The organism is Moorena producens 3L, assembly GCF_000211815.1.
Lineage (GTDB): Bacteria > Cyanobacteriota > Cyanobacteriia > Cyanobacteriales > Coleofasciculaceae > Moorena > Moorena producens.
In genome coordinates, this window is record NZ_GL890930.1 from 1 (window position 1) to 115,343 (window position 115,343).

Annotated in this window: 99 protein-coding genes, 1 tRNA gene and 1 pseudogene; 53 read left to right on the forward strand and 48 right to left on the reverse strand. The window is 43.9% G+C overall.

Annotated features, from left to right (window positions below; genetic code table 11):
* Positions 1-388: 388 nt before the first annotated feature.
* The gene (locus LYNGBM3L_RS16710) at positions 389-1,309 is read right to left on the reverse strand and encodes a pentapeptide repeat-containing protein (RefSeq protein WP_008185593.1); all 921 of its coding nucleotides are present in this window, start codon (positions 1,307-1,309) and stop codon (positions 389-391) included.
* Between the two features lie 168 nt (positions 1,310-1,477).
* Here LYNGBM3L_RS16710 and LYNGBM3L_RS45840 point away from each other — a divergent pair, with 168 nt between their 5' ends.
* Positions 1,478-1,621 (forward strand): hypothetical protein, encoded by a 144-nt coding sequence (locus LYNGBM3L_RS45840; RefSeq protein ID WP_154659827.1) that lies wholly within the window; start codon positions 1,478-1,480, stop codon positions 1,619-1,621.
* Here LYNGBM3L_RS45840 and LYNGBM3L_RS16715 read toward each other — a convergent pair.
* The 5 genes from LYNGBM3L_RS16715 to LYNGBM3L_RS48750 all read right to left on the reverse strand — a co-directional run bounded on the left by LYNGBM3L_RS16715 (position 1,604) and on the right by LYNGBM3L_RS48750 (position 7,959).
* A complete protein-coding gene (locus tag LYNGBM3L_RS16715; protein ID WP_008185594.1) occupies positions 1,604-2,584 on the reverse strand; it encodes a poly-gamma-glutamate biosynthesis protein PgsC/CapC in 981 nt (326 codons plus the stop codon). The two genes, LYNGBM3L_RS45840 and LYNGBM3L_RS16715, sit on opposite strands and share 18 nt — an antisense overlap.
* Positions 2,545-3,912, reverse strand: a complete 1,368-nt coding sequence (gene pgsB / locus LYNGBM3L_RS16720) for a poly-gamma-glutamate synthase PgsB (protein WP_008185596.1) — start codon at positions 3,910-3,912, stop codon at positions 2,545-2,547. Before pgsB ends, LYNGBM3L_RS16715 begins: the two co-directional genes overlap by 40 nt.
* Before the next feature lie 37 nt (positions 3,913-3,949).
* The gene (locus tag LYNGBM3L_RS16725) at positions 3,950-6,325 is read right to left on the reverse strand and encodes a CapA family protein (RefSeq protein WP_008185598.1); all 2,376 of its coding nucleotides are present in this window, start codon (positions 6,323-6,325) and stop codon (positions 3,950-3,952) included.
* A gap of 383 nt (positions 6,326-6,708) precedes the next feature.
* Entirely contained in the window at positions 6,709-7,458 is a 750-nt protein-coding gene (locus tag LYNGBM3L_RS16730; protein ID WP_008185600.1) for a hypothetical protein, read from the reverse strand.
* 369 nt (positions 7,459-7,827) lie between these two features.
* Positions 7,828-7,959, reverse strand: a complete 132-nt coding sequence (locus LYNGBM3L_RS48750; protein WP_267872049.1) for a hypothetical protein — start codon at positions 7,957-7,959, stop codon at positions 7,828-7,830.
* A 206-nt stretch (positions 7,960-8,165) separates the two neighbouring features.
* Between LYNGBM3L_RS48750 and LYNGBM3L_RS43740 the strand changes: the two genes are divergently transcribed.
* From LYNGBM3L_RS43740 to LYNGBM3L_RS16740, 4 genes are all read left to right on the forward strand, one after another.
* Entirely contained in the window at positions 8,166-8,411 is a 246-nt protein-coding gene (locus LYNGBM3L_RS43740; RefSeq protein ID WP_154659828.1) for a hypothetical protein, read from the forward strand.
* Positions 8,408-8,899, forward strand: a complete 492-nt coding sequence (locus LYNGBM3L_RS16735) for a GUN4 domain-containing protein (protein ID WP_008185602.1) — start codon at positions 8,408-8,410, stop codon at positions 8,897-8,899. The genes LYNGBM3L_RS43740 and LYNGBM3L_RS16735 overlap by 4 nt, the downstream gene beginning before the upstream one ends.
* 175 nt (positions 8,900-9,074) lie before the next feature.
* Positions 9,075-9,260 (forward strand): hypothetical protein, encoded by a 186-nt coding sequence (locus tag LYNGBM3L_RS45845; RefSeq protein ID WP_071986894.1) that lies wholly within the window; start codon positions 9,075-9,077, stop codon positions 9,258-9,260.
* 18 nt (positions 9,261-9,278) lie between these two features.
* Entirely contained in the window at positions 9,279-10,262 is a 984-nt protein-coding gene (locus LYNGBM3L_RS16740) for an ABC transporter ATP-binding protein (protein WP_008185604.1), read from the forward strand.
* Positions 10,263-10,311: 49 nt separating this feature from the next.
* Here the strand turns inward: LYNGBM3L_RS16740 and LYNGBM3L_RS16745 are convergent, their stop codons facing one another.
* The 3 genes from LYNGBM3L_RS16745 to LYNGBM3L_RS16755 all read right to left on the reverse strand — a co-directional run bounded on the left by LYNGBM3L_RS16745 (position 10,312) and on the right by LYNGBM3L_RS16755 (position 11,676).
* The gene (locus tag LYNGBM3L_RS16745; protein WP_008185606.1) at positions 10,312-10,524 is read right to left on the reverse strand and encodes a RelB antitoxin-like protein; all 213 of its coding nucleotides are present in this window, start codon (positions 10,522-10,524) and stop codon (positions 10,312-10,314) included.
* Positions 10,525-10,602: 78 nt separating this feature from the next.
* Positions 10,603-10,905, reverse strand: coding sequence for a DUF433 domain-containing protein (locus LYNGBM3L_RS16750; protein ID WP_008185608.1), 303 nt, complete (start codon positions 10,903-10,905; stop codon positions 10,603-10,605).
* 159 nt (positions 10,906-11,064) lie between these two features.
* Positions 11,065-11,676 (reverse strand): Uma2 family endonuclease, encoded by a 612-nt coding sequence (locus LYNGBM3L_RS16755; RefSeq protein ID WP_008185610.1) that lies wholly within the window; start codon positions 11,674-11,676, stop codon positions 11,065-11,067.
* A 525-nt stretch (positions 11,677-12,201) separates the two neighbouring features.
* Here LYNGBM3L_RS16755 and LYNGBM3L_RS16765 point away from each other — a divergent pair.
* The gene (locus LYNGBM3L_RS16765) at positions 12,202-12,438 is read left to right on the forward strand and encodes a hypothetical protein (protein WP_008185612.1); all 237 of its coding nucleotides are present in this window, start codon (positions 12,202-12,204) and stop codon (positions 12,436-12,438) included.
* Between the two features lie 205 nt (positions 12,439-12,643).
* Here LYNGBM3L_RS16765 and LYNGBM3L_RS16770 read toward each other — a convergent pair whose 3' ends face one another.
* Positions 12,644-14,434, reverse strand: coding sequence for a M61 family metallopeptidase (locus LYNGBM3L_RS16770; protein WP_008185614.1), 1,791 nt, complete (start codon positions 14,432-14,434; stop codon positions 12,644-12,646).
* Positions 14,435-14,463: 29 nt separating this feature from the next.
* Positions 14,464-14,619: a hypothetical protein gene (locus tag LYNGBM3L_RS43750; RefSeq protein WP_154659829.1), complete on the reverse strand. Its 156-nt coding sequence runs from the start codon at positions 14,617-14,619 to the stop codon at positions 14,464-14,466.
* A 197-nt stretch (positions 14,620-14,816) separates the two neighbouring features.
* On the opposite strand from LYNGBM3L_RS43750, the gene LYNGBM3L_RS43755 reads away from it, so the two are divergent.
* The 5 genes from LYNGBM3L_RS43755 to pgmB all read left to right on the forward strand — a co-directional run bounded on the left by LYNGBM3L_RS43755 (position 14,817) and on the right by pgmB (position 24,081).
* Positions 14,817-14,957, forward strand: a complete 141-nt coding sequence (locus LYNGBM3L_RS43755) for a hypothetical protein (protein ID WP_154659830.1) — start codon at positions 14,817-14,819, stop codon at positions 14,955-14,957.
* Between the two features lie 142 nt (positions 14,958-15,099).
* Positions 15,100-17,346 (forward strand): amylo-alpha-1,6-glucosidase, encoded by a 2,247-nt coding sequence (locus LYNGBM3L_RS16775; protein ID WP_008185616.1) that lies wholly within the window; start codon positions 15,100-15,102, stop codon positions 17,344-17,346.
* A gap of 298 nt (positions 17,347-17,644) precedes the next feature.
* Positions 17,645-17,800 (forward strand): hypothetical protein, encoded by a 156-nt coding sequence (locus LYNGBM3L_RS43760; RefSeq protein ID WP_154659831.1) that lies wholly within the window; start codon positions 17,645-17,647, stop codon positions 17,798-17,800.
* A gap of 38 nt (positions 17,801-17,838) precedes the next feature.
* Positions 17,839-20,259: a sucrose synthase gene (locus tag LYNGBM3L_RS16780; RefSeq protein ID WP_008185619.1), complete on the forward strand. Its 2,421-nt coding sequence runs from the start codon at positions 17,839-17,841 to the stop codon at positions 20,257-20,259.
* 840 nt (positions 20,260-21,099) lie between these two features.
* Complete coding sequence (pgmB, locus tag LYNGBM3L_RS16785) at positions 21,100-24,081, forward strand: beta-phosphoglucomutase (RefSeq protein ID WP_008185621.1); 2,982 nt, start codon at positions 21,100-21,102, stop codon at positions 24,079-24,081.
* 461 nt (positions 24,082-24,542) lie between these two features.
* Here pgmB and LYNGBM3L_RS16790 read toward each other — a convergent pair whose 3' ends face one another.
* Positions 24,543-25,619, reverse strand: a complete 1,077-nt coding sequence (locus LYNGBM3L_RS16790) for a glycosyltransferase family 4 protein (protein WP_008185623.1) — start codon at positions 25,617-25,619, stop codon at positions 24,543-24,545.
* 597 nt (positions 25,620-26,216) lie between these two features.
* Complete coding sequence (locus tag LYNGBM3L_RS16795; RefSeq protein WP_008185625.1) at positions 26,217-26,906, reverse strand: Crp/Fnr family transcriptional regulator; 690 nt, start codon at positions 26,904-26,906, stop codon at positions 26,217-26,219.
* Between the two features lie 695 nt (positions 26,907-27,601).
* On the opposite strand from LYNGBM3L_RS16795, the gene LYNGBM3L_RS40960 reads away from it, so the two are divergent.
* Positions 27,602-27,847, forward strand: a complete 246-nt coding sequence (locus LYNGBM3L_RS40960; RefSeq protein WP_008185628.1) for a hypothetical protein — start codon at positions 27,602-27,604, stop codon at positions 27,845-27,847.
* A gap of 379 nt (positions 27,848-28,226) precedes the next feature.
* On the opposite strand, the gene LYNGBM3L_RS16800 is transcribed toward LYNGBM3L_RS40960, so the two are convergent.
* Positions 28,227-28,538 carry a hypothetical protein gene (locus LYNGBM3L_RS16800; RefSeq protein WP_044493570.1) on the reverse strand — a complete coding sequence of 104 codons (312 nt, stop codon included), beginning with the start codon at positions 28,536-28,538 and terminating at the stop codon, positions 28,227-28,229.
* A 277-nt stretch (positions 28,539-28,815) separates the two neighbouring features.
* Here LYNGBM3L_RS16800 and surE point away from each other — a divergent pair, with 277 nt between their 5' ends.
* The 3 genes from surE (at position 28,816) to LYNGBM3L_RS16810 (ending at position 30,824) form a co-directional block, all read left to right on the forward strand.
* The gene (gene surE / locus LYNGBM3L_RS16805) at positions 28,816-29,499 is read left to right on the forward strand and encodes a 5'/3'-nucleotidase SurE (protein WP_008185633.1); all 684 of its coding nucleotides are present in this window, start codon (positions 28,816-28,818) and stop codon (positions 29,497-29,499) included.
* Positions 29,500-29,601: 102 nt separating this feature from the next.
* A complete protein-coding gene (locus LYNGBM3L_RS45850) occupies positions 29,602-29,763 on the forward strand; it encodes a hypothetical protein (RefSeq protein ID WP_165691854.1) in 162 nt (53 codons plus the stop codon).
* A 122-nt stretch (positions 29,764-29,885) separates the two neighbouring features.
* Positions 29,886-30,824, forward strand: a complete 939-nt coding sequence (locus LYNGBM3L_RS16810) for an NAD-dependent epimerase/dehydratase family protein (protein WP_008185637.1) — start codon at positions 29,886-29,888, stop codon at positions 30,822-30,824.
* Here the strand turns inward: LYNGBM3L_RS16810 and pgsA are convergent.
* On the reverse strand, positions 30,770-31,321 hold the full coding sequence (gene pgsA, locus LYNGBM3L_RS16815; protein ID WP_044493634.1) for a CDP-diacylglycerol--glycerol-3-phosphate 3-phosphatidyltransferase: 552 nt from the start codon (positions 31,319-31,321) through the stop codon (positions 30,770-30,772). The genes LYNGBM3L_RS16810 and pgsA overlap by 55 nt on opposite strands.
* Positions 31,322-31,537: 216 nt before the next feature.
* A complete protein-coding gene (locus LYNGBM3L_RS16820) occupies positions 31,538-32,515 on the reverse strand; it encodes a glycoside hydrolase family protein (protein ID WP_008185641.1) in 978 nt (325 codons plus the stop codon).
* 1,454 nt (positions 32,516-33,969) lie between these two features.
* Between LYNGBM3L_RS16820 and LYNGBM3L_RS16830 the strand changes: the two genes are divergently transcribed.
* Both LYNGBM3L_RS16830 and LYNGBM3L_RS40970 read left to right on the forward strand, forming a co-directional pair.
* Complete coding sequence (locus LYNGBM3L_RS16830) at positions 33,970-35,139, forward strand: glycoside hydrolase family protein (RefSeq protein ID WP_008185643.1); 1,170 nt, start codon at positions 33,970-33,972, stop codon at positions 35,137-35,139.
* Between the two features lie 54 nt (positions 35,140-35,193).
* Positions 35,194-35,373, forward strand: a complete 180-nt coding sequence (locus tag LYNGBM3L_RS40970) for a hypothetical protein (protein WP_131827144.1) — start codon at positions 35,194-35,196, stop codon at positions 35,371-35,373.
* 36 nt (positions 35,374-35,409) lie between these two features.
* On the opposite strand, the gene LYNGBM3L_RS16835 is transcribed toward LYNGBM3L_RS40970, so the two are convergent.
* Positions 35,410-36,750, reverse strand: coding sequence for a serpin family protein (locus LYNGBM3L_RS16835; RefSeq protein ID WP_008185646.1), 1,341 nt, complete (start codon positions 36,748-36,750; stop codon positions 35,410-35,412).
* Positions 36,751-37,618: 868 nt separating this feature from the next.
* On the reverse strand, positions 37,619-38,218 hold the full coding sequence (locus tag LYNGBM3L_RS16840) for a rhomboid family intramembrane serine protease (RefSeq protein WP_008185649.1): 600 nt from the start codon (positions 38,216-38,218) through the stop codon (positions 37,619-37,621).
* A gap of 251 nt (positions 38,219-38,469) precedes the next feature.
* On the opposite strand from LYNGBM3L_RS16840, the gene LYNGBM3L_RS16845 reads away from it, so the two are divergent.
* Positions 38,470-39,087, forward strand: a complete 618-nt coding sequence (locus tag LYNGBM3L_RS16845) for a class I SAM-dependent methyltransferase (protein ID WP_044493575.1) — start codon at positions 38,470-38,472, stop codon at positions 39,085-39,087.
* 214 nt (positions 39,088-39,301) lie between these two features.
* On the opposite strand, the gene LYNGBM3L_RS16850 is transcribed toward LYNGBM3L_RS16845, so the two are convergent.
* The 4 genes from LYNGBM3L_RS16850 to LYNGBM3L_RS16865 form a co-directional block, all read right to left on the reverse strand.
* A complete protein-coding gene (locus tag LYNGBM3L_RS16850; protein ID WP_008185658.1) occupies positions 39,302-40,165 on the reverse strand; it encodes an SWIM zinc finger family protein in 864 nt (287 codons plus the stop codon).
* 240 nt (positions 40,166-40,405) lie between these two features.
* Positions 40,406-40,849: a LysM peptidoglycan-binding domain-containing protein gene (locus tag LYNGBM3L_RS16855; protein ID WP_267872052.1), complete on the reverse strand. Its 444-nt coding sequence runs from the start codon at positions 40,847-40,849 to the stop codon at positions 40,406-40,408.
* 39 nt (positions 40,850-40,888) lie between these two features.
* Complete coding sequence (locus LYNGBM3L_RS47525) at positions 40,889-41,362, reverse strand: RNA-guided endonuclease InsQ/TnpB family protein (protein ID WP_229414553.1); 474 nt, start codon at positions 41,360-41,362, stop codon at positions 40,889-40,891.
* The gene (locus LYNGBM3L_RS16865) at positions 41,328-42,188 is read right to left on the reverse strand and encodes an RNA-guided endonuclease InsQ/TnpB family protein (protein WP_044493640.1); all 861 of its coding nucleotides are present in this window, start codon (positions 42,186-42,188) and stop codon (positions 41,328-41,330) included. The genes LYNGBM3L_RS47525 and LYNGBM3L_RS16865 overlap by 35 nt, the downstream gene beginning before the upstream one ends.
* Before the next feature lie 719 nt (positions 42,189-42,907).
* Here LYNGBM3L_RS16865 and LYNGBM3L_RS16870 point away from each other — a divergent pair.
* The gene (locus LYNGBM3L_RS16870; protein ID WP_008185667.1) at positions 42,908-45,094 is read left to right on the forward strand and encodes an NHLP family bacteriocin export ABC transporter peptidase/permease/ATPase subunit; all 2,187 of its coding nucleotides are present in this window, start codon (positions 42,908-42,910) and stop codon (positions 45,092-45,094) included.
* A gap of 228 nt (positions 45,095-45,322) precedes the next feature.
* Here LYNGBM3L_RS16870 and LYNGBM3L_RS43765 read toward each other — a convergent pair whose 3' ends face one another.
* Positions 45,323-45,490, reverse strand: coding sequence for a hypothetical protein (locus tag LYNGBM3L_RS43765; protein ID WP_008185669.1), 168 nt, complete (start codon positions 45,488-45,490; stop codon positions 45,323-45,325).
* A gap of 437 nt (positions 45,491-45,927) precedes the next feature.
* On the opposite strand from LYNGBM3L_RS43765, the gene LYNGBM3L_RS43770 reads away from it, so the two are divergent.
* The 6 genes from LYNGBM3L_RS43770 to LYNGBM3L_RS16900 all read left to right on the forward strand — a co-directional run bounded on the left by LYNGBM3L_RS43770 (position 45,928) and on the right by LYNGBM3L_RS16900 (position 51,981).
* Complete coding sequence (locus LYNGBM3L_RS43770) at positions 45,928-46,095, forward strand: hypothetical protein (protein ID WP_008185674.1); 168 nt, start codon at positions 45,928-45,930, stop codon at positions 46,093-46,095.
* A gap of 447 nt (positions 46,096-46,542) precedes the next feature.
* A complete protein-coding gene (locus tag LYNGBM3L_RS16875; protein WP_008185676.1) occupies positions 46,543-48,672 on the forward strand; it encodes an NHLP bacteriocin export ABC transporter permease/ATPase subunit in 2,130 nt (709 codons plus the stop codon).
* 161 nt (positions 48,673-48,833) lie between these two features.
* Positions 48,834-49,067 carry a type II toxin-antitoxin system Phd/YefM family antitoxin gene (locus tag LYNGBM3L_RS16880; protein WP_008185679.1) on the forward strand — a complete coding sequence of 78 codons (234 nt, stop codon included), beginning with the start codon at positions 48,834-48,836 and terminating at the stop codon, positions 49,065-49,067.
* On the forward strand, positions 49,064-49,456 hold the full coding sequence (locus tag LYNGBM3L_RS16885) for a type II toxin-antitoxin system VapC family toxin (protein WP_008185681.1): 393 nt from the start codon (positions 49,064-49,066) through the stop codon (positions 49,454-49,456). Before LYNGBM3L_RS16880 ends, LYNGBM3L_RS16885 begins: the two co-directional genes overlap by 4 nt.
* A gap of 232 nt (positions 49,457-49,688) precedes the next feature.
* Positions 49,689-49,883 carry a hypothetical protein gene (locus LYNGBM3L_RS16890; protein ID WP_131827145.1) on the forward strand — a complete coding sequence of 65 codons (195 nt, stop codon included), beginning with the start codon at positions 49,689-49,691 and terminating at the stop codon, positions 49,881-49,883.
* A 658-nt stretch (positions 49,884-50,541) separates the two neighbouring features.
* Positions 50,542-51,981, forward strand: a complete 1,440-nt coding sequence (locus tag LYNGBM3L_RS16900) for an NHLP bacteriocin system secretion protein (protein ID WP_008185687.1) — start codon at positions 50,542-50,544, stop codon at positions 51,979-51,981.
* A gap of 153 nt (positions 51,982-52,134) precedes the next feature.
* On the opposite strand, the gene LYNGBM3L_RS16905 is transcribed toward LYNGBM3L_RS16900, so the two are convergent.
* Positions 52,135-52,512 (reverse strand): DUF5615 family PIN-like protein, encoded by a 378-nt coding sequence (locus LYNGBM3L_RS16905; RefSeq protein ID WP_008185689.1) that lies wholly within the window; start codon positions 52,510-52,512, stop codon positions 52,135-52,137.
* Positions 52,487-52,840: a DUF433 domain-containing protein gene (locus LYNGBM3L_RS16910; RefSeq protein ID WP_008185691.1), complete on the reverse strand. Its 354-nt coding sequence runs from the start codon at positions 52,838-52,840 to the stop codon at positions 52,487-52,489. Before LYNGBM3L_RS16910 ends, LYNGBM3L_RS16905 begins: the two co-directional genes overlap by 26 nt.
* A 90-nt stretch (positions 52,841-52,930) precedes the next feature.
* On the opposite strand from LYNGBM3L_RS16910, the gene LYNGBM3L_RS40975 reads away from it, so the two are divergent.
* Complete coding sequence (locus LYNGBM3L_RS40975; protein ID WP_131827146.1) at positions 52,931-53,131, forward strand: hypothetical protein; 201 nt, start codon at positions 52,931-52,933, stop codon at positions 53,129-53,131.
* An 18-nt stretch (positions 53,132-53,149) separates the two neighbouring features.
* Positions 53,150-53,497 carry a hypothetical protein gene (locus LYNGBM3L_RS16915; protein WP_008185693.1) on the forward strand — a complete coding sequence of 116 codons (348 nt, stop codon included), beginning with the start codon at positions 53,150-53,152 and terminating at the stop codon, positions 53,495-53,497.
* 22 nt (positions 53,498-53,519) lie between these two features.
* Here the strand turns inward: LYNGBM3L_RS16915 and LYNGBM3L_RS16920 are convergent, their stop codons facing one another.
* Positions 53,520-53,717: a hypothetical protein gene (locus tag LYNGBM3L_RS16920; protein ID WP_008185695.1), complete on the reverse strand. Its 198-nt coding sequence runs from the start codon at positions 53,715-53,717 to the stop codon at positions 53,520-53,522.
* Between the two features lie 539 nt (positions 53,718-54,256).
* Between LYNGBM3L_RS16920 and LYNGBM3L_RS50430 the strand changes: the two are divergent.
* Positions 54,257-56,104 (forward strand): annotated as a pseudogene (locus LYNGBM3L_RS50430) (tetratricopeptide repeat protein); the annotation flags it as partial.
* An 804-nt stretch (positions 56,105-56,908) separates the two neighbouring features.
* Here LYNGBM3L_RS50430 and LYNGBM3L_RS16930 read toward each other — a convergent pair.
* Positions 56,909-57,370 carry a hypothetical protein gene (locus tag LYNGBM3L_RS16930; protein ID WP_008185705.1) on the reverse strand — a complete coding sequence of 154 codons (462 nt, stop codon included), beginning with the start codon at positions 57,368-57,370 and terminating at the stop codon, positions 56,909-56,911.
* 193 nt (positions 57,371-57,563) lie between these two features.
* Between LYNGBM3L_RS16930 and LYNGBM3L_RS45855 the strand changes: the two genes are divergently transcribed.
* Positions 57,564-57,860 (forward strand): hypothetical protein, encoded by a 297-nt coding sequence (locus tag LYNGBM3L_RS45855; protein WP_044493585.1) that lies wholly within the window; start codon positions 57,564-57,566, stop codon positions 57,858-57,860.
* A 1,266-nt stretch (positions 57,861-59,126) separates the two neighbouring features.
* Here LYNGBM3L_RS45855 and LYNGBM3L_RS16940 read toward each other — a convergent pair.
* Entirely contained in the window at positions 59,127-62,387 is a 3,261-nt protein-coding gene (locus LYNGBM3L_RS16940; RefSeq protein ID WP_008185713.1) for a sll1366 family intein-prone helicase, read from the reverse strand.
* 528 nt (positions 62,388-62,915) lie between these two features.
* On the opposite strand from LYNGBM3L_RS16940, the gene LYNGBM3L_RS43775 reads away from it, so the two are divergent.
* The 4 genes from LYNGBM3L_RS43775 to folP all read left to right on the forward strand — a co-directional run bounded on the left by LYNGBM3L_RS43775 (position 62,916) and on the right by folP (position 67,327).
* A complete protein-coding gene (locus LYNGBM3L_RS43775) occupies positions 62,916-63,236 on the forward strand; it encodes a hypothetical protein (protein ID WP_154659832.1) in 321 nt (106 codons plus the stop codon).
* The gene (locus LYNGBM3L_RS16945; protein WP_008185716.1) at positions 63,205-65,355 is read left to right on the forward strand and encodes a polyribonucleotide nucleotidyltransferase; all 2,151 of its coding nucleotides are present in this window, start codon (positions 63,205-63,207) and stop codon (positions 65,353-65,355) included. Before LYNGBM3L_RS43775 ends, LYNGBM3L_RS16945 begins: the two co-directional genes overlap by 32 nt.
* 258 nt (positions 65,356-65,613) lie before the next feature.
* Positions 65,614-66,339 (forward strand): triose-phosphate isomerase, encoded by a 726-nt coding sequence (gene tpiA / locus LYNGBM3L_RS16950; protein ID WP_071986895.1) that lies wholly within the window; start codon positions 65,614-65,616, stop codon positions 66,337-66,339.
* Positions 66,340-66,481: 142 nt separating this feature from the next.
* Positions 66,482-67,327, forward strand: coding sequence for a dihydropteroate synthase (folP, locus tag LYNGBM3L_RS16955; RefSeq protein WP_008185720.1), 846 nt, complete (start codon positions 66,482-66,484; stop codon positions 67,325-67,327).
* Positions 67,328-67,591: 264 nt separating this feature from the next.
* On the opposite strand, the gene LYNGBM3L_RS16960 is transcribed toward folP, so the two are convergent.
* The 3 genes from LYNGBM3L_RS16960 to LYNGBM3L_RS40990 form a co-directional block, all read right to left on the reverse strand.
* Entirely contained in the window at positions 67,592-68,389 is a 798-nt protein-coding gene (locus LYNGBM3L_RS16960; protein ID WP_008185722.1) for an SPFH domain-containing protein, read from the reverse strand.
* A 515-nt stretch (positions 68,390-68,904) separates the two neighbouring features.
* Complete coding sequence (locus tag LYNGBM3L_RS16965; protein WP_044493642.1) at positions 68,905-69,510, reverse strand: DUF4340 domain-containing protein; 606 nt, start codon at positions 69,508-69,510, stop codon at positions 68,905-68,907.
* Between the two features lie 19 nt (positions 69,511-69,529).
* A complete protein-coding gene (locus LYNGBM3L_RS40990; RefSeq protein WP_131827147.1) occupies positions 69,530-69,712 on the reverse strand; it encodes a hypothetical protein in 183 nt (60 codons plus the stop codon).
* 92 nt (positions 69,713-69,804) lie between these two features.
* Between LYNGBM3L_RS40990 and LYNGBM3L_RS16970 the strand changes: the two genes are divergently transcribed.
* Both LYNGBM3L_RS16970 and LYNGBM3L_RS16975 read left to right on the forward strand, forming a co-directional pair.
* Entirely contained in the window at positions 69,805-71,484 is a 1,680-nt protein-coding gene (locus tag LYNGBM3L_RS16970) for a S8 family serine peptidase (RefSeq protein ID WP_008185725.1), read from the forward strand.
* Positions 71,485-71,671: 187 nt separating this feature from the next.
* On the forward strand, positions 71,672-72,937 hold the full coding sequence (locus LYNGBM3L_RS16975) for a tetratricopeptide repeat protein (protein ID WP_008185727.1): 1,266 nt from the start codon (positions 71,672-71,674) through the stop codon (positions 72,935-72,937).
* An 85-nt stretch (positions 72,938-73,022) separates the two neighbouring features.
* Here LYNGBM3L_RS16975 and LYNGBM3L_RS16980 read toward each other — a convergent pair whose 3' ends face one another.
* Complete coding sequence (locus LYNGBM3L_RS16980) at positions 73,023-74,258, reverse strand: methionine gamma-lyase family protein (RefSeq protein WP_044493645.1); 1,236 nt, start codon at positions 74,256-74,258, stop codon at positions 73,023-73,025.
* Positions 74,259-74,347: 89 nt separating this feature from the next.
* Between LYNGBM3L_RS16980 and LYNGBM3L_RS16985 the strand changes: the two genes are divergently transcribed.
* Positions 74,348-75,169, forward strand: a complete 822-nt coding sequence (locus tag LYNGBM3L_RS16985; RefSeq protein ID WP_008185731.1) for an acyl-CoA desaturase — start codon at positions 74,348-74,350, stop codon at positions 75,167-75,169.
* A gap of 333 nt (positions 75,170-75,502) precedes the next feature.
* Positions 75,503-76,240 carry a two component system response regulator RpaA gene (gene rpaA / locus LYNGBM3L_RS16990; protein ID WP_008185733.1) on the forward strand — a complete coding sequence of 246 codons (738 nt, stop codon included), beginning with the start codon at positions 75,503-75,505 and terminating at the stop codon, positions 76,238-76,240.
* A 135-nt stretch (positions 76,241-76,375) separates the two neighbouring features.
* Here the strand turns inward: rpaA and chlP are convergent, their stop codons facing one another.
* On the reverse strand, positions 76,376-77,611 hold the full coding sequence (gene chlP, locus LYNGBM3L_RS16995) for a geranylgeranyl reductase (RefSeq protein WP_008185738.1): 1,236 nt from the start codon (positions 77,609-77,611) through the stop codon (positions 76,376-76,378).
* A 368-nt stretch (positions 77,612-77,979) separates the two neighbouring features.
* Positions 77,980-79,800: a serine/threonine-protein kinase gene (locus tag LYNGBM3L_RS17000; protein ID WP_008185740.1), complete on the reverse strand. Its 1,821-nt coding sequence runs from the start codon at positions 79,798-79,800 to the stop codon at positions 77,980-77,982.
* A 1,151-nt stretch (positions 79,801-80,951) separates the two neighbouring features.
* Between LYNGBM3L_RS17000 and LYNGBM3L_RS17005 the strand changes: the two genes are divergently transcribed.
* Positions 80,952-81,950, forward strand: a complete 999-nt coding sequence (locus tag LYNGBM3L_RS17005) for a glycosyltransferase family 2 protein (protein WP_008185744.1) — start codon at positions 80,952-80,954, stop codon at positions 81,948-81,950.
* Positions 81,951-82,029: 79 nt separating this feature from the next.
* On the opposite strand, the gene LYNGBM3L_RS17010 is transcribed toward LYNGBM3L_RS17005, so the two are convergent.
* Together LYNGBM3L_RS17010 and LYNGBM3L_RS36675 are read right to left on the reverse strand one after the other, a co-directional pair.
* The gene (locus LYNGBM3L_RS17010) at positions 82,030-83,268 is read right to left on the reverse strand and encodes a DUF445 domain-containing protein (RefSeq protein ID WP_008185745.1); all 1,239 of its coding nucleotides are present in this window, start codon (positions 83,266-83,268) and stop codon (positions 82,030-82,032) included.
* 48 nt (positions 83,269-83,316) lie between these two features.
* Positions 83,317-83,583 (reverse strand): hypothetical protein, encoded by a 267-nt coding sequence (locus tag LYNGBM3L_RS36675; protein ID WP_071986897.1) that lies wholly within the window; start codon positions 83,581-83,583, stop codon positions 83,317-83,319.
* A 265-nt stretch (positions 83,584-83,848) separates the two neighbouring features.
* Here LYNGBM3L_RS36675 and LYNGBM3L_RS17015 point away from each other — a divergent pair, with 265 nt between their 5' ends.
* The gene (locus tag LYNGBM3L_RS17015; protein ID WP_008185747.1) at positions 83,849-84,943 is read left to right on the forward strand and encodes a RuBisCO accumulation factor 1; all 1,095 of its coding nucleotides are present in this window, start codon (positions 83,849-83,851) and stop codon (positions 84,941-84,943) included.
* A gap of 103 nt (positions 84,944-85,046) precedes the next feature.
* On the opposite strand, the gene LYNGBM3L_RS17020 is transcribed toward LYNGBM3L_RS17015, so the two are convergent.
* From LYNGBM3L_RS17020 to tig, 9 genes are all read right to left on the reverse strand, one after another.
* Positions 85,047-85,694 (reverse strand): class I SAM-dependent methyltransferase, encoded by a 648-nt coding sequence (locus LYNGBM3L_RS17020; RefSeq protein WP_008185750.1) that lies wholly within the window; start codon positions 85,692-85,694, stop codon positions 85,047-85,049.
* Positions 85,695-86,276: 582 nt separating this feature from the next.
* Positions 86,277-86,360 (reverse strand) — tRNA-Leu (locus tag LYNGBM3L_RS17030).
* Entirely contained in the window at positions 86,339-87,208 is an 870-nt protein-coding gene (locus tag LYNGBM3L_RS35430; protein WP_071986898.1) for a M48 family metallopeptidase, read from the reverse strand. Before LYNGBM3L_RS35430 ends, LYNGBM3L_RS17030 begins: the two co-directional genes overlap by 22 nt.
* Before the next feature lie 212 nt (positions 87,209-87,420).
* Positions 87,421-87,777 carry a HesB/IscA family protein gene (locus LYNGBM3L_RS17035; RefSeq protein ID WP_044493591.1) on the reverse strand — a complete coding sequence of 119 codons (357 nt, stop codon included), beginning with the start codon at positions 87,775-87,777 and terminating at the stop codon, positions 87,421-87,423.
* Between the two features lie 253 nt (positions 87,778-88,030).
* Positions 88,031-89,143 carry a tetratricopeptide repeat protein gene (locus LYNGBM3L_RS17040; RefSeq protein WP_008185754.1) on the reverse strand — a complete coding sequence of 371 codons (1,113 nt, stop codon included), beginning with the start codon at positions 89,141-89,143 and terminating at the stop codon, positions 88,031-88,033.
* Between the two features lie 530 nt (positions 89,144-89,673).
* Complete coding sequence (locus LYNGBM3L_RS17045; protein ID WP_044493593.1) at positions 89,674-90,513, reverse strand: alpha/beta fold hydrolase; 840 nt, start codon at positions 90,511-90,513, stop codon at positions 89,674-89,676.
* 134 nt (positions 90,514-90,647) lie between these two features.
* Positions 90,648-91,994: an ATP-dependent protease ATP-binding subunit ClpX gene (gene clpX, locus LYNGBM3L_RS17050; RefSeq protein WP_008185758.1), complete on the reverse strand. Its 1,347-nt coding sequence runs from the start codon at positions 91,992-91,994 to the stop codon at positions 90,648-90,650.
* A 13-nt stretch (positions 91,995-92,007) separates the two neighbouring features.
* Positions 92,008-92,700, reverse strand: coding sequence for an ATP-dependent Clp endopeptidase proteolytic subunit ClpP (gene clpP, locus LYNGBM3L_RS17055; RefSeq protein WP_008185759.1), 693 nt, complete (start codon positions 92,698-92,700; stop codon positions 92,008-92,010).
* A 314-nt stretch (positions 92,701-93,014) separates the two neighbouring features.
* Positions 93,015-94,451 (reverse strand): trigger factor, encoded by a 1,437-nt coding sequence (gene tig, locus LYNGBM3L_RS17060; RefSeq protein WP_008185761.1) that lies wholly within the window; start codon positions 94,449-94,451, stop codon positions 93,015-93,017.
* 916 nt (positions 94,452-95,367) lie between these two features.
* Between tig and LYNGBM3L_RS17065 the strand changes: the two genes are divergently transcribed.
* From LYNGBM3L_RS17065 to LYNGBM3L_RS17100, 8 genes are all read left to right on the forward strand, one after another.
* Positions 95,368-96,405 carry an aspartate-semialdehyde dehydrogenase gene (locus LYNGBM3L_RS17065; protein ID WP_044493596.1) on the forward strand — a complete coding sequence of 346 codons (1,038 nt, stop codon included), beginning with the start codon at positions 95,368-95,370 and terminating at the stop codon, positions 96,403-96,405.
* Between the two features lie 143 nt (positions 96,406-96,548).
* Positions 96,549-97,433: a 4-hydroxy-tetrahydrodipicolinate synthase gene (gene dapA / locus LYNGBM3L_RS17070; RefSeq protein WP_044493598.1), complete on the forward strand. Its 885-nt coding sequence runs from the start codon at positions 96,549-96,551 to the stop codon at positions 97,431-97,433.
* A gap of 350 nt (positions 97,434-97,783) precedes the next feature.
* Positions 97,784-99,544, forward strand: coding sequence for a ribonuclease J (locus LYNGBM3L_RS17075; protein WP_008185769.1), 1,761 nt, complete (start codon positions 97,784-97,786; stop codon positions 99,542-99,544).
* 905 nt (positions 99,545-100,449) lie between these two features.
* Complete coding sequence (locus tag LYNGBM3L_RS17080) at positions 100,450-100,827, forward strand: Mo-dependent nitrogenase C-terminal domain-containing protein (protein ID WP_008185771.1); 378 nt, start codon at positions 100,450-100,452, stop codon at positions 100,825-100,827.
* Positions 100,828-100,887: 60 nt separating this feature from the next.
* A complete protein-coding gene (locus tag LYNGBM3L_RS17085) occupies positions 100,888-101,658 on the forward strand; it encodes a hypothetical protein (protein ID WP_008185773.1) in 771 nt (256 codons plus the stop codon).
* Positions 101,659-101,816: 158 nt separating this feature from the next.
* Positions 101,817-102,068 (forward strand): hypothetical protein, encoded by a 252-nt coding sequence (locus LYNGBM3L_RS17090; protein WP_008185775.1) that lies wholly within the window; start codon positions 101,817-101,819, stop codon positions 102,066-102,068.
* Positions 102,069-102,122: 54 nt separating this feature from the next.
* The gene (gene mltA / locus LYNGBM3L_RS17095; RefSeq protein WP_008185777.1) at positions 102,123-103,298 is read left to right on the forward strand and encodes a murein transglycosylase A; all 1,176 of its coding nucleotides are present in this window, start codon (positions 102,123-102,125) and stop codon (positions 103,296-103,298) included.
* A 164-nt stretch (positions 103,299-103,462) separates the two neighbouring features.
* Complete coding sequence (locus LYNGBM3L_RS17100) at positions 103,463-103,681, forward strand: hypothetical protein (protein WP_008185779.1); 219 nt, start codon at positions 103,463-103,465, stop codon at positions 103,679-103,681.
* Here LYNGBM3L_RS17100 and LYNGBM3L_RS17105 read toward each other — a convergent pair.
* Complete coding sequence (locus LYNGBM3L_RS17105) at positions 103,678-105,324, reverse strand: ABC transporter substrate-binding protein (protein ID WP_008185781.1); 1,647 nt, start codon at positions 105,322-105,324, stop codon at positions 103,678-103,680. The two genes, LYNGBM3L_RS17100 and LYNGBM3L_RS17105, sit on opposite strands and share 4 nt — an antisense overlap.
* Before the next feature lie 558 nt (positions 105,325-105,882).
* Here LYNGBM3L_RS17105 and LYNGBM3L_RS17110 point away from each other — a divergent pair.
* The 3 genes from LYNGBM3L_RS17110 (at position 105,883) to LYNGBM3L_RS17120 (ending at position 109,833) form a co-directional block, all read left to right on the forward strand.
* Positions 105,883-107,049 (forward strand): DUF6745 domain-containing protein, encoded by a 1,167-nt coding sequence (locus LYNGBM3L_RS17110; RefSeq protein WP_008185782.1) that lies wholly within the window; start codon positions 105,883-105,885, stop codon positions 107,047-107,049.
* Positions 107,050-107,333: 284 nt separating this feature from the next.
* Positions 107,334-108,128, forward strand: coding sequence for an RNA methyltransferase (locus LYNGBM3L_RS17115; RefSeq protein WP_044493650.1), 795 nt, complete (start codon positions 107,334-107,336; stop codon positions 108,126-108,128).
* Between the two features lie 232 nt (positions 108,129-108,360).
* The gene (locus tag LYNGBM3L_RS17120) at positions 108,361-109,833 is read left to right on the forward strand and encodes a hydrolase (protein WP_008185787.1); all 1,473 of its coding nucleotides are present in this window, start codon (positions 108,361-108,363) and stop codon (positions 109,831-109,833) included.
* A 32-nt stretch (positions 109,834-109,865) separates the two neighbouring features.
* On the opposite strand, the gene obgE is transcribed toward LYNGBM3L_RS17120, so the two are convergent.
* Entirely contained in the window at positions 109,866-110,915 is a 1,050-nt protein-coding gene (gene obgE, locus LYNGBM3L_RS17125) for a GTPase ObgE (protein ID WP_008185790.1), read from the reverse strand.
* A gap of 146 nt (positions 110,916-111,061) precedes the next feature.
* Positions 111,062-111,763 (reverse strand): Mo-dependent nitrogenase C-terminal domain-containing protein, encoded by a 702-nt coding sequence (locus LYNGBM3L_RS17130; RefSeq protein ID WP_008185791.1) that lies wholly within the window; start codon positions 111,761-111,763, stop codon positions 111,062-111,064.
* A gap of 135 nt (positions 111,764-111,898) precedes the next feature.
* Between LYNGBM3L_RS17130 and LYNGBM3L_RS17135 the strand changes: the two genes are divergently transcribed.
* From LYNGBM3L_RS17135 to LYNGBM3L_RS17145, 3 genes are all read left to right on the forward strand, one after another.
* On the forward strand, positions 111,899-112,279 hold the full coding sequence (locus tag LYNGBM3L_RS17135) for an EamA family transporter (RefSeq protein ID WP_131827148.1): 381 nt from the start codon (positions 111,899-111,901) through the stop codon (positions 112,277-112,279).
* Between the two features lie 339 nt (positions 112,280-112,618).
* Positions 112,619-113,509, forward strand: coding sequence for a WecB/TagA/CpsF family glycosyltransferase (locus tag LYNGBM3L_RS17140; protein WP_044493600.1), 891 nt, complete (start codon positions 112,619-112,621; stop codon positions 113,507-113,509).
* Positions 113,510-114,516: 1,007 nt separating this feature from the next.
* Positions 114,517-114,846 (forward strand): hypothetical protein, encoded by a 330-nt coding sequence (locus LYNGBM3L_RS17145; protein WP_008185796.1) that lies wholly within the window; start codon positions 114,517-114,519, stop codon positions 114,844-114,846.
* The last annotated feature ends 497 nt before the right edge of the window (positions 114,847-115,343 follow it).

Here is a 115,343-nt window from a genome sequence, read left to right on the forward strand (position 1 = left end):
TGGTTTAGTAATTTGGGATCACAACATCATCAAAGGATGATAAAATTATTAGTTATAGGGTTTATAGGATTTATGAGGTACGTTTATCAACCTCAAAGTCCCCCGAGCGAGGGATTGCTCGCTCGGGGGATTTAGGGGGATCCCTTTGTACCTGATGGCATAGAGAATTGCTATATAATGAGCTAATAAGCTAATACAGCGTTTTCCATAACTAAGAGGTACATAGGATTTTTTACCTATTACCTATTACCTATTACCTATTACCTATTGCCTATTACCTATTGCCTCTTGCCTCTTGCCTATTGCCTTTTACCTCTTACCTGCTCCCTACTCCCTACTCCCTACTCCCTACTCCCAATTCTAAATTCTAAATTCTAAATTCTTAATTCTAACAATCGCGATCGCTTACCACTCCATCAGGTAAAATTGTATTGCACAGTTCCATAGTTTCCCAGGGAATAGTTTCCCCATCAATTCCCTTAAAACTTGTTCCTTTTACGTTCGTTCCCTTGAAGTTAACCTCTTTGAAAGTAGCCGCTGTTGAAAACGATGTCATTGAATGGGTTTTGAGAGTACATTCCACAGGACCGAAACAAGCTCTTTCCAGCACAGCATTTTCAAGGTTGGTTTGGTCTAGCATTGCTCCCCCAAGATAAGTATCAGATAGGTTAGCGTTTGTGAAGTTAGTAAAATTTAGATTAGCCCCTTTTAAATTAGCCCCCTGTAAATTAGCTTTATTCAAATTAGCCCCTGCTAAACTTGCTCCCTGCAAATTAGCCCCCTTCAGTATTGCTCCTTCCAACCGACTGTTGCTTAAATCAGCATTAGCTAGATTAGCTCCTTCTAAATGAGCATAGGCCAAATTAGCACTCTGTAAATGTCCATTACTGATTTGGGCAGCTTGAAACTTACCACCTTGGAGATTAGCGTAATCTAGATCAGCCTCAATCAGGTTTGCTCCCTTGAAATTTGCTACCATTAAATCAGCATATTGTAGGCTAGCATTGCTCAGATTAGCATTCCTAAAATCAGCATACTGAAGCTTAGAATTTTGCCATTGACTTTTCTCACAATTTGCTCCCTCAAAGTTAGTGCCTTTGCCATGAATATGTTGCAAATTTGCTCCTTCTAGCTCAGCAAAATGAAAATTGAGCCCCTGTAGATGTACCCCCTCTAATACACAAGCTGAACACTCACCCCTCTCTAGCAGATACTGTAGATCCGGAGGTTGAGGGTAATTTAATTTAGCGATCGCACTCCCTAAACTCAGAAATCCTGCCAAAGCTAACAGTAACAGTAACTGCTTCATTTTAGTTATCCTTTTTATAGAAAATATTTTGAGTTGTGAACATAGGATTGATGGTAAAAGGGAGCAGGGAGCAGGGAGCAGGGAGCAGTGAGCAGTGAATAAGGAATCGGGAATAGTGTCAAGATATCCGATAATTTTTTAGTATTATGATAAAGCAATGCAGCACTTTTGAAATTAGCAAAAAATTATAATAAACTTCCCACACTTCCCACACTCCCCACACTCCCTACTCCCTACTCCCTACTCCCTACTCCCTACTCCCTACTCCCTACTCCCTACTCCCTACTCCCTTTCCTATATATTATTTGCTAATACATGAATAACAATTGCCACCAAACCAATAAGCGTCATATACTTTACCCCTCCTTGTTTCCAATACAGTAGGGCATCATTCACCAAGGATATCATAGCAATTACAACTAATAAATTTAAGCCCCGGAAGGGAACTAATGTCGGATTAACTAGCAGTACTAATAATTCCACACCCCAAACATAGACTACACTCATAAATAACACTAAACTATAACGATTAAGTCCTATGATCAGGCTATAGCGAGAAATAAACCAACTTAACGTACCAACTAACAGGCATCCCAGCAAAAAAGCCACCGCACTAAGGGGTTCCATTAACAAAGCAGCAGCAGCGGAAAGCACAATATAACCACCGGATCGTACTGATGACTTTTGGTAAATCCAGTAACCTAAGAGCAGTACTATCCCAAATTGAAACATCGGATAATTGAACTCAATATCCAGTTGATCGGCATAGGCAGGATGAACAATATTAAAATCGAGATCGAGCCAAGACCAACCCAGCCAATAAATTGTCGCCACTATTCCCCCTGTAAATAGGGTAGTGATACCAATACCTTGTAGAACCTTCAACCGCTTCTGTTTAAGCCAACTAAAGGCAATGATAGCGGGGAGCAAACTACCGGTCAGACTATCCTGGGATAATTCCATCCAGCCTAAGCTGTCGTATAGGATGGCAATCGGATAAACTGAAAATAGGGATATCATTGCCAAAATATACATTGGTGTTCGAGGTTTGGACGATTGTTTAAAGTAGCATTGATAAAAAGCATATAAAACAAACGCCAATCCAATTAAGCTAATCCCCCACATCGGCGACAAGATTAGGCTTACCACTAAAAGCCCTGGAACAATAATTCCCCCTGGGATTACCCCTTCAGTTTTTTTGTAATGAAGGGCTGAATAAGCCCCAATCAGCAAGGCTAAACGAGTGATTTCTGACGTATTGATGGTTTCGAACATACTTTTTGTTTGGTTCTTTTCTGTTTGAATCGTTTCTGTTTGAGTCGTTTCTGTTTGAGTCGTTTCTGTTGGTTCCTTTGCTGTTTGTTCTTTTTCTGTTTCGGTTTTGGTACTGCTTCCAATTTTGCAGCCTGGACTAAGGTTTGGAATAAACTTAAGAGTTCTTGGGCTTGAGGAGTATGGATATTGACAGCTCCCACCAACAGAATCTTTTGCTCCGTTATGATTTCAGTAATTTGGGTTAGTAAGGTCGTCCCAGGAGCATCTTTAAACGGAGTAGAGTCACCCAGTAACACTAAACGTTCTGGTTCACTGGCGAATAACTTTTGTACTTCTGCTTCGCAGCTTCCGATAGTAACCACTCGATCAAAGCTCAAGCTCTTAGCAAGATTGGCGAATAACGCTACTCGTGGTAGTCGATCGGAACGGTTGTTGAGTAAAACCACTTTGGCGTGGTCAGGATATTGGTTAAAAATGCGATCGCAAAGTAAATTAAAGCTTTCCCTGTCATTGACCGCAAACAAGTTAGCCCAAACGATGCCAGTATCTCGCCAATTAAAGGATTCCAGTTTCAGAGCACTCTCATCATTGAGAGTCTGCCACATAGCCTGAACCGCCCGTTTACGAGGAACTCCCAATAGCTTTCCTACTTCTAGTGCGATCGCAACATTATCTTCTATAGCCACAGCACTAAATCCTTTCAGGTCTTCAGCCATCACGTCACTAGCATTAGCTGCAATCAATTTAGCGCCCCTTTGTTTAGCTTCCCTGTTGAGAATATCCAGTAATACAGGATTTGATTCAGCCGTGATCACAATACCATTTTCAGGAATAGTCACTGCTAGGGAATGGGCAATTTCTTCCAGAGTTTCCCCTAAATATTCTGGATGGTCGTAGCGAACATTAGTAATGATGCTAACGTGAGAGCGCATCACTTTTTTTTCCAGCCATTCCGCATAGACTGGGTTAATCGCCATACATTCCATCACCACCGCTTCTACCTGCTGGCGAAAAAAATAGCGCATCACTGCCACTTGCTCGTTAACATTGGCATAGCCTTTTCGCGGCCAAATAGACTCTTTACCATTGGGATGGAGAATATGGGTAGTGCTACCAGTAATCTTGCCAAACGTTTTATACCCTGCTGCCCTAACAACTGCTGCCACATAGCGGGTCACCGTGGACTTACCTCGAATGCCATTAACATGAACCCGATACAGAATTTGATCCCGTTTTTGACGAAATTGCCAATAGGAAACAAGTAAATATAAAATGTAGACTACCAAGCTGGCTAGAGTCAGTAAAAAAGGCAAAGCCTCCTTGAACATCTCAAACTTAAGCCTCCCAATGATTCACTACCAATATTTAAGACTGAGGCTGAAAAGCTCGAAAGGTTAGGTGCAGTTTCACTAGACCAGAGGTCCCAGTCAACCGTAAAAAGTCAAGGGCATGAGGCACCGAAAGCTGAATCGGATTGTTCAGATAATGGGGCTTTTCCCAACTGACACAGGCAAAGTCATCGAACATTGCTAGCCCCTTTCCTTCTTGGGGAGGATAGTGACGCAACCAGAGCATCACAGCACGAGGATTATCTCTTTTAGGATTGGCCACCTGCTCCTTTGGCTTATCCTCAGGCATTGCTAAGTCTACCACAATCCGTTCCCAGTCAAAAGTATGACCAGGGTGAGTAAATACAGTCCTATCCCCAAACCCTTGCTCCCCTTCACTGGCACGATAGCGGACTTTCAGCTCTATCGGACCGGCATTTTCCCCCCGTACATATCCCACCATCGTCAGGTCTTTCTGAGGGCGATCAAGGGCATCTCCAAATACCCGTATCCGATGACGAAAAGGAACCACAGCCACCTCACGATTGCGATGCGATCGCTCTAGACAAATCCCGGTGATACCTCGATAGGCTCCTTGATAACAGGGAAAGGATGTCTTCCCTGTCGTAGATACCCCCCAGCGGTTGAGGTCTTGTTCATTGGAGTCCATGTCCCAATCTTCTGCCTCACCAAACCCCATTAAATCCCGCCCTAAACGGAGTTGAGAGACGTCACCAGCGCTGACTTGCACCTGATATAGAGAGGCTTCACTCGGAGCCAGCCCCCGCAAATCCACTACTCCCCAGCCATCTTGATTGATCATGACCGGAACATCTATACTGTAGTCTTGAATACTGTAGTCTTGAATGCTGACATCAGACCCATCAGCCCCTTCCAGAGAAACCCAGCCCCGATTTAGATAGGGATAAACCAGCACTCCATCCTCAGAAAACTCCCCAATCCTCCGGATAAACCGATTGGCTAGGTCTCCCCCTATCAGTTGAGGACGATAGTCTTCCAAATAAATCGGAATAACCTGGAGCCTCCTCACCTCTTCATCCTCGATATCCACCAAGGCTACCAATTCCAGTAAGGTCTCCAGGCGATCGGAATCAAACACCAAGTTACCAAGGCTATAAAATAAAGGCACACCCTGACGAAACCCTAAGCCTTGAGCCACATGGGGATGGTGTCCCACCACTAGCCCTGCTCCAGCACTCGCCACTTGGTCTATCAGACCCCTCCCATAAGAAGTGGGGGCATAGGTGTATTCAGTACCAGTGTGGACTTGGACAATCGGGAAACGCCCTTGCTCTCGTTCCTGGGCAATTAGGGATTTTACTGTTGCTATGTCCCGCAAGTCTGCTGCACCCCCCTGATGGTCGCTAGCCACAAACTGTAGGGGTTCTCGATAGCGATCGCCTGCAATGGAGGTAAAGGAAAATAGGCTGTAATTGGTATTGCCCAATTGTCGGTGATCGGGTTCCTGGGCTGCATGTGGGGTAAGTCCAGCGCCACTGTAGGCCAGGCCAATAGTTTGTAACTGCTCCAGAGTGGTAGTCAAACCAGAAGCTAAGTAGTCCCAGAGGTGATTATTCCCTAGAGCGACATAATCAACCCCTAGTTTGCGCAGCTGGCGGACTGATTCAGGAAGGGTAAAAAAACTATAGGGTTTCGCCCAGTGGGGGGTCGTCGGGTCATCCAGGACAGGGGTTTCCAGATTGACACTACGAAAATCACTGACCTTAGCTTGGAACAGAGGCTGTAAACCTTCTAACACCTTGGCACTGCCCCGTCTCGGATGGGATGCTTGAATCAGCGCATCAGGGTTATTTTTAGGAATCCGATTGCGGGGGGTATTCTGTTCTGGGTCGAGAAACCGCCTACCCATTGCTACGTCTCCCCCGAACAGAAGCCTGGCCTCCGAATCTGTCCGTTTTACCAGGGCAATCGGCTCTACTTCCACTTCCGAAACTGTCAGGGGTAAGGCCAGAACTAGAGGAATCACTTCCTGGTAATAGTCAGGAGCATCAATTTCCAACAGGGCATTATGACGGGGCATCAACATAAAGCGATACTGCCCTGATGGATTAGTAATTGTTTCTGCTTGCCCTAGGCGAACCGGAATATTACCCAGAGGCATACCCCCCGTTCCCAGGATTGTTCCCTGCACCTGGAGGGGGGTATGGTGATACTGACGGCCTAGATTAATTTCTTGAACGACTAAGGTATTTAACCATTCCCGGAGAGACCAGGCTTGGGCTGATCCAGGGTAAGGCCATAAAGTGAAGCACAGGACTATTACAAAACAACAAACTCCTCCACCTACTGCACGGATAGTGAATTTTCTAGGCCACTTCCTAGGCCATTGCATCAGATTCGCCAGCATCTCCCTTAGTGCTACAATCCACATTTACCACTTCAAAATGTAGTATTTATAATTACAGCAATCAAAAGAAGAATCATGACTAAAAAAACCTCAAATAGAATCTAAAACAATGCCTTTATCATAGTTTAAGCTTGTAGCTGGTAGGGTGGGCAAAAACAGTTTTATTTTTTTTATAATTGTAAATTATATTACTTTTCTCTACCTACTTTAATCGCTATTTTATTTACACGCAAGTCCCTAAAACAATTCCGTGATCACAGTTTAAGGGCGCGGTATTATATCATGATTCGTGACTTAATACAAAAATAAATATATAACGTTTCTGTTACTGATCAGGTAGATACAATGTCTTGATGCAGTGTTGATATACCTACTGCATCAAGACTCCCTATTCCCTACTAATTCCCTTAAAACAGACTAGAACCGATCCTTCTCTTAACCACTAATCCTAAGCCCAGAAAGCCCAGAGCCAGTAGACCCTGAGACGAAATCGGTTCAGGCACTGGCACTGCTAGAGGCAGTGGACCATTACCTGTCCCGGATTGGCTATCATTCTTAGCCGTGAACGTCCCAAATGGACCGATGGGGGGTTGTGTGGTTTGCCAAAAGAAAGAGATCGTTTCTGGAGTGTCAGCATTAGTACTCCAATCTGCTCCACCCACAACGCTCCAGACGAGAGTGCCATCTTGATCAAACTTGATTGAAAACTCCCCACTCGGTCCGAGTGCCTGCTTAGCTTCCCCAAAGCTATAGCCCGCAACGCCTGTAAAGCCTTCAGCTTTGAACTGCAACCCGAACTGATTGACATCATCAAACCCAAGTAAACCATCCGGTTGAGGGAAGGGGGGATCGTTAGGAAAGTCTACACCAGGGGTAACTTTGTGTATATAAGTGTAGATGGTTCCCGGTGGATTTAGGGGCGGCACACAACTCAGAAAACCAACAGGACAAGAAACGCTACTGGTCAAGTCCCCCAGGCTGTTGCCGTCACCATTGATCAGGGATGCATCTACTGTCGGACCCACTGGTCCTGTGATGGTTGCTCCCAGGGTCAGGTCGTCAAGGTTGATCGGGGTAATCGACGCAGCACTAACCCCTTTTGCCGAAAGATCGAACACACTCATTGCGATCAATGCGATCGCTAATTTACTAGTCATGATTATTTTTCCTCAGTAAAGTTTTCAAGTAAGCATATGCCCTACGCGCACGCTACGCGAACAGCAATCAGCATTCAGCATTCAGCTATTAGCCTATGGGCTACACGCACGCTGCGCGAACATTACCGTAGCCAACGGCTGACGGCTGACGGCTGAATGCTTACGATTAACCGAAGGCTTACCTCTTTTCTTATTAACAGTTTGCTACTCCTCAAGTAGCGTGCCAATAGCGCATAAGCACCTGAAGTAGCTTGGGCATTAGCTGATAGCTGAAGGCTTACAACTGTAAGTATCGATTTCAACGTGATGGCTGATTTTTATGGCCAAGGGTATTTTATCTGTAAATCCAGCAACATTTAGAACATTTAATTAAAATTCATTAAACTCTGAATTATGTAAATGTTGAGCAAAGGGAGCAGGGAGCAGGGAGTAGGGAATCGGGAATCGGGCATCGGGCATCGGGAATCGGGCATCGGGCATCGGGCATCGGGAATCGGGCATCGGGAATCGGGCATCGGGAATCGGGAATCGGTAAAAAATTCTGTGTAATTAATGGGTATTAAAATTGCTAGATATTAATATAATTAACTCTAACACAAAACGATATTTTAAGTTATACAGTCCTGATGGATTAGCTGATTTTTAATCGCACATTAAATAAAAAAAATACAATTAAAATCTTGAAAATTACAATCGTAATAATTACAATGATTACAGCGTTTTTAATAACTATAAAGTACATAGGTGCGCTCTTACCATTAAGAATTAAATTCTCCACGGGTCGCACCTCACGATTTTTTCCTGTTCCCTATTCCCTGTTCCCTATTCCCTGTTCCCTATTCCCGACTCCCGACTCCCGACTCCCGACTCCCGACTCCCGACTCCCGACTCCCGACTCCCGACTCCCGACTCCCGATTCCCGATTCCCTACTCCCTACTCCCTAAACTTATGACTAATCTAAAAATAGACTACACTCACCTTAAGACCTTATTGATGGAAGTGCAGTGGAAAGCTGCTGATGCGGAAACCAAAAAAATTGTATTATCCATAGCTAAAACCATTAGACAACAGCAGGACGTTACTAAAAAAGAGCAAGAATGGCTTCAAGGGTTAAATTATCTCAGAGAATCCGACCTAATAGACTTTCCCTGCGACGATTTGGTAACACTCAATCATCTTTGGGAGCAGTATAGTCAAGGTCATTTTGGATTTAGAGTACAATCTCAATTGTGGCAGCAAGTTAGTCAAGATTATAATAAATTCGCCGATCTAGTAGGATGGCGCAATGGTGATGCCGATTCTTGGCATTATTATTCTCACTTAACCTTTAGTTTAGACGCTCCTAAAGGTCATTTGCCCGCTGCTATATTTTATGCCGAAGAATCCGCTATTGGTTGGGCAGCAACTATTAAAAATAGATGTGATGAATGCTTGTTATAGAATTAGGGAGTAGGGAGTAGGGAGTAGGGAGTAGGGAGTAGAAAACTATGAAATCTACGATAGCGCTTTTCCTCTAGCATTTATATAGCGTTTATCATAGCGATGAGGTACAAAGGGATCCCCCTAAATCCCCCTTAAAAAGGGGGACTTTGAGGTACACATTATTTTTTCCCTCTTGCCTCTTGCCTCTTGCCTCTTGCCTCTTGCCTATTGCCTCTTGCCTCTTGCCTATTGCCTCTTGCCTATTGCCTCTTGCCTCTTGCCTCTTGCCTCTTGCCTATTAACTGCTCCCTGCTCCCTGCTCCCTACTCCCTATTCCCTATTCCCTATTCCCTGTTCCCTTTGCTATAAACTATACTAAAATACTCAATTTTTTCCCTTGTCACCAATCCTAGACCTTCGTAATCTAGAAACACGCTTTTTCACCCCAGCTGGTACTGTCCATGCTGTCAATGGTATTTCCTTCCAGGTCAATCAAGGGGAAACCCTCGGGATAGTTGGTGAGTCAGGTTCTGGTAAAAGTATCACCGCCCTGTCGATTATGGGACTAATCCCCTCTCCGCCTGGAAAGATTACCAATGGTGAGGTCATTTTTGAAGGGCGTGACCTCCAAAAGCTTAGTGAGGGGGAAATGCGGAAAATCCGGGGTAACCGTATCGCTATGATTTTTCAAGACCCCATGACTTCCCTTAACCCAGTACTAAAGGTAGAAAGGCAAATTACTGAAGCGCTACGGTTACACCAAGGAATGACCCGAGAGCAAGGACGATCTAGGGCAATTGAACTCTTAGAATTAGTGGGAATTCCTGGTGCAGCGGAACGGATTAGTAACTATCCCCACCAATTTTCTGGAGGGATGCGCCAGCGAGTCATGATTGCCATGGGATTAGCCTGTAATCCCCAGTTGCTGATTGCGGATGAACCTACCACTGCTTTGGATGTGACCATCCAAGCCCAAATTGTAGAATTAGTCAAGAAACTGCGCCAGGAAATTGGCATGGCCGTGATTTGGATTACCCATGATTTGGCGCTATTGGCGGGATTAGCGGATCGGATTTTAGTGATGTATGCCGGTCAAGTAGTAGAACAAGCATCGGTGATGGAAATCTATAAAAATCCTCGCCATCCCTATACGATTGGTTTACTCAACAGTATTCCCCGTCTGGATGAACAGCGCCAAGAGCGTTTGCAGACCATTGAAGGGTTACCACCAGATTTAACTAATTATCCCCAAGGTTGTCCCTTTGCTGCTCGTTGTCCTTTCGTGATTGATAAATGTTGGCAGAACGATCCCACCTTGGAATTAGTAAGTGTTGACCATGAAGTGGCTTGTTGGGTGAAGCCAGAGTTGAATGGGAGGTAAGCATATGCGCTACGCGCACGCTGCGCGAACAGCAGTCAGCAGTCAGCGGTCAGCTTAAAATAAACCTTCCGTATGATTCCTCCAAGTATTTTAGTGCGGCTTCACGGTCTAACAAAGGAGTTAGCTTAGCCTCATCCATCGCTTGGTTTAGACAATAATCTTCTAATCTTTCTGATAACTCATCTAAAGAAATGTTTTCTTCTGGAAATAACTGTCGCCACACTTCAATTGATTTTAAAATGCTATATATAGAGATATTCATAGTAATAATGTACAGATATTTTTGATCTTATCTGTTCCCTATTCCCTATTCCATAAAATAATAATTGTCTGGGGCATCTTACTGCTTTAACTTTTGCTGAACCAAGGACGGTGTTTTTTCTTGCATATCACGGGCAAATTCTTCATCCTCACGAATCTGTTGCCTGATTTCCTCAAAATGGTCATGATAATAGGCTAAAGCAGCATAGACATCCGCTAGGGTAATAGTAGGGTATTGTGAAACAATTTCATCCGGCGACAATCCTATTCTTTCGTGCCAAATGACAATATCCTCAACCCGAATACGATGACCGGCAATGCGAGGCTTGCCACCACAAACCCCCGGTGTAATTTCAATATGCTTTGATATGACACTACTCATGTTGTATCCTATTTATACACTGGTTTTACAATTATATATAATTTGTCGCAGTTATGAGGTACACTTTTCAACCTCAAACTCCCCCTTTTTAAGGGGGATTTAGGGGGATCCATTTGTCCATCATGACTACGATAATTGCTATATATCTAACAATAATATCTAAATTCGACTCGATGCCAAAATCTGGTTAGCAGTTAAACTAAGATTCGGAAATACTTTGGAAACAAGACCATCATCATTTCGGAACAATTGTTTTTGATACTCATCATCTAGTAAAGTGCAAATTGTAATGGTTGGTTGTTTAGGTTTACCAATATAATCTCTACCACCAATGCCCAGATAATCGACAATCCAGTATTCAGGCACACCTAGTATGGCATAATCTTCAACCTTACGAGCATAATCGTTCTGCCAGTTTGTGCTAACAACTTCAACAACAAGCTTGATTGAGGTTCCCAACGTAATCACAGGCTCTTTTTGCCATAATGGTTCATTTACGAGCCGAGTTCTATCTAATACAATCACATCAGGACGAAAAGCTGTTTGGGTAGCTAAAAGTTTGATCAGACATCGGTAGGGAATAACATAATCTGGGTATCCTCGGTCAATCTCCACATTTAACTTCCGTCCCACAAACCCTGCTACTTCCTCATGTGGTCCCGTAGGTTCCATGTCAATTAGTTCCCCATCGATTAGTTCATAGCGTTCGTTGTCACCATACTGGGTAATAAACTGATCAACAGTTATAAATGTTGGTAAAGCTTGAAGCATTACAATCGAACTCCTTATCTGTGTCAAATCATGCTGGTAGTGGTAAGCCGGTATTATCAATTCTTAAATCCTAATGGTAAATCGTGGTGGATCCAAAATATATAGCGTTGATTGGATTTATCAGGTACGCTTATCAACCTCAAAGTCCCCCTTTTTAAGGGGGATTTAGGGGGATCGCTGTGGATCCAAAATATATAGCGTTGATTGGATTTATCAGGTACGCTTATCAACCTCAAAGTCCCCCTTTTTAAGGGGGATTTAGGGGGATCGCTGTGGATCCAAAATATATAGCGTTGATTGGATTTATCAGGTACGCTTATCAACCTCAAAGTCCCCCTTTTTAAGGGGGATTTAGGGGGATCGCTGTGGATCCAAAATATATAGCGTTGATTGGATTTATCAGGTACGCTTATCAACCTCAAAGTCCCCCTTTTTAAGGGGGATTTAGGGGGATCGCTTTGTCCCTCATGGTAGAGATAATTGCTATAATTAAGAAAACTTATTTTCTGTAAAATCCAAAGCATCATGACAAAAACTACCTTTTCAGAAATATTAGAAGCAGCCGATGAACTGCCCTTAGACGATCAAGAAAATCTAATTAGTATTTTAATAAATCGTCTTCGCGATCGCCGAAGAGCCGAGAGAATTAGAGATGTTAAAGAAGCTCAACAAGAGTTTGCCGAAGGAAAATGTCAACCCGTTACTCCTGAACAGCTGATGCAGGAAATTCGTAAGCATATGCGCTACGCGCACGCTACTTGAGGTGCGGTCAGCGGTCAGCCGTCAGCTTAAAATAAACCTATGCAGGCCTATGGTCACGCTACGCGAACGGGAGAATTTAATAGTTCGAGATTAATGAGAATTGAAAGTCTGGGTAAAAGCCCATTGCGCATAAACTGATAGCTGATAGCTAAATGCTGATAGCTGACGGCTGATAGCTGATAGCTGACGGCTTAATGCTTACCCCTCAACTCATCTTGGCCAAAGATGCCCCTAACCACCCAGAAAAATTCTGCTGCTGCCCATTGGTAGGATTTTTCACTGGCATCACTTGGTAACGACTGGGTTGAGATTTGCGTAATGTAATCGGTAGAGTGACCAATTGATCCTGATGGAATACACTGAGGTGGATAGTATCACCAGCTTTGTAATCTTTTAAGCGATCGCATAATTGATCCCCATTGACTCGCAACCCATCAATAGCCAGTAACTGATCACCAGCATCCACTCCTGCCACTGCCGCAGGAGAATCCATCTCCACAAACTGGATCCAGTCCTGACCATTGTCAGTTCTCACCTTCACCCCCAAGTAAGGCACAGATTCTTCATCCACAGCCACCACTTGTAAGCCAAAGGGTTTGAGATACTGATTGAAGGGCAATTCCCCAGTACCCTCAATAGTCTTCGAGAAGAAATTACTTAAATCTAGCTCTGCTACCGATTCTATAACCTCTCGCAGTTGTTGGGGAGTAAAGCCAATTTCCTGTTTACCAAACTGCTCCCACATCTTCCTGATCACATCATCAAGAGAACGCTGATTTCCATGGCGCTCCCGGATTAACAAATCCAGCAATAACGACACCATTTCCCCTTTCAAATAATAAGAAATTTGGTTATTATCACTATTCGCATCCCGTCGATAAAGCTTAATCCAGGCATCAAAGCTCGACTCACCCAGTGGCTGCACCTTACGTCCTGGTGTAGTTAAAAAGCGGGTAATTTCTTTACTCAAATTCTCTAACAAGGTCTTAGCATCATAGATACCAGCTCGTTGGGGAATTAATAAGTCATAGTAACTGGTTGTTCCTTCACAAAACCACAACGATGTCGTATAGTTTTCCTTTTCATAGTCAAAGGTTTCTAGGGCTAATGGTCGGATCCGCTTAACATTCCACAAGTGAAAGAACTCATGAGCCACCAGTTGCAAGAAGCGATTGTACTTATCCTTTGCGCGAAAACCAAACCGCGAATAAATTAACGAACAACTATCCTTATGTTCCAGTCCCCCAAAGCCACTACCAGTTAGATACAGCAAGAACAAATAGTGGTCATAAGGTAAACCCCCAAACAGCTCAGCTTCTACCTGGATAATCTTCTTAGTATCCTCAATAATCCGTTGTGGGTCAGCATTCCCCTCTCCCCAGATGGCCAATTGATGGGGTTTGCCCAAAACCTCAAAGTCATAGAGCTTATGATCACCAATTTCAAAGGGACTATCCACTAAGGTATCGAAATCCCTTGCGTTGAAGGTATTAAATTTGCCTGACACTGCTGGTAAGGGTGTCGTCACCCGCCAATTGGGATTAGGTGGCGCGATAGTAACCTGGCAAGGGTGTTGTTCAAATCCTGGGATGAAGAAGAACAGAGCAGCACCATTAAAATAACCGTGGCTAGCATCTAAGTGATTAGTGCGTACCGTTAATTCATTAGCAAAGATACGATAACGCACAGTGATAGCCGAGGCATCACCAGTTTCCACTAGCCAATGATTCTTGGCCAGTTTCCGCCACGGTAAAGACTGGGTAGGATTACCCCTATCCGCAGAGAAATCTTGTAAATGTCGAGCATACTCCCGCACTAAGTAAGAGCCTGGAGTCCAAACTGGCATCTTTAAATCTAACAAAGGGGCTTCCCAGCCTTCCACTTGTAGCGTTACCTCAAACAGATGGGATTGAGGCTGAGGCATAGCGACATGGTAGTGAATAGCTAGGGTACTAGTGGCTGCGCTGCTCCGAAAAATAGTTGTTGCTTCAGTCATTACTCAACTTTAGGGATTACCATTTAGCTCTAAGGGTAGCAATCCTCTGAGCAGATAGCATTTTCATTTGAGATGTAAACATAGAGGAAACAGGGAATCGGGAATCGGGAATCGGGAATCGGGAATCGGGAATCGGGAATCGGGAAGAGTAGGGAAGAGCGCCGATTTTTTGGTGTTATTATCAATCAGCGTTGGGTTTCTGGAATTCAATAAACCGAAAATATTTAAATAATTTGATTTTAAAATAACTAAATAAATTTGATTATTGGTAATTTATATTATTAAAATAATATCTAATCTGATAGACAGCAATAACAACGTTATTTGTTTAAAAATATTCCGTTTTAGATACTTATGATGTCTAGCAATCCGTCTAGGAATTGTGAGAATTTTTGCTCCCGACTCCCGATTCCCGATTCCCGATTCCCGACTCCCTCGGTGCGCTTTCCGTAGGCGAATTAAATTCGCCACGGGTCGCACCGCTCCCGACTCCCGACTCCCTGTTCCCTTTACTAAATCTTAGGTCTTCGACCTGTCCAAAACAATTGATAATTAACTAGGGTAATGTCCATGTCTCCCGACCCTTACAACAGCGGTAGAGAGAGACTTATGACATCCCCCAAGGACCCACCACTAGTTAAACCCAAAGCCCCAGCGCTGATTTTATGGATCTACAGATTATCGAACGAGATGGTAGACGATACCTTCCTACCGAGCAGTTGTCGATGACCGAATGGCCTCGGCTCACCACAAACCAACCTCTACCAACCCTTCCTCTCAAAGTAGATGACCTGTTTTTAATCACAGATACCCTAGGGAATATTTCGGGGAACTTAGAAAACGAAAATAATAGCACAACCGGGTTATTTTGTCAAGATACCCGCTTTCTCTCTCGCTTAGAGTTACAAATTGAAGGGCAACTGCCCATTCCCCTGAGTAGCAGTGCTGAGGAAGGATTTGTCCTATCGGTGATGTGTTGCAATCCCCGTTCACCTAATCTTCCCCCAAAAACCCTAGGCATTCAGCGGCAGCTAGCCCTCCATGGTGGCTTATGGGAAGAAATTGTAATCACCAATTACGACACTCAACCCCTTAGCTTCAGCGTCAGCCTCAGTTTTGATGCCGATTTTAAAGACTGGTTTGAAGTCAGGGGTCATCAGCGACAGCAGCGGGGAACTCTGCTGCATTTACTACCGCCTGATATCGATTTAGAGACGCTGTTAACCCTAAGTGAGTTCAACACCGATACCATCAACCTAGCTTACCAGGGACTGGATAACTCCCTGATTGAATCTCAGATCGACTTTACTCACCGTCTCCCAGACACCTACAAAGGGAACACAGGGGTTTGGGACTTGTGCCTCAAGCCTGGCGCTACTGAAACCTTAGGCTATCGACTGGAACTGCTCACCCACAAAGCGCGAATCACTACAGCTAAAATTCCAGCCACCCTTGAACAAGCTAAGACCGCTAACTTACTCCAAAACCAGGAATGGTATAAACGGGTAACTCACATTAGCTGCGATAATGAAACCCTTAACCAAGTGATTTCTCGGGCAATACGAGACATCTTTTTACTAAGGCAGACTATTAATGGCTGCACAGTTCTTTCCGCAGGAGTACCTCGGTTTTCCACCTTGTTTGGCCGAGATTCCATAATTGCTGCCTCACAAACCTTAATTCTTGACCCTACCATCCCCAAAGGGACTCTGGAAATTTTAGCCCAGTACCAAGGCCAAGAGGATAACCCATTGCGGGATGAGCAACCGGGTAAGATTTTGCATGAACTCCGGGTTGGGGAATTGGCTCGCTGTCGGGAAATTCCTCACACTCCCTACTACGGTACAGTTGATGCTACCCCACTCTGGCTGATGCTCTATGCCGATTACTATGCTTGGACCAATGACACAACTACCCGAGACCAGCTCTGGCCCCATGCTTTGGCGGCCATGGATTGGATTGATCGTCAATCTCAGCAAAACGGCTATCTCTGTTATCAGCGCCAGTCCAAAAAAGGTTTGCGTAATCAAGGGTGGAAGGATTCCGGTGATTCCATGGTCACTCGTGATGGTTCCCTAGCAACGGGAGCGATCGCATTATGCGAAGTCCAAGCTTATGTCTATGGTGCTAAAACTAGACTCAGCCATCTGGCCAGGATCAAGCAGCGAATTGATTTAGCCGAGCGTTGGGAAAACCAAGCCAAGGAACTCAAGCAACGCTTCAACCAGGATTTTTGGCTAGAGGACCTAGACTTCTGTGCCTTAGCACTAGATGGACAAGGAAAACTCGTAGATAGCATAACCTCCAATCCTGGTCATTGCTTGTCTTTGGGCATTTTTACCCCAGAAAAAGCAGCTAGTGTAGCAAAGCGACTGTTAGCACCAGATATGTTCAATGGTTGGGGGATTCGTACCCTTAGTAATCAATCCGCCGCTTACAACCCGATCAGCTATCACGTGGGATCAGTCTGGCCCCACGAAAATTCCTTGATTGCGGTAGGATTGCGTACGCTAAATCAAGTCGATCAAGCCTTAAAAATTGCCCAAGGCATGATTGACATGACAGTTGAGCAACCCTACTATCGTCCTCCAGAACTATTCTCTGGTTACCAGCGCACTTCCAACAGCTCTCCGGTAAAGTATCCAGGAGCCTGTCCTCTCCAAGCCTGGGCAACTGGCAGCATTTTCCAACTGCTGCAAATGATGGTGAATTTGCGACCGGATGCTCCAGGAAAAAATTTACGTATTTTCCGACCAACTTTACCAAATTTTATCAATCAACTCTTAGTTCGTAACTTGCGGATTGGCTCAACGGTGCTAGACTTGCAATTGGAACGATCTGATACAACCACCACCTGTAAAGTGGTCAAAAATTCCGGTAACCTCACGGTTGTGATCCAAAGCTCCAGTTAATGGCAAAGGGAAAGGACAAAGCATAGGGCTATAAATTTGTCCGGCGTGACAGTGGTAAGGCTTTCATAGAATTGACCCTGACCACTAAGCGCTGATCTCCCACGCACTGCCTTTATACTTGCCCAGTTATGATGATCGGCAAGCTGTCTTGACCATTAGTGCGTGGGAGTTGAAACCTATTGTTCAGGGTGTTTGAGTGTAGGTTATTTATCCTGCTGAAATTTTAATCAAAATTAAAAGCTTAATTGTTTCCATGTATTTTCCAACTGCCTTGTCGATCTAGGGGAATCATGTAAATATGGCGGTTGCTTACTTAAAGCTTGGCACACCCCGCCCTAATTCCAATCAAGATAGTGGGGTAAGCTATTGCCCCACTGCCAGAAGATCCCAAGGAGTGAGCCAATCTCCCACGACAATCCTACTCCCTGCTAGCCAAGGGCTAGAGCGGGAGTAGGTTACAGACCCACCATGGACAAGACACGCTAAGTTACTATGTCTAGTTTGTTACGAGCTGTTCTCCAAAGTAACGAGAAAGCCGATTTGCGTCAGTTTATCAGTCAACTGCGATCTGAACAAGAGCGGTACTTTCTAAGGAATCAGATTCTGCAAGCGTTTGATAATTACTGCACTACTCATGACAAGCCTGCTTACTTTAAAAGAACTTCCTCTATCGCCGAACTACTGAACTATACCCACGAAATTATTCTGGAAGAGAAAAACCTTTGGCTTCTCTTGCGGACAAGGGTTGCTTCTCAAGAAATCTATCGGCTAGCAGCGGATTTGACCAGTTTTGAACCAATGCCAGTGGAGGAGTTACTGAGCTTACGCGATCGCTGGGTTAAGCGCTACTTCCCAGAAAAAGGGGGTCTGCTAGAAATTGATGTTGGTCCGTTTTACAAAAATACTCCTACAATTCGTGACCCGAGAAAGATTGGCAATGGGCTGGAGTTTCTTAACCGTTACCTATCTAGCCAATTATTTGCTGACTCTGAGCAGTGGCTAGAGGAGCTGTTGAAAAACTTACAAGCGCACCACTACGACCACACACCATTACTGCTCAATAACCGGATTGACTCAACTACTCAACTCTTTGAAAAGCTTAAGGAAGCACTAACATTAGTGGGAGAGCTACCAGCTCACACCCCCTATGAAAAGTTTCGCTTCGAGCTTCAAGTTCTCGGTTTTGAAGCAGGTTGGGGTAACACTGCTGGTCGAGTGCGCGAAACCCTAGAACTGCTTGAGCGGTTAATGGACGCTCCTGATCATGCAGTCCTCGAAGCCTTTATTTCTCGTATTCCCCTAATCTTTCGGGTTGTTCTGGTTTCCGTTCATGGCTGGGTTGGTCAAGAAGGAGTCTTGGGTCTTCCCGACACCGCTGGTCAAGTGGCATACGTCATCGACCAAGCCCGTAGCCTGGAACAAACAATCCAAAACAATATTAAACTCTCAGGTCTTGACGTTCTGGGGGTCGAACCAAAGGTGATCGTTCTGACTCGCCTAATTCCCAACTGTGAAGGTACCCAGTGCAATCTACGCCTAGAAAAAATCCAAGGCACCAGCAACGGTTGGATTTTACGGGTTCCTTTCCAGGAATTTAACCCAAAAGTCACTCAAAACTGGATTTCCAAATTTGAGATCTGGCCCTATCTCGAATCCTTTGCCTTAGATTCAGAAAAAGCGCTGCTAGAAGAATTCCAGGGTAGTCCAGACTTAATTATCGGAAACTATTCCGATGGAAGTTTAGTTGCGTTTCTGCTGGCGAGACGCCTAAACGCTATCCATGGCAGTATTGCCCACACCATGGAAAAGCCTAAATATCTGTTTAGTGACCTCTACTGGAAAGACTTTGAGTCCCAATACAACTTCTCCATACAATTCACCGCTGATTTAATTGCGATGAATTCAGCGGATTTCATTCTGACCAGTACCTATGAGGAGCTTGTGGGAACACCAGAGAGTGTAGGCTACTACGAGTCTTACAAGTGTTTCAGTATGCCCGAACTGTATCATGTGGTGAATGGGATTGAGTTATTCAGCCCCAAATTTAATGTGGTACCACCAGGGGTCAACGAAAACATTTTCTTTCCCTACACCCAGACATCAGACCGGATTGCCCACGACAGTGAACGGGTTAAAGACTTGCTGTTGAGCAAGGAAGACCCCGAAATTGTCGGCTATCTCAACAGTCCTAACCAGCGCCCGATTCTGAGTATTGCGCCCCTAACCTCAATCAAAAATCTGAGTGGCTTAGTGGAATGCTTTGCCAGTTCAAAAGAACTTCAGCAAAAGTGCAACCTAATTTTAATTACTAGCCATGTCAGGGTTGAGGACGCCACTGATCCAGAAGAGAAAGGGGAAATCGAGAAGCTTAACCAGCTAATTAAGCAATACAATCTTCATGGCAAAATTCGATGGATCGGACTACGTCTGACCACCCCTGATATCGGTGAATCCTACCGAGTGATTGCTGATTTGGGGGGATTTTTAGTCCATCCTGCTCGCTTTGAAGCCTTTGGTCTAACGGTTTTAGAAGCCATGATCTCCGGTTTACCAACATTTGCTACTCAATTTGGTGGACCATCAGAGATTATTCAAAACGGCGATAATGGGTTTCTCATTAATCCCACAGACTTGCAAGATACTGCCGAAAAAATTCAGCAATTTATTTCAAAGTGCGAACACACCCCTGACTACTGGCAGAAAATTTCTCAAGCAGGTATCAAGCGAGTTCGGGATAAATACAATTGGCAGTTGCATACCAAACAGCTGCTCTCACTCGCAAAAATTTACGGATTCTGGAGCGAAACCTCTAAAGAAAGCCGAGAAGCTCTGCTGCGCTACCTAGAAGCTTTGTTCTATCTGATTTACAAACCCAGAGCGACAAACTTACTAGCCAAGCATAGGTCGCGTTAATCAGAGATTATGGGCTATAAAAAAGTGAGGAGGGGGAGCAGAAAGCATCACAACTGAATGGTTGAGCTGACTGTTTCTAAAGTAATGCTTAAAAGCCTTCAAATTCTACTGATTTTAAGCTAATAAGAACTCACTCTTAGTTAATTCCCTGGTAATTTCCGGTTAATCGGGAATTTACTAGCTAAGATGCACCACGATGGACATTAGTCCGCTCGTTGTAATGGTTACGACAGCTACGAATGACCGCCAGTTCGTAGCCCTGCCGCTAGTAGTTAAGGTGAGGGAAAAATCTGCTGCTAGCCCAACCAGCCTTTACAACCAACATTGCCCTTCGCGGAAGCGGGACTAAGTCCGACAAACTTTACTCCCGATCTCAGTTGCACAAAACCCGTGCAATCATGGAGGCTGATTCTAGAAATTACTAGTTATAGAAATTACTAGTTATTAAGCCTCCTATCGTTAACTGACCTAAACTCATCGTCCGATGTCGGCTACCAACAGCTAACCAAAGATTTGTTGATGTGTCAGTTAATGCGGAAATCGCATAATTATTAGTGAATTCACTAATTATGGGCAATTTGCCTGAGCCAATAACTATTTCAATTAATTGCTAGTAGCCTTCCCTTGACAGCAGGGGTTTAGATTGTCGGGTATGGGGTATGGGGAAAATCTGGTGTTAGTGATCCGAGTTTCAAGGGTGGCGTTGTGCCATCTTCTGTTCACACCCCCATCAGCTCTCTCTCCCACTCCCTAAACCCTACACCCTATACCCCACAAGGGAAGGGAAGCGTTTGACCTCACTCAAGGAACCACCCACCACAGCAACACTAACGACTAACTATGGATGCCAAAGTATCGTCCCCATCTAGCTCTAACCACATCTACAGCGACTGGACAGTAACTGAGACCAAATTTGATCCGACTCAATTGCACTACAAGGAAACCGTTTTTACCCTTGGGAATGGTTACCTCAGTACCCGAGGTAGCTTTGAGGAAGGGTATCACGGTGCATGGCCAATGACATTGATTAATGGTGTCTACGACGATGTGCCAGTTGTCTATACTGAACTGGCTAATTGTCCTGATTGGCTACCTATAGTGATAGTTGTAGAAGGTGAACGCTTTCGTCTTGATCAAGGCGAGATCTTGCACTACGAACGTCAACTTGACCTGCATCGAGGCAAGCTAACTCGTGATGTGCGTTGGCGTAGTCCTGGTGGTAAGACTATCGATATCCATGTCGAGCGTTTTGCCAGTATGGCTGATGACCATCTGTTAGCCCTTCGCTGTCAAATCACTCCGGTGGATTTCGATGGCGCCATCGAAATTCAAGCCAGCATCAATGGCTACCCAGATAACCAAGGGGTGCTCCACTGGGAATGGTTGAAACAGGGTCAGATTTCAACGGGAACTAACCAGACATCAGAAGGAGGTATCTGGTTACACGTTCGCACCCGTCATACGGCTATCGAACTGGGTATGGCTTCCCGAGTCAGTGTAAGTGGTGTTGATGATGCCCAAATACAGCTAAAGGGTTGTGAAGGTCACCCCACCTTAGCCACTAGCTTACACGTGCGCTCAGGACAGCTAGTGACCCTGGATAAAGTAATTAGTGTGTTCACATCCCGGGACACCGAAAACCCAGAAAAGGTAGCCCAGGAACACCTGGTCAACCAACCAGATTATCTAACCCTATTCTCTCGACATGAGGCAGCTTGGGATAAGATTTGGCAAGATAGTGATGTTGTCATTGAAGGGGACATCAACGCTCAGATTGCTATACGCTACAATATGTTCCAACTGTTCATTAGTGCTCCTCGTCATGATGACCGGGTGAATATTCCCGCTAAAACCCTTTCTGGTTTTGGCTATCGGGGTCACGTTTTCTGGGACACAGAAATTTTTATGCTGCCGCTGATGATATTAACTCAGCCCCAGATTGCCAAGAATTTGCTGACCTACCGTTACCATACTTTACCTGGGGCAAGGCGTAAAGCTAAGCTTCAGGGCTATCCGGGAGCCGTTTACGCCTGGGAAAGTGCTGACACCGGCGACGAAGTAACCCCTCGCTGGGTTCTCTCTGCTGAGAAGGATGGAGACCCGATCCGAATTTGGTGTGGCGATCGCGAACTCCACATCACTACTGATGTAGTCTATGGTATCTGGAAATATTGGCAGGCTACTGGTGATGATGACTGGGTGGTGCGTTACGGTGCTGAGATTATCCTAGATACAGCGGTATTCTGGGGAACTCGGGTTGAGTGGAATGGTAAACGGGAACGCTATGAACTGCGGGATGTGATTGGTCCGGATGAATACCACGAAGGGGTAGACAACAATGCCTTCACCAACCGCATGGTTCAATGGCACCTAGAGACTGCTCAGTTCGTCCTAGACTGGTTGCGTCGGGAACATCCACAGAAAGCTAAAGAACTGGAAGAAACACTGGAGCTAACCCCAAGCCGAGTTAGTCTGTGGTCTGAAATTATCCGTCGGATGTGGATACCCTATGACCATGAAAGGGACTTAATCGAACAGTGTGAGGGGTTCTTCCAAATTGAAGACATCAACCTCCAAGATTACGAGCCACGTACCCGTTCCATGCAGGCTATCCTTGGCATTGAGGGAGCAAGTAAAAAGCAAGTGCTCAAGCAGCCAGATGTCTTGATGTTGCTATACCTGATGCGGGAGCAGTACGGCGTAACCTCTGAGCCAGAGAAATACCGGGAAATTTTGCAACGAAGTTGGGACTACTATTCTCCTCGCACCGATCACACCTATGGTTCGTCCCTCGGTCCTGCGGTTCACGCCATCCTCGGCTGTGAATTAGGAAAGACAGAGGAAGCTTATGTACACTTTATGCGGGCAGCGATGGTAGACCTCGAAAATGTGCGGCGTAACGCTCATGAAGGAATTCATGGTGCTTCCGGTGGTGGTGTATGGCAAGCTATAATCTTTGGATGCGCTGGGATCAAGTTCACAGACAATGGACCTGTTGCTATTCCCCACTTCCTACCGGGCTGGACACGTCTCAAGTTTAAGCTGCAATGGCGTGGAAAGAAGTACGAGTTTGATCTCAATCCAGAAACCAGTACTCAAACAGCACAATCTGAGGCTACCATCTCCCCAAGTTCTCGACCCCCCGGCTCTCCAGCTCAAATCCAGGGTGTGATTTTTGACTTAGATGGCGTAATCACCGATACCGCAGAATATCATTACCAAGCTTGGCAAAAACTAGCCGATGAAGAGGGTATTCCCTTTAATCGCGAGGCCAACGAAGCACTGCGGGGTCTTTCACGTCGAGAGTCCCTGATGGAACTTTTGAACGGTCGCTCAGCCACAGAAGACCAACTCCAAGAGATGATGGATCGCAAAAATAAGTACTATCTGGAATTGATCAAGAACATCTCTAAGGCTGACTTACTACCTGGAGCTCTAGAGTTACTGATTGAACTCAAGGAAGCTGGTATCAAAGTAGCGATTGGCTCCGGTAGCAAAAATGCCAAGGAAGTTATGGAACGATTGGGTATTAGCGATCGCATTGATTCAATTTCTGACGGCTACAGTGTGACCCGCTCTAAGCCAGCACCAGATCTGTTCTTGCACGCAGCACAGCAGTTGGGATTGGAACCCGCTTATTGTGTAGTAGTAGAAGATGCCGGATCTGGTGTCGAAGCCGCTCTAGCTGCTGGTATGTGGGCTGTAGGACTTGGTCCAGTTGAACGAGTTGGAGCAGCCCACCTGGTGTTACCCAGTCTCGAAGGCATACACTGGAGCAACCTCCACAAACAATTAGCAGGAAATCGTTTAATTCCTTGTTAGGGTATGCATTAACTAACTATTTGGAACTAAATTGGCTGGGTGAAGTCTAATTCACCCAGCCATATTTTTGTGGGTTTTGTCCTGAGTACTGAGTAGCGAGTGCTGCTTAATATAAATCAGTTCCTGTCATTTCTTATTCAGAAATCAATGAACTTGGCAACTCAGGACTTTTCTATTTAATTTTTATGTTTAGAGTGAATTACCACCATTGCTTCCCACCTATAGGTAGACTAGTGGATCTAGTAGTGACCTGCTTTGCAGGGATTTTTCCTTAACTAGATTGAACTAGATTATTTCAAAACGTAGATGGTTTTTCCTACTGGGTTTCACTTTTTGATACTAACAGATTAACCGCACTGAAAAGTGCAGTGGTGGGCTACATTTTCCCCATGAATGTGGGGAGTTTTGCCTCCCGATTTCCTATAATTATCTGGACAAAGCGTTAAGCAATATCAAAACGATTAGACTGCACTGACAGGGGCTGAGGTTGTGCCATTAGCTGACATATGCTGTTCGATCACTTTCTGAAAAGCCGCTTCATAGCCATCAACCATCTTGGGAACGCTGAAAGTCTCTTCCACATACTTACGGCACTCTTCCCGAGACAGTTTAAGAGCCTCTGGAATGGCAGCGTTTATATCCTCAACATTGGCACAGATTATGCCAGTTCTCTTGTCGGCCACCACTTCCGGTACAGAGCCAAAGTTCGTGGCAATCACTGGAGTCCCAACACACATTGACTCAATCATCACCAAACCAAAAGGTTCGGGCCAGGTAATCGGAAAGACGGTCAGGCTGGCTTTGGATAATAATTCCACCTTCTCTTCGTGGCTGACTTCACCCAAGTATTGAATTTGTTTACCGTCGATTTCCGGAGCAATTTCTTGTTCGAAGAATTCCCGGTCAACTACATCAACCTTGCCCGCCATTTTCAAGTTCCAGCCAGTTTCACGGGCAATTCTGATCGCATGATGAGGTCCTTTCTCCTTTGACAAACGACCCAAAAACCCTAAGTAGGGGGGGTCATCGGCTGGTTTTGGATTGAACGGATAATCCTCTATTTTAACACCATTGTAAACGGTGGCAACGTAATTCATCTCTGGTCCGGATGACCGCTGATGATTACTGATGCTAATATGGGGTATGTGGCTGTATCGCGCATAAGCCTTGCTAATATCATGGCCGAAGCGACCATGCATGGTATGAACCACAGGGGTCTTGTACATGTCAATCACCGGAAAGGTAATCATCCCTGTGTGAAAGTGAATTAGGTCAAACTCATCAGCCACCTCGCCAATCTGAGCCAGTTGCAGTAGTTCGTAAACTATTGGTGCCTCTACGGAGGGGTCAAGGCGCAAAGCCTGAGGAGCCACAGACTTTAGTTTAGCCTTAGTGATGGAATCTCCAGACGCAAATAGGGTGACATCGTGACCGCGACGAACTAATTCATCAGTGAGTTGGCTCACAACTAGTTCGATCCCACCATAGCCTGGTGGGGGAACTCTCTCCCATAAGGGGGAAACTTGAGCTATCCGCATATCTATAGTCCTCCAAAAATCTTCTAAATTGGCTTGATTGAGAGCTAGTAAAACTTAAGACGGTGCTCTGATCACAAATAAAAACCGATTCTGCTATCTTACAGAAAGTTTTTAGCTTTTGGGAAGAAGCTAGACCTAATCTATCTACATTCCCCGGGAGTAAGTCAGCACCCTACAGGTGTAGGCAGGTTAATTAATTTAAGTTTTATTTAACTTTATGAAGAAATATTAGCTTATGATAAGTAATCTATCAAGCCCGATGTTGGTAAATTCAGCCAAATCTCCTAAACCTAAGAGGCTAACAACCCACTTGAAAAGTAGACAGGGTGTCGAGTGTAGGGTGACAAGCCTGTAGGGTGAACCAGTGTGGGTCAAGCCGGTATGGGGTGTAGGAAGAGGATTTAGTGAGTCAGGGTAATGGCGATTAGCCGTTCGGGGGTGGCGTCAGCCCCATCGCAAAATCCTCAAAATTCGTCATTTTTTAGCACTACACAATGTAGTGAGTATTGAGTAGTGAGGAATGTGGGTTTTACGAACTTTAGTCCCACAGCCCACGCCTCCCTTGTGGCGCAGGTAGTACCTAGAGCTAATCTTGCCTCATGAGCTACCTCGTCTGACAAGCTGAGTTAGCTGCTTGATATTCATCAAGCGCATAGTCTGCTGCTCCGGGTCAGCCTTAATCCAGCCCTTACTCTCCAGCTTTTTCATAATTTTGGTAGTATCCTCTACACTGATATCTGTGATGTCAGCTAAGTCTTGATAGCAAATGTTATAGATTTCTGTGCCTTTTTCAGTGATTTCACCGTAATTTTCTGCCAAACCAACTAGAGTATTGACTAAATTAACCGCTGGAGGCTGATACCGATTTTGTAACCGGACATTGCTCTGACGTAACCGCCGCACCATCAGTTGTAACATGCGATGGTGCAACTGGGGATCTTTAAACAGAGTTTGAATAAAGCGTTGCGCAGAAATGGTCAGTAGTCGCACGTTCGACATGGCAACGATATCGGTGGAGCGGGGAGATTCATCAAGAATTGCCATTTCACCAAAAAAGTCACCCCGACCCAAAATTGCCAGTGTGACATCGTTTTCACCGCGTAAGTGTCGCACTTTAACCCAGCCGGAGACAATAAAGTAAACAGCATTACCCCAAGCATCTTCCATGATGATAGCTCGGTCGGTTGGGTACTCATGCTCCACCGCAATGGATTCAAACCATTCTAAGGTTTTTGGGCTAGCTGTATTAAATAGTGGGAAAAGGTCACTATAAGCTTTAGTCTGCATTAGGGTTCTTTAAGCTGAGATTGAAAGTAATGATACACACGCTTTGACGATCTGGAACTGCTTGGAAACTTCCTAGCGTAGCAGTGATGGTGGTTAACCACATTCTATTAAACCAACTCTATTAAACTAACAGGTAAAGGTGAATACTGATGATACTATCAGCTATGGACTGTTGAGTGTTATCGTTCACCAGTTACGTAGATAATTTAATTCAACCCTCCCCCACTAAGCTGTCGCCCATTTAAATTTAATAGTTTAGTGGCTGAACCCCTTTGTTGGTAACGAGTGATTTTTAAAATTACATGGGAACTTAAATCTTTGATTGTAGTAGGAGAGTCTTTTTTTTCTAGAGTATGAACCTATGCACTACCAGCAGGTAGTTAGAGCATCCCGAACGTAAAACCCTCTATCAGTTAATTCTGCGACCCAAACAAGTTTACTACCTTTAACCCTAGCTATTCCCATTGTTTTAACCCCAGGTTCAATTTGAAAGTGCATCTATAATAGCAGCAGCCCATCTCAGACCATAATGAAATAGCCCTGTAATAACGGTTACTTTTTTTTAAATATTCAGGTTTTGACGTATTTTTTGCCGTTTCATGAATCCTTTTTTAAGCGATGCAGCGCGGTCTTGGGGAGCCAGTGCGGTCTTGGGGGTTCCCCCCGGAGACGAAACCTGATTACGTTGAGCCTTTATGGTTGGTAGGTTATGCAAAAAAGGGTTAAAACTTGAGGCGCGACCCCGTAATTTAATTCTTCAAGCGGAAAGCGCGCCTCCATTGATTAAGGCGAGCCTGTCTTACGGTAACTATCGCCAAAGGCGACGCTTGGCCGTAGGCCACGCCAAAGGCGAACGCGAACAAACCATGAGCAACTGGCGTGGTTTCCCCCATGAGCGACTGCATCAAGACAAGGATATTAACCCGTTAATTCACATTTAAAATAAAGAGCAGTTTTTATTTAAAAGTCACTAAAATAACCAAAGGGTTTAGGAAGGTACTGTATTTTAAAATCCTGACTAAGCGGATTTTTTTAAACTTGTGGATCAGAATCTAAATTACAAACATCAGTTTTCAGGGATTTAATAGTCAATTATTTCTGAGTTTTTGTTTCCCTAATGGTATCGACCTTACCATTACTATTTCAGTATATCCGATACACACTGAGAGTGTTAAGATATAAGGAAAAAAAATTAATTGTGTCTTGGCTTACCCTTCCTAACTATGCATAGAGTAGCAGAGGAATTACCTCGACCACTTCTTGTTAAAGAAGCTGACGGCCAACAAATTCACACGGACTTTAACTACCGTCCACTAACCTCTATTGAAACACAGTTTCCCTGGTCCGAATCTGACTCTGGTGAGCCTGAGCAATTCTCTGTTTCCTAATTTGGGCAATGGCTTTGACTAGTCTAAAAGGATTAATACCGTGTTCGTTAGCATAGCGTAAGATATCTTGCAGCTCTTCTTCGGTAAAATTAACAGTTGGCTGAGAGTGGGTAGATGGCTGATTTTTGCTATTTTGAGTCATAATCCTGGTGTGCCAATAGGTTGAAGGTTGTAGATGTATCCCTGACTTGCCATAACAGTTGCTTGAAAGATTTTGAACTGAGGTTGTCAGATGGCTGCTCATGGGCAGCTATACCCATTGAGCGGTCAGCTTAAGGGCTACTTTCCTGGGTAAACAGCTATTAGCTCGTTAGCTGTACGGAGATCAGAGCTTAAGTTCAATAGCTAAACCAAAAGCTAAGTTTATACCCAAAGTAAGTATAAGCGTGCAAATGCTCAAGCAATTTGAGATGATTGACTTTAAGTTTGTAATACGGTTTCGATATTCCTTGATAGTTTGGCTTGGATTAGATCGTTTCCCATACTCAGCTGTTAATGACTAACCACTAACGACTAAACTAATGACTATAATCCTAACGAACGATGATGGGATAGATGCTCCCGGAATTAAAGCACTAGAGCAAGCGGTCAACGGTAACGGTAATTTTGTAATTATCGCTCCGGTGGAGCATCATTCAGGCTGTGGCCATCAGGTGACTACATATAAACCGATTCACGTCCAACGTCGGTCAGACTATGAGTATGCAGTCTCTAGTACCCCAGCGGATTGTACTCGCCTTGCAATATCACATATTATACCAGAGGTAAAGTGGGTTCTGTCAGGTATTAATGCTGGCGGTAACTTGGGGGTTGATGTTTACATTTCTGGTACAGTGGCGGCGGTTAGGGAAGCGGCGATACAGGGAATACCAGGTATTGCGATTTCCCAATGGATTAAAAAACCTTGGGTGATTAATTGGGAGGTGGCCAGTCGTTTGACAGCTAGGGTGTTGGCGGATTTGTTGAATCGTCCGATTTCTGCTGGTACTTACTGGAATGTGAATTTACCTCACTTGGAACCGGGTTCACCTGAGCCAGAGGTGGTATTTTGTGAACCGAGTACTCAACCGTTACCGATAAAGTATCGTGTGGACGGGGATCACTACTATTATGAGGGGGAGTATAACAAACGCGATCGCGCTCCTGGTACTGATGTGGATGTGTGTTTTTCGGGTAATATTGCTGTGACTCAGTTGCGACTTTAAGGCATCAGGACTTACCCAAAACTGGGCACCAAACGCCCTTAGGTAGTAGGGTGCCCCTACTAGTAGAGTAACTCTCCAAGTCCTGGCAATGCTATTGGTGGTTTGGTTTGGAACCACCAAGGCACAAAGGTAAGCATTCAGTGGTCAGTGGTCAGTGGTCAGTGGTCAGCCGTCAGCGGTCAGTGGTCAGCCGTCAGCCGTCAGCCGTCAGCTTATTTTATTCAAAAGCTGTTCGGTGTAGCTTGGCCAATGGCTGATAGCTGATAGCTGATAGCTGATAGCTGATAGCTGATAGCTGATAGCTGATAGCTGAATACTTACGCACAAAGTACGCGAAGAGGGAATTAATCCATAGCGTGAATCAAAGTTTTTAGTAATTAGTTACCATGCGAATTTTAATCATGGGTGGTACCCGGTTTGTTGGGGTTTATTTAACCAAGGTTTTGGTGGAGATGGGCCATGAGGTGGTGCTGTTCAATCGGGGAAATAAGCCAGCGCCACTGCCAGGAGTCCAACAGATTCATGGCGATCGCAAGGATCCCAATCAGCTCAAGGAAATGTTATCGTCTCAAGAGTTTGATGGAATTTTCGATAATAATGCTCGGGAGTTGAGTGATACTCAACCGTTAGTGGAAATTTTTAAAGACCGGGTGCAGCATTTTGTGTATATGAGTTCCGCTGGGGTGTATTTGAAGTCGGAGCAGTTACCCCATCTCGAAGGAGATCCAGTTGATCCCAATTCTCGCCACAAGGGTAAACATCATACTGAGGCTTACCTACAAGAACTTGGGGTGCCATTTACGGCGATTCGTCCAACTTATATCTATGGTCCCCAAAATTATAATGATGTTGAAGCTTGGTTTTTTGACCGGATTGTTCGCGATCGCACCATTCCCATCCCTGGTAATGGCATGCACATTACTCAGTTAGGTCATTGTCAGGACTTGGCGAGGGCAATGGCGGCAGTATTGGGGAATCCGGAAGCGATTGGGAAAATTTACAATGTGTCCGGGGAACGCTATGTCACCTTTGATGGTTTAGCACGAACCTGTGCTATGGCCTGTGGTAAGTCGGCTTCAGAGGTCAAGCTCGTGCATTATGACCCCAAGCAGTTTGATTTTGGTAAGCGCAAGGCTTTCCCATTTCGATTACAGCACTTTTTTGCTGATATCCATAAGGCTAAGACGGAACTTAACTGGCAACCGGAGTATGATTTGCTTTCGGGACTGAAGGATTCCTTTGAGAATGATTATCTGGCTTCAGGTCGGGATCAAGCTGACGTGGATTTTGCCGTTGATGACCAGATATTAGCGGGTAACAGGTAAACTAAACCAGAGATTAAGGTTAGGACGACCGATAGCCAGAAAAGGACAAGGGATGGGATGATCCAGGTGTCGGGAGTTGGAGCAATTAAAAGTGCGATCGCACTAATTTGGCTGACGGTTTTGAGTTTACCCCAGATATTGGCTCCCTGTATGCTAGCGCTACCGGATAACTTGGGGTTAACTCGCCAACCTGCGATCGCTAACTCCCGTGCCAAAATCAAACAGACTCCCCAAGCGGGTACCTGACCTAGCTCAATTAATGCTAGTAGGGGCGCTAGTACCAAAAATTTATCCACTAACGGGTCAAGGAATTTGCCTAAATCAGTAATTTGGTTCAGTTTACGAGCTAGATAACCATCTAACCAATCCGTTCCAGCAGCAAGGAGAAAAATCCCTAAACTAATCCAGCGGCTTTGGTCAGTTGGGTGATTCAGGAAGTATAGGATAAAGGGCAACCCCAGTAAGCGGGAAAAGGTAATCCAGTTAGGCAGAGTCATTCTGGTAATCGGTAATCGGTAATCGGTAATTGGTAATTGGTTACTGACCATATTAATTTTAGGGGCACACGCTGTGCCCCCTTAAGCATTTCGTCTATGGAAGTGAGAACCGACAGAGGAGAGGGAATAAATTTAGTATGTACCTCATCAAACTGAGAACCGCTATAATTCCTCTTCCTCGTTTCCGATTGCCTATTACTGAATTCCCGAAGACATCTAATCAAGCATTGCTGGTTCAAGCACGATCAAATTGCCCTGGTCATCAACTGTGATCGGCACAGGTTCGCTGATATCCCCGAGAAAGCTCTCGTCTAGAGCGAAATTACGCCATGACATAAAGTACCAGATCTGATCAGGACCTTGTACCAGTTTCCCGGAATAGAGCCGCTTCACTGAATCAACCCAGAGTGCCATTGGCGCAGAAAATGGTCCTAAAGGATGATCAGCAACCATGTAAAAGGTCCCCGTGAGGTTACTATCAACAAATTCTCCTGGGGGGATTGAGAAGAGCAGATAGTAGCGCCCCTGGATAAGAACCACTTGCGGACATTCCATAGTCCCGAACGTCATAGGCTCAGTTAATGGTGGCAATACTTGCCAATCAATCAGGTTTTGTGAAGTGGCATGAGCAATCACGCCCCGACTTTCGGCAGGACCATAGTTAACGCGACCAGTAATTAAGGCATGAAATTCCCCTGTTTCTGGATCCTGAAACACCCAAGGATCGCGCCAGGCTTCATCGAACCAAAGGTTTTTCTCAGGGTGCTGGAGATCATACTTCTCGTAGTAGCGACTATCAGCCTCGATCACCGGGTTTTTCGGATGTTTTTCCCAGTGGATTAAATCTTTGGAGGTCGCAAGGCTGATGCGTTGGATTTTTCCTTGCTCTTTGCGCTCAGTGCTGGTGTATAGGAGATACCACAGACCATCATGACGAATTACGGAGCCAGTCCAATTAGTGTACTCATCCACGTCACCATAAGCTTCAGGCTTCATAGCATCTGGTAGAATCTGCCAGTGCCGTAAATCCTGAGAAACAGCGTGACCAAATGAAACATGCCAATGTCGGTCTTCTGGATCCGGTAAATCCTTAGAAGCTTGCAAGTAAAATAAGTGATAGTCGGAAATATCTTGAGCTAGCCAGAAGTCCCAGATCCATTTATCTGGGATTTGTAAACTGTGATTAGGAAGCATGAGTTACCTGCTTTTGTGTAAGAGTATTCGTTAGTGAATAACTGTGACTAACTCCCTAGAACAGTTAGCCTCTTTACTAAGGCGTCAACTAGAGAGTAGAAAGTAATAATTCGGTAGTAGGGTAAGGTAAGGAATTTTACTTACCGCTTAATTAGAGCCTATCTAACTAATTGTTGTGTAATTTATAGAAGCAACGCCTAATGATTAAACACTAGTCTATGTATCCAAGCCAATTTTTTTTCCTGAATACATTAAACTAGTGATGAATTACGTACTGAGAGGATTTAAAACTATATCTATACTTTGGACGGGCATAAAGTTTGAGTTTGATTTAGCTATCAGCAAATACGCTCACTGTTGACCGCTCAAAGCATAGTAAAGCATAGTGTCTTAATTGATAAATTACCCTCTAATCAGATAATCAGAGAGTTACTACGTAATTCCTAATATTGATTCAGAATAGGTTAAGGCTATACCATTTAAGCGAGGTCTGTACTCGCTTTTTTACCTATCACTACCAAACTTATTCCAAGATAACAAATAGTGTTGGGGAAATGTCATTGGTAAAATTGCTTATTAATTGGCATCACAATCAAATCTTTAACTTGTGAAGACATAGACAAAGATTTAACTAAGGTGAGATTACTAGGATGTAAGCATTTAGCTATCAGCTATCAGCTATCAGCTCTCAGCTCTCAGCTTTTTAATAAAACGGGTAAGCATTGCTTTAATTTCTGTTACGTTAGCTGACCGCTGACCACTGACCACTGACCACTGACCGCTGAATGCTTACACTAGGACTTACGCAGTTGAAAGGAAAACCCGAAGCCAAACTCGAAGCCAAACCCTAATTTAGGAGCCCAAGGCTTGCGCCCTCTAGATAGGATCTCGGCGTTGCTTAATAATGGAATGATTTTAAGAGTTTTCTGGAATGGGCATGTTTGTGGAATGGGCATCTTGCGTGGAACTGGCATCAAGCCAGTTTCATGCTTATTTTCGAGCGGGCAGGATGCCCACATATTTTCGAGCGGGCAGGATGCCCACTCTACTCCTATTCATTCCTAAATTCAGCAACGCCAGGATCTCAGCCTATATAGCACTACGCATTCAGATTTTTGACATTCCTAAACTCCGAAACCTAGTCCTAGCTTACTTTTGACTTCTGACGCAAGCACCTTGCTGACTTGCGCGTAGCGCTATACTTCGATGCTAAACTTGCATGAGCAACCCTACCGATTAGGCCATCAAACGTGTAACCTTAATGTATTACTAAGTAATACATATCATCAAGGAGAATTGGCGATCGCCAATTCTTGGTCAAATATAAGTATTTATACTTATATTGTCCTCCATATCCCTGGAATTTGATGGATCCTCTTGTCAAACAAATAATACATTGATTAAATAAAATAATATTCCCTTAACAAAACTAAAAATATCTTAAGCAGAAGCTGATGATACAACAACTCGATCAGGGCAGGAGCGACGCTGCGACCTTAGAGCAACTGTTCAACCATGATATCAGCATCCAGACAACGCCTCATCAACCTGCTCCAAGTCAAGCAGCTCTCTCAAAATATCTCCTGCTTTACCTTCAAGGAGGAAAGGATTTAGAGGGAGTGCCTTGGCAGAGAGGGGAAATGGGTGGGGCTATTCTTGATGAAGATTTGTCTGTAATTAAAGACTTAGATGCTGTCTTTCAGCCAGACCGGGACGACTACTGGCGAAGCTCTCGCCTTCTAGCAGGAAGCTTACGGTTGGTAAACGAAAATTCCCTGTATTTCTTTTACGGTGGATCTCCAGACCGTCCTAATTTGCTTCATGAGTATATTGGCTTCTGTAAGGGAATAATTAGGGATAATCACGAGATTGATTGGCAAGCTCCCCAACTGATCGAATTTCTTGATTGGGAGAAATACTACGATTACTCCGACCATCCATTGATGCCAGACCAACGTCACCGCCAGTTGCGCGATCCTTTCCCGATATTTCACGAAGGCAAGTATTGGATGTTTTTATCTGCTGCTGCCAAAACAAATTCCCAACCCAAGAAAGGCTGTATTGGTCTAGCAGTAGCAGATCAACTCGAAGGACCCTATACACTCTTGCCACCAGCCCTGTTTCCTCATTTCATGACCGATGAAGGTGAGCAAGGTCTTTTTTACGAGTGTGAGCGAAGCCAAGTTTACTATAAAGGAGGAATGTGGCACATGTTCTTCTCTGTGATGAAGCAACATGTGAATCCCCGTTGGCTTGAGCAACTTGGTGACGACGCTGCCTCCATTACTCACTCCAGTCTGTACCATTTTGTCTCGCCACAAATCAACGGTCCCTATCAGCCAGCAGGGGTGGTACCGGTTGTGAAAGGATCTTCCGAGTCTAACTTGTATGCGATCAACTTTGAGCGCAATAACCAAGAAGACTTCATTGCCTATGGGTTAAATTTAGAAATGCAGGAACTCGATGTTTCTGGTCAGTGGAAAGTGTTGTGGGACAACGATTATCCAGAAATTAAGAAAGTAAGTCCTTCTGGTCAGCAGAGTGTTGCTGATCCCTCGTCACTATTATATGGACGTGAGGGATACTGTATTTGGGATGCAATTCTATTCAAGCTACCTGCCTAAGGTTAACGAGGTTACCAGGTTAAAGGTTATCTTCTGAACCTTTAACGTAAGCATATGCGCTACGCGCACGCTACGGGAACAGCAGTCAGCGGTCAGCGGTCAGCGGTCAGCTTATTTTATTCAAAAGCACCGATTGCGCTACGCTGTTCGCTGATAGCTGAATGCTTACCCTTTAACCAAACAACCTTTAACCAAACAACCTTTAACTTTCAACCTTTAACTTTCAACCTTTAACCAAACAACATTCAAACTAAACCAATAGCTAATAGCTTACGGTTCCACAATCGAACCCATGAACAAAATTGCGCCAGTTTTATTGTCCCGAACACTACAGAAAAAAGGACGATTAACCACTATATTAAATGGTTGATCTATGCTAATCGAAGTCGAAACAATACCGATAGAAGTAGCAGCGGCTGCTTCAGTGCCTTCTTCATTCACTTCTACAAAGGTTTTGTGCTTGACTTGACTAATGGCTGCTGATTCAGAGGTCAGATTAGAAAAATCAGCGTTATCGGTAAACGCCACATCCATCCCCAAAGCTTTTAAGGAATCGTTGAGTTTAATATCGTATTCAAATTTAAAGCGGGGTAGCCGAATTGACCCATCTCGCGACTTAAACTCTTTCATCCATTGTAGCCAGTTTTCCGCTGTGAGTTGTTGTTTAAATTCTGCCAAGCTGCTACCTTCACGGGGTAAGAAAACATACAAACTCAGCCGTTCTTTACCGTAGGGAATACTTACAGCTTGAAAGGCATCATTTTCATAGTACTTATACTTCCCATACTGATACATCATCGGGTGTTGCTTTTGGGTTAAACCGGAGATATAAAAAGGTTGATTAGAGGTTTTATTCTTATCGAATTCTCTTGTCCAGCTACCTTTGAAATAGATGGCATTGATTAAGAAAAGTAAGTCATCCCCTTGAGTGCGATCGACAATCGTTTTGATTTTGCCGTTTGTGTTGTTTTTGACCCAACGGTTAATTTTTGTGGCAGCCTTGGCACTACTAAAATCAAGTTCTGTGACCTCTGCGTCGTAGAATTCCTGGTTGTTTTTAAGAAATTTGGGCTTGATGTCAATGCCTTGGTTAGCCCACAGGGAGTTGGCAATAGACAGCTCGACATCAGGGTCAGCATTTTCCAAGCTAGCTTTTAAAGCGTTATTCCCCTGGTTGAGTTGATCTAGACTCAATCCCTCTAATTCTAAGACTTTTGCCATAGCCTCTTGAGTCTCACCGCTGGCACCGTTGTAAGCCATGTCTAGGGCAATGGCGATGCTGGTAGGAGAGACAAAAACATTCTTGTTAGTGTCCTGCTTGAGAATTTCTGAGAATAGCTTGAAGCCAAATTTCGTATTAGCGTCTACAAGATTGGTATCTACGTCTAGATTTGGTTGCTGGTTAGCTGAAATTGATTCTTTCGTTGGTTCGGAGTTAGGCAGAGGGTCAAGGGCATTGGTTTTTTCCGACACACACCCCAATATACCTGTAAGCAGGATGCTGACTGCCATAACAGTGGCTATACGACTAAGGATTTGATGGTTCATCTGATCGTCTCCGTTGCTAATACCCTGTTCTAATATGACCATTACAGGAGAATTCGGTTCCATTAGTTACGGTTTTTGCTACGGGTAAGTGGGTAATCCGTAATGGGGAATAACGATATAATCGTGGTGTTTAACAGTAAAAATAACAGTATAAATAACCTGATTTCCAGATAACCAACGTTATCCAGCAGTCATGATTTCATAAGTTGTGAAGGTTTTAAGGGCTCCACACTTCTGGACTTTTCGGTATTTTTTTTGTCCCTCACATACCTCTAGTCTTTCAACTTGGCTTTTCTGTTATCCATAACCAGAAAGCGCTCCACAAAAGGCTAGTTGTATCATAGGTAATTATAGTCAAATTTAGGCAACTATTACCATAACTTACGGATCTTTCAGATTTTTTGCCCTTGACAGCCACAATTTTTATGCTATGATGGAATAATTGGAATAAAAAGTATACTCCTGTTTCTGCTGAGCAACAACCTCAATCACACACAAAACCATACATTAAGCAAACCAGATCAGCAACATCGCATATCTATTATGAAGTTGACTAATAACACACCCTGCCTCCACTAGTATCAGGCTAGTGGAGTTTTTTGGTTGAGATCACCTGATGCTCAGATTGACTAGATCGACCAAAACAAGCAAGTTTATAAAACTTTATATGAAATCACACCAAAAATTGACGTTAAGTAAACACCAAATCATACATGATTGGCCAATAATATTAATTGAGAACACAAAGAGAAAAGCACACCCCGCTAGTCTGGCCGCTAGCGGGGATTTTTTTTACCGGAACTACGGCCAGGAGCCAGACCACTTGACCAGTAAGGCTCAAAACTGGGTAAATTCATCAGGTTGTAAGCATTCAGCTAATGGGCTACGCGCATATGCTTACATCAGGTCTAACCTTTAGCCCCATGTTTGCTTAGAGAAACAGATTCCGAAACGTGTCCAAATAGCTGGCTGCAAGCATACCTGCCAGGAAGCCAAATAAATGTCCTTGCCAGGAGATCCCTGTTTCACCAGGAAATAAACCTCTGAGTGTAAAACCATAGAGACCACCGATAGCGCTAGAACCTATGACTAACAGGGGCTTACCTTCTAAATACCCCTGTGCGATCAGAAAAGCTACATACCCAAAAACTACACCGCTCGCGCCATAAGAGACAGTGTTAGGTGAACCAAGTAGCCATTCAGCCAAACCACCAATCAAGACTATCGCCAAGGTCACGACCCAGAAATCATCGGTTCCTCGTAACAATACCCAACAGCCAAGGAGCGCAAACGGAATAGTGTTTCCGATCAAGTGTTTCCAGTCTTTGTGCAAGAAGGGTGAAAACAAAATACCAACTAGCCCAAGCCAGGTGCGGGGTTGGATACCAAACTTTTCGTTCAGTGCTCCCCCGCATAAGACTAAATTGACAAAACTTACAATCCAGGCGTAAAGAACCAAATCACCCACCGCCTGGAAGTTGTCACCCCAAGCATTTCGGAATTGATTAATCCAATCAAATATACTTGTCATACTTCACCCGGTAGCCTGCACGCTCATATTTATCTTTAATACTATAATTTATATAGCGTTTCTCATAGTAATCAGGTACGTAGGTGCGCTCTTACTTGGCGAATTAAATTCGCCACGGGTCGCACCTCAGGATTTTTTACCTATTCCCTATTCCCTAAAACCCAGTACTTTGTAACTCAACTAATTAAGACTTGCTATATATATAATTGATCATGAGTACCAATTCAAGGTTATCCCAAGGTAATTGGATCATGAGTTTATATTCAGAGTTAATTTTTCCCCGATTTCTGGACTGGGTTATGTCTGACCCGGTCTTAACCAAGTATCGTCAAGAGGTTTTATCTCAGGTGTCTGGGGAAGTATTTGAAATTGGCTTTGGCACAGGATTAAATTTAAAGTATTACCCCAAGCACCTGCAAAAACTTACAACTATTGATGTTAATCCTGGGATGGATTCCGTAGCAAAAAAACGTATTAATCAATCGGAAATTACTGTTGATTTTCGGGTGCTGAATGGGGAAAGTTTACCGATGGCTGACCATAGCTTCGATAGTGTAGTGAGCACCTGGACCTTGTGCAGTATTAGTAAGGTAAATCAGGCTATAGAGGAAATTTATCGGGTGCTCAAACCAGGGGGAAAGTTCTTTTTTATTGAGCATGGCATGAGTGATGAGTCTAAGGTTCAGGTTTGGCAAAATCGCTTGACCCCTGTACAAAAGATTATTGCGGATGGCTGTCATCTCAATCGTAATATCAAACAGCTGGTTGAAAACCATTTCCAGATTCTGAAGTTAGAAGAGTTTTATGAACCAAAATTTCCTAAGATTATGGGCTATATGTATAAGGGTGTGGCTCAGAAGTCTTGTTAGCATTAAGCGGTCAGCGGTCAGCGGTCAGTGGTCAGCCCTCAGCTGAGGTAACTCAGATTAAACCAATGCTTATCTGTTTTATTCAAAACCTGAACGCTAAAACCTGATAGCTGATAGCTGATACGCGACACGCTGATAGCTGATACGCGACACGCTGATAGCTGATAGCTAAAATAGGCACATTAGTTCCAACAGGGAATTAATTATTAGCCTATTAGCTATCTCGATTTAATGCTGAGATTACGGCCTGCTGGCTGACTATCTGATAAATTCCCTTTAAATACTGCATGACACGAGGGTCAGCTCCTCCTAGAGGAATTGTTCCTAAGACATCAAGGACGGTTCCACTATCTGTTGGTGGTGCAATTACCACGAGGGAAGAATCGAGGGGCTGATCGTATTGCCAAAATTGCTGAATATTGACTGAGGTTTCAGGATCGTCGATTGCGGATTCCCCCTCTTCCCTGTTTTGATCAGGGTTTTGATCAGCAGACGTGAGATTTGGAATTGACGATGGCTGCTCTGTGGCCGAAGTTTCTGGTGCTTGACCACTCCGTAATTTACGCAAGGCATCAAGGATTTGTTCTTTGGTGCTTCCCCGCAACTGGAACAAAACAAAGGGGTCTTCGCTGAAGCGATCGCCTAATTCATAGTATACTGCTGCGATATGCTTACAAGGATTTTTGGGATCGGGGCAATTGCATCTGGAACGAACGTCGGAGAGGGTGAAGGGAAATAAACTTAAACCATTGGAAGTAAATACTTCTTCGATATTATGGGGCATTTCTCCTGCTAATAACTGAGCTGAGTAAATTGCTTTACTTGCCAGGGTTTGCACCACATAATTCCAGTCTTCCTCAGTAAAGGGTTCGATGGAAATGGTCAATTCATAGGGCTCCGGAGCAGTTCCTTGAACTTTGGCCACTACTTGTGGTCCTAGAAAGTCAATACTGAGAATGTTGCCTTCTTTGGCATAAATACGTCCCCGTTCCAAACGCTTTTTGAAGCGATAGGAATTGAGTAATTCATTCCAACGTTCTACCCACCATTCTTGGGTTTCGATTTCGTAGTTTGTCATTATTGTAAAGGGAATAGGGAGTAGGGAGTAGGGAGTAGGGAGTAGGGAGTAGGCAACAAATACTTATATTATCACTATAGCTGTTTATAGTCTAATGAGGTACACAATATTGTTTCCCGATTCCCGATTCCCGATTCCCGATTCCCGATTCCCGATTCCCGATTCCCTGCTCCCTAAAACCTAAAACCTAAAACCTAAAACCTAAAAAAATGTACCTCACTAAATTGAAAACCTCTATAACTAAAACTTTGAGACTGGAACTCGTAACACTAATCCTGGATAGATCTGATGAGCATGCTTAATTTGGTGTCGGTTGGCTTCTAATATCCGACGAGACAATCTGCCGTCACCATAAACTTGTTGGGCGATGCTGAAGAGGGTGTCTCCGGGGATGACAGTGTATTGATAGAAACCAAAGTACCGAAGCAGCAAGGCGTTGCCGAAAACAATTGGCACGATTACTTTATTGGTTTCACTGCCGTTTGCTGGTGAGATACTGAAAATTTCAAGGGTACCTTGGGGGGTTGCTGGGACTATTTTCAATGGCAATCCTACCGAGAAGTTAGCGAGGATGCCATTACCGCCAACAGTGAGAAAATTCCGGAATAACTCGGTATCATTATTGTCCCGGACACCGACGTGAATGATGCCTTCAAACCCAGTAGCAATGCCGCAGACACGAATGGGATTTTGACACTCCCCGTCCTAGAAGAACGGGGATTCTTACTTCAACGAGCTGACTTGCTCAACCAGACCGGAATCAGGAAGAGTAGAGGCCAATTCTCCATAAGCGTTCGGATCTATGATCCAGGTTCCTGTGTGCCCCACAGTACCCAAGGCTCTTTTTAGAATATTGATCGCAGCATTATGGTCTCGGTCTAATTCACAACCACACTCACAGACGTGGGTTCTGGTTGATAAAGACTTCTTAACGACCTCGCCACAGTCTGAACAATTTTGGCTGGTATAGGCAGGATTGACTGCTACTGTCTGCCTATTAAACTTTTGGCCAAAATGCTCTAACCATTTTCTAAATTGATACCAACCCGCGTCATTAATAGATTTGGCAAGACAATGATTTTTCACCAGATTTTTAATCCTCAAGTCTTCGTAAGCAACCACATCGTTAGAGTGGATTACGCAACGTGCCGGAGACGAAACCTTAGAAGAGTGCAGCCTTACAACAAAACCTGCCACCTTTGATGCATAGCCTACCAACTATAAAGGCTGCACTCTTCTTGCGGTAACTTCTAACCAGTCTCTTGGCATGTTCTTCACGCTGCCTACTTATTTTGAGGTGTGTCTTACCTAATCTATTTCTGGCTTTTTTACGATTGGATGAGCCTTTCTTTTTGCGAGAAACTCTACGCTGATAAAACTTTAAGCGCTTTTCTCCTTTTCGATAAAACCTAGGGTTTGGCTCTGTGTCTCCTTTTGAGTCTGTATAGAACTCTTTTAGTCCTACATCCAAACCAATGTTGGTATGACTTGGTTCTAAAGACTCTTTGACATCAACCTTTACACAGAACTGAACAGAATAACCATCTGCGCGGCGAACTAACCTAACTCGCTTGATTAGTTTTTGGTCGTAGCGCCACAAGTCCCAAGTCCCCTTGAGTTTGAATTTGCCTATTCCTTTTTTGTCAATAAAGGAGATTGACTTTGTATCAGGGGAAAGCTTCCAGCCAGATGTTTTATATTCAACTGATCTGCAAAACTTTTTGAACTTTGGATAGCCTTTCTTCCCAGGGACTTGTTTTTTACAGTTGCTATAGAACCTAGAAATTGAATTATAAGCCCGTTCCACAGAAGCCTGACATGCATGAGAGTTCAAATCTTTGACAAAAGGAAACTCAGATCTGAGCCACGTATTATGGCGATAAAGGTCTTTTTGTCCTACGCCTTTATTGTCCATCCAATATCGAAGACACTTATTGCGTACAAATTGACCCGTCCTTATCGCATCGTCGATGGCGGCATATTGAGTTTTATTCCCTTTGACTTTGAACTCTAAGACGATCATTTGACGTGGAACAACTTTACGTAAACTGTAGCTCAAAAAAATAAAACTGTCAAGAAAGCCGTCCGTTGTTCGCGCAGCGTGGCCTACGGCCAAGTTACCGTAAGATAGTGGAGCCTTTATGGTCGGCAGGCTATGCGGATGCATGGTTAAAACTTATTGAATAAGGCTCCACAATAAACAGGTTTCTATCCAGCGAAGGACGGGGCTTGAAACCCAAATTTTTTCGTCAACAATGTCGTGGGGTAGGGGCTGACGAACGGAAATGCTAGGTAGACTGTTTCTTGGCTCAGGGGTACTTGTGTAAACCTGTGAGGTTTGGTGGCTAATTTTGCTATTAGTGTTAATTGTCTGAATCATGACTAGCTCCTGTTGGTTAGTTTATCCGGCGAGAAGCCTCATGATTTTAGCGAGGCTTGTTTTGCATTATGGACAATGACATCAAGCTTCAACAGTACCCAATCAGGGTACTTTTTTGTTTGTGAGTAAGCCGTCAGCGGTCAGCGGTCAGCGGTCAGCCGTGAGCTAAAAGCTCACGCTACTTGAGGTGCTTATTTGATTCAAAAGCACCTCAAGTAGTGTGGCCACAGGCCAAGGCTGATAGCTGATAGCTGATAGCTGATAGCTGAATACTTAACTTATTAGGTACATTAAATTTTATTACCCCTACTCCCTATTCCCTACTCCCTACTCCCTGCTCCCTTAAAATAAAAATGCTATAAATGCGTGTTAGAACTCCTACTATTTTACAAATGGAAGCAGTCGAATGCGGAGCCGCTTCCTTAGCTATTATTCTTGCTTACTATAATCGCATTGTCCCGTTAGCTGAACTCCGGATTGAGTGTGGGGTTTCCCGTGATGGCAGCAAAGCTTCTAATGTGATTCTTGCTGCTAGAGGTTACGGAATGGTTGCAGATGGCTTTAAAGCAGAAGACCTAGAACAACTTCAAGAAGTATCTCCCCCCTACATTGTCTTTTGGCAGTTCAATCACTTCCTGGTCGTGGAAGGATTCAGCAAACATTGGGTATTCCTCAATGACCCCGCTACGGGTCCCCGCAGGGTGTCTTGGGAAGAATTTGATGAGGGGTTTACTGGGATTATCCTAGTAATGGAACCGGGACCGGAGTTTAACAAGGGGGGTCGTAAACCTAGTGTTATCTTAGCATTGATTGACCGTTTACAAGGTTCAGTTGGGGCAATTTTATACTGTATTTTGGCAGGATTTCTGTTAGTGCTGCCAGGATTAGCTATCCCAGTTTTCAGTCAGGTGTTTGTGGATGAGATTCTGGTAGAAAATCGCACGGAATGGCTGCGTCCCCTAATTTTGGGGATGATTATTACCACGGTGTTTCAAGGGATTCTGACCCTGCTGCGACTGCGCTATTTACGAAAGCTGAGGATTAAGCTGGCTGTCGGGATGTCCACTCGTTTCCTATGGCATATTCTGAGATTACCTGTGAGATTTTATGCTCAAAGATATGCCGGGGAAATTAGCAATCGTGCCAGTCTGAATAATAAAGTAGGTCAGGTGCTATCTGGACAATTGGCAACTACGGTGATTGATACGGTGATGATATTGTTCTACGCTGTGGTGATGTTGGCCTATGATGGAGTACTGACCTTAATTGGTATCTGTTTTTCCGCCATCAATGGCTTGGCCTTGCAGTGGGTAGCCAGACAGCGGGTGGATGCTAATATGCGCTTAGTCCAAGATTGGGGAAAAGCTGCGGGGGTAAGTATTGCAGCCCTCCAGAGTATGGAAACCTTGAAAGCATCAGCCTTGGAGTCGGATTTCTTTTCCCGCTGGTCTGGTTATTATGCCAAAGCTGCGATCGCTCAGCAAGAGTTGGAAGTCACAAACCAGATGTTGGGGGTTTTGCCCATATTACTTACCTCCTTAACCTCGATGTTGATCTTAGTGGTTGGGGGTTGGCGGGTGATGGATGGAAACCTCAGTATTGGGATGTTGGTGGCGTTTCAAAGTTTGATGATCAGTTTTCAACAACCTGTTAATACCTTGGTAGATTTCGGGAGTACCCTCCAGGAATTAGAAGGGGATTTGAATCGTTTAGATGATGTGTTGGGTAATTCCCTTGATTCGGAAGTGGAGACAAGACAAGTCAAAATTCAAAATTCAAAATTCAAAATTCAAAATGACGTAGACAGTGACATTACTGATTCCCGATTGCAAGGTTATGTGGAGTTACGGGATGTTACTTTTGGTTACTCCCATGTAGACCCGCCCTTGATTGAGAACTTCAATCTATCCTTGCAACCAGGAGAAAGGGTGGCTTTAGTGGGTGCCAGTGGCTCGGGGAAATCTACCCTGGCTAAACTGATCTGTGGACTTTATCAACCTTGGGAAGGGGAGATTCTCTTGGATGGGACTCCTAGAAGGGAAATTCCGCGAGAGGTCTTGGCCAGTTCTTTATCTCTGGTGGAACAGGATATCTTTCTGTTTGGCGGGACGGTGCGGGATAATTTGACCTTATGGAATGCTACAGTAACCGATCAGCAATTAGTCCAAGCTTGTCAAGATGCGGTTATCCATGAAGCAGTCATGGCAATTCCGGGGGGATATGACGGGGAATTGCTGGAAGGGGGTGTGAATTTAAGTGGGGGACAGCGACAACGGTTGGAAATTGCCCGGGCATTGGTGAAAAATCCAGCAATTTTGGTGATGGATGAAGCAACGTCTGCTTTAGATGCCCAGACAGAACAAATGATTGTGTCAAATTTGCGATCGCGTCAGTGTAGTTGTATTTTGGTAGCCCACCGCCTGAGTACGATTCGGGATTGTGATCAGATTATTGTGCTGGAAGGGGGTAAGGTAGTGCAGCGGGGAACTCATGAGGAATTGTGGGAGGAAGGGGGAGTGTATGAGCAGTTGATTCGTTCAGAAGGTTGATTGCTTAGGTTACCAATTATTTTTGTTTAACTTAACAGTATGACCTTGATTTTGTTGGTAGTAGTAAATAAGTAGTGATTTTAGCTCCTGTTACCTTGAGCAGACTGTAGCTAAACCACTACATCGTTACCACAGGTGCGACCTGTGGTGAATTTAATTCTTAATCCGGAAAGCGCACCTATACCCTTTTATTTTTTCAGCGTGTTGGACTCAAAGCATTATCCTGTTTTACCAAAAACGATAGGTGTAACTCGTGTTACTCCAGCCCCCCCAACTTAGTCCACCAACTAAGCTATCCAATTCCTGTTCTGAGAGTTTAGAGGGTTGAGGTTTGGAGGGAGTAATTGGCTGAATTGCGGGTTCCTGAGATTGAAAATTGTTTCTTTTTAACTTCATAGTCTGAGCTTGGTTTCGTTTTTTTTATCTGTTGAACTAACCTTAATTATTTATTTATCATTATTTAATATTTCAGTCAATAGGTATATTTAAGATATTTGGTTGTTCATCACATTTTATGCTAAATTTTTAGCCGTAAATATTGTGCGATAAACTATAAGGGATTTGGCAACAGATACAAACCAAAACCCAAAAAACAAACCCCCAACAAGTGCCACTGGGGCAGCAAGCTACTTGCTTTCCTATGACGAATTAAATTACGGGGTTGCACCTCTGGGTGATGCTTCATGATCTGATCTAGATAGTGAATCCAATCTGTACCATTGTGGCAGTTTCAAAACTGCCCTACTGATCAGTGTAGGAAGTTACTCATAGCTATACACTGATTAGTGTAGGAAGTATGTCAAAGCTGACTTACTAAATCAAAGGTGATTTAAATGGCTAGAATCAAAATAGAAGAACTGACCGATAAATCAACCAAAGACTCATCAGGAAGGGGTAACACCTTATTGGCCTTGACTGACGACGAGTTAAGCAAGGTGTGCGGTGGTTTTATAGCTGGCGGCAATAAACGTCTTGATTCGTTAAATGCAAATGTGTCGTAGTGGTAAAGATGTAGTGGTTTGCTACGGTCTGATCAAGGTAACGGGAGCTAAAATCACTACTTGTGTACCACTACCCACTACATGTTTATCACTACCGACTATGCAGTTCATGTAGGGTGGGCAGTGCACCAGACAGATAATGAAGCTTGCAAACCGCGTTGGTAGGCACTGCCCACCCTACGATTAATCACTCATACCTCGTCAATAATTATCGAAGTTATGACGACTTAAACGGATCAAATCCTGGGCTAGCGGACGCTTTCCTGAAGCCCTCAATTATTACTTCGGGATAATCTTTTTCTTTTACGCAGAGAAAAGATTTTTTGTAAAAAATATTTACATAAGGATTTCGATAATCTGAGGAATAGCATCAGTAATGGCTGATCCTAAGAGTTCATTAACCTCAATTTTGATAAAATTCAGTAGGCTATCATATTTCCCTGTCCCATGACAGAAAAAGCCCTGAGGGAACTCGCCTCAATCCTCAATCCCACCGCCGACATCCCCGAAGGAGAAACCCCGCTGTTAATTGCTGTAGGTGCTATCGGCAAAGCTTTAGGGATAACCATTCGTCCTGCTGCTAAATCAGAAAATGCCAATACCCTAGACGCGATCGCACGGGCTTCCGGTTTCCGCACCCGTCGAGTCACCCTCACTGGTAACTGGTGGAAAACAGATTGTGGTCCCCTGCTGGCTTTTACTAAGGAAGAAAATCAACCAGTCGCTCTGCTACCGCTCAAAGCCACCAAGTATGAAATCCTTGACCCAGTCGAGTTGACCCGCACCCCCCTCAACCGTAACACTGCCACAACAATTGCTGCCATTGCCTATACCTTTTATCGGCCTTTACCCGATAAAGAGATTACAGTCTGGGATATTCTCCAATTTACGATCAGAGGTCGTGCTCCAGACTTGCTGAAAATCCTGGGAGTGGGAGTAGTTGCAACGTTATTCGGGATGTTGACACCACAAATTACTGGTATTCTGATCGACTCTGCCATTCCCGACGCTAAACGCCAATTATTAATCCAAATGGGTTTGGGATTGTTAGCCGCTAGCTTTGGGGTGATGATATTCCAATTGGCTCAAAGTTTTGTGATCCTGAGATGGCAAACCAAAGTCAGTTATGATACTCAAGCCGCCCTTTGGGATAGATTGCTCAAACTCAAACCCGCCTTTTTCCGCCAGTATTCCACAGGGGATTTACACAATCGGGTTTCCGCTGTTAATCAGATTCGTGATCGACTTAGCGGTAGCATTTTGCGAACCCTATTTACCAGTTTATTTTCGTTGCTAAATCTAGGACTATTGATAGTCTACAGTTTTCCTCTGGCATTCGTTGCGATCGCTATCGCTTTAGTAGCAGTAATTATTACTACCCTATCCGGTATGATTACCAGGCGGAAAATGCGTCCCCTCCAGCAGCTTTCAGGAGAAATCTTTGGACTAACAGTGCAGTTAATTGGTGGCATCTCGAAATTACGAGTTGCTGCTGCTGAATCAGAGGCGTTTGCTTGCTGGGCGAAAAAATACACTCAGCAGGTAAAACTGATATTGAGTACCCAGTTAGTGGAAGACTTACTAACTGCGTTTAATGTAATGTTACCAGCAGTAAGTTCCATGCTGCTGTTTGGATTTACTGTTGCTTTAATGGCACAGTCCGTAGGGGAAACAGGATTATCTACTGGTACATTTCTGGCATTTAATACTGCCTTCGGTACCTTTATCACCAGCGCCACCCGATTAAGCAACACTCTGATTGATAGTTTAGATATCAGTATTTTATGGGAACGCGCCCAACCAATTTTACAGACAAAGCCAGAAGTTGATGCTGATAAGTACCATCCCGGCAGGCTTTCAGGTCAACTGAAATTAAACCAGGTTTGCTTTCGTTACCGCCAGGATAGTCCTTTAGTTTTAGATAAAATTACCCTAGACGCGAAAGCTGGAGAATTTATTGCTATTGTCGGTCCCTCGGGGAGTGGTAAATCCACTATCATGCGGTTGCTGTTGGGATTTGAAACTCCCGAAGCGGGAGCAATCTTTTATGATGGCAAAGATTTATCGGGATTAGATATTGCAGCGGTCAGGCGACAGTTAGGGGTAGTGCTGCAAAATGGGCGGATTATGAGTGGTTCAATTTGGGAAAACATTGCTGGGGGGGCAATTGTTACCCAAGATAAAGCTCTGGAAGCGTTGCAGATGGCGGGATTAGCTGAGGATATTCAAGCCATGCCCATGGGGATACATACTATTATTTCCGAAGGGGGTGGGAATCTTTCTGGAGGACAGCGACAACGGTTATTTATTGCCCGCGCTTTGGTACACAAACCCCAGATTTTGTTGTTTGATGAAGCGACATCTGCGTTGGATAATCGCACCCAAGCAATTGTTACTAATAGTTTAGAAAAATTGGGGGTAACTCGCATAGTAATTGCCCATCGTTTGAGTACTATTCGTCATGCTGATAGGATTTATGTGTTGCATGGTGGGAAGATAGTACAGCAGGGAAGTTTTGAGGAATTGGCAGCAGTTGAGGGGTTGTTTGCTGATTTGATGGCGCGACAGATGGTGTGAAGGGAATAGGGAGTAGGGAATAGGGAGTAGGGAGTAGGGAATAGGCAAGAGGCAAGAGGCAAGAGGCAAGAGGTGAAAAATCCTGTATATCTGATAGCTATTAAAAACCCTGTAAATGTGATATAATTTCATTATTACCTAGCTCCGTTAATAGTTTCATAATGAAAACAATTTCCAAAAGTATACTAAAAAGCAAACTGCTGGAGTTCTTGCAGCTTGTCGAGTCAGAAGGGGAAGAAATTGTAGTTACTGATCGGGGCAAACCAGTGGTGATCATTTCTAAATACGCCAGCAATTTCCCTTCAACAGAACAGTTATTTGGGCAAATGCGCGGTAAAGTACAGTATTTTGAGGATTTAACAACTCCTACAACAGCAGAATGGGGAGAAGTGTGAAAATTGTTCTCGATACTTGCGCTTTGATTTGGTGGAGTCTAGATCCAGATAAGCTTTCTCAATCTGCGAAAGACGTTTGCCACCAAATGGAAACGAAAAAAAATGGTCTTGTTCCATCCATATCTCTCTGGGAAATTGCGATAAAAATCAAAAATAAAAAACTAGATTTAGGAGTTGATATTAATAAGTATGTTGCTTCTTTGAAAAAGTCTAGTGTTGTCAGAATTGTCCCGATTGATGAAGATCTGTGGTTAGAAAGTGTCAAGCTAGCATGGGATCATCGAGATCCTGTTGATCGAGTCGTTGTAGCACTAGCTATCAGCCATCAAGCTTCAATCATCACAGCAGACAGAGAAATCAGAAATTTTTACTCAGATGTGATTTGGTAGTACAAACCTGACAGGGTGACAATCAGCCTTATTAGCGTAGACCTTTTCTAGACTTAACGATTGCTAAAACCAAAAAGCAAAACCCCCAGCAAGAGCTACATAGGAAGTAAGCTCAATGCTGGGGTGAAAACAGCAACCGTATTGCCCGTGCCAGGTAATCAAAGGCTGATCGGCGTTGGGATGGTTGTTAATCAATTTATCGAGGCGAACCCAACGCCCTGGGATGGGTCAAATGGTTTTTTACCAATGCCTTAGGTCTGTGGTATTTTCAGGTATTCCCACCCCTCACATACCCATTCCCGCTCCCGCTATCGTCTCCAATTCACACAAAGAGAGTTTGGAGAGTTTCGAGGGTTTTGTGGTGGAGTTTGAGTTGACCGACTCAGAGTTGGGTCGAGAGTTTTGTGGTGGAGTTTGGTGGGTTTGATTGTTCTTCATTTTTTTTGCCGTTTAGTGGTAGTTTTAATGATGATCTGATGGATCCGTTGTAGGTGATCCAGGTTAGGTAAAGTAGGTTTAGATTGACGAAGTTGGGGCACCAGTTGCGCCGCCGCCCCAGGAGCTTTGGGGCAGTAAGATGCCCCCCACCCCAGGAGCGTAATTGCGTCATGCTCTTTATAACCAACTACTTTGATGCAGTTATTTACTAACCCATTGGTGATCAAACATAATACTATAATCAAAGAAATATAGCACTATTGTCAAGCAACTTTACAAAGTTTATTATATTTTACATAGGGTTAGCTAATCAATCGGATTTTGTTTGGAAGAAATTGTAATTGACAAAACGTAGGATATGTCAAGGAAGTCTGCTATCAACTATTAGCTATCAGTTATCAGTTATTAGCTATCAGTTATCAGCTATCAGCTATCAGCTATCAGCTAAGTAGGTGGGTTTAATTATCCGTAAAATAGCGATTGTGAATCTATGGCCAGGCTACTGTTCGCGCAGCGTGCGCGTAGCGCAATCAGTGTTTTTGAATAAAATAAGCTGACGGCTGACGGCTGACGGCTGACGGCTCCCTGCTCCCTATTCCCTATTCCCTATTCCCCATTCCCCATTCCCTGCTCCCTCCTCCCCGATAATGACTCAGCAAAAACCCCCTATCTTCCGTCAGCAAGCCCTAGACCGATTATCTGACCCAGAACAGTTAGATCGGTTAATGCCAGTGGTTAGTCCCGTGGATTGGCTACCTTTGGGGGGATTAGCTATATTCGGCCTGATCGGGGTACTTTGGAGCATAGTTGGGACTATTCCGATCACTGTCACGGGTAAGGGAGTGCTGATTAATCCCCGTCGGGTGGTACAGTTGGAATCTCCGATATCCGGACAGTTGGAATCTTTAACGATTCGCACCGGTCAATGTGTAAAAAAAGACGATATCCTGGGAATCATTGACCCCTCTGATCTAAAACAGCAGTTGCAACAACAACGGGATAAACTGGCTCAGTTAAAGCAACAAATAGCAAAAATTACGTTACTGCGACAACAACGCACCCAGCTAGAAACAACAGCAATTACTGCTGAACGCACCAGCTTACAACAACGGTTACGAGATACTGAAACCTTGACTCCCCAGCTCCAAAATCAAGGATTAACTAGCATCTTGAGCCAGCATCGCAGCCTCCAACAACAGCTCAAAGATGCAGAAGAATTAACCCCGATACTACAACAGCGACTGGCCAAGCAACGGGACTTGCAAAAACAAGGAGCAATTTCTTCTGAACGGATTTTACAAGCAGAACAAGACTATCGAGAAACCCGTCAAACTATCTCCGAGATTCAAGCCCAATTGCAACAGTTGCAGGTACAGGAAACGGAGCTACAACAGAAGTATTTAGAAAATATCAATAGTATTACTCAAATTAAAGCGGAATTAGAAAAACTAGACACCCGTAGTAAACAACTAGAACAGGATAATCTGGAAGCTACCAATACTGATAATAATCAAATTCAGGACATACAGCAAGCCATCGCCCGATTGCAAAAGGAAGTTGCAGACAACAGTATTATTAAAAGTCCCCATACCGGATGCATTCTAGAAATAACGGCTACTGTGGGGCAATATCTCAACCCCGGAAATCCCCTGGGAACCCTACAAACACCAGGGAAAGCTAGGGATATGATCAGCGTAACCTATTTTCCTGTTGAAGATGGCAAAAAAATTCAACCGGGCATGAAGATTTTAATTACACCGGATACAGTAAAACGGACAAGATATGGGGGAATTGTCGGGAAAATAACTGAAGTTTCTCCCTTTTCAATCACCTCAGCAGGGGCGAGTTCGGTGATCGGAAACCCCGAAGTGGTACAAAAATTAATGGGCGAAGAAGGAGGTAAAATCGAAGCGATCGCTAAATTACAACTTGACTCCAAAACCCCCAGTGGTTATAAATGGTCATCTTCCCTCGGACCCCCGTTAAAAATTTCTCCAGGAACCACAACAACCGTAAGGGTAACAGTGGAAGAGCGTACGCCCATTACTTGGGTTTTGCCTATTTTGAGAGAGTGGAGTGGGATATAGAAATTATCAATTGGGTTAGGTAAAAATCTTTAGGTTTTAGGGAACAGGGAACAAGGAGTAGGGAGTAGGGAGTAGGGAGTAGGGAGCCTCGGAGCAGGGAGCCTCGGAGCAGGGAACAGGGAGTCGGGAAGAGTAGTCAAGGGTTTTCATGAGCTATTTAGAAACGCTATAACTGTGTGGAAGATAAATAATTTGGTCTTGATATTCGCTTTCAAAAGATGCCTCAGCTAGAAAAACCAACTCATCAATATTTTCTCCCATACTTAACTTGGTGTTGAGAATAAAGATGCCTGGTATGTGATTCCCTTCTGCAATATAATCAGCTAAGTGGGTCGGCATAGATTTACGATTATTTGTCACCAGCACAAAACCATACTCGTCACACCAGTTCAGAATTTGTGGGTCTAACGTTCCTCTTGCAGGAGTATTCGGTTCACCAACAACCCACATCACCAAATCAGGAGAATTCCGGGTCAATTGGATTTTGTAAGCAGGATTGACATTTTCATCCAATAGATATTTGAGAGTCATCAGCTTTTTTCATTACTTTTCGTTCTGCTCTCAACTTCCGCAATCGCAGCGCAGAGGTGGAGGGATTAAGTTGCTGTGCTTTCAGTTGCTGGTGACTCCACTCTAACCAGTCAGCAACATATTGGCTCACCATTTCTTTATTGTGTAGATAATAAAGAATAGTAGCGTAGACCTGTTCTAGATTTAGGGATGGATAGGTTTCGGCAATTTCTTCGGGAGTGCGGGCACGATGGATATAATCATAGAGAATAGTTTCTATTCCTATTCTTGTGCCTTTGAGCCGAATATCGTCCACACTTAGGAAGTCAAAATAGTTTTCTAGTTGCATTTATTTTATAGCAAAGGGAGTAGGGAGCAGGGAGCAGGCAATAAGCAAGAGGCAAGAGGTAAAAAATGCTGTGTACCTCAGGTGCGACCCGTGGCGAATTTAATTCTTAATGGGTCAAGGGCACCTAATAGTTATGGAAAACGCTGTATTAGCTTATTAGCTCGTTATATAGCAGAAGTCAGAAGTCAGAAGTCAGAAGTCAGAAGTCAGAAGTCAGAAGTTAAACTCTTGCCATACTGTAGTTTGAGACTTTTGTCATGTCCTAATTACCCTGGCGACTGTTATAATTAAGAATTTTATCATACTTTGATGATGTTGGAGTACAGGCTTACTGAACCACAAGTATTGCTTTGCCTGTTCCCGATTCCCAATTCTCTCGGTGCGCTTTCCGTAGGCGAATTAAATTCGCCACGGGTCGCACCGCTCCCAATTCCCAATTCCCAATTCTTGATTCCCGATTCCCGATTCCCGATTCCCTTTTTCTATAAGTCTCAAAACAAAAAAAATAGCCGTAGAAATACTATCGACGGCTATTTCAATCACCTATGTCAGAAGTTTCCGAACCAATCCGGACGTGATCCGATGGGATTGGCCAAGGGGGGGAAACCCCCCCAGAAATTTAGCGATGCAGCGCGGTCTTGGGGGTTTCCCCCATGAGCGACTGCATCAAGACAAGGTGTTATGGCAACAACAAATACTTGGTCATGATAGTAATGAATTCCCCTGGAACTTCAGTGGGCTGCAGAGGACTCCATTCGGAAATCTCAGCATAGCGCAGACCATAAAGGGCGTACATCGTGTTGAGTACTGCTTTACGAGACCCCTTTAAGATGTGCTTAACGGCTTGTTTGTTGGAGTTTGGAGTAAATTCTGACATAGGTCAAAGATTCAATTTGTTTACATTGATTATTGTAATGATTATATATTTATTTGTCAAGGGTTTTTGAAAGTTTTTTATGAAAATTTTAAAGTTAATAAAAAAAGCAACAATATAACTTTATTGTTACCTTTTAAATCAAAAAAATATGTCCTAATCTAGACTGACATTGCTATCATTATTTATCCATAATTGAATCCATAAATCCCTACAAATAGTGTTTGTAAATAAATGTAAAAATCTTAAATAACCCCTTGCATTTTTACCAGGAGTTATCTATACTATATATATTGAGACTGAAACTAATAACCGCGCTGGTTAAAACCATTCACCGACGCCAGCGCGGTTTTCCTCCCACCTAAATAGGAGTTACTTCCATGATGGCAAAAATATCACAATTATCAATACAGCGGTTTGCAATTCACTCTTACCTGCTCCCTGCTCCCTGCTCCCTGCTCCCTAAAAACCCTATACTTTTGATTTGCGCGTAGGGCTATAAGGCTCAAGGGTTAACAATACACCAGACATGGGAGTTAATGATGGGTGGTAATCGCAACACATCTGATGCCCAACTCAAGTTTCTGTTACAGGTACTACAAGCAAGCGCAGACAGTAATGGTGACGCCCAGATAGTTTACCCATTACTGCAAGCAAATACAGACAAAATTAATCCTAGATTAGCAGAATTATTGCGGGATTGGGCAACAACTAAGCTGGCAGAAGCGGAAGCAGATGAAGCGGAATACCTAGCAGCAGTTATTGTTGAATTTAGCAATCTAATTCAGCAATTATCCTTAGGTGATAAAGCCAGCAATAGTTCAATTGCCATCACTGGCTATGAAGTGGCACTAACTGTTATCACCCGTGAAGCTTTTCCCGAACAATGGGCAATGACTCAAAACAATCTCGGTATTGCTTACTCTGACAGAATCACAGGGGAGAAAGCACAAAACCTAGAAGATGCCATCGCTTGCTACCAATTGGCTTTAGCCGTTTACACCCGTGAAGCTTTTCCGGAACAATGGGCAATGGCTCAATTCAATCTCGGTCGTGCTTACGGTAAAAGAATCACAGGTCAGAAGGCACAAAACCTAGAAAATGCCATCGCTTGCTACCAATTGGCTTTAGCCGTTTACACCCGTGATGCTTTTCCTGTTGATTGGGCATCGACTCAAAAAAATCTCGGTCGTGCTTACTATTACAGAATCACAGGTCAGAAAAGACAGAATATTGAACAAGCGTTCGCGTAGCGTGACCTACGGTCAATCGCTTGCTACCAATTGGCTTTAGCCGTTTACACCCGTGATGCTTTTCCTATTGATTGGGCATCGACTCAATTCAATCTCGGTATTACTTACCGTAACCGAATCAAAGGTCAGAAAATACAGAATATTGAAAAAGCGTTCGCGTAGCGTGACCTACGGTCAATCGCTTGCTACCAATTGGCTTTAGAAGTACGCACCAGTCAAGCATTTCCCGAAAAATGGGCATCGACTCAAAACAATCTCGGTAATGCTTACTATGAAAGAATTAAAGGTCCCAAAGCACAAAACCTAGAAGATGCGTTCGCGTAGCGTGACCTACGGTCAATCGCTTGTTACCAATTGGCTTTAGCCGTTTACACCCGTGAAGCTTTTCCCGAACAATGGGCAATGGCTCAATTCAATCTCGGTCGTGCTTACGTTAACAGAATCACAGGTCAGAAGGCACAAAACCAAGAAAATGCCATCGCTTGCTACCAATTGGCAAAAGAAGTTTACACCCGTGAAGCTTTTCCTGTTGATTGGGCATCGACTCAAAAAAATCTCGGTAGTGCTTACCGTAACCGCATCACAGGTCAGAAAGCACAAAACCTAGAAAAAGCGTTCGCGTAGCGTGACCTACGGTCAATCGCTTGCTACCAATTGGCTTTAGAAGTACACACCCGTGAAGCTTTTCCTATTGATTGGGCATCGACTCAATTCAATCTCGGTATTACTTACCGTAACCGAATCAAAGGTCAGAAAATACAGAATATTGAAAAAGCGTTCGCGTAGCGTGACCTACGGTCAATCCCTTGCTACCAATTGGCTTTAGAAGTACGCACCAGTCAAGCATTTCCCGAAAAATGGGCATCGACTCAAAACAATCTCGGTAATGCTTACTATGAAAGAATTAAAGGTCCCAAAGCACAAAACCTAGAAGATGCGTTCGCGTAGCGTGACCTACGGTCAATCGCTTGTTACCAAGAGGCTCTTACAGTTAGAACCTTTGAGGATTTTCCTGAAGATTGGGCAGATACAAAATATAATCTCAGTATTGCTTACCGTAACCGCATCAAAGGTGAGAAAGCACAGAATCTTGAACTTGCCAACGCTTATTTCCAAGAAGCTCTGAAAGTTAGAACCTTTGAGGATTCTACCCAAGATTGAGCAATGACGCAATAGTAAGTAGGGTGGGCAAAAACCCTTTGGTTGTTTTAACAATTCTAGATAATATCACTTTGCCCACCCTACGCAACTTATTTTAGGGTGGGCAAAAAGCCGTTGATTCTTTGTAAGCTTGTAGGGTGGGCAAAAACCCTTTGGTTCTTTGAAAAATTCTAGATAATATCATTTTGCCCACCCTACGCACTGTTCTAAGATTCAAAATGCTGAAAACCCCTTTAATAAGCTTGTAGGGTGGGCAAAAACCCTTTGGTTCTTTGAAAAATTCTAGATAATATCATTTTGCCCACCCTACGCACTGTTCTAAGATTCAAAATGCTGAAAACCCCTTTAATAAGCTTGTAGGGTGGGCAAAAACCCTTTGGTTCTTTGAAAAATTCTAGATAATATCATTTTGCCCACCCTACGCACTGTTCTAAGATTCAAAATGCTGAAAACCCCTTTAATAAGGGCTTTCAGCTTCATTTTCGTATTTTGAGCTTTATAGCGCTACGGGCAAGTCAGCAAGGTTCTTGGGTCAGAAGTCAAAAGTAAGCGATTACTTACGTTTTGGAGTTTAGGAGCGATGCAGAGGTGCGACCCGTGGCGAATTTAATTCGCCAACGGAAAGCGCACCTAAGCGGTCTTGGGGAGGCAGCGCGGTCTTGGGGGTTCCCCCCATGAGCGACTGCCGTGGTTTCCCCCACTCGCTATTGCATCAAGACAATGTCAAACATCTGAATGCGTAGTGCTATAACGTTTATTCATGCCCACCTAATTATTCTTTCAGTTTTGTTTGATGAAGTCTCCTGATAAAGCTTTTTCCGTTGCCCTTCCGTTATTATAAAACGCATATCCTCCGTTCAGTTTCAATACAGAATAATCGGGTTGCTCGGTACTTCCAGCAAAAGCTTCTGCAATTGAAAAATTCCGTGGTTTATTTCGAAGATTGCCTCGCACGGTCATTGTTATATATGGTGCTGGTGGTCTTTGCGTATAACGGAAAGTACCATCAATTTCTTCAAATTTATATCCATTTCTGTCGATAAACTGCTCCATGCCACCCTTAAATGTCCCATTGCTTTCATCAGCATCTTTAATGACCAAGATTGTGCCTGTCTCTCTAGATAAATAGGTTCCGTCCAAGTTATGTGCCAGTGCGATGGCAGAATTACTGAACAGAAAGAAGACCCCTGCTACTAGAGCTAACAGTACCCGTTTCATTTTCCCTTGAATCTCGTTGTTCATTTTCTTTGTTTTTGCCTTTATTTTGCCTTTATTTATTGGACTTTGGAGTAAATATTTGAAATACAGATTAATCTTGAAACAAATTGATTTTCCTGAGACTGAACTGTATTCCCTTTAATTATTATCTATACCTTGATGAAAAAACAATCTATAAACCTCATATAAAACCTCATATATAGCGGTTTTTAATTTGGTGAGGTACAGAGTTTCTGGTTTTAGGGAACAGGGAACAGGGAACAGGGAACAGGGAAGAGAGAAGAGGGAACAGGGAACAGGGAAGAGAGAAGAGGGAACAGGGAACAGGGAACAGGCAAGAGAGAAGAGGGAACAGGGCAAAAATTATGTGTACCTCATAGCTATGATAAACGCTATCAAACCTCATATCAAACTTCATATCAAACCTCATAAACCTCATATCAAACCTCATAAACCTCATATAAAACCTCATAAAACTCATATAAAACCTCATAAACAGGGTAAACGCCTCTAATTATGTATCAAAAATTACAGTTAAAAAGTAAACAATAGTATCAAAAATCTCTAATCACCCGGTTGATTATCAATAAGCCCAAAACATTGCTCAATTATTGGCGTTGCTGGAAGGGGCATCTTGTGTGGAACTGGCATCTTGCCAGTTTCATGCTTATTTTCGGGCGGCCAGGATGCCCACTCTATATTTTCGGGCGGGCAGGATGCCCACTCTATTCCTATTCAGCGCGAAGATTCAGCCCATCTTACCCAACTGCTGGTGGGCAAAAACCCTTTGGTGCTTTTGACAATTATAGAACCTATAATTTTGCCCACCCTACTAAATAATTGGTGGGCAAAAACCCTTTGGTGCTTGTCACAATTATAGAACCTAGAATTTTGCCCACCCTACGCACTGGTGGGCAAAAATTATTTGGTTCTTGTCACAATTATAGAACCTAGAATTTTGCCCACCCTACTTAATAATTGGTGGGCAAAAACCCTTTGGTGCTTTTAACAATTCTAGAACCTAGAATTTTGCCCACCCTACTAAATAATTGGTGGGCAAAAACCCTTTGGTGCTTTTAACAATTCTAGAACCTAGAATTTTGCCCACCCTACTAAATAATTGGTGGACAAAAACCCTTTGGTGCTTTTAACAATTCTAGAACCTAGAATTTTGCCCACCCTACTAAATAATTGGTGGGCAAAAACCCTTTGGTGCTTGTAATAATTCTAGAACCTAGAATTTTGCCCACCCTACTAAATAATTGGTGGGCAAAAACCCTTTGGTGCTTTTAACAATTCTAGAACCTAGAATTTTGCCCACCCTACTAAATAATTGGTGGGCAAAAACCCTTTGGTGCTTGTAATAATTCTAGAACCTAGAATTTTGCCCACCCTACGCACTGGTGGGCAAAAACCCTTTGGTGCTTGTAACAATTCTAGATCATAGAATTTTGCCCACCCTACTAAATAATTGGTGGGCAAAAACCCTTTGGTGCTTGTAACAATTCTAGATCATAGAATTTTGCCCACCCTACGCACTGGTGGGCAAAAACCCTTTGGTGCTTGTAACAATTCTAGATCATAGAATTTTGCCCACCCTACACAACTCTATTTTGCTGTTTGACCCGGTCGTGCGTTACGGGGCGGACTATCTCAACCCTGGCTACCGTAAAAATTAGGTCAAGTCCGCCCCTAACGCACCCTACTCCCTACTGGTGGGCAAAAACCCTTTGGTGCTTGTAATAATTCTAGATCATAGAATTTTGCCCACCCTACAAAATTAATCATCAATAACCGCACTCCGGTCAAGCAAAACCAAATCGCGCAATTGTTCCGTATTCATTTCCGTCAACCAATCTTCTCCTGCATCTACAGTTTGTTCCGCTAACTGTTTCTTACTTTCAATAATGTCATTAATTTTTTCTTCCACAGTGCCAGTACAGATAAACTTATGGACTTGAACATTGCGTTTTTGACCAATCCGAAAGACGCGGTCAGTAGCTTGATTTTCCACGGCTGGATTCCACCAGCGGTCTACATGAAACACATGATTAGCTCTCGTTAAATTCAATCCCGTGCCACCAGCTTTCAGAGACAGAATAAATATCGATGGACCATCGGGGTCATTCTGGAACCGATCAATCATTTCCTCCCGTTGTTTCTTACGAGTTGCGCCATAGAGGAATAAAACTTCCTTGCCGAATTTTTGCTCTAAATAGGGTTTCAGCAATTTCCCCCATTCCGAAAATTGGGTAAAAATTAAGCCACGGTCTCCCTCAGAAATCGCCTCTTCTAACATTTCTTCCAACCGTCGTAACTTACCCGACTGCTGGCTAGACATTAACGAATTATCTCCCGTTTTACCCTTAGTCTTTTTCCCCTTACTCTCCAACAGTGCGGGATGATTACACAGTTGCTTGAGTCTCAACAATAAAGTCAAAATCATGCCCTTGCGCTTAATCCCCTCAGCTTCTTCAATTTGTGCTAAAGAATCATCCACCAACTGTTGATAAACCGTAGCTTGGGCTGCGGAAAGACCACAAAAAACATTCATTTCCTGCTTTTCGGGCAAATCTTGAATAATAGACTTATCGGTTTTGAGGCGACGGAGGATAAAGGGTTGCACTAGCGATCGCATGGTCTGCAAGGAATCCCGGTCGCCAAATTTCTCAATCGGTACCGCAAATCGACGTTGGAAGAATTGGCGATCGCCTAAATACCCAGGATTGAGAAAATCGATAATTGACCACAATTCCGACAACCGATTTTCCACGGGAGTACCGGTTAAGGCAATCCGAAAGGTAGTGGAAAGTTGCTTCACGGCTTGGGATTGCTTAGCGCTAGGATTCTTAATATTCTGAGCTTCATCCAGCACCACCCCCTGCCATTCCACCCCATCCAGGGTAGTCGCATCCCGATGTACTAAGGAATAACTGGTAATGATCACCTGCTTAGTCTTAACTGCCTTAGCAAAGGCTTTCCCTTTAGAGCGTTTATCCCCGTGATGGACAATAGTTTTCAGGGATGGCGCAAATTTCTTTACTTCCCGTTCCCAGTTTCCTAGCACAGAAGTCGGACATACCACTAAGCAAGGCCCATTCAGGGTACCTTCTTCCTGAAGATGCAACAGAAACGCAATCAGTTGTGCCGTCTTACCAAGGCCCATATCATCCGCCAGACAAGCACCCAAACCCCAACGTTCCAGAAACGCCAGCCAGCCCATCCCTCTAGCTTGATAGGGTCGCAATTGCCCCTGAAAACTAGCTGGTTGAGGAATCGGCTCCAGGGATTGATTCCCCTGTAAATTAGTAATTAACTCTTGCAGAGCTCCCGATGCTTCAAACTTCACTACCGGTAGTTTTGCCAAGGTATTATTATCACCAGTAGTGATCCGCAAAGCATCCTCTACGGAAAGAGTCATGTTATCGGTCGAACCCTTAAACATCTCTTGAGCTGCCCGGACATCAGAGGGTTGTAACGCCATCCATTCCCCATCCACCTCCACTAGGGGTGATTTCAGTGCCATCAAGCGATTAAACTCCCGCTTCGAGATGGTTTTATCTCCAATCGCCAGTTGCCACTTAAACTTCAGTAAGCTTTGGAGTCCTAACCGTTGATTCTTCTTTTGTGGTGGCACTTCCGCCAGAAGACTAATTCCCAAGCGTTTGGCTCCCGTGCCTGGTTTCAATCCTGGTGGTAAGACAATACCCAAGCCATTGTTTTGCAACCGCCATGCACTAGCCCTAATGAACTCATACACATCTACTATGGTTAGCTCACAAAACTCAGGACGGGGTTGGTGTAAGCTCGGCTCGATGGGAGGATAGAGTCGAGTCGCTAATCCTAACCCTTTCAGGAACGTTTCCTGAGGTTGTTCAATGCTTCGCTGCTTAATCTCCAACCGCTCTCCTGAGTAATTCCAGATCGTCTCAGCATCCACCACCAGGTCTGGGTCATCAACCGCTTGTAAGCCATAGGCCAAGCTCCAATTCTCTTGGTCAGAGGTAGGAGGCTTCAGGATAAAACAAGTACGAAACAGATTTTGCCTCAACCTCTTGGACGTCGGTGTCACTAAATTCTGTTGCACCGGAGTGTTCCAAGTAGACAGTGCTGCCGCTAATCGACCTAGGGTTGTTGACTCTAGCCCTAGGGTTTCTGAATTAGAAGACAAATTAGAAGAAAGCGATCGCAACCATTCCACCATCGGTGATTCTACTACTGGCACCGACTCACCCTTGACAAAATCCCGCACCTGTGTATTAACCACACTACTCAAGAATCCCAATAGCAATTCCTGAGCCTTAACCAAATCCGTTGTAGCTTGAAGGGTCAACTGTGGAGAACTAACCTGTTGTGGATAAGCACAGCAAGCCGAGGGCATGAGCTTGATATACTTTTCTAGACGGACTTGATCGGTAGTACTATCAAGCAGAGGTTGCCAGAAAGCCCTTACCTTACCATCAGGCAATCGGTACAGTCCTGGTAAAAACTTACCCCGATTCAGCAGATCCAAGCTCCAGCGCATCACCTGAGACCAAAAACGCAACTCCCCTCCCAGGTAAGCGTCTGAGCCTTCAAAAGAGCCCAGGGGTAAGGCTTCCAGGAATCTTACCCCTGCCATCGGTTCCAGACTTACCCCTTGCACTTGCCATGGTTGTAATTCCCACTGACCAGCCTCTGCACTATCCTCTGCACTATCTAACAACATTTTGCTAGACAGCACTGGATAAGCTGGTTCACCTTTGGATGATGGTTCAGTAGGTAAGAGAACAATTTGAGACTGCCAGCGAACCTGATGCTGTTGAGCTGCACGCTTACGACTAGCTGAACTGGTCTTCTCAGACACCTCTAAAAATTGACCGATGGACAGACGATGAGAATCTAAAAAAGACGTCAATTCTTCCTCAGTCATGGCAAACGGGTGACATGACATATCATTGGCAGTTGTTGATATCTGCGCCTTTGTGCGCCAGGTTTCTCCCCAAATAAATAGATGACCATTAGTTTCCCCAGATATCCAACTGCCATGTAACGTTGCCATAATAATTTTTGTGTCTTTTTTTGTGATCTAGTCCAGGTTTTGTCGATCAAATTTGCTGAATTTATCCCTTAGGATTAACAGCTATAGTATCTGATTAATATTTATAACAAAGGGAATAGGGAGTAGGGAGTAGGGAGTAGGGAACAGGGAACAGGGAACAGGGAACAGAAATTATCATAATTCCTTGAGATTACTATATTAATTGAAGTAAGCAAACTTATTTTTTTAGCTGATTAGGGGAGATTATCTCCAGTTATTTCACCCATTACATAAAAAATCTTCGCTTATCAAAAAAACTTGATAGAGAATACCTTAATTCTATTTTGTAATAACAAAAAACGGTAAAACCTGAAGTAAAATCCATGGCTATTACTTAGAGTATTCAGTAGTCTTGAAACTCTAAAAGAACGCTGAATTTACTCCACCACAAATTTGGCCACTTTCAAAAAGAAAGCAACCGTAGGCCTAAAGCAGTTGACCCATTAGCCTAACACCATAAAAAAGTATAGCGTTTACTAGTCTAATCAGGTGCATATAAATTTTTTCATTGCTCCCGACTCCCGACTCCCAGGGAGTGCGCTTACAGTCGTCGAATTAAATTCGCCACGGGTCGCACCGCTCCCTATTGCCTATTGCCTATTGCCTATTGCCTATTGCCTATTGCCTATTGCCTATTGCCTATTGCCTATTGCCTATTGCCTATTGCCTACTCCCTACTCCCTACTCCCTTCCCTACTTACCACCCCCCCGAGTGATAAATGCTACGATTGCGACAGAACGAGAACAGTGATCAAACAAAGAAGGAAAAAGTACCGAAATGGTAGAGATAGACAAGTCAATATCCTTTGATGGACGGGATATTAGACTCAAAGTAGGTCTACTTGCCCCTCAATCTGGTGGTTCAGTAATGATACAGTCGGGGGATACAGCAGTTCTAGTGACAGCAACTCGTGCCCCTGGTCGAGAAGGGATCGATTTTCTGCCCTTGGTGGTTGACTACGAAGAAAGACTCTACGCAGCAGGTCGGATTCCAGGTGGTTTCCTCAGGCGGGAAGGCCGTCCTCCAGAAAAAGTTATCCTAACTAGCCGTCTCATTGACCGTCCCTTACGTCCCTTATTTCCCAGTTGGCTACGAGATGATATACAGATTGTAGCAACTACCCTGTCTATGGATGAACAAGTACCGCCAGATGTTTTGGCAGTTACTGGTGCATCGATTGCTGTGTTGCAGGGCAGCATTCCCTTCTATGGACCAATGGCAGCTGTACGGGTAGGGTTACTCGGGGATGATTTTATGATTAATCCCACCTACAAGGAAATCGAAAATGGCGACTTGGACTTAGTCGTGGCTGGTTCCCCACAAGGGGTAATTATGGTAGAAGCCGGTGCCAATCAATTACCGGAACAAGATATAATCGAGGCCATCGATTTCGGCTACGAAGCGGTACAAGACTTGATCAAAGCCCAGCATGACCTGCTTGAGGAGTTGGGAATTGCAATAGTGATTGGCGAACCCCCAGCCGTAGACTCGAATCTAGAAGAATTTATTCGCGTCCGCGCCACTGACAAAATTAAAGGTGTCCTCTCGCAATTTGACCTGGACAAAAATGGTCGGGATGTTGCCTTAGATGAGATTAAAGACAGTGCTGTCAAAGCAGAAATTACCCAACTCAAAGAGGATGACCCGATCCGTGTAGCGGTTAATGAAAATAGCGCATTAGTCGATAAGCTGTTCAAAAGCCTCACCAAAAAACTGATGCGTACTCAGATTGTGGAAGAAGGGGTGCGCGTGGATGGTCGCAAGCTAGACCAAGTGCGTCCTGTCTCTTGTCAAACCAGTCTATTACCTCAGCGAGTTCATGGTAGCGCTTTGTTCAACCGAGGACTAACCCAAGTCCTATCCACGGTTACCTTGGGAACACCTGGAGATGCCCAAACTCTAGATGACCTTAACCCAGAAGATGAGAAGCGCTATCTGCACCACTACAATTTCCCACCCTTTTCTGTAGGGGAAGTCAAGCCATTGCGATCGCCCGGACGGCGTGAAATTGGTCACGGAGCCTTAGCCGAACGAGCATTAGTCCCCGTGTTGCCCCCTCAACACGAGTTTCCCTATGTGATCCGGGTAGTATCGGAAGTGCTCTCCTCCAATGGTTCCACCTCCATGGGCTCGGTTTGTGGTTCAACACTGGCCTTGATGGATTCAGGTGTACCGATTACCAAACCCGTTAGTGGTGCAGCCATGGGTTTGATCAAAGAAGGAGATGAAGTCCGCATTCTCACCGATATTCAAGGTATTGAAGACTTTTTGGGTGACATGGACTTCAAAGTCGCCGGTACCGATACTGGCATCACGGCTTTGCAAATGGACATGAAAATCACTGGTCTGTCCATGGATACCATAGCCCAGGCCATTGAGCAAGCCAAACCAGCCAGACTGCATATCCTAGAAAAGATGCTGGCGGTGATTGACACACCCTCCACAGACATGTCACCCTTTGCTCCTCGCCTCTTAACCATGAAGATCGATCCGGAGTTCATCGGTACAGTCATTGGTCCAGGGGGTAAGACAATTAAAGGAATTACCGAGCAAACTGGGGCAAAAATCGATATTGAAGATGACGGTACAGTTACCGTATCTGCTATGGATGGGGACAGAGCCACCAAAGCTATCAATATCATCCAAGGCTTAACCCGCAAGCTGCATGAAGGGGATGTCTATGTTGGTCGTGTCACCCGGATTATTCCCATTGGTGCCTTTGTGGAAATACTTCCTGGCAAAGAAGGTATGATTCACATTTCCCAACTAGCTGACTACCGAGTTGGCAAAGTGGAAGATGAGTTAGCGGTAGGAGATGAGGTAGTTGTCAAAATACGGGAAATTGACAACAAGGGTCGTCTTAATTTAACCCGTTTGAACATTCATCCGGACGAAGCTGCCGCAGCACGGGAAGCAGCAGCGTTATAACCTAGCTAGGCTAGCTAGATAATGGTGAAGCGTCAGGAGCAGGGAAGCTTCTCAAGACTATAGAGAACAGATGTAGAAGCCTCTGGGGAGTTGGGGGAATAAATTGACCCTACTCTGATGATGCTTCCCTGAACTTACCCTAGGAGTATCCTGTGATCAGGTCAGTGACCAGCAAAAGTTAAACATTTCTGAGATAGCCGTAAGTAAAAGCTTTACACTAAATAATGCATTATGGTTTAGAGATGATTTAGTTAAGCTGTGCGGAAAATTGTTATAGCTGGTAACTGGAAAATGTACAAAACTCAAGCGGAAACCGCTGAGTTTTTAAAGGGATTTTTGCCTGAGGTGGAGCAAACTCCCATAGAACGGGAGGTTGTTCTGTGTGGTCCCTTCACCGACTTGGGTGTGATGTCTGAGCATGTACAAAATACTCGTGTACAGATCGGGGCTCAGAATATCCACTGGGAAAATGCTGGAGCCTACACTGGTGAAATTGCTGGTGGGATGCTCAAGGAAATTGGTGTGCGCTATGTCATTGTTGGTCATAGTGAACGGCGTCAATACTTCGGCGAAACTGATGAAACCGTTAATAAACGCCTTCACGCTGCTCAGCGTCACGGTTTGATTCCGATTCTGTGTGTTGGGGAAACGAAAGCACAACGGGATGCTGGTGAAACAGAAGACATTATTAGCAAGCAGTTGGAAAAAGACCTAGTCAACGTTGACCAGCAAAATTTAGTGATTGCTTACGAACCAATCTGGGCAATTGGTACTGGAGACACTTGTGATGCATCAGAAGCGAATCGAATCATTGGATTAATTCGCTCCAAGCTAAAGGAAGCTAATGTCCCAATTCAATATGGTGGCTCCGTCAAACCCAAGAATATTGATGAAATTATGGCTCAATCAGAAATTGATGGAGTACTGGTGGGCGGAGCAAGCTTAGAACCTGCGAGCTTTGCCAGAATAGTCAATTATCAGTAGTTGTGATTAGTCATGGGCTAATTGTTAATTGTTAATTGTTAATTGTTAATTGTTAGTTAGCTTATTATTAGTTAGTTAATTGGTTAATTGGTTGATTGCAATGGGCAATTTTCAATTAGCAATTAGCCATGATCTATAAGCGATGGATAAAGGAAAATTAACCATCCAGAACTATTCTTTTGAGTGGGGCAAACGAACCTATATCATGGGTATCTTGAACGTTACCCCCGATAGTTTTAGTGATGGCGGAGAGTATTTTACCCCAGAAGCTGCCTTAAGGCAAGCTCAGGCTCTAGTAGATGCTGGTGCTGATATTATCGATATTGGTGGTCAATCCACTCGACCTGGTGCCGAGCAAATTTCCCTACCCGAAGAACTGAAACGAGTTGTGCCTGTGGTAAAGGCAATGGGTTCAGTGCTGAAGATACCGATTTCTGTCGATACCACTAGAGCATCTGTGGCTAAGGCTGCGGTAGAAGCTGGTGCCGATATGGTCAATGATATTTCCGGTGGCACATTTGACCCAGACATGTTGCCACTTGTAGGGCAATTGGGGGTACCAATTGTCTTAATGCATATCCGAGGCACCCCGGTTTCCATGCAAAAATTAACTGATTATCAAGACTTAATTGGAGAAATCTATAGCTTTCTGGAGGAGCGGGTAACTGCGGCAACCGCAGCAGGAATTAAGCGATCGCATATTATTATTGACCCAGGCATTGGTTTTGCCAAAACCGCTGAGCAAAGTGTAGAGATTCTGCGGCAACTGCCTAGGTTTGATGCCCTCGGTCTACCGATGTTAATAGGAGTATCTCGCAAAAGCTTTATTGGACGCATCATCAATCAACCAGACCCCAAGGGTCGAATTTGGGGAACTGCTGCGGCTTGTTGTAGTGCCATTGCCGGTTCAGCAGACATCCTGCGGGTACACGATGTTGACCAGCTCCGTGATGTCTGCCGTGTTGCTGATGCGATTTGGCGTGTTTAAGTATTCAGCATTCAGCTATCAGCATTCAGTTATCAGCATTCAGCTTTTGAATAAAAGAGGTAAGCATTGGTTTAATCTCTGTTACGTTTGCTGACAGCTTACAGCTGACAGCTAAATGCTTTGATGGGCTTTTCCCGAGAGTTTCAATTCTCATTAATCTCGAACTATTAAATTCTCCCATTCGAGGTTTATTTTAAGCTGACCGCTGACCGCTGACCGCTGACCGCTGACCGCTGACCGCTGAATTATTACATTGTTATTGCCCTAATTACTCTCGCCCACAGATTCAGTTTGAAGCAAATCAGTCATGGCTTCGCTCAGTGCTTTTGGATCCATAAAGACGACTTTAGAATTGTTGCTTTCACTTAATTTTTCATTAGCTTCTACATAGCGTTGAGCAATCAGGAACTGTAGGACTTTCTGAGTATTAGCTTGCTCTTGAAGAGCTTTGGAGATCATTTGGATCGACTCCACTGTACCTTCAGCCTGTAAAATTTTGGCTTGTTTCTCACTCTTAGCAGCTCGTTCCTTCTCTAGGGCATCGATAATAGTCTGGGGTGGTTTAATCTCTTGCACCTCAACCCGCATCACCTTGACTCCCCAATCAGCAGAGGCATCATCTAATTGTTGCAATAAGTTCTGATTGATTCTGTCTCGGGAGGCATAAGTCTCGTCTAATTCCATCTGACCAATGGTAGAACGCAGAGTGGTCATGACTAAATTTTCAATCGCCTCATGAACATTATCTACAGCATAAAAAGCTTTGTACATATCTAAAATTTGCCAATACACGATCGCATCGACTTCTACCTGAACGTTATCTTTGGTGATTGCCTGCTGGGGTTCAATGTCCAAAATCTGCTCACGGGTACTCTCTTCTACGGCAATCTTGTCTATAAACGGAACTACATTGTAGTTAAGACCAGGGTCTAGTTTTTTACGATACTTACCAAAACGTTCTACTAGAGCTTCATTTCCCTCTTGGACAACTTTTGTCGTACCTACGGTGTAGCCAAAGGCTACTAAAATAATTGGGGCGAGTATGCTAAGAAGAATATCCATAGTGTTTTAGATCCTGTTAGAAGATTAATAAATTCACGCTTTGCTGCGGCTAGCATTTCCTAGAAATAACTTTATCAATAGAAGAGCACAAAATGTGTGTATAGATAACTTTCACTCTAGCCACCCCTGGGTTGAGTGTCAAAGCTGTTATCAACACTACGGGGAAGCTAACTTCTGTGGATGAGGGGTATTCCCCTCACCATTCCCCTAACCTATACTTAGAAACTGAGAACACAACAGAGGGAAGATCCGCAACAACTAAAAAAGTAGGTTATCAAAGTAGATTTAGTTTAAGCATTCAGCCGTGAGCCATTCGCGAACGCGAATGGCCTTGGCTCACGCTACTTGAGGTGCCGTCAGTGCTCAGTAGTCAGCTGATTTTATTCAAAAGCACCGATTGCGCTACGCGCACGCTGCGCCAACAGTAGCCTGGCCATTCCCGTAGCGTGGCCTTTGGCTGATAGCTGATACGCGACACGCTGATACGCGACACGCTGAATGCTTACAATTTCGTACTAGTCAGTTTTTTCAGCAGCAGATGGCTTGTCTTCTTCAGCCTTGTCCTGATTAACCAGCCATTCTGAGAGGGGGCGTGAGACAGCATACTGAAAGTCCACTGGCACTAACAGCACCTGCAACTGCTCAGATTTGGAATCCAGTGGTAGGACTTGAGCATATAGGAAACTGCGAGTAAAGTCCAAGTTGCCTAAGATCAGCTTCGGACTGTCCTGATTTTTCAGTTTCACTGTTATAGTTGCTGAGGGCTTGTCTAATCCATACTCTGGAAGTTGGTCAGGGCTAACCGTAAGAATGCGATCGCTTTTGCCCTGAGCCAGCAAGTTCAACAAAAAGGAAACAACCGCATCACTAGCTGTCGCCTCTTTGGGCTTTTTCATCCGCCAACCCGATTCTGGCTCACTGGCTCGCTCGAATACTAAGGTCTTGTCATCACTATTAACAGTAAACGATTGAATCTCGTCTTCAGTGAAATTAAATATCGGTTTTTTATTAATTTTAGCAGCTTCTCGCTTTTCAGAACCCTGAATTTCATAAATATATACACCTCCCCCCAGGAGGATGGCACAAATGACTAAAATCAGAGTTGTCCTTTGTAGTTTCATCAGTTTAAACTGCATCGATCTAAACACAGCTTAATACGTTATAGCGGTTCTCAATTGGGTGAGGTACACCTCCCTTGGGAGTAGGGAGTAGGGAGTAGGGAGTAGGGAACAGGGAACAGCGGATCTGGGAACAGCGGATCTGGGAACAGCGGATCTGGGAACAGCGGATCTGGGAACAGGGAAAAAATCTTGTGTAGTTCACAATTATGAGAAACGCTATAGCTAGATCTAGCTAAGTCTTTGGGAGATTGCTAAGTAGTCGGAGATCAATAAACGCGCTCTGTGTAAAGAATTATGAAAATTCCGATCCAAAAAACACTGGTATGGCTATTGGGTGGTTTAGGTATCTCAGGGGTAATCGCGCCAGCCTTGGGATTAGATACATCAATCTCAGAAGCTGGTATTAATGTCTATCGGTTACACCAACCTCCCTATAATTTAACCGGTCGCAAAATTGCCATTGGGCAAGTGGAAATTGGTAGACCTGGATTATTTGGTAAGGATAAGGCCGCTATCAAGAATCGGACAGTAACTCCTGCGGGAGTATTTTATCGCAACACCCCCGCAAAACCGAATACCCATGTTGATGAACATGCGGCTATGGTAGCAGCTGTGATGATTAGTCGAGACAAAGCCTTTCGGGGAGTAGCACCTGGGGCAAAACTCTACGCTTCAGCAGTTGGTTCCCTGTCTAGGAGTGGACAACCGGAAGAGTGCCTCGCGGCTCAGCATATTGCTCAGCAAAATGGCTCCGATGTGCGGGCAATTAATTTTAGTTTTGGTGAATCCCTACAGCGGGACCCGAGGGAGGAAGCGGTGCTGGATGGCAATGCGCTGTTAACTCTATGTATCGATTGGTCAGCTAGGGTGCATGACGTCTTGTATGTGATTGCTGGCAACCAAGGCAAAGGGGGCATTCCGATCCCCACAGATAATTTTAATGGTATCAATGCAGCATACACAGCCAAGCGTCAGGGAGTTTTTAATAAGGTAGACTTTGCTAACTTGAGTGCTTTACCAGTTGGTATTGGTCGTCGTCTGATTCGGCAAGAAATTAATGTTGGTTCTCGCCGCTCGATTAATTTGGTAGCTCCTGGCAACAAGATATCGTTGTATGACCTCAAAGGTAAAGTGACTAAGGTCAGTGGTACCAGTTTTGCTGCTCCCCATATCACTGGTGTTGTAGCATTGCTACAGGAATTTGGTGATTCCGCTTTGCGCAAGCTGCGCTCAAGACAACAAAAACTATTCTTGATGCAGTCCCTCAGAGCGGAAACCCCCAATACCGGGCTGCATCGCTTGTGGATGAATTGGAGTACAGATTCCCGACGCCATGAAGTAATGAAGGCAGTGTTGCTTAATTCTGCTGACAAAATTCAAGATCTCGGTGATGGGATGCTACTAGGCATGAGCCGCACGATTCGGGCAAAGGATAATCACCACTGGTTAGAGTCTGATGCTTACCAAGACCCCAAAATTCCTCTGGATATGCAGATGGGGACAGGACATCTAAATGGGTTTCGAGCTTACCAGCAATTTAAACTCGGCCAATGGAGTCCCAGTGGCATTGGAGTGCCACCAGTGGGTTGGGATTACCGTACTGTGGAGAAATCATCTGATCGGGACTATGTGTTAACAAAACCCTTAGCAGAAGGAAGTTTTATCTCTTTAACTCTGGCTTGGGACCGTTTGGTAGAGTTAGAGGATGACAATAATAATGATGCTTATGATCTTGGGGAGAGTTTTAGCGATCGCGGTTTGAATAATCTTGACCTCTATTTAATGCCAGTCGGAGAAGAGGACATTACCAAAAGTGTCTGTGCTTCTATCAGTGAAGCGGATGCTGTGGAACATATTTTCTGCCAAGTCCCTGCTCAGGGTCGCTATAAAATTCGGGTTCAGTATCAACAACAGGTTAATCAGCCGTCTCAAGCTTATGCTTTAGCTTGGTGGACAGTTCCAGATCCCAAATGATAGGCAACAGAGGCAAGAGGGCTAAGCTGCTAGCTTTGAGCAAAAACTTGGCTCGAAAAATAAAAACTTGATTGGGGATTCATCCCATGGTGCCCTTACGGGTCAGATCTCAAGATTGAAGGCGCTAGAAGCTAAAGTTACAATCTAGCTAAAGTAGGAATGGTAGTTGATTCACAATAGAGTTGGAATGGAGGAAGAGTTTTACTACCGAGGAATAGATAAAATTCGTCAAGGAGACTTGAACGAAGCAATCGAGGAATTTGACAAAGCCTTAGAGATTAATCCGAACTTCGCCGAAGCCTACTATAAACGAGCTATGGCTCGCTTTGACTTAGGGGATCAACAAGGCGCGCTTGCCGATTATACTCAGGCTTTACAAATCAATTCTGAAAGTATTGAAGTTTATTTCGGGCGGGGTTTGGCTCGATTGGCACTGGGAGATGCCACTGGAGCAATAGAAGATGCCAATCAAATACTTAAGATTAATCCTAATCAGCCTGCAGCTTGTAAGCTTCAAGGTAGTGCCTACCGTAAGTTAGGAGATAATCAGGCTGCGATCGCATCATTTAAACAAGCAGCTCAGCTCTACCTAGACCAACAAGATAAATTAAATTGTCGTCGTTGTCTTGAGAGTATCAATCAAATTCAACAACAGCAAATACTAGCTTTAGGTCGAGCCCAGACTAACGATTTTTGCCATCAAGCAATAAATAAAGTTAACACAGGCAAGTACCGAGAAGCCTTAGAGGATTTCAACTGGCTCCTTGAGGTTGACCCCAAAAATGCCCAAGCTTATTGCTATCGAGGTATTGTTCACTGCAAACTCGGTGATTACAGGAGAGCCATTCAAGACCTTGGTCAAGCTATGGAACTAAATCCCCAAGATGCTCAGGTTCGTTACCATCGAGGATTAGTACGAATTGAATTGGGAGATTACCGGGGAGCTATTGATGACTTGACCAAGTTACTACAAAGTAATCCGGAAAATCGGGACGTCTTAATCCATCGGGGTAATGCCTATATCCAGATGGGAGACTATCGCCAAGCCATCGAAGATTATTCCCGAGTTATTACTCTTAAACCCAATGATGCTCAATCATATCGTTATCGGGCAACCGCTCGTGAAAAGTTTGAAGATCTACGGGGAGCATTTGAAGATTATCAACAAGCGGCAAACCTGTATTTCGATCAACAAGACTGGACTAATTATCGGAAACTGCTCGATAAACTCAAACAGCTACAGCCATTACAACTGACCGAGGGGTCGAGCAATCGAGAATCACAAGCACCATCAAATATCAAACCTAGTAGGGAGTTGCAACAAAGACTACTAAGACTGGTAGGAGGACAATCCGATATCGCCACACGCCTACTTGACTTGGCTAAGGGAAAATACCCAGGGATGCCAGAAAAATGGTATTGGGAGAAGGTGATCAAGGATTTAGAACGATAGCGCTATAATAATTGAAATATTGATAAAACTAGCGACAATTAATCATTCAGCTTATGCGCTACAGATGGTGCTACTTGAGGTGCTATCAGCTATCAGCTGTTGCGATTGCTTCAATGGCAGCTTCTAATGCGATCGCAATATGAGTCCAATGGGTTCCTCCCTGACAAAACACAATATAAGGCTCCTTAAGCGGACCATCGGCAGAAAATTCTGACGTACTGCCATCAATAAAAGTCCCCCCAGCCATCACTAACTGACTCTCATAACCCGGCATTGCGGCTGGGACAGGGTCGAGGTAGGAACCTATCGGAGAATGCTGTTGTATCCCTCGACAGAAAGCGATTAATTTTTCCGCTGAACCCAACTCAACTGCTTGAATTACATCCCGACGGGGTACCATCGGTGGGGGATTGACAGGATAACCAAGTTGTGCTATAGTATGAGCGATTAAATGACTCCCTTTGAGGGCTTCACCAACCATTTGGGGAGCTAGGAATAATCCTTGAAACAGCAATCGATTTTGATCGAAAGTCGCCCCACCTGAACTACCAATCCCTGGAGCAGTCAGACGACAGGTCGCCGCTTCAACTAAGTCAGCTTTTCCAGCGACATAGCCTCCAGCAGTAGCAATCGTTCCCCCAGGATTTTTAATCAAGGAACCCGCCATCAAATCTGCTCCTACTGCTGTCGGTTCTTGTTCTTCTACAAATTCCCCGTAACAGTTATCCACAAAACAGATAGTATCAGGATTTTGTTGTTTGACAAGCTTGACAATTTTTTCTATTTCTGATATTGAAAGACTCTTTCGCCAAGAATACCCACAGGAACGCTGAATGAACACCAGGCGGGTATTCTCTCCTACCGCTGTTGCCAAGGCTGACCAATCTAAACTTCCCTCACTAGTTAGGGACAACTGGCGGTAACGAATCCCAAATTCTATTAGGGAACCTTGACCATCACCCCGTAAACCAATCACCTCTTCCAAGGTATCGTAAGGGGCACCGGCAATCGCTAGCATTTCATCTCCAGGACGCAATACCCCAAACAGGCAAGATGCGATCGCATGGGTTCCGGAAACAAATTGTACCCGTACAGCTGCAGATTCAGCTCCCATGACATCAGCAAACACCATGTCGAGAGTTTTGCGTCCTAAATCATCATGTCCATAGCCCGAAACACCAGCAAAGTGATGGACTCCTACACGATGTACTCGAAAAGAATCCAGTACCTTTTTGAGATTTTGCTTGACGGCGGTGTCAATACCATAAAAGATCGGAAATAGTGCTTTTTCTGCTGCTTGCAGCCGTTGAGAGCTGTTGATTCCCAAAATTCGCGCCTCGAAATTTTAGATCAAAATTTTAGATCAAAGAGAGCGGGTTATGACAATTTGTATCCTATTAGACTTACTGCATGACAATTGCTACTTCAGATAATCTTCGTTTAGATTGGGTCGTTATTACCTATATGGCCTTTATTCACCTAGCAGCCCTGTTTGCCTTACTTCCGAGCAACTTTAACTGGACAGCAGTGGGCTTAATGATCTTTTTCCACTGGGTGACAGGGGGCTTGGGGGTAACTCTGGGATGGCATCGCTTAGTGACCCACCGCAGTTTTCAGACACCCAAGTGGTTAGAATACTTCCTAGTTTTGTGTGGTACCATTTCCTGTCAAGGAGGAGTGATCGATTGGGTAGGACTACATCGCATCCATCATTTGCACTCTGACACCCAACCGGATCCCCATGACTCCCATCAAGGGTTTTGGTGGAGTCACATGGCTTGGATGTTGCATAAAATTCCTGCTGATGAGCAAATTTCTAAATTCACTAAAGATATTTCTGGAGATCGGGTTTATCAGTTTTTGGATAAGTATTTTGTGCTTGTTCAAGTGGTTCTAGGACTGTTGCTGTATGCCATGGGTGGCTGGCCATTTGTAGTGTGGGGGATTTTTGTGCGGCTAGTACTGGTGTTTCACTGTACCTGGTTTGTCAACAGTGCTACTCACAAATTTGGTTATCGCACCTATGAGTCTAATGATTGCTCAAAAAACTGCTGGTGGGTAGCCCTACTAACCTATGGCGAAGGCTGGCACAACAATCACCATGCTTATCAGTATTCTGCAAGGCATGGCATTAAATGGTGGGAAATTGACCTGACTTGGATGACGATTCAGTTCCTACAACAGCTGGGTTTAGCCAAAAACGTGAAACTGATTAGTCCTGAACAGACATAAGTTTCCCTAGGGTAGTACCTTGAGTGCTACCCTGCCAGTTGCCGAGCGGCTTCAGTTCTGAGGGCGGCTTAGTTGTAAAACCTCCTGAGCAGCAGAGTATACTCCGGTTTCCAAAGTGCAAGCACCATGGATTTATCCTGTCTACTTCAGGACTTATGACTCTAGCACTGAGGCTTAGGGAGTTTCTGGTAAAATTATAAAATATTAAAAATTCTTAGCTTTTGTTTACAAAAAACGTAAAGTCTGCCTTTATAATCGTATAAGTATTGTTACTAATCTCAAATTGTTCTTATCGAACGTTAACGGATACACCTTAGCAACAACTCCTTAGTGATGCCCCGGATACTGGTCATCGATGACGACCCCGCAATTTCAGAATTAGTCACCATCAATTTGGAGATGGCTGGCTACGATGTTAGTCAAGCAATGGATGGCATCAAGGGTCAGGCTCTAGCTCTGCAACTGCAGCCAGACCTGATTATGTTAGACTTGATGCTACCCAAGGTAGATGGTTTCACCGTCTGCCAACGGTTACGTCGGGATGAACGCACTTCCGATATTCCAGTATTGATGTTGACTGCCCTAGGTCAAACCCAAGACAAGGTAGAAGGCTTTAATGCTGGTGCCGATGATTATCTCACCAAACCCTTTGAACTCGAAGAAATGCTGGCGCGAGTGCGAGCATTACTACGGCGCACAGACCGAATTCCCCAAGCTGCTAAGCATACGGAAATACTGAACTATGGTCCTTTGACCCTAGTTCCAGAAAGGTTTGAGGCGATTTGGTTTGATAAAACCGTGAAACTGACCCATCTGGAGTTTGAACTACTGCACTGTTTACTGCAGCGCCATGGTCAAACTGTTTCTCCGAGCGAAATCCTTAAAGAAGTTTGGGGGTATGACCCTGACGATGATATCGAAACCATTCGAGTGCATATTCGTCACCTGAGAACCAAGCTAGAACCTGATCCCCGCCATCCTAAGTACATCAAAACCGTTTATGGAGCAGGTTATTGCTTAGAGTTACCCAATACAGAAAAGACCCTAGAAGTGACTTCGGCGACTGCCTAGGATGAAATTGGTAATGTCAGAGGTACTACAAATCTACCTTCTTAAGCTAGAGTGGAAAGCCCCCGCCCTTAAGCCGGGGGTAAGCTTTCTCACCGTTAGTCAGTTGGCTAATTCTGATCAAAAATTGATCAAGTTCTAGGGAGCCAAGGCATTGCCCCGCAACAAGCTACCAATTGTCTTCGCTGTAATCTTCATTTGGATAAGAGGATTAGCAGGTACAACGGTTTTATAGAGATAGCTATCGAAAGTCAGCCGCTGCACATCCTTGTCAGCACACATCTCTACAAAGGCTTCTCGGCTAGCATCGGAGTTATAGAAAACTCGTTGTAGAATATCTAGGACTTTGTAGGTCATGCCGTATTTCTTATCCCAGCGCTTCAGGTAAAGCTTGAGGTCACTCTCTGTGGGGATACGGCTACCGCCATTAGAGGTTTCCACAATGGTTTCAGCACACATGCGAGCTGATTTAGCCGCAAAGTAAATCCCTTCCCCAGAGGATTTAGTTACTGTTCCAGCAGCATCACCTACCAAAGCTACCCGACCAACTACACGTCTAGGTCTGGGATGCTCAGGAATCGGATGGGCTTCCACTTTGATAATTTTTCCACCCACAAGTTTTTTAGCCGCACGGGCGCGAATCCCTGCTTGTAGCTTTTTGATCAGGGATTGGTTGACCCTCATAGTGCCGGTGCCAACAGCAACGTGGTCGTATTTAGGGAAGACCCAGGCGTAGAAATCAGGAGAGACATCATTACCCACATACATTTCTGCCAGGTCTTGGTAGTAATTCATCATGTTCTCTGGCAAACTGATGCGCTCTTGGAAAGCGATCGCATAATTGTAATCCCCAGCATCAATTGCTTTGGCAACCCGGGAATTTGCCCCATCAGCTCCAATCACCACATCTACTTTCAAGGTTTTGTGGGTTCCCTTGACACTGCCATCAGAATGGTCAGAATAATAGATGGTATAGGGTTGAGAGTTACTGGTGGGAATATCGAGTTTATAAACGGTGCCATTAATTAAGTTAGCCCCCAACTCAGCCGCACGATTGCGCATGAACCCATCAAGCACCTCGCGACGGCACATCCCAATATATTCGTTTTCCTTTTCTATATGGATATCAACTTCAAGATCAGACGGTGAGATCATCTTCATGTTTCTCACTTGCCGGTCAATAATTTCTGGTGGCAGGTCAAACTCACTCACCATACATAGTGGAATCGCACCACCACAGGGCTTAGCATTGTCCAGCTTACGCTCAAACAAATAGGTTTCGATTCCTGCTTTAGCTAACGTCTCGGCAGCAGAAGAACCTGCTGGTCCCGAACCAACTACTGCAACCCTTAGTGCTGGCATGTTTTCTCCCATGGTTTTTTAAGCTACGCAATGCATACTATCATGGACTTTCCTGTGATCTGAAGCTTCCCTAATATTTGGGGTCAAGTTGCAATACACCTTAACAAAAGTTCGTCACATTACTTAACAATTACAGCGGTGATTGGTCATTTTCATCGTTACCGATTAATTGTTAAGATTAATTATTAATTATTAATTATTGTGTAATTTTTAGTAATTGTTATTGTTAATGGTTAATTCTTAATTAGACCGAGCTTAGACCTGTTGGGAAATAAGAGAAAATATCGATAGTGTAGGCAAATCGGTAAAGTAATACCAATTCCTCAAAGTAGGACTACAGATGCAGATGATCCGAGAGTCGAGTTTTGGAACTACTGAATTTAGCGTTGCAGTTTCTTCCGTGCCTGCTGACGTAGCTTCAGGGCATTCCGGTGGTTAGGTTCAATCTGGAGTGCCTTATTTAAAGAAGTGATTGCCTGATTAAAGCGTCCTAGTGTCATCTGAGCTTCCCCCTTAGTCATCCAAGCCTCTGCCAAATTTCGTTGAAGTGCGATCGCTTTCTCCAAAGCCGTAATCGCCTCAACAGAACGACCCAACTTTTGGAGGGTTATTCCCTGTGAAAGCCAAGCTTCCGTTAAATCTGGCTTGAGAGTAAGGGCTTGGTTATAGAGTCTAAGGGCTTCTACAGACCTTTGCTGTTGGTCAAAGGCTTGACCAAGGCTCCACACAGCTTCTGGATAGTTAGGTTTGAAATGTAAGGCATCATTACAAGCAACAATTGCCATCTCCGGCTTTTGGAGTTTATTCAGACTGTAGCATCTGCCCCAATAGGCTTCCGCAAAATCGGCTTTTTTAGCGATCGCTTGGTCGTATAGTTTGAGAGCTTCCTGGTACTGTCGAGATTTCCGCAACTGCTCAGCTTCCTCTAAAAATTGCTCTTCTGTAACCGTAGCCTCAGTCTTATAGTCAGTCTTATAGTCAGTCTTATAGTCAGTCTTATAGTCAGTCTTATAGTCAGTATTTTCACCAGTCGGTTGAGCAGATAGAAAAGTTTTCCACAGCAGCAAGCTGACCCCCAAGATAGTTATCGATACAGTAATTAACCCCAACTTCACCAATCGTTGCGGAATAGATACTGTTGTCAAGTTAGTTGCTGAACCTCTCGAATGTTCGGTGAGGTCAAGTTGAGGCGTAGTTCTACTTTGACTCCTGGTCATCATTGACGAGTGGACTGTAGTTTTTGGTAGGTTCCTAATGTCGGGAATTGGGAGTTCCATCCCAGACTGGCTTTCCCTGGTAATTTCCTGAGTAGGGATTTCTTCCTCAGCTTCAGACAACAGTTGCTGTGTTGGTAAACTAGCCAATACCTCTAGAGCGTCAGTTGCTGTCCGATAACGGTCACGGAAATCATAGCGCACCATAATGTCAAGAATATGGGCCAACTCTGGGCTAACCTGCTTTGCGTAGTGTTGCCAATCAATTTCACTAGTTATGGGATTTTCCTTCAAGTTTTTGGGATGAACCCCAGTTAATGCCTGGATACCAACCATCCCGACAGCATAGATATCACTGCTAAAGCGGGGCTTTCCTGCCAATTGCTCATGGGGCATATAGCCCTGGGTGCCTATAGAAACCGTTAAATGAGTTTCCCCGGTTTCAGGATTAATCTTTTGGCTACTGACTTGCTTAACAGCACCAAAGTCAATCAGCACGATTTTCTCGTCCCCTTGGCGGCGGATCAGGTTAGAGGGCTTAATATCCCGGTGGATAATCTGTTGTTGATGAACAAAGGCCAATACCTGTAGAATGTCTGTTAATAAAGCAATAACTCGCTCTTGTGAACACGGATCACCCTGGACAAGTTCTCGATTCAAAGGTTGTCCTTCAATCAATTCCTGAACCAGATAAAACTGCTGATCTTCCTCAAAATGTGCTAGTAGGCGAGGGATCTGGTCATGATTACCTAGCTGGTAGAGAAATCGAGCTTCTCTATCGAAAAGGCGTCTTGCCATTTGCAGCGTTGCCGTCTGTTCGGTTTGGGGCAAAAGATGTTTAACCACACATCGGGGTTGATTTGGCAAATGTATATCTTGTGCCAGGAACGTTCGACCAAACCCACCAGATCCCAGTTGGTTGATAATTTTGTAGCGTCCGCCTACTAGGGCTTTTGCAGGTTTTGTCTGTGCAGATAAGCGGCTCATCGAGGGGTTAGTGATGACTACCTAATTATGATTCCAAATTCAGTAAATATACCATTGATTTGGATCCTAAAGCCAGTTATACCACAAAGAAAGTTAACATTACCAGTTGTTTAATTAACCCTCAACTCCCTCGTCTTGGTGCCCGTTCACGCTTAGCTTTTAAAAAGCGCAGGGTCCCACGGCAACATTAACTTTTTCCTTGACTATCGGACATTAAGAGACTTGTCCCTTAATCAGCTCAACTAACGATAAGTTACTCAAATGAGGGAGTAAGCTGTCACCCATTGAAATTGTGCATGGGGCTGATGGTCAGATGGTCAGATGGCGAGATAGTCAGAGGGTAGACCGGCTTTTGCAGAAGTGGCTCGGACTGAAATTTCAATAGAGCTCTGCGGAAAATACTCAATACCTCTGTGCAACTAGCTCTAAAAACGCGATCGCCAATTTCAATTACCAGTCAGTTTCTAGCTAAAAATAGGTACTTGAGCTAATTGATGTTAATAAATCAGCCTTTTAAAGAGGGTTATACTCATTGTTTATTTCGACAAAAAAAGTAATCAATTATTATAACGCCATTATATTGGGGGGATTAGTGCCCCAAATCTTAATCTCAATAACCCCAAATACAGCTAATTATCTGTTCATACTTCCTGGGATTCTTTATCGATGATGTTTTGACAAACATCATATCACCCATCAGCAACCAAGATGCGCTGCTCTACATAGATTTGAATTTGACCATAGCTGAACAAAATCCCATCAGAGTGCATAATACCCATAAGACCAGTATTAAACCAGCCTTAAAACCCCCTACCCCCTTTTAAAATTACCAATTCATCGAGTATGCTATGGCTATACCCTTTTGTCAGGATAGTAGCTTGGCCGCAAAACAAGCGGTTGCTTAGGTCTACTTTCTGAGATCTTCTTCCAGAAGTGGTACAAAAGCGTACAAAGTACGGCTGGCTATCGCCTTTTGGCTCTTAGCTCAGAGATTACCTCTGGGATGATTTATGTCAGTCGATAAAATCATTACCTTAAACCAGTATTTTTCGACCAAACTTTTATAAATTAATCCAAGACTACCAACCAGATAATGCCAACAAAATTTGGTCATTACTGACTTTTAACCTATGGTATAAATAATTTATTTCATGAATACATCTGTCTCAGTAGTTATCACCACCTTTAATAAAGCCCAGTACCTCGAACAATCAGTAAAGAGTGTACTAGCGCAAACATTTTCCCAGATTGAATGCATTATTGTCGATGATGGCTCTACCGATAATACCCGCCAAGTTGCTGATCAGTTAGTCCACTACCACCCAGAGATACAGTACTTTTATAAAGACAATGGAGGGGTATCGTCTGCTCGTAATTTTGGCGCTGATAAAGCCACTGGAGAATGGATTCAATTCTTAGATGCTGATGATTGGATTCATGAAGATAAAATCAGATTTCAATTGAGCTGTTTAGAGGGAACTGGTGATAATGTAGTATTTTACTCCGACTATGAACGGGTCTATGTTGATCAAAACGAAAACATTATTGAAACCAAGCCTCATGTTGTTGGTGCTCTCACCAAAGAACAGCTCATCGAACGACTGCTAATTTGTCCAGATTTTCTGGCAGATTCTCCTTTTCCCTTGTTACAGCAATCGATGCTGTTCAAGAAAAAACTCTTAGACCAGAGAAATTTTGATACTCGCCTGAAAGCCTGTGAGGATCGAGAATGGGTATTAGAACTTCTGCAACGGAACGTCAGATTCGTCCATACTCCAATCATCGGAGCCTATTATAGAAAACACCGCTTCAATCTCACCGATAATAGCTCACTGATGCGGGAGTCTTACATTAAGTATTTTGAAATTGTCTTGACAAATCACCAAAAATTAGTTAGCTTATGCCAGAAAAGTATTAAGTATTTGATAGAAAAAAGTTTTGAGGAAAAAGACCAGGAAAGTTTTACCAGATTAGCTAAATTAGTGGAATTACCAGTAGATCTGCTCAATGGCAAAATTAAAGTTAATCATCGTTGGTTATTAAATTTACTCTATTGGCTCAGAACGATGATACCAAACTTTTTACTATACGAAAGATACCGAGGTCCCCGTTCTCGTAAACTTTTATCCATCATTAGCCGTCGGTCTTAGCATAAACTGGGATAAAAGTCCCGTTCCGTAGAATCAGCCTCAGGATAAATCCTAGAGAGCATCCTGATTAAATTCCTGATTAAATTCCTCCTGTCAACAGCAGCAACACTGTTTGAAATAGTCCCACCATCACTCCTAAAATACCCCCTAAATTCACAATAGCTTGTAATTCACTTTTCACTAAAGTCTGAATCGTGATTTCCATATCTTTTGGAGAAGTAGCGTTTACCCGTTCAACAATCACCTCATCAATAGATAAAATCGGAATCACTTCAGTCATAATTTTTTCCAAATCCTCCTCCAGGTAGCGCTCTATAACCAAAGCGAGTTCCTTGCTAATCATTGTCAACGATGTAGTCATAATTGCTGAATCTCGGAGCCGATTAACAATTAAGGCAGACACTTTTTCCCAGTCAATAGATTGATTTAATCCTTGTATAAATTCAGCACCCCCCTCTTGAATATAAGCACGCACCGAATCCCGCATAGTTTTCCGTAGTTGTCTCACTGTTGACAAAGGCAGATTTTGCAATGAAACATTTTGCAACCATTCCCGCAAGCGATCGCGAGTTCCTAGAGCCACAATTAACTCTTCGATGCGAGCATTAGTCGCTTCTTTTTCGTCAAGGCAAAAGCTTCGCAGGCGGATCAAAGCATTGCGTATACCAAATAAATTTGCCACTACCCAGTATGTCCCACTGGACTTTTCCCGAAAGTCTTCATCAATGATTTGAATGTTGCGGTCAGTTAGGAAATCAATAACTGCCTGTCGCAAAATATCTGGGGGTAGTACTACTTTTAAGATCCACTCAGAAAGCTTCCGAGCTTGTTCTTGATCCAGTCGAAACTCCAATAAAATCTGGTCAAAAACATGGTTAAGTTGGGCTTCTAGGAAATCCTTACGACGGGCTAAGACTTTTAGCATACGTGGCAACGATTCCCCGATCAAGTCTCGGAGAATCCCAGCAAGAATATGAGCTGTTTTCTGTTGCTTATCCGACCGGACTTGATCTAGCGCTAGGTTTAATAGCCACAAGATCGCTCCTTCCACACGTTCAGTATGGAGCAGACGCTTTGCCAAACGCTGTAACTCTGTTGGCGTCAGCAGAGAACCCATAATAGTGTCAGCAACTCGCCTAGCCAGCCGTTCCTGGTTGCGAGGAATTAAACCTGGTGTAAAAGGTAGCTGACGCTTACCGATGTAAATTGGTCTGTAGGGACGGAACAACATTTTGATGGCTAAATCATTGGTGAAATAGCCAATAATTCCCCCAGCTATGGGAGGAACAAACAACAATAATAGGTTAAACAGATCCAAAACAAAAATCGAGTTGTGTAGAACTTAAAAAGCAGGTAATAGGTAATTTTAAAGTATGATGGAGAAAGTATGAAGTAAACTAGTTATAGCATTTATTAAATAGGTGAGGTACCCCGCCCTTGGAGGAGTAGGGAATAGGGAATAGGGAATAGGGAATAGGGAATAGGGAATAGGGAATAGGGAATAGGGAATAGGGAATAGGGAATAGGGAATAGGGAATAGGGAATAGGGAATAGGGAATAGGGAATAGGGAATAGGGAATAGGGAATAGGGAATAGGGAATAGGGAATAGGGAAAAAATCCTCTGTACCTCATTACTATGAGAACCGCTATATATGGCTGCGGTCCCTTAACAATTAGTAGGTTTGAGCATTAATTCAAAGATGCACCATCCCTCACCTTTATCATTATTGCTGCCTTTACACTTGCTATCTTCATCTTTTATACTTCAAGAATTTATTTAATGCCCAATCTCTATTGTAGGCTTTTTCCAAAAGTGACATCCTGCTACACTAAACCCGAACGGGATATAATACACATTGCCGTTGATGGCACTGTTCGTTTTCTTTTTCTTTAAACCATGACTGAAGTACCACCAGGCTCTCCTGAAAGTCACCCTCAAACCAATTCAGAACAGATAAATGCTGAAGATTTATTAACCTTACTGCGGCGCAAAGAACGTAACTGGGTGGAGTGGGGTCAAGCCTGTCAGCAGCTACAAAAAGCTGGCTACAGTTCTCAGGTAATTTTTGAAGAAACTGGGTTTGAGCCAATTCAACAGAATCAAGTGATGGTGGCATCTCAGGTTTACACAAGTTTGATTACAGTCGGGGTGTCCGATGAAGTGCGATCGCGTTTTGAGAGTACTGGTAGCGATTCCCTGTACGAGTTGCGGATTCTCACCCAAGAGGAACGAGCTGCTGCTGCTGAATTTCTCGTTGCTAGAAACTTGAACTCCGAAGGAGCCCATGAAGTTGCCAAAGCACTCAAGACCTTTTCCCGCAGAAGCCGTCCACCGGAGGGATTCACCAATCATCCTGGTGATGCTGTTGCCTATCAGTATTGGAAACTTGCCAAACAACACAATGATTTGCAAGAACGTTCTCGTTTGATTGCCCGAGGCTTGATGTTTGCTCATACTCAACAAGCCCGACAACAAATCGAAGAATTACTCACAGGAGCATTTGGTAGCACTCAGCGTCCAGCCCCCAGATTACCCATATACCGCCTTGAAGCTGAAGAAGATTTGCCCCGTTTGCTTCCGGTAGTGGGTGCCTTACCCCTGACAATAGCTGATCTCAACCAGGTTCCTAGAACTGACTATAAGGGCACTTTTAGTATAGTTAAGGGGCTTCGAGAGCAGATGTTCGCCGCAGTACCGGGCTGGCAGGTAGTTTTGAAGGCACAAGATCCAGTGGTGATTTTGTGTAACAGTAATCAGCTGCCTATTCAACAGAATAACAAACCTGAAGAGATTTTGCTTATTATTGACCGCTCACAGCAGCAGTGGGATGGGGACAGCTACTTTTTGGTTGAAGAATCAGGACAGTTAGAGATTAAGTGGTTTCCAGATTCTCCTGATATTAGTTTTTTGGGACGCCTCATCCTAGTATTACGACCGAAAAAAATTCTGGATGAAGCATTAAGTCAAGATGTCTGGCAAATTGATGAGTAATTAGTCATTAGTTATTAAGTTAGTTAATTTCTGTTTTGTTGACTCTTGACTCTTGGCTGTTGACTCTTAAAAATTACCCTCAACAAAACCCTTTTCATCAGGCTCAAGTAGTTCGATTAGCCAGTACTGCATAGAATGGATCGCCTAAAGTGATCCCAAGCTGTAGCAGAAAAGTAGGAAGCGGGGATGGTCGAGCAACAACCTCAGGCGAACTAAATCCAGGAATAGACTGGTAATAGGTTTTCACTAACTCCACTCGACTTGTCTCGGTCCCATCTCGCCAGGACTGAATCGCCTTTTGAAAAAACATTCGGTTAGAAAAGCTAATAATTGCCATTCCCCCTGGTTTTAAGACACGATGAATCTCAGCAAAAACTTTTTCAGGGTACTGAAGATACTGAACTGAAACAGCAATCAGCACAGCATCAAAGTCTTGGTCAGGCAATGGCAATTGCTGGTTTTGATTCAAGTCTTGGATAAAGTAGTGATTAAGTCTAGGATTTTTGACCAATTCTTCCAGATTCATGCCATGCCCCTCAACATGAGCAAACTCCATGTCTTCTGGTAAGTGAGAAACCCAACTGCTCATGAGATCCAGGATTCGCGTGTTGGGTTGTAGTCGTTCCCGGTAGAGGTTTACCAGCTGATCGATAAAGCCCTCATCGACATGAGTCACAAACCGTGGAAATGAATAGAACAGAACATCATCGCTCTCATCCAATTTACTGCGTTGAAGGCGCTGGTAGATCATTTTATGATATGGTACGTATCTTGCTCACGAATATTATAAAGATTTATGAAGTTTATGGTAAGTATTTCTGAGTTTGGGTTATTGCAAGGAATATTTTGAGGCGGTTAGACAGGATTCTACAACAAAAATAGGGAAGAGCATTAATATCTCTTCCCCATTGTTGATTTTTGTATTGATTTTGGTTGTCTTGGTTTCGGTTTTGGAGTGCTTTCCGACTTTCCTTAAGCTTCCGGCGCAGCATCTGAGTCTGTTTTTTCAGTTGTTTGCGCCGTGCAGAGCCGATACTTTTTAGCTACCAGAATCTACCAAAGGTAAACTCTAGCTCGCCAATGCAAGCTGATTTCTCAGCCAGGGGGTATCTCCCAAAGCCCTCAGGAATATCCCGCGAGCGCCATAAAAATTTCAACAAATTTGGTTCCACCGGGAACTAAGCGCAACTATTAAACCCTTGGTTTTCGGCTTTAATTTAAGTTACATAATAATCCCTGTCGGTGTTACCCTAATTTAAGTCTAACAAATAATAAGAGTTTTTGCTAGACTCTGCGACATTTTCTCTAGCTGTTTACTAACCCTTAGTTACAGTGGGCGGGGAGAGACTCGAACTCTCATGACCATAAGGCCGCCACATTTTGAGTGTGGTGCGTCTACCAATTTCGCCACCCGCCCGTTTGGGCATCTCCTTTATTATAACTAATTAATCGCTGATTTAACAAGGACTGATAAGATTGAGAACTTGCCCAACGGTCAATTTCTCGCGCCCGTAGTACAGGTAAGGGATGGCTCAGTTGAGAGATCTGCAATTGTTGGAGTACTTGACCCAGCTCAGTATCACCAGCGCTATCGTAAGCTCTAGCTTGAGTAATAAACGCATCTAGGTTAAGTTGTGGTGCCAGAGTTGGCGAACCACCAGCCAGTTTCATCAATACAGACATGACCACTCTCGGATTTTGAGTAGCCAGTAAAGCAGCGCGATCGCAACTAAATTCCGCACATCTTAGCCACTCTAACATCTTCTCCTGTATGCTTTGAGCAATGAGCATCCCCCAATTGGGAATTAAACTAGCCGCTAATACCATGATATTGAGCGGTGTCAGGTACACCCCATGTTCACATTTGAGATGACCCAGTTCATGGGCAATAACCGCCTGAATTTCCTCTGGTGTCAGGAGATCAATTAAAGAGGTGTGCAAGACAATGAAAGGCTGTTTACCCCGCATAGCGAAGGTATAGGCATTGGGAGCGGGATTTTGCTGCACATAAAGCTGAGGCGGCTCTAAATCTAAAGTTGTGCAGGCATCTTCGAGTAGTTTATGAAGATGGGGCAGTTGATTTTCTCCCACCAAGACACTAGCAGCAATATTGTTCAGGTAAAAAAACTGTTCCGCCACAGGACCTAGTAAATTTCGCACCACCAAGTCTATCCCTGGCAACTGTTTCAGGGCTGTGGTTGCTTCCAAATCTAGGGGATGACGAAAATGATCTGCCTTCAGACCAAATAGTGATGTTTTAGTCATTAGCTGTTAGTCGTTAGTCATTAGTAATTACTTATTAGTCTAGGACTTCCCCAAAATCTATGGCTCAAGCCTAATCTATTGTAGGGGTACAAGCCTTGCACCCTAACTAGTTATAGCGCTACCTCTATATAGCTAATTCTATAGCGTCACTGCCTAAGTCTTCTAGTCCTTGGTTGTAGTCTTGAATTGACAGACTTTAAACTAACAATGCCCTAAACGCTAAACGACTTACCACAGCCACAGCTTTGATTGGCATTGGGGTTGGTGAATTGGAATCCACCACCAATCATAGCATCGCTGTAATCCAGTACCAGACCGTAGAGATAAAGCAGACTTTTTGGATCACAGATTATTTTGAAGCCATCGTAGTCAAAGATTTCATCATTCTCCCGAATGTTACTAGGTTCTTCAAAATCCATCATGTAAGACAGTCCTGAACAGCCTCCCTGGCGAACACCAACTCGCAGGTAAAGGTCTTTTCCTTGACTTTGTTGCAGGGCTAAAACGTGCTTTAGAGCTTTGTCTGTCAGTTGAATACCTTTTTGCTGTGACTCAGTTACTTGTGCCATTGCTTACTTTTGACTCCTAATTTTGCTTGGTCTTAAGTTGTTGTGGATTTTAAAGAAAGATAATTATCAGGCTCTAACCCAAGATTTAGCTTAGAGTGTCTCATCAAACTAGATGCTTCACAGCTTATAGCTGAATCAGCTCTGCCAGTTCACAGTTTTGTTGTTTATCGATAATTCTCTAATTTGCGTGAAATGGGAATTATCGGGGGTTTAGATTTTAATTGTAACGAGTCTTTAGGCTACCATGCATTAATCATTCTACGTTATGGTTTAACCTTCCACCGTGACTAAGATACTGGCTAATCTCTTCTTCACTAACTCGGTAACCACAGTTAATAATCATCTTCTGTACTTGTTGGCTGCACTGCACCCCTTGCTCAGATATACCCAGACAGTTATAAACTGTCCTGAGTTGAGAGAATTCAGCCTTTTCATGGAACAAGCTCTCCCCCTCCCCAGGATGGGCGATTTCTTGCCAAAGTCTTAAGGCTTGTAAGTGATAGGCTAAGGCATGGGGGTAATTTCCCAAGTGGTAGTGAACCGCTCCGATATAATCCAAGCTTCTGGTGTTACGATGAAGTGATTTACTCAGTTCCTGACCAATCTCCAAAGCTTGATGATAGAAATCCAATGCCCGTAGTTCCTCACCTAGTCGGAAGTAAACTGTGCCAATCCTCTCAAGAGTAGTTAACTTCCGACTAGAGTAACCAGAGGATGTTTTTTTTTCGTGAATGCTTAGGGCTTGCTCCAAGACAGCTAGAGCTTGACGGTATCTTCCAAGCTGGGTATAAGCTTCCCCTATATTTTCCAGTGCTCTGCCTTCGCCCTCAACTGAATTGCCTAAGTTTTGAAAAATCTTCATGGCTTGGCGAAAGCATCTCAGAGCCAGCACTGGTTGATGCCAGCTATTGTGAATTTCCCCTAGGTGATTAAGGATTTTAGCAATTTCTGAATGATCTTGAGTTTTTTGGAAAATCCTCAATGCTTTTAGATAAACCTTAAATGCCTTATCATCCTGGTTAGTCTGGCAATAAGCCATTCCGAGATGATGAAGAATGACGCCTAAACTCTTGGGCGAACCAATATCATTGGCCATTTGTAAACTTTGCTTGAGACACTTGATTCCCCAGGCATACTCTCCCAAACGGCAATGAACTAACCCAATGCGTTTGAGAGTATCCACTTGACCAGCCAAATCTTCCTTAGTTTGACAAATTGCTAAGGTGTTTTGCAGTGTTTTGAGTATATTTTGTAACTGACTTTGGCGATACTTACGAGGTTGAGGCTGGACAGGGTCATCTCCTGCACTCTTGTTTTGGTGTTGCTCGACTTCCGTTTCAACTAGATTCTGAACCAGATGTGCCATAGTAATATTGCTCCCTGATGTAGATGGGGGGGATGATGGAGCCAAAGAAACTTGAGTAGCCCATCTCCCTTGCTCATTTTCAGCAGTTATGTCTCTGTTTTACCTCGGTTACCAGAGATAAGATTACTCACAACTTGCTGTATATTCCTAAATATATTTTTCAGTAAGTTAAGGAAATTATTGAGCTATTTATAAAAATTAACATCAGTAGCCTGTGCACACTAATCTGGAAAGACCTAGTTGCCGTCATACATACTACCTTCTTTCCCAATGTCCCCCTCAACAAGTTGCCGAGGATGCGCTTCTTGAAGCGAACTCACTCTCAAAATCTGTCCGGAGAAGCGTCATACCTACTCGAATAAGGAAGTAGTAGATGCACCCTGATCACCGCCCCCAGCTTTTACAGCTTGGGGGTTTCCTGATTTTTTAAGCTATTCCTCTGGTGTTCAGTTTTATGAGCAATAACCACTTATTTCCCCCGAAGAGTAGTAATTTCTTTAAGCCTCAGCTAACACAAATAAACTCAAGCCTCAGCTAACACAAATAAACTCCCGCACCTGCTCTAGATAAATCCCTGGAGCCTCCAACATCGGAAAGTGAGCTGTATCAGGAATTTCAACATACTTGACTTTTTGACTTAATTGTGATGCTCTACGTCCTAGTGCTGAAGGAATAATTTTGTCGTATTCACCAGAAACTAGCAGGGTTGGCACCTTTAACTGAGCAAACTTATTAGGCATTACCTCCGCCGCATACTTACTAACCGCAGTCAGCATTGTTCCCAAAGCTGCCTCATGATCTGCCATTAGGTAATCTGCCAAAAAATCCCGGCTCACTGCCCTAGGTAGGGGATGGTGCAAAAATCGCATCATGAACAGTGTACTGGCCAAGGGAATATTTAACAACCAACCGGGGCGGAACTTTACTACTAACTCACCAACTTTGTGAAAAGCGGTGAAGGATTTCTCGTCATAATCAAAAACACCGCTATTATTCAAAATTGCCTGCTCAACCCGCTCAGGATAACGATTGAGAAACATGGTAGCAGCAGATGCGCCTAGGGAGTGGGCATTGATATAGATACGACTAACTCCCAGGGTATCTAACAACACCGCTAAATCTTCAGCATAGTCCTCCATCTCATAGGTCAAGTTTGTCCCCTGTTGGGGTAATTTTGACCTACCAAACCCCTTTAGGTCATATAGGAGGCAGTCAAAGGTATTGGATAGAGCTTTAGCGGTACTTTCCCAGTAGCGAGACGAACCACACCAGCCATGGATAAATACCATCACAGGTTTATTTCCACAAGCTGTTGACTTCTTTACCCATTCATAGTAGTGTTCTACACCCCGAATTTGAATGTAAGGCATTTTTCGACCTTTGTCCTTTGTTAATTGAAAATCAACAATCAAAAATTAATAATAAACAATTAACAATCAACAATTAACAAGCAATAAATTTTATTTTGACCAATGACAAATGAAAAATTACTACTATGCTACTACTATGCTGATTCTGGCTTTGGCAATGAAGAAGGATGAACCAATAGTTCAGCAGTGGAGCGCTTCTCTACCATTTCCCTAGTGATTGTACAGCGAGTGACATCCTTACGAGAAGGCAACTCGTACATCACTTCCAGCATCAATTCTTCCACAATGCCCCTTAACGCCCTAGCACCAGTTTTACGACGGTAAGCTTCCTGGGCCAGCGCTCGAATTGCATCTGGCATAAACTCCAAGTTAACATTGTCCATCTTCAACAGCTTCATATACTGTTTGACCAGTGCATTCTTGGGTTCTGTCAAAATTGCCATCAGGGCTTCCTCATCCAGGGGTTCAATGACCGCTACCATTGGTATGCGACCAATGAACTCAGGAATCATGCCGAATTTCACCAAGTCATCTGGCTGCAAGTGTCGCAGAATATCTGCTGTGCGCTTTTCCTTCGACTGATTCTCTCCAGGCTGAATAAATCCCATGGAACGCTTGCCTAGGCGTTGCTCAACCACCTTATCCAAACCAACAAACGCACCACCGCAAATAAACAGAATATTGCTGGTGTCAATCTGAATGCAGTCTTGATAAGGATGTTTGCGTCCACCTTGAGGCGGGACATTAGCAATTGTTCCTTCTAGCATTTTCAGTAATGCTTGCTGGACTCCTTCCCCAGAAACATCCCTGGTAATGGAGGGATTTTCACTCTTGCGGGCTACCTTATCGATTTCATCGATATAGATAATCCCTCGCTGGGCTTCCTCCACATCCAGATCTGCCACTTGCAATAGTCGCAGTAAGATGTTTTCTACATCTTCGCCAACATAACCAGCTTCTGTCAGGGTTGTGGCATCTGCCACAGCAAAAGGCACATCTAATATTTTGGCTAAGGTTTGGGCGAGTAATGTTTTACCACAACCAGTAGGACCAATTAGAAGAATGTTGGACTTTTGTAGCTCTATGCCATCATCGATTATTCCCTGACCCTGACCCTGAGCTTTAGATTGGAGCAAGCTTAGGCGCTTGTAGTGGTTGTACACAGCAACTGACAGAACTTTTTTGGCTTCCTCCTGACCAATCACATGGTCATCTAGATACCGTTTAATTTCCCTGGGTTTGGGAATCTGATTCATGGAAATGCGGTTGGCACGGGGACGACGTTTCTTGGCAGGTTCTGGTCGAGGAGCAGGCTGGGGAGCAGGCGCACCGGAATCAAGTAACTCCTCATCTAAAATTTCATTACATAAATCAACACACTCATCACAAATATAGACTCCGGGGCCAGCAATTAATTTGCGTACTTGCTCTTGAGACTTACCGCAGAAGGAACATTTTAGATGGGAGTCGTATTTAGACATAAGAAGCCTCTTTCTAGATAGAAGCGACAGCTGCTTCCTGGTTAGGAAGATTCTGCCGGGAGATCACCTGGTCAATTAAACCATAGTCTTTAGCTTCCGCCGCTGACATGAAAAAGTCGCGTTCGGTATCTTCGGCAATTTGCTCCACCGGTTGACCGGTGTGATTAGCCAGTAATTGGTTAAGGGTTTGCTTGTGGTATAGAATTTCCCTAGCTTGGATTTCTATATCCACCGCTTGTCCCTGAGCACCGCCTAGGGGCTGGTGAATCATAATCCGAGAATTGGGCAATGCCATCCGTTTACCAGCAGCTCCCCCTGCTAGGAGAAATGCGCCCATACTAGCAGCTAAGCCATAGCAGATGGTAACCACATCAGGGCGCACTTGCTGCATCGTATCATATATTGCCATCCCTGCAGTTACCGAGCCACCTGGGGAGTTGATATACAATTGGATATCCTTTTCCTCGTCTTCAGCTTCTAGGTATAACAGCTGGGCAACAATTGAGTCAGCTACCACATCATCGACCTGGGTTCCCAAAAAGACAATGCGTTCTCGCAGCAGCCGCGAATAAATGTCAAATGCTCGTTCTCCCATTCCAGACTGCTCTACCACCATTGGTACAACAGTACTACTGGAGGTGATTTGGTATTGGTCTAGAGAACTTAAGCTGGTGATTGAGGAATGAGGGGACACAGATTGCAGCATAGGATACAACTCGTCAAGACCTCTCGATTTATTAATAAAGGTGCTATCTAACAAGGGCACGAATAGGCATAAAGTCAAAGTCTCTATAGAAACTATTATGCCTTAACTGTTTGCTTGTTGGTGCAAGAGTTTACGGTTAGAGAGTTGAGGCTTATCTACAAGCCTAAGCTGTTGAGCTAAGGTGTGTTTATTCTAAGCAATCTAAGCTGAGCCTTGGGTTTCAGCCTCAGAATTATGAAAGTTAAATCCGCAACAGCTTAGCCACTCACTACCACTTCCCCTGGGCAAATCACCAACAAGGCCAACTCTAGGATTTACTCAGAAACTGGTTCAGCTGGTACTTCAATGGTCTGGGAAGCCGCATCGGTTGTTTCTAGTTCGGTTACTGTAACGGCCGTGTCTTCTGCTTCAGTTTCTTCTTCTTCGGTGATGGTTCCTTTGGGAACCAGCTCTATAGTACCGTGATCTTCTAACCATTTAATGGCTTTGAGTTTGAGCAAATCGGACTCGACGAATTCCCTCAGCCGATCCGGATCTACCTCTTGACCAGCCAACTCCTTCATCAATTCTTTACTTTTCGCTTCTATTTCCGACTCTTCAACGGTTAGGGATTCACGTGTAGCTATTTCCTTAAGGGCTAGGGATTGTCGGAGGCTTTGGATGGCATCAGGACGTGATCTTTCTCGCAGCTGTGGTAGATTCTCTTCGGTAAACAGCCTTTTGACATCCATTCCCAACTGTTGCATCTGGATCGCTGTTTGGGTCAAAATTGTTTGGAGTTCCTGGTCAATTAGCGTTTCAGGCAATTCAACTTCAACCTTTTCCAGGAGAGCGTTGATTAAAGCCTCCTCCTTGCTGGCTTGCGTTTCTTGATCAGCTTTTTCCTGAAACTCCTGCTGTAAATATTCCCGTAACTCTGCCAAGGTTTCTTGATCACTAACTTCTTGAGCGAAGTCGTCATCTAACTCTGGCAGCTCTTTTTCCTTGATTTCTTTTAGGGTGATGCTAAAGACCGACGACTTGCCAGCTAAATCTTCTAGGGGGTAATCTTCAGGAAACGTTACTGGTACTTCTTTATTCTGATCAGGATTCATACCAACGATGCCTTGAAGAATGTCCTCTAGGAACTTGCCTTCCCCAAGTTCAATTTCAAAATCCTTAGCCTCACCGTTAGGTATTACTGAGCCTTCATCCTCTTCGCTATCACCAGTAAATCGACCGACATAATCCACCACGACCACATCTCCCATCTGAGCTGGGCGTGATTCCACTGGTACTAGGGTAGCCTGCTCAACACGCCGTTCTTCGAGAAAATTCTCGACGGCATCCGGTTCAACCTTAGTTTCCTCAGCTGTCACACTTAAGCCATTGTATTCCCCTAAATTAACCAATGGTGGCACATCGACCGATGCGGTGAAGGTTAGGGGTTCCCCTGGTTTGAACTGGCTGAGCAAATCTTCTAAGGTAGAGGTTAAATTATAGTTCCCTAGTGCCTCAATTTGGGCTTGCTCAATCGCCTGCTTTAGACTACTGTCTAGCAACTCTTCGATGGCAGCAGCTTTTACCTGTTGGGCACCAAGACGTTGTAGCAAAACCTGACGGGGTACCTTACCTTGGCGAAACCCAGGAATTTTGACGGTGCGGGAAAGGTTCTGTAAAACCTTTTCATAGGCTTGTTTGGTCGTTTCAGCCGGAATTTCAATTTTCAGACCAACCTGGCTAGCGGGAAGTTTTTCCTGAGTTACTTTCATTGACGCTTGGGTGTGAAGAGTTAATTGTTTAATGAGTCGGGACAGTGGATAATCAACCAGGCTGAATCAAAGATTCGACCTGGGGACTCCTATATTACTTTAGGTGTTGCCTGCTTCGACCAACAAAATTCACCAAAAAGATTTACATTGTTTCAGCCAAGGTATTTATCCACATGCACTAGTTGCCCTAGCCGACGCGCCATCAGGGGGTTTGGCAACAAAGTCGCTAGCCACGAATTTCTCAAGGGGTTTGAGTCAAAACGCCGATCTCCAAAGGAGTAGAGGTGAACATTAACCGTTATCGAGTATCGATACAGATGGACAACCTCTACTTCGGATTGAACTAGACGGGAGAATCCAAAGCAATTATGGTATGCTGATCCTAACAACCAGTAAAGCGTGAAGCACATCTACCAGTTCCTTTACGGCAGTAGACAGAACTATCTATAGGTGGTTACTACAGCCTTTAAGCCAGCTCTTAGTCGATCAGAGCTTTTTAAGTGTACCTAACACGCCAGTCGATGACTCTGGCCCGGGCTAAATAGGGCAGTGTGAGCGATTACACTCGCGCTAATTGATAAGTTTATTATTTATGTGGTAATTCCAGGCATTTTATTAAGACGCCAAGGGAAGATAGGGAACAGGGTAAGGCCAAGAATCAATAAGGAGGCATTATTATCAACAATATTGAGACAAAAGTGCAATAGTACTGAGAATCAAGGCTTATTATGGTCATAACCCTTGGGCCATATCACATTTTGGATCAATTTTTATTTCGCTTACCCTGCTATAGCGAACCGTTATCAGAGGTTAAATACCTAGTAAGGGAAAAAAAATTTAGATACTCTTAAAGAATGCACTGATGAAATTATCAAAATATTTACTATGTTGAATTGAATGAGTGGAGGAAAGTCATTTGTCTAGTCAAGTTCGCGTTGCCATCTTAGGCGCAACGGGTGCCGTAGGTGAAGAACTACGGTTACTCTTGCAAAGCCGAAACTTCCCACTGGCTGACCTTAAGCTGTTAGCCTCACCCCGCTCTGCTGGTCGTGTCATCCCCTTTCAGGGAGAAAAGTTACCAGTGGAAGCGGTGGGAGAGCACTCTTTTGATAAGGTAGATTTGGTCTTAGCATCAGCTGGGGGGGCAACGTCGAAAGCTTGGGCGGCTATTGCTGTAAAAAGTGGTGCAGTGGTCATTGATAACTCCAGTGCCTTTCGGATGGATCCACAAGTGCCTCTAGTGATTCCGGAAATCAATCCAGAGGCAGCAGCAAATCATCAAGGAATTATTGCGAATCCCAATTGCACTACGATTTTAATGGGTATGGCAGTATGGCCATTACATCAGGTACAGCCAGTAAAACGCATAGTGGTAGCTACTTATCAATCCGCTAGTGGTGCTGGAATGAAAGCAATGGAAGAATTAAAATTACAGACTCAGGCAATTTTGGAAGGAGGAACGCCACCAACAGAAAGCTTTCCTTATCCCCTGGCATTTAACTTGTTCCCCCACAACTCCCCTTTAAATGAGCAGGGGTACTGTCAGGAAGAAATGAAGATGGTCAATGAAACCCGCAAAATATTTAATGCTCCACAGTTAAAAATTAGTGCTACCTGTGTACGGGTTCCCGTACTGCGTGCTCACTCAGAAGCAGTTAACTTAGAATTCGACCAACCCATGCCAGTGGCTCAGGCAAGAGAAATATTAGCCACTGCCCCTGGAGTAAAACTAGTAGAAGATTGGCAGGCGAACTACTTCCCTATGCCTATTGATGCGTCCGGTAATGACGAAGTACTAGTGGGTAGGATTCGACAAGACCTTTCTCACCCTTGTGGTCTAGAAATTTGGTTGAGTGGAGACCAGATTCGTAAGGGTGCTGCCTTGAATGCAGTGCAAATTGCTGAGTTATTGGTAGCCAAAAATTGGCTAAAGTCCTTAGTCCCTAGTTCTTAGTCCTTTGTCGGGTTTTGTCAAAAGTCCTTTGTCGCTCGCAAAAAGTATTCTGGCACAGAAGCTACACCAATGACTAATGAATAATGACTAATGAATAATGACCAATGACCAATGACCAATAATTAATGAGGAGTTAGAAAAGGGTGGTCAATTTTGGACGTGTGCTAACGGCGATGATTACGCCGTTTAGGGAAGATAGCAGCGTCAATTATGCTGTGGCAGAGCACTTAGCAGCTCATTTGGTTGACAATGGGACAGATACTTTGGTCGTATGTGGTACGACTGGGGAATCTCCTACCCTTACCTGGGATGAAGAGTACCAGCTATTCCAAGTAGTCCAAAAAGCAGTTGCAGGTAAAGCCAAGGTAATTGTTGGAACGGGTTCAAATTCTACAGAAGAAGCGATCGCTGCTACTGAAAAAGCTGCTAAACTAGGGTTAGATGGATCATTACAAGTTGTACCGTATTACAATAAACCGCCACAGTCAGGACTATACCAACATTTCCAAGCGATCGCAAAATCGAGTCCTGACTTTCCCCTGATGCTCTACAATGTACCGGGTCGCACAGGACAAAATCTCCAACCGGAGACGATTGCTCGTTTAGCCCAAATTCCTAATATCGTAGCTCTCAAAGAGGCTAGTAGCGACTTTGAACAGACTAGTCAAATTAGGCGTTTAACCCCACCAGATTTTGCCATCTATTCTGGCGATGACTCCTTTACCCTAGCCACCCTGGCACTAGGAGGAGCAGGTGTAGTTAGTGTAGCCAGTCATCTGGTTGGCTCCCAAATCCAACAGATGATTCAAGCTTTTGAGGAGGGTAAAACTACCGAGGCTACTCAAATTCACCTCAAGCTTTTTCCCTTATTTAAAGTACTCTTTTGTACTACCAATCCTATCCCGATCAAAACAGCACTAGAACTTCAAGGTTGGCAGGTGGGTAGTTTTCGCTCACCCCTGTGCGAACTACCCTCTGAATTAAAATCCCGTTTAAAGGAGGTTCTAATTGAGCTGGATTTAATTTAAATCAGTACTCATTTTTTGGTAACAATTACCTTTGATCAGATCTATCTTCGCTTTGTAAGGGAGGAAAGATGAATGACTGCTTAGCGAAGACTATGTTAGGGATTGCGAGGGAGATTAGTTAGCTATAAAGGGTTGATTGAATTTTGGCTTCCTTTATCCCTAATTTTTTACTATTTTTTTATTTTATATTATTTTATTTCCTATTATTTTCACGTTTATTTGCTAATAATGATTTTAGCATAAAAAGCTATACATCATTGCTTTATATGTGTAATTTATATCTATATTAAAAAGGTAATTGGTATCACTTTTATCAAATTTTTACTATCAAAAACCCCCCGAGGATTAAAATGACTAAGCAAACATCTAAACCAGCTTTAAAAATTATTCCCCTAGGCGGACTCCATGAAATTGGCAAGAACACTTGTGTTTTTGAATTCAATGACGAAATCCTGCTCTTAGATGCTGGGATTGGCTTTCCTAATGATGAGATGCATGGAATTAATATCGTCCTCCCCGATATGACCTATTTACGGGAAAATCGTCACAAAATCAAGGGCATGATTGTCACTCACGGTCATGAAGACCATATTGGTGGCATTCCCTATCATTTAAAGCAGTTTGATATTCCCGTGATTTATGGACCCCGCTTAGCCATGGCATTACTTCAAGGCAAGCTAGAAGAAGCTGGTGTAGCTGATCACACGGAATTGAAACCTGTAATGCCCCGTGAAACGGTACATATCGGTTCTTCATTCCTTGTAGAATTTATTCGCAACACTCACTCAATTGCTGATAGCTTTACCATTGCCATTCATACGCCAGTGGGTGTGATTATCCATACAGGTGATTTCAAAGTTGACCATACCCCTGTCGATGGAGAATTCTTCGATTTCCAAACACTAGCGGAACATGGGGAAAAAGGGGTCTTGTGCTTGATGAGTGACTCGACTAACGCCGAAGTTCCCGGACATACTCCATCTGAACGTTCGGTTTATCCGAATCTAGAACGGGCCATTGCCCAAGCACCAGGACGAGTCCTAGTGACTACCTTTGCCTCCTCAGTTCACCGGATAAGTATAGTCCTGGATATCGCCCAAAAACAAAACCGGAAGGTGGCAATTGTGGGTCGTTCCATGCTGAATGTGATTGCCCACGCTCGTAGCCTGGGTTACATTAAATGCCCAGATAACTTGTTTGAGCCGTTAAAAGCAATTAAAAATATAGCGCCAGAAAAAATCCTGATTCTGACAACGGGTTCTCAAGGGGAACCGCTAGCCGCAATGACTCGGATTTCTAAAGGGGAACACCGGGAAATTCAAATCCAAGCAGGGGACACAGTTGTCTTCTCTGCCAACCCCATTCCTGGTAATACGATTGCGGTGGTGAATACCATTGATCGGTTAATGAAGCTGGGAGCCAATGTAGTGTATGGTCGTAAGCATGGCATTCATGTTTCTGGTCACGGTGCTCAGGAAGACCATAAACTGATGTTGGCTCTAACACGACCAAAATTCTTTATGCCGGTGCATGGTGAACATCGGATGCTAGTTAAACATGCCTTGATGGCTCATAGTATGGGTATCCCTGTGGAAAATACTGTGATTACCGACAATGGGGATGTAGTGGAGTTATCTGAGGACAGCATTAGTATTACAGGTAATGTCCCCTCAGGTATTGAACTGGTAGACCGCACTGGTATTGTTCATGACAATGTTATGAAAGAACGTCAGCAGTTGGCTGGAGATGGAGTAGTGACTGTAGCTGCAGCAATCAGTTGGGATGGCAAACTCCTTGCCAAGCCAGAAATTCATCTGCGGGGTGTGGTCTCACCGTTAGAAACATCCCTCCTGCAACAGTTGGTGATCAAAAGAATTGAACGGACATTAAGCGATCGCTGGTCAGATTTTGATAAATCCTTGACAGGGAAACCGACGGAAATTGATTGGGAAGGCTTGCAAAAGCAAATTCAAGCTGACCTCCAGCGTTTAGCTCGCCGGGAACTCAGAAGTCGTCCGCTGTTGGTGTTCTTGCTGCAAACCCCAGAGGAACCACCAGTTAAGGTCACAGGTACACGACGTCGGCGCTCTACTGCCAAGGTGGCATCATAAGCAGAAGGGTGAAGGTTCGCCCTTGGCGTCCTTTTTGCCTTATTTTCGTTCTTAATTCCCAAAAAGACTGACTTCAACACTCAGGAAACAACTCAATGTTGAAGTCAGTCTTTTTTTTTATGACATTAGATTCACTGATGAGTTATTCTAATCAGTGTGATGAGTTATTCTAATCAGTGTGATTACTCAATCCCTATTGCCAAATTGCCAAAGTTCCGTAAGACTGACCAAGCTTGGTCATTACGGATCTTGGCAGCATATCAGTAGATGCAGTTAATTACACAGATAAGCTAGTTTCACAGATAAGCTGGTACACACTAAACTGATCTATTGGAATTGATCACAGCTTGTTGGCAGTTGATCCTTAACCCTTAACAGTCAACTATGCTTTAAGCGCGCTACTGGAAAAGCTGCGCTTGCCAGTTATCAACTCTGATGCCCCTGTAGCGAAGGAGCTGAGGCTGGATTACTAAACCAAAAGCTCAGTTTATGTCCCTCGGAACTATCGCGCACCAATGGCTGCAATTGAGTAGCGTAAATGGGTATTAGCTTACCTGGTTTACACTAACTGCTATCTATAGGATTTTTCCAGGATTTTTCCTGACCTAGCCATGTTTGTGTCGATTGACTATATATATTTAATTCGATTTTAAGATCAGCTGCTGATTTCCAGCGGCGAAGAGACCCTATTCCAATAGTGATAGGGTAAGGACAAAAAAAAGGCGGTATGCCTGTAATAACCACCAATATCGGCTCTCCTCAGGCAGAGGGGGGGGTGTTATCTTGCTCTGGCAAGATATGCATAAAAATGATCCTCTGTCAATCCGGTATGAGAAAGATATCTTGTGTAGTTATATTACAGGCGACTGGATTACCGCCTACTAGTAGTATCACAGGTAAAAGACATGAGTGTATCTGATTATACAATAAGTAAGCTAATCATTACAAGCCGGGTTTGGATTAACCCAGGAACAGATTCCTCCAAGGTTACAATTCCTGCCTTACCCGGCAAGACCAGGAAGACTTTTGATCTGCTGGAGTCATTACGGCAGTGGCTGAACCAAATTGAGGTTGATAACCCCAAATTAGCCCACCGTCTCTGCCGACTAATTCCAGCCCAGTGTCCTTTTGAACGGCAGATTAAACTGTTCAATCGCACTCTACTTCGGATTCCACCATTGTGTAAACTCAATCCTGTCTATGATGAAGTGGTAGCCCTGCGCTTCCGAGCACTGTCTTATCTGGCGGATGAATGTGGTGAAGATATCACCTGTTACTGCTAAAATTCCGAAACGAGAATTTTAGCTGCGGGCGTCGGGAAACCGTGCCTATTAGAAAACATCATGGCCATTATTGCCCTAAAAGCCTGGTATCTCCAGAAATACGAACCCATCAAAGAATTGGAGAAACGCCACCATGACCTGCGTTTGAGCAAAAATAGTTTGCTTAAGTCAGGCTTAAGAGCAGATTTTTTGGATGATAGCCAGGATGTGAAAAACTCTGAATGGTTTAAGCGCTACCTAGCAGGGGAAACGGTGGAGTTCTACATAGAAGGTAGTGGGGGCTATGCCATTTCCAATATTGACTTGATTTCTCACGAGATTTACTTCACGAAGCGAGAGGTAATGGCACAACTGTCGCCAATAATCTTTGTGAGTTACCAGACTGAATACAGTGCCTCTAGTGAGGCTTTGCGTAGCACCCTGTCAGATACCCTAGACACCTTTAATCAGCGATCGCGTTTACCCCTAACCCTAGAAGAATCCCGACGCCCAATTGGTCAACCAATGCGCCTGGGGAGTACCCAGATGCGTAAAATCCGCAAAAGTCTGGTATTCATTGCTGATGGCACCCCGGTGGCTGGTCTAGCAACGGAAAACAAACCCTTACTTATCCCTAGTCCCTATGTTTGTGTGGAAATCGGCTATGCTTTAACGGCTAAGCCGACGGAACAGATTTTGCTGGTGAAAATGGAGCGACCAGATTTACCAGGACAGTTTCCTTTTGATCTGCCTAGCTACCAGCAGCTGATCTACCAAAGTCCACAGGAACTGCGCCAAATGTTGCCAACGGTGATGGAAAATTTGCTGAAACGGTTTAATTTATCAATCTAAGTAATCTGTAAATCTCAAGCAAGACTGGTGGATAAAGGACAAAGGAGGTGTAAGGGGATTTGGTGTATTGGGAATCCCTTTGAACTTGGAGCAATGACTTTTTGCCTTCCCCTTCAAGGTCGCTGATAATAGTTGGGATGGATTAAGGAGAATTTTCGATGCCAAGAACCCCAGACGAGTACGCTGTTCACATTCTTTTGTCAAGTGGTCACCGGGAAGAAGTACGGTTTGCCACAATTAAAGAGTTTCAAAAGTGGTATAGTGGCGAACTTATCCCAAAATCTAACTCTGAAGACTTCATTAGCGTACCCATTAAAAATGTTCAAGGGGAGTACATGGTAGTACGTCCTGCTCGGATCGCTGCTATCCGGGTGGAACCTATTTTCTCTGGTAGCGTCGAACGTTTTTAATGCAGCTTGACTGCTTTGACTCGGCAATAGCTGGTGATTGAATTCTTGGCAAGTATGAGAAAAACTCTAACTAGGATTTCCCTGACCATAGGAATAGCCATCCTACCGATTAGTGGTGCTGCAGTTGCTAGTGTTCCGCTGCAAGCGGTTCAACTAGAGACTGTTCAGTTCAATCAGGATCCATTGGGTTTAGATGAACAGCTTTGGAAGCGTCCTGGTGGTAAGTCAGGGGACTGGCGAGCCATGTTGAGGGCGATAGACAATAGCTTGCGTTATCTGAAAACCCCTAGTGCGGCTAAGGCTTACCAAAACTATTCCGTACCAGGAGTAACTCGCGATCGCGTCCGCCGTTCTCTAGTCCGTTTCCGCCAACTCCTGATCAAGTCCCCTACTCCTAAAGCGCTGCAAGCAGCCATCCAACAAGAGTTTGTCTTTTACAAGAGTTTGGGGAAGGACAATCAGGGAACTGTTGGGTTCACGGGTTATTTTGAGCCAGTGTATGCTGGGAGTCGCACACCTAGTGCTGAGTATCGCTATCCCCTTTACCGACTACCTTCTGATTTCCAACGTTGGCAAAAACCTCACCCAACCCGTGCGGCATTGGAAGGATGGGATGGTTTAGGGAAAAATAGCCCACTACGAGGGAAAGAACTAGTTTGGTTACGCGATCGCTTAGAGGCGTTTTTGGTTCACGTTCAGGGTTCAGCGCGAGTTAGAATGCCGGATGGCACCTTGATGAGCGTGGGCTATGCCGGTAAGACGAGTCATCCCTACACTAGTATCGGGGGACAACTGGTTAACGATGGCAAGATGGAGCTAGAAGGGCTAACCCTGCCTGCGGTGATCGATTATTTCCGCACTTCACCGACGGAACTGAGTCAATATTTACCCCGCAATAAAAGTTTTGTGTTCTTTCGGGAAACCAGGGGGGCACCTGCTACCGGTAGTCTTGGTTTGCCAGTAATGGCTGAGCGCTCGATTGCTACCGATAAATCTATCATGCCTCCAGGAGCCTTGGCCCTTATCCAGACTAGTATCCCTTATCCCAATGCTGTAGGTCAGTTGGAATCTAGGCTAGTCAGTCGCTATGTGTTGGATCAGGATACTGGTAGTGCGATTAAAGGGCCGGGTCGAGTGGATATATTTATGGGTACTGGTAAATTAGCAGGTAATCGGGCAGGGCTGATTAATGATACGGGAGAGTTATACTATTTGTTGCTGAAAAATTAAGACCTCAAAATAGGCGTCAAGCTTTACCTATAAACTTTAATTATAAAACTATACATAAAACTATACATAAAATTATAAATAAAACTATATTCGAAAACACACCTGATCACCTACATTACCCGTTGAAACTGAGAAGAAAGGCTAAAAAAACGAGGTAGGTCAATATGAGTCGTTTTCAAGGGTCAAACCAAAATTATTTCAGTCAGCTTGATGTGGTTGCTGTGATGTTTTTCAGTTCTTTTGTACTTGGCTTTATTCCTATTAATATTGGTTTTAACCAAAACTTACCAGTTAATGAAGATTTTGTCAATCCAACAGAAGTAGAACTTTGGGGGGTTGAACTTTCCCCCGGCTTAAAGCACGGGGGCAGCCCGTTAACCTAATTTCCCTTATCAATCTCCCACAGTGGCAATTGTTGAATTGGGTCTAACTGGACATTCTTTAACCCTGACTGGGCAAAAGCATATTCCTTTGGTTGCCATAAGGGTATTAAGGGTACATCCTTTGCTAACAGTTCTTGGATCTCAGCAAAAATCTGCTTTCGAGCGGCTGGATCTGATTCCTGACGCTGTTGCTGAATCAGTTTATTGATGCGATCGCTATAGTAAAAGGATCCTTGAGAACGACTGGCTCCGGCTTCACACCCTTTCCCTTCCGAACCTTTAGTACAACTGACTAAGGGCTGAATAAAGTTATCGGGGTCAGAAAAGTCAGGATACCAATCGACTAAAGCACTCTGATAAACTCCCTTACCTAGATTGCCAAAGAAATTCGCTGACTCCACAGTTTGGGGCTGGATTTCCACAATTCCCCCAAGTTCCTGGGCAGCATATTCTTTCAGAAGACTCGCAAGTTGTTGCCGGGTTGCTGAACCTGAGGAATACCAAATTTCTAATGTCAACGGATTGTCTTTAGTAAATCCCGCTTTGGCTAGCAGTTCTTTGGCTTTGGCAATATTACCGTCACCGTAGGCGTCTTTAAAGGTGGGCTTGGAGACATCAAAGCTAGTGGGAATGATACTAAAGGCTGGTGCAGCTTGGTTTCTTAGCACCCGGTCGTTGATCAGTTTACGATTAACAATCGCAGCGATCGCTTGTCTGACTTCTGGTTTATCCAAGGGTGCCATCTGAGTATTGAGCACCATGTAGTTAATATTATTGCTGGGAGATTCTATGACTTGCCAACCACCAGAAGCTGCTCCTTTTTGCAAACTGAGGATTTGATCGGGATCTAAACTTTGATAACCAATGTCTACAGCACCGGTCTTGATGGAATTGAATAAATTAGCCGAATTGGTGAGGATTTGAACGTTTAATCCCTGATTGGGGGGTTTTTTACCCCAATATTCTTCAAACACATCTAGGCGAATCCCATTAGGACTAAACTTGACTAGCTTATAAGGACCAGTGCCTACAAATTTGGTCGGTTCAAATTTACCACTACCAATTTCATAGGCATTGGGGGAAACAGCACAGGTTCCAGAAAAAGCTAACAGTGCTGGAAAGGCAGCGAAGGGATTTTTGATTTTAATCGTCAGTTCGTACTCTCCAGAGGGTTCAATCGAATCTACCAAACCTTCCAGTAGAGAAGAGGGCTTGCCACCATTTTCGATAAACCGACGCAAGGAAAATGCCATGGCTTCAGCGTTAAATGGGGTGTTATCATGAAAGACTACACCTTGGCGTAGGGGAATGGTATAAGTTAAGCCATCCTTGCTGATGGTAGGCATAGCAGTTGCCAGTTGTGGCACTAATTCTGAGGTACCCAGCTTGTAGGTATAAAGGCGATCGCCTAAGCTGTAATGGATGTTACTAGCTGCTAGTTCGTAGGCATCGGCTGGATCGAGGGTTCTCGGTTTTAGGGTAGTACCGATGGTGAGTCTATTACTGTTACTGGTGATGGAGGAACCTGTCTGTTGATTGCTCGGAGAACCACCACAACTAATAATTAGGAAACAGCTACAGAGGAATAAAGCTAGGAATTTGGTAGTTGACCAGTGTTTGCGGGATAGGGTAAACCAGTTCATGCTTTGGTAATTGTGATTAGCGACGAGTAATTTCTTATCGTAGCTATCTTATAACCAATTTCAAAAAATCTAGCGTTGTAGAATACAGCGATGATTGATCTAGAGGGGGGTTCTTCCGTAATTAGTATGCTAATTTAGCCTAAAAAATAAACTATCAAAATATCAAAGCTATATAACGTAGTAGGTTTATTTAATTTAACTTATTATTTTAGCAGAAAATGTACCGAATAGCCATATTATTTAATCCTCAATCCTAAGCAGTCAAACACAAGCTGATAGCTGTTCGCGTAGCGTGCGCGTAGCGCATTACCTAAGAGCTTACCTAATACCTGAGAGCTTACCTAATTTGTGAATAATTGTTACAAAAAAACCTACTTTAGTATAAAAACACCCAGCTTAACCTGAATAACTAATTAGATCCCATAACTCCTAGCTAACTACCGTTGGATGAAAACACTTCCCCACTTACTACACTCAGCACTCAGCACTCAGCACTCAGCACTCAGCACTATTGTCAAATCGGGATTAAATGGGAATATAAAACACAGATATAGCGATATGTGGCAACCCAACATAAAACATCTTACCCCAGAGCAAGAGACTTTAATTTCATTTTATCAAGAAAAATGGCACAACTTATCTTTTTTAACTGGAGTTATTGATCGTCACGAAGCAACACTAGCCATAAACGCTGCCTATACAGCCATTGGCAAACCAGTACCAGATATTGTTTTTTGTGATAGCCCTTACGGTTTTTTTAAAATTATCCTGAACCAACTCCAGCAACACATTGACAGCCAACTAGAGAGTAAACTCCAGCCACGACTAGAGAGTCAATTAATCAGTCAACTACGGCAACATCTCAACACCCAACTCGGCAAAGAACTCCAACAAGAGCTACTCTACCAACTCGGGCAAAAGCTTAACATTAAACGGATTAGCCGTCAACTTGAAGAGAAACTGTGGCAACCCTTGGACACGTCCATGGGAACCCAACTACACAGGCAATTGCAAAACCAATTGTTATATGAACTAGATACCTCAAAAGTTAGCCAACAGCGAATTCGACTGGGCTTGCAAGTACTTGAACAACTTGGGACTGAATTGAGACTATTCATGTCACCCTTATACTGGAGTATTTACAGTAGTCGGTTTGACTTTTATATTTCCGTCTTAAATTGCCCTCACCATCAAACCACATGGCAAATATTCCAATCCCTAGCCAAACACTGTAGTTGGATGTTCCCATTTGAAAACATCTGCTTCGTTTGCGATCGCCCAACCAAGCTCTCCTTTGACACTCAACACCGCCTTCATAGAGAAGGACAGCCAGCCATGGAGTTTGCCGATGGATTCAGCTTATACTCTTATCATGGCGTGAAATTACCAGAAAAATACGGTAAAGTCAACCCCAAGCAGTGGCAAGCTGGGTGGCTTTTAGAAGAACCCAACGCTGAACTTAGGCGAGTCCTGATTGAGGGGATTGGTTACGCCCGAATTTGCCAAGACCTAGAAGCACAGCGATTAGATTCCTGGGAAGAATACACCCTATTAAAAATTAATAACGATATCGATATCGAGCCAATTTTTCTACTCAAGATGACTTGTCCTAGCACCAACTTTGTTCACATTATGCGAGTGCCGCCTCATGTAGAATCAGCCCGTGAGGCAATTCGCTGGGTAAATTGGAATACTGATCCAGAGGAATTTTTAGTCCAGACTTGAGTCCAACTCAGGTTAATATCAAGTGGTTAATACCAAAGTTGCCTTCAAACATAGCACCATTCCCATCACCAGGGATAAGAGGGAGCAGGACTTACGGAACGACTCTAAGGGACTCTAGCTGTAGGGTGCCTTAATAACGCAGCCTACAACATCAGCGCGTTTGTTGCCCAGTTTGGCGTAAGTCTTGAACTTGCACAAATGGTGCAACTGTTTTGTGGTTGAAGGGTGACCTTCAACCTACCCAACAAGGGACGCCTGGGCAAGAACAACCTTCAACCTTGAAAATGTATATGGGAGTCAGGATTGTTTTAGTAGAACCCGCTGGTCCATTGAATGTGGGTTCTGTAGCACGAGTGATGAAAAATATGGGGTTATCGCAGCTCGTGCTAGTGAATCCTCAGTGTGACCATCTCAGCCAAGACGCACAGCAGATGGCAGTGCACGGGGTAGATATCTTAGAAAAAGCCCAAGTCGTAGCAACCATACCAGATGGCTTAGTCGGGTGTCAAAGAGCGATCGCAACCACCGCTCGTAGCCGCGCCATCCCCACTACTCTCGAACATCCCAGAACCGCCTTACCCTGGTTATTGTCAGCTGGCGTAACCTCTGCCCTGATTTTTGGGCCTGAATCTAGGGGATTGAGCAATGATGAACTCAATCATGCTCAGCGGTTTGTCCGGATTCCCACTAGTTCCACCTATCCAGTCTTAAACCTAGCCCAAGCCGTAACAGTGTGCTGTTATGAACTTTATCAATATCAACTTTATCAAAGTACACACCAGCCATCACCCGTCCCAAGTCAACCCTTATCCCCCGCTCCCCCCTACCAAGATTCTGCTCCTTTGGACCTGATAGAACGCTACTCTAACCATCTAGAAGCCCTACTATTGAAAATTGGTTATCTTTACCCCCATACCAAAGCAGCACGGATGGAAAAGCTGCGACGTCTATTAAACCGAGCAACCCCCACCACAGAAGAGATCAACATGCTCAGAGGAATGGTCCGCCAGGTAGAATGGGCGCTACAATTTTTGCCAAAGTCTGGGGTAGATGATCCATCAAAACCAAACCAGTCCTAAAATAGGCTTGCATAGGTTCTATTGGAGGTGTGATAGATGGGCGCTTCAACTGTTGATACTAGATCAAAACTCTGTAATCGGAAGACTCAAGAAAAACTGAAAGGGAACCTTGATAGCGCTACATTCATTAAAGTTCTCTCCCTTATGATTAGACCATACTCAGAAAATTCCGAGAACTAGCAGATTGTTTCGGGTTTTATGTATCTGGTAAACCTCAGCCTAAGATTCAGCAGTGGAAAAACAACAGAAACCAACCTCCTCCCGCCGCCGCCCGCGTCGCCACGTTAGCAAACAGCCACAAACTAAGGACATTAAACCCTCCAAATCCCAACCAAAACAGAAAGCGCGCCGCCAAAGCTCATCCGCAAAATCACATAAATCTCGGTCAACCCCGCCACCTACCCCCCGTACCCGTGCTCGTCTATCCCGTTCACCAAAACCTTCTACAATTCGCTCCAGTCAATCCCAACTGAGGGTAGCATACCGAACACCCCATTTACCAAACCTTCGTAGAAGAGTCAATCCCTTTGCCACACCAGCGTCCTCATCCTTGCCCACCATAACCAATGCTCGTAATCCAATTCGGCAACGTCCTCAGCCACAATTAGTTGCTGATTTATCCTCTAAATCCTCCAAACCAAGCCGACTAAAGGCTAGCCTACCCCTCCCCAATCCCCTAAATCATCAATCTGTACAAATTCGGAGAACTCGCCGAGAACGCCGTTCCGAAAACTCCTCTACCCGGCTTTGGATTTTGATTATCCGTTTGCTGATTGTAGGAATTGGTCTCGGAGCGATCGCAGGTACCGTATTATCCAGCTTGGGTACTGCTAGCCAACCATCTACCAAAACCACAGACAATGCTCCCATTGAAGTCCAGCAGAGTTTGAGTCAGACAATTAGTTCTCAATTGACACCCCTGCTGCTGAACAAATCTCCCTTACAAAAACAAATTCAAACTCTAGTAAAGCAACACCCCCAATTGCAACCGGGAATCTTCATCCATGATCTTGATACCGGTGCTTTCCTAGAATCAAATAGCCGTCTAATTTTTCCTGCTGCTAGCACCATTAAGTTACCAATTCTAATTGCTTTCTTTCAGGATGTAGATGCAGGCAAAGTTTTATTAGATGAATATATAACCATGAAACCAGAGATGATTGCTGGTGGTTCTGGAAACATGCAATATCAAAAACCAGGCAAACAGTACAAAGCTCTGGAAGTAGCCACCAAAATGATCACCATTAGTGATAACACGGCTACGAATATGCTGATTGAACGTCTTGGTGGCATCGAAGTTCTCAATCAACGATTCCGCTCTTGGGGTTTGAAAAAAACTGTACTGCGCAACCCCCTACCAGATTTGCCAGGAACAAACACCACTAGCCCAAGAGAACTAGCTAGTTTGATTTTTAACCTTGAGCAAGGTAAGTGGATTTCTCCCCAATCTCGTACTGACCTGATTGATATCATGATCCAAACTAAGACCAACACCTTATTACCCCAAGGACTAGGTAATGGTGCCACCATTGCCCACAAAACTGGCACCCTTGGCCGACTACTGGCCGATGTAGGTTTGGTAAAAATGCCCAACGGCAAGCGTTACATTATCTCTGTAATGGTCAAACGCCCCTTTAATGATGCCAGTGCCGAAAAACTGATTCGCACCATTTCTCGACAAGTCTATGACTACTTTAATAATTAGCCATTAATAATTAGTCATTTCTTAATTACCGGTTAAACCTTGACAGTTGACTGTGGAAGGTTGACTGTTGTCTTTGAGCAATCTGCCACTGACAACTGATCTAGAGATTGCCAGATTTTCGATAACAAAGCATCCAAGCCGATTTTAGCAACAGCTGAAATCGAAAAAACTGGTACCTGAGTAAGCTGATTTAGGTAAGTAGAAACCTCTTCGATCATGTCTTGATCAACCGCATCTACTTTATTAAGGGCAAGAATTTGGGGACGCTCTGGCAATTCTCTGCCATAGGCTTGTAACTCCTGTTGAATGGTTTGATAATCAGCAATCGGGTCAGCAGCAGTAATATCAATCAAATGCAGTAACAAGCGAGTGCGTTCGATATGACGTAGGAAGTCGTGACCGAGACCAATACCTTGATGAGCTCCAGCAATCAACCCAGGAATGTCAGCAAATACAGTACCATCCCCAGTTGGTTTACGAACCACACCTAAATTCGGAATCAAAGTGGTAAAGGGGTAATTGGCTATCTTGGGTCGTGCCGCTGAGAGTGCTGAAATCAGAGTAGACTTACCAGCATTAGGTAGACCAATAATGCCCACCTCCGCCAGTAACTTCAACTCTAAGCGTAACCTCAATTGCTCTCCTGGTAGTCCAGGTAACGCATGCTCTGGTGCGCGATTGTGATTACTCAGGAAATGCCGATTTCCCAAACCTCCTTTACCACCCTTGGCAACACAAAGCATTTGCCGAGGTTGCACCAAATCCCCCAGCATTTCTCCCGTGTCAGCATTGTAAACAACCGTGCCACAGGGAACTTCAATAATGCGATCGCTACCATTTTTTCCCGTCCGATTATTAGGGCCTCCCCGACCCCCATTCTCAGCTCGAAAGCAATGGGCGTATTTAAAATCTAGCAACGTTTGCAGGTGCTCTATAGCATTCAAAATCACGCTACCCCCCCGACCACCATTACCCCCCGCCGGTCCTCCAGCAGGAACATACTTTTCCCGCCGAAACGCCACAATTCCATCGCCCCCGTTACCAGCGACAACTTCAATTTCTGCTTGGTCGATAAATTGCATAATTAGTTCTTAGTCCTTAGTGTTTTCTTGACACCAGTCAGTTGACCCCATTCTCCTTAATCAATCTAACTACGAATGACCAATGACTAATGACTAGTCACCAATGACTAATGACTAATCACCAATCACCAATTACCAATCACCACTTATAAATAAGATGAAACATCTTCACCACAATCATCGGCTAAATAAGATAAAGCCCGGAAGCGCAAGCCGACTAACTGATCATAGAGAGGATTAAGCTTACACATCGGTGGGATGTGGACGATTTTGTGATTAAATAGCTTCACGTCCCGTTCAAACGGACACTGAGCAGGAATCAGTTTGCACATAAATCGAGCAACACGTGGGTCATTAACATCCATACCATCTAACCAATCCCGTACTGGCTGTAGAATATCCGAATGGGGATGGTCAGAACTTCCTGGTTCTTGAGCTAACGCATCAGCAGAATCCCTTTGCTCAGTTGCCTTATCGTCATAAAGAGTTACCTGCAGTGATTCAAGAGCCTCAACCTTATGACCTAGTGCTTCACAGAACTGGTCTAGAACATCAGCTTCAGTCGCAGAGTACACCCCATCTGCCAAGGCTACCATTACAGCAGTTCGTAGAAAATTCTCTGCCGTTGTGTTATCCTTACCTAAAGCTGCTGCCAGTTCTTCAGGAGTAATCGGTTGATCAAAAGACTGCAAATCAGTACCAGGAGCCAATGTCTCCTGGGTGATTTGAGCCATAACCTCTTGTTCTTCAGGGTCAAAGTGACCATCAGCCCAGGCAACGGCAAATAAACCCCGCAGCCAAGCTGAAATCTGTTCTTCGGTGTAGGTAGCAGTGCTGGAAGTAGCCATAAATACTTAAAATCAATCTCCTAACACTATTTTAGGAGCAATCACAATAACTTAAGCTCCTGAAGGTTGAAGCCTATAGCATCAAACTAGCAATCGGATTAAGAAGCATCGACCACTTGTAATTCTGAGATATTCGTGAATCTAGCAGAATTTAGTCTTTTCTTAATGTCAGTCCTAACCAGTGCTACTGGACAGTTCTTGCTCAAAACTGGAGCCGAAAAGCTGGAAAAAGTTAACGCTAGCAATTGGCTAGATCAGATTTTCAGTATACCCAAGACCCCAGAAATTATAGCAGGGCTAAGTTGTTATGGTTTAGGGGCACTGGCATACATTTTGTTGCTGACGCGGGTAAATCTCAGCGTTGCTGGTCCTTCAGTATCCTTGACTTACGTCTTCTCCGTACTGATGGGCTATTTTTTCTTTAAGGAAACCATCCCCGTTAGCCGTGCCGTGGGGTTGGGTTTGATTATCTGCGGTGTAATGTTGGTAATTTGGAAAAAATCAGTTAGTCATTAGTCATTTGTCAAGACTATGGATGTAAGCCTCTTGTTTACCCGGCTTTTTTAGGGGGGTAATGGGGGGATACCATCCAACCATACAAGCCTTTTACCTACTCAGGACTTACCCACTCAGATCTGTAAAATCAGATCTGTAAAACTGCTGTAATTCCCTATTCCCGGTTCTTTCCAGAGCCGAAGTTCCCTATTGGCTAAAACCTTAATTTCTCGATCAGCTGCGTAAGTCCTACTTGTGATACACACACATAACTTATTCATAAGTTTGACATCGTGAAAACGCGATCGCGAACAACAGGTGGCAATACTGTAAATAATCACTAGTCTAACTATTACGGCAATGGCAATAAAAAATCAACGGAATGAATTAGATTATTTACCTGCTATTAATGTACATTTGCTAGAGCGTAGAATATCTTGTGTAACCGTCCCTAGGATTGTAGACGCCATTCATGCCGCTTGCGTTGAAGACAGAAAAATAACCGTAGCTCACTATAACGTACATAGTTTTAATTTTTCAATGCAGCTCCCATGGTTCTATGAATTTATCCAAAGTGCAGAAATCGCCCATTGTGACGGTATGGGTATATTAAAAGCCCTTCAGTTTATGGGGTACAATTTATCCCTAAAATACCGCGCATCTTACACACTATTAATGCCCAAATTACTGGATAATTTTAACCAAAATAGTTTGTCAATGTTTCTGCTGGGGTCAAAGCCTAAGCATCTAGAAACAGCCCTTAATAACCTTAGACAACAATACCCCAATATTATTGTCGATGGTCATCACGGATATTTTGATAAAGAAGACCCCAGCCAAAATGAAGAGATAATTAATAAAATTAACCAGGCAAAACCTAATATTTTATTAGTAGGCATGGGTATGCCAATTCAAGAAAAATGGATTTGGCAGCATCGTAGTCGTATTAATGTCAATGTGTTCATGCCTTGTGGTGCAGTGATCGACCGATTAGCAGGTTTGGTTCCTGACTGTCCAGAATTTATTTCCAATCTTGGTGGAGAGTGGCTTTATCGTCTATCCCGTGAACCCAAACGTCTCGCAGCTCGCTACTTACTCGGTAATCCAGCCTTTTTCTTTCAACTTGCTCTAGCTAAATTTTATGCACAACCTTTGAGAGTAGAGAAGATGGGGTACATGCTAAATGGACAAAAACACAGTTTAGACGAGCCTGTAAGCCTTCTTTCACCATTACCTCAGGGAATGAACTAGCAAAATCAGGATGTACCTGATGTGTAGCTGTTAGTCAGTTCTAGCCAGTCAACTCAGAATAACTGAGAAAATTAATTTTATTAATTTTGTCTCAGTCATGGTGCAATAACACCATGATCGTGATTCATACCAAGTGATACTAAGTTGCATTCATACTTAGCACTTTCTTCCCATCACCCCATCACTCCATCACCTTTTGAGGAAGATACTATCTTTGATCCCAACTTAGTATCAATTGCCCATTAGCTACGGTTGACATTTACAAAGCACTTCGTATATTGCAGGTATATTTCCGTATTTTAGAGTGTCGGTTCACTGATCACTATTGACATAGGCAAAATGCTGTGAATACCCTGGCACCATCCCCCCACTAAGCCTGCGGCTAAGCTGGGGGTCTTATGTAGTGTATGGTTGTATCCCAATTGTATAGGCACCACAGAGGTAATTCACCAACCTTCCAAGATCGGGAGAAAGTTTTGGAGTTTCCACAAAGACACTGCTTTCATGATCGATAATTTTTCTGCTTGAGAGTAATAGTGTTACTTTTTCTCCACTAATGGGAATTCTGTCATTAGATAGTCTGAGATTTCTCACTTAGCCAGGGCAATGCTTTTATTGCCCGTTTTCTGATTACTCTTTTCAATGCTAGTCTCCTTAACTACTTCTCTATCCTTACTTTTCCCTTGAATAGGAAAATCAGGGTAGTCAGGAAAACGAAAACATAGATATGGCAAGGCAAACCCAAAACTGGATTAGTTTTTTAGCAGCTTAGCTTCAAGATAGGTCAGATGGATCACACACTAGCCAAGATCATCAGTAAATCAAAATACGTATCATTTGATATCTTTGATACCGCAATTATACGCAATGTTTTAGAGCCAAGTGATGTCTTTACACTGGTTCAAAGGCAGTATGAGTATTGTCATTCCGAGTTATTACCAAATTATCCTAAGCTTAGGCAAAAAGCATAAAAAAAATCTAGGGAAAAACTCTGGAGACGAGAACAAGTGTCAGAAGTTACCTTGGATACCATATTTGAGTGTTTGGTAGAATATTTTGGAGTTAATGACCAAACGGCACAAATACTCAAAAAAATTGAAATAGAAACCGAAAGGGATGTTTGCCGACGTAATGAATTTATTTTTTCGGTCTATAACTATTGCCGAGAAAATCAAAAACAGATTATTTTCATCTCAGATATGTATCTCCTATCGGTGATTAATAAAATTCTTCATGCCGCAGGCTATGATCAGAGTGACAATCTATTTTTGTCTTCTGCTATAGGGAAAACTAAATTTATGGGAGATATTTATCCATATGTTCTTGAACAGCTATGATGTACCCCAAATGATATCCTTCACATTGGTGATAATTATCATTCCGATGTTTTGAATGCCAAAGCAAATGGCTTATTAAGTTATTTTTATGAAAATCAAAGAGAGAGAGCTATTAATAATTATTGGTTTCAAAAGTAAAAATTTCATCAGCTTATAACCAAAAAATATATCGATAGTTCATTTTACCTAGCAACCCTTATCAATCAGTATTATAGCAGAAGTCAAAAGTCAGAAGTCAGAAGTCAGAAGTCAAACTCTTGCGCTTACTTAGGTTTGAGACTTTTGTCATGTCCTAACTGCCCTGGCGACTGCTATATTGTGACCCTCAGGATAATCAAACGGGTGCATCTCATATTTGTAAACAAGCAGGGGCGGGGGCGCGGGGAGTCTGGAGATTTTATTATAATTTTTGGCTAATTGCAAAAGTGAGATGCACTCAATCAAACTAGCTGCGAGGAGTAATTTTGCTATAACTTCGGGTTTAATAATTTTGGGTT

Coding starts and splice junctions, on each gene's coding strand:
- LYNGBM3L_RS16970 (WP_008185725.1), top strand. CDS start 69,805: ATGAAAATTCCGATCCAAAAAACACTGGTATGGCTATTGGGTGGTTTA.
- LYNGBM3L_RS17015 (WP_008185747.1), top strand. CDS start 83,849: ATGACTGAAGTACCACCAGGCTCTCCTGAAAGTCACCCTCAAACCAAT.
- LYNGBM3L_RS17005 (WP_008185744.1), top strand. CDS start 80,952: ATGAATACATCTGTCTCAGTAGTTATCACCACCTTTAATAAAGCCCAG.
- LYNGBM3L_RS16730 (WP_008185600.1), bottom strand. CDS start 7,458: ATGACTAGTAAATTAGCGATCGCATTGATCGCAATGAGTGTGTTCGAT.
- surE (WP_008185633.1), top strand. CDS start 28,816: ATGACTATAATCCTAACGAACGATGATGGGATAGATGCTCCCGGAATT.
- LYNGBM3L_RS16820 (WP_008185641.1), bottom strand. CDS start 32,515: ATGCTTCCTAATCACAGTTTACAAATCCCAGATAAATGGATCTGGGAC.
- LYNGBM3L_RS16945 (WP_008185716.1), top strand. CDS start 63,205: ATGGTAGAGATAGACAAGTCAATATCCTTTGATGGACGGGATATTAGA.
- LYNGBM3L_RS16780 (WP_008185619.1), top strand. CDS start 17,839: ATGTCTAGTTTGTTACGAGCTGTTCTCCAAAGTAACGAGAAAGCCGAT.
- LYNGBM3L_RS16985 (WP_008185731.1), top strand. CDS start 74,348: ATGACAATTGCTACTTCAGATAATCTTCGTTTAGATTGGGTCGTTATT.
- pgsB (WP_008185596.1), bottom strand. CDS start 3,912: ATGTTCAAGGAGGCTTTGCCTTTTTTACTGACTCTAGCCAGCTTGGTA.
- rpaA (WP_008185733.1), top strand. CDS start 75,503: ATGCCCCGGATACTGGTCATCGATGACGACCCCGCAATTTCAGAATTA.
- LYNGBM3L_RS17105 (WP_008185781.1), bottom strand. CDS start 105,324: ATGAACTGGTTTACCCTATCCCGCAAACACTGGTCAACTACCAAATTC.
- LYNGBM3L_RS16755 (WP_008185610.1), bottom strand. CDS start 11,676: ATGCTTCAAGCTTTACCAACATTTATAACTGTTGATCAGTTTATTACC.
- tig (WP_008185761.1), bottom strand. CDS start 94,451: ATGAAAGTAACTCAGGAAAAACTTCCCGCTAGCCAGGTTGGTCTGAAA.
- LYNGBM3L_RS16770 (WP_008185614.1), bottom strand. CDS start 14,434: ATGACTGAAGCAACAACTATTTTTCGGAGCAGCGCAGCCACTAGTACC.
- LYNGBM3L_RS43740 (WP_154659828.1), top strand. CDS start 8,166: ATGATTACAGCGTTTTTAATAACTATAAAGTACATAGGTGCGCTCTTA.
- LYNGBM3L_RS40960 (WP_008185628.1), top strand. CDS start 27,602: ATGGTTGGTAGGTTATGCAAAAAAGGGTTAAAACTTGAGGCGCGACCC.
- LYNGBM3L_RS43765 (WP_008185669.1), bottom strand. CDS start 45,490: ATGAAGTTAAAAAGAAACAATTTTCAATCTCAGGAACCCGCAATTCAG.
- LYNGBM3L_RS16870 (WP_008185667.1), top strand. CDS start 42,908: ATGCGTGTTAGAACTCCTACTATTTTACAAATGGAAGCAGTCGAATGC.
- LYNGBM3L_RS16840 (WP_008185649.1), bottom strand. CDS start 38,218: ATGACAAGTATATTTGATTGGATTAATCAATTCCGAAATGCTTGGGGT.
- LYNGBM3L_RS16875 (WP_008185676.1), top strand. CDS start 46,543: ATGACAGAAAAAGCCCTGAGGGAACTCGCCTCAATCCTCAATCCCACC.
- LYNGBM3L_RS16960 (WP_008185722.1), bottom strand. CDS start 68,389: ATGGATATTCTTCTTAGCATACTCGCCCCAATTATTTTAGTAGCCTTT.
- LYNGBM3L_RS16910 (WP_008185691.1), bottom strand. CDS start 52,840: ATGCAACTAGAAAACTATTTTGACTTCCTAAGTGTGGACGATATTCGG.
- mltA (WP_008185777.1), top strand. CDS start 102,123: ATGAGAAAAACTCTAACTAGGATTTCCCTGACCATAGGAATAGCCATC.
- LYNGBM3L_RS16890 (WP_131827145.1), top strand. CDS start 49,689: ATGGTTTTTTACCAATGCCTTAGGTCTGTGGTATTTTCAGGTATTCCC.
- LYNGBM3L_RS16715 (WP_008185594.1), bottom strand. CDS start 2,584: ATGTTCGAAACCATCAATACGTCAGAAATCACTCGTTTAGCCTTGCTG.
- LYNGBM3L_RS16790 (WP_008185623.1), bottom strand. CDS start 25,619: ATGCGGATAGCTCAAGTTTCCCCCTTATGGGAGAGAGTTCCCCCACCA.
- LYNGBM3L_RS43770 (WP_008185674.1), top strand. CDS start 45,928: ATGGCTAGAATCAAAATAGAAGAACTGACCGATAAATCAACCAAAGAC.
- LYNGBM3L_RS16745 (WP_008185606.1), bottom strand. CDS start 10,524: ATGAATATCTCTATATATAGCATTTTAAAATCAATTGAAGTGTGGCGA.
- LYNGBM3L_RS16735 (WP_008185602.1), top strand. CDS start 8,408: ATGACTAATCTAAAAATAGACTACACTCACCTTAAGACCTTATTGATG.
- LYNGBM3L_RS16830 (WP_008185643.1), top strand. CDS start 33,970: ATGATACAACAACTCGATCAGGGCAGGAGCGACGCTGCGACCTTAGAG.
- LYNGBM3L_RS17000 (WP_008185740.1), bottom strand. CDS start 79,800: ATGAGCCGCTTATCTGCACAGACAAAACCTGCAAAAGCCCTAGTAGGC.
- pgsA (WP_044493634.1), bottom strand. CDS start 31,321: ATGACTCTGCCTAACTGGATTACCTTTTCCCGCTTACTGGGGTTGCCC.
- LYNGBM3L_RS17020 (WP_008185750.1), bottom strand. CDS start 85,694: ATGATCTACCAGCGCCTTCAACGCAGTAAATTGGATGAGAGCGATGAT.
- LYNGBM3L_RS36675 (WP_071986897.1), bottom strand. CDS start 83,583: ATGAGGTACAGAGGATTTTTTCCCTATTCCCTATTCCCTATTCCCTAT.
- LYNGBM3L_RS17110 (WP_008185782.1), top strand. CDS start 105,883: ATGTGGCAACCCAACATAAAACATCTTACCCCAGAGCAAGAGACTTTA.
- LYNGBM3L_RS16905 (WP_008185689.1), bottom strand. CDS start 52,512: ATGACTCTCAAATATCTATTGGATGAAAATGTCAATCCTGCTTACAAA.
- LYNGBM3L_RS40970 (WP_131827144.1), top strand. CDS start 35,194: ATGCGCTACGCGCACGCTACGGGAACAGCAGTCAGCGGTCAGCGGTCA.
- LYNGBM3L_RS16850 (WP_008185658.1), bottom strand. CDS start 40,165: ATGACAAACTACGAAATCGAAACCCAAGAATGGTGGGTAGAACGTTGG.
- LYNGBM3L_RS17130 (WP_008185791.1), bottom strand. CDS start 111,763: ATGGCTACTTCCAGCACTGCTACCTACACCGAAGAACAGATTTCAGCT.
- LYNGBM3L_RS17075 (WP_008185769.1), top strand. CDS start 97,784: ATGACTAAGCAAACATCTAAACCAGCTTTAAAAATTATTCCCCTAGGC.
- LYNGBM3L_RS17115 (WP_044493650.1), top strand. CDS start 107,334: ATGTATATGGGAGTCAGGATTGTTTTAGTAGAACCCGCTGGTCCATTG.
- LYNGBM3L_RS17085 (WP_008185773.1), top strand. CDS start 100,888: ATGGCCATTATTGCCCTAAAAGCCTGGTATCTCCAGAAATACGAACCC.
- LYNGBM3L_RS16915 (WP_008185693.1), top strand. CDS start 53,150: ATGATGTTGGAGTACAGGCTTACTGAACCACAAGTATTGCTTTGCCTG.
- LYNGBM3L_RS48750 (WP_267872049.1), bottom strand. CDS start 7,959: ATGCCCGATTCCCGATGCCCGATGCCCGATGCCCGATTCCCGATGCCC.
- LYNGBM3L_RS16835 (WP_008185646.1), bottom strand. CDS start 36,750: ATGGAACCGAATTCTCCTGTAATGGTCATATTAGAACAGGGTATTAGC.
- LYNGBM3L_RS16810 (WP_008185637.1), top strand. CDS start 29,886: ATGCGAATTTTAATCATGGGTGGTACCCGGTTTGTTGGGGTTTATTTA.
- LYNGBM3L_RS17045 (WP_044493593.1), bottom strand. CDS start 90,513: ATGCCTTACATTCAAATTCGGGGTGTAGAACACTACTATGAATGGGTA.
- LYNGBM3L_RS16725 (WP_008185598.1), bottom strand. CDS start 6,325: ATGTGGATTGTAGCACTAAGGGAGATGCTGGCGAATCTGATGCAATGG.
- LYNGBM3L_RS16765 (WP_008185612.1), top strand. CDS start 12,202: ATGACAAAAACTACCTTTTCAGAAATATTAGAAGCAGCCGATGAACTG.
- LYNGBM3L_RS17090 (WP_008185775.1), top strand. CDS start 101,817: ATGCCAAGAACCCCAGACGAGTACGCTGTTCACATTCTTTTGTCAAGT.
- LYNGBM3L_RS16775 (WP_008185616.1), top strand. CDS start 15,100: ATGGATCTACAGATTATCGAACGAGATGGTAGACGATACCTTCCTACC.
- folP (WP_008185720.1), top strand. CDS start 66,482: ATGGATAAAGGAAAATTAACCATCCAGAACTATTCTTTTGAGTGGGGC.
- LYNGBM3L_RS17040 (WP_008185754.1), bottom strand. CDS start 89,143: ATGGCACATCTGGTTCAGAATCTAGTTGAAACGGAAGTCGAGCAACAC.
- LYNGBM3L_RS17035 (WP_044493591.1), bottom strand. CDS start 87,777: ATGGCACAAGTAACTGAGTCACAGCAAAAAGGTATTCAACTGACAGAC.
- LYNGBM3L_RS16880 (WP_008185679.1), top strand. CDS start 48,834: ATGAAAACAATTTCCAAAAGTATACTAAAAAGCAAACTGCTGGAGTTC.
- LYNGBM3L_RS16865 (WP_044493640.1), bottom strand. CDS start 42,188: ATGATCGTCTTAGAGTTCAAAGTCAAAGGGAATAAAACTCAATATGCC.
- LYNGBM3L_RS17100 (WP_008185779.1), top strand. CDS start 103,463: ATGAGTCGTTTTCAAGGGTCAAACCAAAATTATTTCAGTCAGCTTGAT.
- chlP (WP_008185738.1), bottom strand. CDS start 77,611: ATGGGAGAAAACATGCCAGCACTAAGGGTTGCAGTAGTTGGTTCGGGA.
- LYNGBM3L_RS17080 (WP_008185771.1), top strand. CDS start 100,450: ATGAGTGTATCTGATTATACAATAAGTAAGCTAATCATTACAAGCCGG.
- obgE (WP_008185790.1), bottom strand. CDS start 110,915: ATGCAATTTATCGACCAAGCAGAAATTGAAGTTGTCGCTGGTAACGGG.
- LYNGBM3L_RS16795 (WP_008185625.1), bottom strand. CDS start 26,906: ATGCAGACTAAAGCTTATAGTGACCTTTTCCCACTATTTAATACAGCT.
- LYNGBM3L_RS43760 (WP_154659831.1), top strand. CDS start 17,645: ATGGCGGTTGCTTACTTAAAGCTTGGCACACCCCGCCCTAATTCCAAT.
- LYNGBM3L_RS16750 (WP_008185608.1), bottom strand. CDS start 10,905: ATGAGTAGTGTCATATCAAAGCATATTGAAATTACACCGGGGGTTTGT.
- pgmB (WP_008185621.1), top strand. CDS start 21,100: ATGGATGCCAAAGTATCGTCCCCATCTAGCTCTAACCACATCTACAGC.
- LYNGBM3L_RS17140 (WP_044493600.1), top strand. CDS start 112,619: ATGGCAATAAAAAATCAACGGAATGAATTAGATTATTTACCTGCTATT.
- LYNGBM3L_RS16975 (WP_008185727.1), top strand. CDS start 71,672: ATGGAGGAAGAGTTTTACTACCGAGGAATAGATAAAATTCGTCAAGGA.
- LYNGBM3L_RS16920 (WP_008185695.1), bottom strand. CDS start 53,717: ATGTCAGAATTTACTCCAAACTCCAACAAACAAGCCGTTAAGCACATC.
- LYNGBM3L_RS16845 (WP_044493575.1), top strand. CDS start 38,470: ATGAGTTTATATTCAGAGTTAATTTTTCCCCGATTTCTGGACTGGGTT.
- LYNGBM3L_RS16710 (WP_008185593.1), bottom strand. CDS start 1,309: ATGAAGCAGTTACTGTTACTGTTAGCTTTGGCAGGATTTCTGAGTTTA.
- LYNGBM3L_RS16965 (WP_044493642.1), bottom strand. CDS start 69,510: ATGAAACTACAAAGGACAACTCTGATTTTAGTCATTTGTGCCATCCTC.
- LYNGBM3L_RS35430 (WP_071986898.1), bottom strand. CDS start 87,208: ATGACTAAAACATCACTATTTGGTCTGAAGGCAGATCATTTTCGTCAT.
- clpP (WP_008185759.1), bottom strand. CDS start 92,700: ATGCTGCAATCTGTGTCCCCTCATTCCTCAATCACCAGCTTAAGTTCT.
- clpX (WP_008185758.1), bottom strand. CDS start 91,994: ATGTCTAAATACGACTCCCATCTAAAATGTTCCTTCTGCGGTAAGTCT.
- LYNGBM3L_RS16800 (WP_044493570.1), bottom strand. CDS start 28,538: ATGAGCAGCCATCTGACAACCTCAGTTCAAAATCTTTCAAGCAACTGT.
- LYNGBM3L_RS16940 (WP_008185713.1), bottom strand. CDS start 62,387: ATGGCAACGTTACATGGCAGTTGGATATCTGGGGAAACTAATGGTCAT.
- LYNGBM3L_RS16930 (WP_008185705.1), bottom strand. CDS start 57,370: ATGAACAACGAGATTCAAGGGAAAATGAAACGGGTACTGTTAGCTCTA.
- LYNGBM3L_RS16900 (WP_008185687.1), top strand. CDS start 50,542: ATGACTCAGCAAAAACCCCCTATCTTCCGTCAGCAAGCCCTAGACCGA.